Source organism: Kitasatospora sp. NPDC002522, assembly GCF_053595195.1.
In genome coordinates this window covers 1-113775 of record NZ_JBSFXE010000012.1, presented here as the reverse complement: position 1 = coordinate 113775, position 113775 = coordinate 1, and the positions used below count along the sequence as shown (strand labels likewise).

Sequence of the window (113775 nt, the reverse complement as noted above, 5' to 3'; positions counted from 1 at the left end):
GCACATGGAGATGATGTACGACTCGACGATCTCGTCGCCGAAGCGCTCGAAGCCCTCGCGGATGGTGGTGAAGACGCCGAGGGTCTTGGCACCGGCCGGGTCCAGCGGGGCCGGGGTCGGGGCGAGCGGGCGGCGCGAGCGCATCTCCTTGGAGAGCAGGCGCTGGCGGTACTCGCGCGGCATGTCGGTGTAGCGCCAGGCCTCCTCGCCGAGCCGGTCGAAGAGCTGGCCGAGCGCGTGGTGGTGGGCCTCGGCGTGCTCGCGGACGTCCATGGTGGCGAGCTGCAGGCCGAACGCCTCGATGGTGCGGATCGCCCGGGCCAGCCGGCCGTCGGCGATCAGGCCGCCGCGGTGGGCGCGCAGCGAGTCCTGGATCAGCCGCAGGTCGGCGAGGAGCTCGCGGGTGCCGACGTAGTCCCGGCCGGGGAGGTGCGGGGTGCCGGCGGCGAGCCGGTCGCGGGTGTGCTCCAGCTTGATCCGCACACAGGTGGCCTTGAGCCGGTACGGCTCCTCGGCGTTCATCCGCTTGTAGCGCGGGCTGACCTCGGGCAGCTGGGAGAGGTCGGCGTCGAGCGAGGCGAGCAGCTCCTCGGAGGCGCCGGCCAGCCGGACCGAGGTGGAGAGCGAGGCGCGCAGGTCGTCGACGGCGGACAGCGCGTCCATGATGCCGTACTCGTGCTGCAGGTTGAGGACGTCCCAGGTGACCTGCGGGGTGACGTTCGGGTTGCCGTCGCGGTCGCCGCCGATCCAGGTGCCGAAGGTCAGCGGGCGGACCCCCTCGGGCAGCGTGAGGCCGACCCGGGCGAGCTCCTCGTGCAGCTCCTCCAGTACCTCCGGGACGGCGTCGCGGTACAGCTCGTCCAGGTAGTAGACGGCGTTGCGGGCCTCGTCGGTGGGCTCGGGGCGGGCGATGCGCAGCTCGTCGGTCTGCCACAGCAGGTCGATGACCTCGGCGAGCCGGCGGTCGGCCTGGCGGCGGGCGGAGGTCTGCCGGGCGGTGTCGACCTGGCCGGTGGCGGCCTGCTCGCGGTGGATCCGCTCCAGCAGCTCGCCGACCCGGCGGAGCTTGTTCAGCACGCTGCGGCGGGCGGCCTCGGTCGGGTGCGCGGTGAAGACCGGACGGACCGCCAGGTTGGCCAGGGTGTCCGCGAGGTGCTTCGGGTCGGCCTCCTTCAGCTGGTCCGCGGTCTGCGCCAGCACCGAGCCCTCGCGGGCCCGGCGCGCGGCGAACTCCCGTCCGCGGTGCACCTGTTCGGTGACGTTCGCGAGGTGGAAGTAGGTGGAGAAGGCGCGCACCAGCTTCGCGGCGGTGTCCAGGTCGATCTCGGCGAGCAGCTGCGCGGTGGCCTCGCCGTCGGTGCGGCTCAGCAGTCGGACCTGCTCGACCAGGCCCAGCAGTTCGGGGCCCTCCTGCCGGACGAGCGTCTCGCCGAGCAGATCGCCGAGGCGGCGGATGTCCGCGCGCAGCGCCGCGTTGTCCGCGCTGTCGGTGATCGAAGTGGGGTTGTCCGCCGAGATGGGGACCGGAGCGGTCACGGCTGGCTCCCTGTGGTGGTGGGGTTCGGCAACGGCTCTGCCATCACCGCGGTGCGGGTGACGGGTGCGGACCGCGCTGTCCGACGCGACCAGCATAGGTGGCACGGGGTGCCAAGACGGAGAGGTGGCCGGATGGCGGACAGCCGCCCACGCGCACGGGCGAATGACGGCCCGTCGGAACGCCCCGGGTTTCACCTCGCCGCGTCTCCTTCCCGTTCTCCTGCGGTGCGTAAGGTGTCCGCATGAGTGAGAAGCCGGCGGGGGACGGCCTGTGGTGGTGGACGCGTAGGCGCAGTGCGGTGTTGGACGTGGGGCTGGCGGCGGTCGCCGGGGTGGAGTGCGCGCTCGGCGCGTTCCAACTGCTCCGGGGCCGGCTGGAGCTGGGCCTGGGCGCGGCGGTGGCCGGGGTGGTGATCGGGGCGCTGGCGGGCGGCTCGCTGGTGGTGCGCCGCCGCTGGCCGGTGCTGCCGGTGGTGGTCGCGCTGGTGTTCGTGCCGGGCCTGTTCGGCGTGGTGCTGCTGGTGGTGTCGCTGTACACGCTGGCCGCCACCTGGGAGTGGCCGTCGCGGCGCGGCCGGGTGGTGGTGCTCTCGCTGATCGCCCTGGTCGAGACCTTCTTCATGGTGCTGCTGGCGATGTCGGCGCCGGGCCGCGGCACGTCCGAACCGCTGCCGCCGAGCTGGGTGCTGGCGCTGGTGGCCGGCTTCGTGGCGATCGGCATGGCGCTCGCCCCCGTGGTGACCGGCCTGTACGTGGGCGCCCGGCGGCGGCTGGTGCTGTCGCTGCGGGACCGGGCGCACGGCCTGGAGACCGAGCTGACGCTGCTCGCCGAGCAGGCCCGGGAGCGGGCCCGCCGGGCCCGGCTGGAGGAGCGCACCCGGATCGCCCGCGAGATGCACGACGTGGTGGCGCACCGGGTCAGCCTGATGGTGGTGCACGCCGCGGCGCTGGAGCGGATCGTCCCGAAGGACCCGGCCAGGGCCCAGCAGTCGGCGAAGCTGATCGGCGAGACCGGCCGGCAGGCGCTGGACGAGCTGCGGGAGATCCTCGGCGTGCTGCGGATGTCCGACCAGCACGAGGCCGGCGCCGAACCGCCGGTCGGCGGGCTCACCGAGCTGCCCCGGCTGGTCGACCAGTCCAGGGCCGCGGGCATGGCCGTCGCGCTCACCGTCAAGGGCGAGCACCAGGCGTACGTCGCGGAGGCCGAGCAGACCGCCTTCCGGGTGGTGCAGGAGGGGCTGACCAACGCCCACAAGCACGCCGGCGGGGCGCGGGTGTCGGTGCTGCTGGCGTACGTGCCCAACGGGGTGCGGGTCTCGGTGCTGAACGACTGCCCGCAGGGCCAGGCGCCCGCGGTGGCGCTGCCCAGCGGCGGCAACGGCCTGGTCGGGATGCGGGAGCGGGTGCTGGCGCTCGGCGGCAGCTTCAGCGCCGGGCCACGCGAGGGCGGCGGGTTCCTGGTCGAGGCGGTGCTGCCGTCACGCCTGCTGCGCCGGAGCGACCGACTTGCCTGACGCTGCGTCAACACCGGTCGCCCCGACATGACCTGAAAGGTCGTCAAGGCTCGGGCGCTGCGCGGGCGCGCGCGGCGCCAGCAGCCGCCCGACCGGCGGCTGCACCAGCGGCCGCAGCAGCCGCACGCTCGCGGGCAGCGCCAGCACCACCGCCAGGGCCAGCGCGAACGCGCCGAGCAGCGGGAGCGCGACGTACCAGTGGTGCAGTTCGGGCCGCCGGTACAGTCCGGCGTGCTGCAGGACCTTCAGCACCAGGCCGTGCAGCAGGTAGACGTACAGCGACGCCGCACCGAGCCGGGTCCACCTGGTCGGACGGTCCGGCAGCAGGGCGAGGAACGCCGCCCCGGCGAGCAGCGCGACCGCGCCGAGCGCGGCCCGGACGGCCAGCCACGGCAGGTAGCGGGTGTGCAGTTGGGCGGCGCTGTCGGTGTACTCGATCCAGCCCGGGTCCAGCAGCCGCGGCGCGGCCAGCCAGAACCCGGCGGCGACCAGCGCCAGCACCAGCGGGGCCAGCCGGCGGGCCGGCCGGGTGCGCAGCAGCGCGAAGTGCTCGGGGCGCAGCGTGAGGCCGAGCACGAAGAACGGCAGGAAGCCGAGGGTGCGGCCGAGCGCGAACTGCGCCGGAAGCGCGGTCGCGGTGCCCGACGCGGCGGCCACCAGCACCGCGACCGGCAGCGGGCGGCGCAGCGCCGTCCACAGCGGCACCGACAGCCGCCACAGCAGCAGCGAGAGCAGGAACCAGGTCAGCCAGCGCGGCTCCAGCAGGTGCACCGGGAGGCTGAAGCCGGCCAGCTGGTACAGCACTTGGAAGACCAGGTAGGGCACCGCCAGCTGGGTCACCAGGCGCGGCCCGTCCACCGCGGGCCGCCCCGGCCGGGGACGGGCGAAGTAGCCGCACAGGGTGGTGAACAGCGGCATCGCGAAGGCCGCGACGGTGAGCACCGCGCCGACCGTCACCCGGTCGTCCAGCAGTGGCATCCAGGTGTGCGCGCAGACCACCAGCGCGACCGCCGCGAACTTGGCGTGGTCGAACAGCGCGCGGCGCCCGTCCATGGCTTCTCCCCGGAACCTTCACGTTTCTGTCGGGGGCTCAGTGTGCCGGGCGGCCGGGCCGGTCGGTACCGGTTCGCCGAAACGGGCCGCGAACGCCACCCGCCGGGGGTACGGGCGGGTTACTCGTCGGCGGTGCGCAGCCGGTGCGGGGCCAGGCCCAGCACCAGGGTGGCCAGCGCCTGGTCGACGCTCTCGCCGAGGAACCACTCGCCGGTGTGGTCCAGGCTGAACACCCGGCCCTGCTCGTCCACCGCCAGCAGCGCCTGTCCGTGCAGCTCCTCGCCGAGCGGGGCCAGCCGGGTGTCCAGCGCCCGGCCCAGGTCGGCCAGGGTGCGCGGCTGGTGCAGCCCGCAGCGCGGGTCCAGCAGGAACGGGGTGCGGGCCAGCGTGCGGCCCGCGCCCGGCACGTCGAAGGCCAGGCCGCCGAACTCCGCCCAGGCCTCGATCGCGGCCGGGAAGACCGAGTGCTGCGGGTCCAGCGGACCGCCGTACGCGACCAGGGCGTCGGCCCATCGTTCGGCCTGCCGGATCTCCCACCTCCCCGGGTGCCAGCCGGCCTGCTTCAGGGCGGCGGCCACGTCGGCCGGGAAACGGGGCTGGGTGCGGACGGTGCTGGCGTTCAGGGCGGGCTCCGGGAAGTCGGGGACAGGGGAGGGGCGCGGTGGTCCGCGCTCAGCGGCCGGGCGGGCCGACCGCGACGCTGACCACGTTCAGGTGGTCCAGCAGCGGCTCGCACGAGCGGCACGGCGGCGCGTGCGTCCCGTGCGCCGGGTCGCCCTCCTCGCGGATCCGCACCGTGGTCAGCCGGGCGCCCTTCAGCGCCTTGCGGGCCTCCTGCACCGTCATCGGCTTGCGCGCCGCGCGCTTCGAGCGGGAGGCGTCCACCTGCACCAGGTACTGCGACAGCAGCGCCGCCTCCGGGCAGCGGCCGAGGAACCGCTCACGCCGTTCCACCGGCAGCGCGGCCAGGAACTCGCCGACCAACGGGTGCAGCCGCGGCGCCAGTTCGGACTTCTCCCCGGCCAGTGTGTGCACCTCCCCGCCGCGCAGCGACAGCGCGGCGGCGACCGCGGGCAGCAGGCTGTCGCGCTGATGGCGCAGCACGGGCGGCGGGCCCGACGGTTCCATGACTGCTCCTCGGTCGGTGGGCGGCTGACGGACGGTGGGATCCGGTGGAGAGCGACAGGGTCCGGGAAGTGACCGGACGGTGAATCCTCACCCCAGAGCATCCAGCCTGCCAAACCGCTGCGACACCCGCCGCGCCGGGGGGTCGACACGGGGCGCGCGGAGGTGTACGGAGGGCCCCGTTCCGGACCCGCGCGCCCTGGGGCGGCATCCACCGATTTTGCCGAATACGCCCGCCCCGGTGCACCCGGCCGGTACCGTTCCAGCGACGCGACGGCAAGGGGGGTCTTGCGATGATGTCGAACGTCGTGGCGCACGAGGCGCCAGCAGAACACGTACCCACTCCCGGAAGCACCGACCACACACCCGACCGGCGGATCGGACTGGCCGTCATCGGGGCCGGCTACTGGGGACCGAACCTGGTCCGCAACGCCCAGCAGACACCCGCACTGCACCTGCACTGGCTGTGCGACCTCGACGAGCAGCGCTCCCGCCGGGTCCTCGGCGAGTACTCCACCGTCCGCTCCACCACCTCCTTCGAGGAGGTGCTCGCCGACGAGCGGGTGCACGCCGTGGCCATCGCCACCCCGGCCGCCGCGCACCACCGGCTCGCCCGGGCCGCGCTGGAGGCCGGGAAGCACGTCCTGGTGGAGAAGCCGATCACCACCACCGTCGAGGACGCCGCCGACCTGGTCGCCCTCGCCGAGGAGCGCGGCCTGGTCCTGATGTGCGACCACACCTTCTGCTACACCCCCGTGGTGCGGCGGATCCGCGAACTCGTCCACGGCGGCGAGATCGGCGACGTCCAGTTCTTCGACTCGGTGCGGATCAACCTCGGACTGGTCCAGCCCGACGTCGACGTGCTCTGGGACCTCGCCCCGCACGACCTGTCCATCCTCGACTTCGTGCTGCCGCCCGGCGTCGAACCGGTCGGCGTCTCCGCCCAGGCCGCCGACCCGATCGGCGCCGGCCGCGCCTGCGTCGCCTACCTGACGCTGCACCTCTCCAACGGCGCGCTCGCCCACTGCCACGTCAACTGGCTCTCCCCGACCAAGGTCCGCACCACCATGATCGGCGGCTCCCGCCGCACCCTGGTCTGGGACGACCTCAACCCGCAGGCCCGGCTCGCGGTCCACGACCGCGGCGTCGACCTCACCCCGCCCGACGAACTCACCGACGCCATCCGGCACCGCGCCCTGATCTCCTACCGGGTCGGCGACATGGTCGCCCCCGCTCTGGTCGAGCAGGAGGCGCTGCGCAACGTGATGGCCGAGTTCGCCGCCGCCATCACCGAATCCCGCCCCGCGCTCACCGACGGCCGGGCCGGCCTGCGGGTGCTGCGCCTGCTGCACGCCGCCTCCCGCAGCCTCGAACTCGGCGGCGCCACCGTCCCGGTGGACTCCGCCGCACTCCGCACCGACCTCGACCTGATCGCACCTCAGCTCCCCACCCAGGAGAGGGCCACCGCCCGATGAACGCCATCGCCCTCGCGGGCTCCCGCTGCCTCGTCACCGGCGGCGCCGGAACCATCGGCTCCACCGTCGTCGACCAGCTCCTCGAAGCCGGCGCCCGCGAGGTCGTCGTCCTCGACAACTTCGTCCGCGGCCGGATGGCCAACCTCGCGCGGGCCCAGGAGATCGCCGCTCCCGGTCAACTCCGCGTGGTGGACGGGGACATCCGCGACCGGGCGCTGCTGCGCGAGCTGCTCGCCCCGGGCACCGACGCCCTGTTCCACCTCGCCGCGATCCGGATCACCCAGTGCGCGGCCGAACCCCGGCTCGCGCTGGAGATCATGGTCGACGGGACCTTCGACGTCGTCGAGGCGGCGGCGGAGGTCGGCGTCGGCAAGGTGATCGCCTCCTCGACCGCGTCCGTGTACGGCCTCGCCGACGTCTTCCCGACGCCCGAGACCCAGCACCCGTACAACAACGACACCCTGTACGGGGCGGCCAAGGTCTTCAACGAGGGCCTGCTGCGCAGCTTCCACACCATGTACGGCCTGGACTACGTGGCGCTGCGGTACTTCAACGTGTACGGCCCGCGGATGGACGTGCACGGCCGCTACACCGAGGTCTTCATCCGCTGGATGGAGCGGATCGCCGCCGGGCAGCCGCCGCTGATCTTCGGCGACGGCGCCCAGACCATGGACTTCGTCTACACCGAGGACATCGCCCGGGCCAACCTGCTCGCCGCCGCCGCCCCCGTGACCGACCGGGTCTACAACATCGCCTCGGGCACGGAGGTCTCCCTGCGCGGCCTCGCCGACGCCCTGCTCGAAGCCATGGACTCCGACCTCGACGTCGAGCACCAGGCCGCCCGGGACACCGCGGGCGGCGTCGTCCGGCGCCTTGCCGACATCTCCGCGGCGGAACGCGACCTCGCCTGGAAGCCCGAACTGGGCCTGACGGACGGCCTCCGAAAGCTCGTCACCTGGTGGCGCGAACAGTAGTCCCACCACGCCCACGCCCGCCAGGAAGCGCCCCGCAGGGGCGCGGGGAACTGCGCGAGCAACCACTCACCCACAGTCAGGTCGCGTCCACGTGCAGGTCACTCTCCTGCGCCGCGAGCCTGCTGGTGGGCGCCTTCCTCCCCAGTCGACGTCCAGCCATAGGAGCTCCGTCTCATGTCCACCATCCCCGTCATGATCCCGTGGCTCGGCGACGAGGAGGCCGAGGCCGCCGCGGAGGCCGTGCGGTCCGGGTGGGTGGCGCAGGGCCCGCGGGTGGCCGCGTTCGAGCGGGCCTTCGCGGAGTACCTGGGGGTGCCGCACGCGGTGGCGGTGTCGTCGTGCACGACCGCCCTGCACCTGGCACTGATCGGGGCGGGGGTCGGGCCGGGCGACGAGGTGGTGGTGCCCTCGCTGTCGTTCATCGCGACCGCCAACGCGGTGACCTACGTGGGGGCCACGCCGGTGTTCGCGGACGTCGACCCGCGCAGCGGCAACCTCACGCCGGAGACCGTCGAGCCGCTGCTGACCGAGCGGACCACGGCGGTGATCGCGGTGGACCAGGGCGGCATCCCGGTCGACCTGGACGCACTGCTCGCCGTCACCACGCCGCGCGGGATCACCGTGGTCGAGGACGCCGCCTGCGCGGCGGGCTCGCGGTACCGGGGCCGGGCGGCCGGCGCGGGGGCGGCGATCGCGGCGTTCTCGTTCCACCCGCGCAAGCTGCTGACCACCGGCGAGGGCGGCATGATCACCTGTCAGGACGGCGAACTCGCCGCCCGGATGCGGCGGTTGCGCGAGCACGGGATGAGCGTCTCGGCGGCCGACCGGCACGCGGCGTCGGGCGGGGCGGGCCTGATCGAGACGTACGACGAGATCGGGTTCAACCACCGGATGACCGACGTCCAGGCGGCGATCGGGCTGGTGCAACTCGGCAAGCTGCCCGCGATGGTCCAGCGCCGCCGTGAACTCGCCGACCGCTACCGGGAGTTGCTCGGACCCGAGCTGGCCGGGCGGATGGTCGCGGACCCGGCGCACGGGACGGCCAACTTCCAGTCGCTGTGGCTGATGCTCCCCGACGGCGCGCCGGACCGCAACGAGGTGCTGGCCCGGCTGGCCGCCGACGGGGTGTCGGCGCGGCGCGGGATCATGGCCGCGCACCTGGAGGCCCCGTACAAGGGGACGGCCCGGGTGCCGCTGCCGGCGACCGAGACGATCACCGCGCGGAGCCTGGTGCTGCCGCTGTTCCACTCGCTGACCCACGCCCAGCAGGACCAGGTGGTCGCGGCGTTGCGGGCGGCACTGGGGTGACCCGGATCAGGCACCTGGGGCACGCCGGCTTCACGGTCGAGCACGGCGGGCTGCGCCTGCTGATCGACCCGTGGTTCCACCCGGCGTTCCTCGGGGCCTGGTTCCCCTACCCGGACAACCGGGCGCTGCTGCCCGAGGTGCTGGCGGGGGCCTACGACTACCTGTACGTCTCGCACCTGCACGAGGACCACTTCGACGCCCGGACGCTGGCCGGGATCTCCCGGGAGACCGCCGTCCTGGTGCCGCGGTTCCGCAGCCGCGCGCTGGCCGGGCGGCTGGCGGCGCTGGGGTTCCGGAACCAGATCCCGCTCGGGCACCGCGAGCAGTGGCGGCTGGGACCGGACGCCACCGCCACCATGCTGCTGGACACCAGCCACAAGGAGGACAGCGGCCTGCTGCTCGACCTGGGCGGGTACCGCTTCCTCGACCTGAACGACTGCAACACGCCGATGTCCGAACTGCCCGGCGACGTCGACCTGCTGGCCGCGCAGTACTCGGGCGCGATGTGGTACCCGAACGCCTACGACTACCCGCCCGAGGTGATGGCGGAGAAGACCGCCGCGGTCCGCGCCGACCTGCTGGACACCCTGGTGCGCAAGGTCCGGCTGACCGGGGCGCGGGCCTACCTGCCCTCCGCCGGGCCGGCCTGCTTCCTCGACCCGGAGCTGGACCGGTTCAACGACCGGGCGGCGACCATCTTCCCGCACTGGGAGGACGTCGCCGGGGAGTTCGCCGCCGCCTGCCCCGACGTCGAGGTGGTCCGCACCGCGCCCGGCGACACCGTCGACGCCCCGACCGCCGAGCGGCCCTGGCTGGACGACCCGCCCCGCTACCTGGCCGCGTACCGGGAGCGCCGCCGCCCCGAGTGGGAGGCGTACCGGCGCCAACCCTGCCCGCCGCCCGGCGCCGAGGAGGTGGCCGGGTACTTCGGGCGGCTGCAGCGCCGCAACCGGCCGCTGCTCGCCGGGTACCGGGGCGGGCTGCGGATCGAGGCGGGCGGCACCGCCTGGGGCCTGACGCTCGGTGAACTCGCCGACCGGGTCGAGCTGGAGGATGAGCCGGTCGACCCGGCGTACACCATCCGGGTCCCGCCGCCGGCGCTGCGCGCGATCCTGGACGGCCGGGCCGGGTGGGAGGAGGCGCTGCTGTCGATGCGGCTGTCCCTGCACCGCGAGCCGGACGTCTTCGACCTGACCCTGCTCGGCCTGCTGCGCTACGGCCACCAGCCCGCGCAGACCCGGCAGTTGGTGCGCGAGCGGGCCGGCTCCGGGGAGATGGTGGAACGCGACGGGCTGCGCCTGCAGCGGTACTGCCCGCACGCGGGGGAGGACCTCGGGCACGCCGTGATCGCCGACGGCGTCATCGAATGCCCCCGCCACCACTGGAAGTGGAGCGCCGCCACCGGCGCCTGCCTGTCCGGCGGGGCACTGCCGCTGGTCGTCGAGGCGGCCGAGCCGCCGGTCGCCGAAGCCCTGTCCATCGAACCCGAGAGGCCCATCCGGTGAACGACATCCCCCTGGTCGACCTGCGCGCCCAACACGCCGAGATCGCCGACGAGGTCCGCGCGGGCTTCGACGCGGTGCTGGCGAGCGGCGCGTACATCAAGGGGCCCGACGTGGCCGCCTTCGAGCAGGAGTACGCCGCGTACTGCGGCGTCGCCCACGCCGTCGGCACCGCCAACGGCACCGACGCGCTGGAACTCGCCCTGCGCGCGCTGGACCTGCCGGCCGGCGGGGGAGTGGTGCTGCCCGCCAACACCTTCGTCGCCACCGCCGAGGCGGTGGTGCGGGCCGGGCTGACCCCGGTGCTGGTCGACGCCGACCCCGAGCACCTGCTGATCGACGTCGAGCAGGCCGCCGCCGCGGCGGGCACCGCGGTGGCCCTGATGCCGGTCCACCTGAACGGGCAGCTCGCCCCGATGGAACGGCTGCTGGAGATCGCCGGAGACCTCCCGGTGGTCGAGGACGGCGCCCAGTCGCAGGGCGCCACCCGGCACGGCCGCCCGTCCGGCAGCTGGGGCCGGATCTCGGCGACCAGCTTCTACCCCGGCAAGAACCTCGGCGCGTACGGCGACGCCGGCGCGGTGGTCACCGACGACGCCGACCTCGCCGCCGCGGTCCGGCTGATCGGCGACCACGGCTCGGCCCGCAAGTACGTCCACGAGCGGTTCGGCTTCAACTCCCGGATGGACACCCTGCAGGCCGTGGTGCTGCGCGCCAAGCTGCGCCGGCTGCCCGAGTGGAACGCCGCCCGCCGGGCCGCCGCCGAGCGCTACGACAAGCTGCTCGGCGGCCTGGAGGGCGTCACGCTGCCCCGGGTCCTGCCCGGCAACGAGCACGTCTGGCACCTGTACGCGGTGCGGGTCGAACGCGACCGCGACGGGGTGCTGGCCGCCCTGCAGCAGGCCGGGATCGGCGCGGGCGTGCACTACCCGGTGCCGGTCCACCTGCAGCCGGCGTTCCGTCACCTCGGCCATGCGGAAGGCGCTTTCCCGGTCACCGAGCGGGCCGCCGCCGAACTGCTCACCCTGCCGCTGTTCCCGCAGCTCACCGAGGACCAGCAGATCCGGGTCGCGGAGGCGCTGAGCACGGCCGTCCGCCGCGCCTGACGGTCCGTCGACACCCGGCCGGACGGGGTCCGGCCGGGTACCCCCGCGCCCCTGAAGGACATTCGTCAGTGCCCTACCCTGGACCCCAGGATTTTCGGCTTCTGCCAGTGGGGGACCCCAGATGACGACAGGTCGGCCCGGCACCGCCGCCGCCGTGCCCAACGCGGCCTACGCGGGCCAGGTGGTGCAGTTCCCGGACCCGGTCCGGGCCGAGCGGCACCCCGCGGGCGTCCGCGTCGACGAGTCCGGCCACCCGGACTTCGCGCCGTACGCGGCCGCCGTCGCCGAGGTCGCCGACCCCCCGCAGGGCTTCGGCGTCGACGAACTCCGGCTGACCGACTACGTCTCCGCCAACGCCGCGCTGTACACCCAGGGCCACCCGCTCTGGGCCGACCTGGAGACCGCCGTCGCCACCCCGGCCGGCTGGACCTGGCACCACGTCATCGGCCGCGCCCCGGCCGGCTGGCGCCGGATGGAACTCGTCCCGGTCGAGGTCAAGGCCCTGTTGCGGCACCACGGCGGCCTGGCCGTCTCCACCGCCGACCACACCCGGCGCGGCACCCGCCCGCTGCAGGAGCACCGCCCCGTCCACTTCCCGCTCGCCCGGGACGGCGGCGACCCGGTCGCCGTCACCGAGGACCTGGTCCAGCGCGCCGAACAGCGCCTCGGCCACCCGCTGCCGGCCGCGTACCGCGACTTCCTGAAGCTCTCCGGCGGCCGCGCCCCCGCAGGCGTCGCCCTCGACGTGGACCTCGGCCTGCTGCTCGACCAGCCCTTCCTCACCCTCACCGAGGAGTACGGCGTCCAGGACCTGGTGTACGCCAACAAGTGCCTGCGCGACCACCTCACCAAGGACTACCTCGCCGTCGCCTACCTCCAGGGCGGCCTGCTCGCCGTCAAGGTCCGCGGCGAGCAGACCGGTTCGGTCTGGTTCTGCCCCTACGACGACGCCCGCGACGAGGGCGGCGACGAGACCCCCGAGCAGCGGGTCGAGCGCCTGCTGCTGCCCTGCGGCGACAGCTTCGACGCCTTCCTGCTCCGGCTCGCCGGCAGCCCGTCCGAGCTGGAGACCGTCGCCGAACTCATGGTGGACGGCGGGTTCGCCCGCGCCGTCCCGCTGAACTGACCGAACGACAGGGGTGGGACGAGCCGTGGTGACCACGTACGCGCAGGCGCAGGAAGCCGCCGAGGACTGGATCAACGCCGGAGTGCCGCGCGCACAGCAACGCGAGGTACGGGTCCGGGAGTTCGACCTGGGCTTCGTCTGCTGGGCGGTCGACGGCAGCGAGGGCAGCGGCGAGGCCGGCAGCTCGCTGCGGCTGGTCATCGCCCGCGACAGCGGCGCCAGCACACTGTGGCCGCCGCTGCCGGTCAACGAGGTGGTCCGCCAGTTCGAGGAGCAGTACGGCTCCCGCGCCGAACCCAACCCGGCCGGCGCCGCCAAGCCGGTCCGCGGCGCGGTCGAGGCCACCTCCTTCCTGCTCAGCCCCCCGCAGTGGCTGCACGAGGCCGCCGACGCGGCGATCGCCGCCGAGTCCGTGCAGCTCGCCACGCCCCCCGCCTCCGACCGCCCGGCCGGCGACGCGCCCACCTTCCTCTCCCCGCCGCCCGCGGCCTTCCCGGCCACCGACCCGTACGCCGCCACCGCCCAGCTCCCGGGCACACCGGCTGCCGGCGCAACCCCCGTGCCAGGCACGCCCGTTCCGCCTCCGAGCTCGCCCTTCCCGCCCCCGCCGCCATCCCCGGGCACGCCGCCGGGCGGCACCGCGTTCCCGCCGCCGCCGGTGAGCGTCCCGCCGTTCCCCGGCGGGACTCCCGTGCCCGGTACGCCCGTTCCGCCTCCGGGTTCGCCCTTCCCGCCTCCGCCGCCCTCCCCGGGCACGCCGCCGGGCGGCACCGCGTTCCCGCCGCCGCCCGGGGCGACTCCGCCGTTCCCGCCCGGCGGTCCTGACGGTCCGTCGGCTCCCGCGCCGTCGATCGACCACGCGCCGACCATGCTGGCCAGCGACGGCCCGCCCGGGCTGATGGGCCTGCCCGGGGCGCCGGGCCGCGGCGGGCCGACCGCCCCGCCGCCGCCCCCGCCGGGCGACCTGCTGCCGCCGGTGGGCGGTCCCGCGCACGGTCCGGGCGGACGCGTCGGCCCCGGCGCGCCCCCGCCCCCGCCGCCGAACGACCTGCTGCCGCCGGCCGGCGGCCCGGCGCACGGTCCGGGCGGGCGCAGCGGTCCGGGCGCCCCGCCGCCGCCCCCGCCGGGCGAGCTGCTCGGCGGCGCCCCCGCGCAGCCGTTCGCGCCGCCCGCCCCCGAGCCGCAGCCCGGCGCGGGTCAGGACGCGGCGGCCGTCGCCTACCAGGCCACCCAGCTGGCCCCGGCGATCGAGCTGTCCGCCCCGGCGCCGGGCGCGACCCCGCCGTTCCCGGGCCCGCCGATGCAGGGCCCGCCGCCGGCCAACCCGTTCCCGGCCCCGCAGCAGCCCTTCCCGGGCCAGCCGCCGTTCCCGGGCGCCCCGGTGCCGCCCGGCCCGCCGTTCCAGGGCCCGCCGCCCACCCCGCAGGGCTACGGCTTCCCGGCCGGCCCGCCGGCGCCGCCCGCGCCGGTCCCCGGCCCGGTGCCGATGGGCGCCCCGCCGCAGGCCGCCGCCCCGGTGCCGCCGCCCGGCGTGCCCGCGATCGGCCCCGGCACCCAGGCGGTGGTCAGCTACCGCGGGCCGGACGGCTCCGAGCAGAACGTGATCATGCGCAGCGAGCCCGGCACCCCGCACCCGGAGTGGAAGGCCCTGCAGGAGCTGCGCCGCCTCGGCGTGCCCGCCGACCAGGTGCTGGAACTGCACACCGACCTGGAGCTGTGCGACCTGCCCGGCGGCTACTGCGCGCGGATGGTCAAGTCCTCGTGGCCGAACGTCCGGATCAGCCACACCGTCCCGTACGGCCGCGACGCGCAGGCCCGGCAGAACGGCATGGGCCTGCTGTACGAGCACCTCGACCAGCTGCACCAGCTGGCGTCCGCCCCGCAGCGGCCGCGCGCCGTCCGGGTGCCGCTGCCGCCGCCCGGCGCCGTCCCGCCGCTGCCGCCGCTCGCCCCGCAGCAGCTGGCCGCGGAGCTCGGCCAGTACTTCGGCGCGGGCGTGTTCCGGTTCGAGCAGCGCGCGGTGGCGCGGCAGGGAGTGCCGGAGCAGGTCGCGCAGACCCTGATGTGGGTCGGCCTGCCCCGTGAGTTCGCGCCGTTCTTCTGGGCCCAGGCCCAGGAGGGCCGACCGATCCCGACGCTCGCCGAACTCGCCGCCGAACGCGGCCTGCCGGCCGGCCCGGACTTCGGCGGCTACCTGGTCCTCGGCAACGACTACGGCCGCCAGCTGTGCGTCCAGTACGGCACCGCCGCGGTGGTCGCCGTCGACCTGGAGAACCCGGCCGAGCCGCCCCGGTTCGTGAACAGCGGAGTCCCCGAGTTCGTCCGTAGCCTGGCCGTGCTGGGCCGGATGTGGCGGCTGCGCTACGGTCTCACCCCGGAGCAGGCCGGCCGCTGGACCACCGACCTCCAGGCGCAGCTGCTCGCGGTCGACCCGGCCGCGCTGCACACGCCGGAGAGCTGGTGGTCCGTGCTGGTCGAACAGCTCTGGGACGGCCTGCTGTAACCCCGGCCGTGCGGCCGGTTCCCCCGGCCGCGCGACCGCGGCCTGTTTGGTTTGCGTTCGTATGTGCGCAAAATAGGTCAATGGGACGGGTTAACCCGTGCCCTCCGCACCACGCACCCGGCGGGGCTGCGCAGCCCGCGAGCACGAGGGGATCAGCCTGATGAGCGACGCCGTGTCCCAGTACGGCTTCACCGTCTCCAGGCGCGGCTACGCGCCCGAGCAGGTCGACGCGGCGGTCGCCGCGCTCGCCCGCGACCGTGACGAGGCCTGGGAGCGGCTCAGCGTTCTCGGCTCGGGCATCCGCGAGATGGAGAAACGACTCGCCGAGGTCCAGCAGGCCGCCCAGGACGCCCCCGACCCCGACTACGCCGGCCTCAGCGAGCAGGCCGCCGGCCTGCTGAAGACCGCGCAGAACGAGGCCGAGGCGATCCACACCAAGGCCCGGCGCGCCGCCGAGGACTCCCGCGACGCCGCCCACGAGGCCGGCGAGGCCGCCGCCGAGGCCGCGAAGCAGTACGCCGCCCAGCAGCGCGAGGACGCCGAACAGGCCGCCCGCCGCACCGCCGAGCGCACCCGCGCCGAAGCCGAACGGGTACGCGCCGAGGCCGACGCCGAGGCCCGCGCCGTGGTGCACGCCGCCACCGGCCACGCCGCCCGGGTCCGGGTCGCCGCCGCCGACGCCTCCGAGCAGTCCGAGGTCGCCCTCGCCGAGCGCCGCCGCAAGGCCGACGAGGAGGTCGCCACGGCCGAGACCGAGGCGGACGCCGCCGTCGCCGAGATCACGGCCGCCGCCGAGCGCCGGGTCAAGGAGGCCGAGCAGCACCGCGAGGCGATGCTCGCCGAGGCCCGCCGGCTCGACACCGCCGCCCAGGTCAAGGCCGACACCGCGATCGCCGCGGCGAAGGAGAAGGCCGACCGGATCCGCAAGGCCAGCGAGCAGGACCAGGCCGACTTCACCAAGCGCCTCGACAAGGTCCAGACCCACCTCGACCACATCAAGGGCACCCTCGCCTCGCTGCGCGGCGCCGCGGTCGGTGCGATCGAGCCCGAGGAGGAGGCCGCCGCGGAGGGGCCGAAGGCCGGGTCGAAGAAGGCCGACCTGACCAAGCCGCCGGTCGCCGACGACGCCACCACCGTCCTGCGCAAGACCGAGGACCCGCGCAAGCCCTTCGCCGCCGACCCCCCGGAGCCCGCGGCCCCGCCCGCCAAGCCCGTCCCCAAGATCGTCATCGTCGACGACGGCCTCGACCACGACACCCGCCCCGACAAGGGCCGCATCACCCGCAAGGGCTGACTTCCCAGCCGGGAGAAGCTGCACGATCAGGGGCTCGGGGAACTGCGAGGCGAGTGCCCGGTGGTCTGAGCTCGGCCGGCGGTCTCGGAGACCTCGAGCCGAGTCGAGACCTCGCAGACACCGCCTCGCGTTTCCCCGAGCCCCGATCGTCAGAGCACTTCGACCGCGGCGCCCGTCAGTCGGCGGCGGCAGTCGAGGACGTACTGCGCGTGGGCGGTGATCGCGTCGTAGTCGAACTCGTCGTGGTCCGCGAGCAGCACCACCGCGTCGGCGGCGGCCAGTTCCTCGGGGGTGGCCTCGACACGGTGGACGGTGGCGAGCGGGCCGCCGTCGTGGTCGGGGGTGCGCTGGCCGGGGACGTGCGGTTCGGCGACGTGGACGCCGGAGACCACGTGCGGGTCGGCGGCGCGGACCTCGGCGCCCATCTTGGCGAGGAGTTCGGCGACCCTCGCGGCGGGCGTCTCCCGGGCGTCGCCGGTGTTCTTCTTGTAGGCGAGGCCGAGCAGCAGCACCCGCGAGCCGTTGACGGAGCGCCGGCGCTGGTTGAGCGCCTGCGCGAGCCGCCGCACCACGTAGTCGGGCATGTGGCTGTTGACGTCGTTGGCGAGTTCGACGAAGCGGAAGGACTGGCCGAGGGCGCGTTCCACCCGCCAGGACAGGTAGGACGGGTCGATCGGCAGGCAGTGCCCGCCGACGCCGGGGCCGGGGGTGAAGCGCAGGAAGCCGAACGGCTTGGTGGAGGCCGCGTCGATCGCCTCCCAGACGTCGATGCCGAGGTCGTGGGCGAACATCGCCAGCTCGTTGACCAGGGCGATGTTGACGTGCCGGAAGGTGTTCTCCAGCAGCTTGGTGAGTTCGGCCTCCTTGCAGGAGGAGACCGGGACGGTGCGTTCGACCAGCTGCCCGTAGAAGCCGTCGACCGCGGCCAGGCCCTCGGGCGTGGTGCCGGAGACCACCTTGGGGGTGTTCTCCAGCTTCCACTGCGGGTTGCCGGGGTCGATCCGCTCGGGGCTGTAGCCGAGGTGGAAGTCGGCGCCCGCGCGCAGGCCGGAGCCCTCCTCGAGCAGCGGGGCGAGCAGCTCCTCGGTGGTGCCCGGGTAGGTGGTGGACTCCAGGACCACGGTGGCACCGGGCTTCAGGTGCCGGGCCAGCAGCATGGCGGAGGACTCGATGTAGGAGAGGTCGGGCACCCCGTCCCGCAGCGGGGTCGGGACGGTGATCACCGCGATGTCGAAGTCCGCCACGTCGGCGGGCTCGGCGGTCGGCAGGTAGCGGCCGGAGTCGAGCAGCGGGCGCAGCCGGTCGCCGGGGATGTCCTCGACGTAGGACTCGCCGACGGCGAGCCGCTTGATCCGGCGCACGTCCACGTCGTAGCCGACCACGGTGTGGCCGACCTCGGCGGCGCGGACGGCCAGCGGCAGTCCGACATAGCCCTGACCTGCGATGACGACGCGCATGACGAAGAAACCCCCTGGATCGACGCCGGTGTCCCCACACCTTCTTCACATGAGGGTACGGAGCGGCGGTGTCCGTGCGGGGCGCTTCCGGCGAAGTGGGGCGGACGGTCTCGCACACGCCCCGGAAAAGCGTGACGCCGAGACCCGCGGCGCCCGCCCCAGGCGGACGCCGCGGTCCCGGCGTGAGTGGCACGGGCGCCCCCACCCAGGGTCGCCCGGCCTTCGCACTCCCGACCCCCATCGAGGTGCGATCGCGCTTCCACAGCCATCCCCCACGGTTGGATGCGGCGTGCGCTGAGACCATCTTGCGCGGCGACCATGGACGGACAGTGACAGGAGTGTGTCGCCCGCATGATCTCTGGACGAGCCCGCCCGAATAACGGAGAGAGGGCTCGGACCTGCCGCGCCGCGTGCCGACCGCCGGTGCGGCGTAGGCTGGATACCCCCCGGGCGCACCGCGTTCCGGGCCGTTCGCGTTGCCCGGCCGGCCTCCTCGCGCCGGGCCCACTCCCCGCCGTGGAGAACTTGACGTATGAGCCTGTCCGGACTGCTCGATGTCGTCGTACGCGACGCCGCCCTCGCCGAGGCGATCGAGGCGGCGGCCACGGGCCACAGGCAGCACCTCGACCTGGTCGGCCCGCCCGCCGCGCGCCCGTTCGCGATCGCCGCGCTGGCCCGTTCGCTGGCCGCGCGGGCCGGGGAGCGCGGCCGCCCGGTGCTGGCGGTGACCGCCACCGGCCGGGAGGCCGAGGACCTCGCGGCCTCGCTGCGTTCGCTGCTGCCGCCGGACGCGGTGGCGGAGTTCCCGGCCTGGGAGACCCTGCCGCACGAGCGGCTCTCGCCGCGCTCCGACACCGTCGGCCGCCGCCTGGCGGTGCTGCGGAGGATCGTTCATCCTCGGGCGGACGACCCCGCGGCCGGGTCGGTGCAGGTGGTCGTCGCGCCGGTGCGCAGCGTCCTGCAGCCGCAGGTGAAGGGGCTGGCCGAGCTGGAGCCGGTGGCGTTGCAGCGCGGTGAGCAGCACGACCTGGGCGAGGTGGCCCGCAAGCTCGCGGCGGCCGCCTACGCGCGGGTCGAACTGGTCGAGAAGCGCGGCGAGTTCGCGGTGCGCGGCGGCATCCTGGACGTGTTCCCGCCGACCGAGGAGCACCCGCTGCGGGTGGAGTTCTGGGGCGACGACGTCGAGGAGATCCGCTACTTCAAGATCGCCGACCAGCGGTCGCTGGAGATCGCCGAGCACGGCCTGTGGGCGCCGCCCTGCCGCGAGCTGCTGCTGACCGACGAGGTGCGCGCCCGGGCCGGCGAACTGGCCGCGCGGCACCCGGAGTTGGGCGAGATCCTGGACAAGATCGCGCAGGGCATCGCGGTCGAGGGCATGGAGTCGCTGGCCCCGGTGCTGGTCGACGACATGGAGCTGCTGCTGGACGTGCTGCCGAGCGGTTCGATCGCGGTGGTCTGCGACCCGGAGCGGGTCCGCACCCGGGCCGCCGACCTGGTCGCCACCAGCCAGGAGTTCCTGGCCGCCTCCTGGGTGGCCGCCGCGGCGGGCGCCGACCGTCCGATCGACCTGGAGACGATCGACGTCTCCGCCGCCTCGCTGTGGTCGCTGGCCGACGTCCGGGAGCACGCCGCCGAGATCGGCCTGCCCTGGTGGTCGGTGAGCCCGTTCGCCACCAGCGACTCGAGTGTGAGCGCAATCCTCGAGTTCGACGCGGACACCCTGACGCTGGGCATGCACGCGGTGGAGGCGTACCGCGGCGACACCGCGCGGGCGATCGCCGACGCCAAGGAGCGCCTGGCCGGGGACTGGCGGGTCGTCATGGTGACGGAGGGTCACGGCCCGGCGTCCCGGCTCGCCGAGGTGCTCGGGAACGAGGGCATCGCGGCCCGGCTGGTCGCCGACCTCGCCGAGGCCCCGACCCGGGACGTGGTCTACGTCTCCTGCGGCTCGATCGAGCACGGCTTCGTCGACGAGCAGCTGAAGCTGACCGTCATCACCGAGACCGACCTGTCCGGCCAGAAGTCCTCCACCAAGGACATGCGGCGGATGCCGTCCCGCCGCCGCAACGCGATCGACCCGCTGGCGCTGGCGGCCGGCGACTACGTGGTGCACGAGCAGCACGGCGTCGGCCGGTACGTGGAGATGGTGCAGCGCACCGTCCAGGGCGCCACCCGCGAGTACCTGGTGCTGGAGTACGCCCCCGCCAAGCGCGGCCACCCCGGCGACCGGCTGTTCGTGCCGACCGACCAGCTCGACCAGGTCACCAAGTACGTCGGCGGCGAGGCCCCGACGCTGCACCGGCTCGGCGGCGCGGACTGGGCGAAGACCAAGCAGCGCGCCAAGAAGGCGGTCCGGGAGATCGCCGCCGACCTGATCAAGCTGTACTCGGCGCGGATGGCCGCCCCCGGCCACGCCTTCGGCCAGGACACCCCCTGGCAGCGGGAGTTGGAGGACGCCTTCCCGTACGCGGAGACGCCGGACCAGCTGACCACCATCGCCGAGGTCAAGTCGGACATGGAGAAGTCCGTCCCGATGGACCGGCTGATCTGCGGCGACGTCGGCTACGGCAAGACCGAGATCGCGGTGCGCGCCGCCTTCAAGGCGGTGCAGGACGGCAAGCAGGTCGCCGTGCTGGTGCCGACCACGCTGCTGGTGCAGCAGCACTTCTCGACCTTCGCCGAGCGGTACGCCAACTTCCCGGTCACCGTGAAGGCGCTGTCCCGGTTCCAGACCGACACCGAGGCGAAGGCCGTGCTGGAGGGCCTGTTCGAGGGCTCGGTGGACGTGGTGATCGGCACCCACCGGCTGTTCTCCTCGGAGACCCGGTTCAAGGACCTCGGCCTGGTCATCGTCGACGAGGAGCAGCGCTTCGGCGTCGAGCACAAGGAGCAGCTGAAGAAGCTGCGGGCCAACGTCGACGTGCTGACGATGTCCGCCACGCCGATCCCGCGCACCCTGGAGATGGCGGTCACCGGCATCCGCGAGATGTCCACCATCACCACCCCGCCGGAGGAGCGGCACCCGGTCCTCACCTTCGTCGGCCCGTACGACGAGAAGCAGATCGCGGCCGCGATCCGGCGTGAACTCCTGCGCGAGGGCCAGGTGTTCTACATCCACAACCGGGTCGAGTCGATCGACAAGGCGGCGGCGCGGCTGAAGGACCTGGTCCCCGAGGCGCGGGTCGCCACCGCGCACGGGCAGATGGGGGAGACCCACCTGGAGAAGGTCGTCGTCGACTTCTGGGAGAAGGAGTTCGACGTCCTGGTCTCCACCACGATCGTGGAGTCCGGCATCGACATCTCCAACGCCAACACCCTGATCGTCGAGCGCGGCGACACCTTCGGCCTCTCCCAGCTGCACCAGCTGCGCGGCCGGGTCGGCCGCGGTCGCGAACGCGGCTACGCCTACATGCTGTACCCGCCGGAGAAGCCGCTCACCGAGACCGCCCACGAGCGGCTGGCCACCATCGCCCAGCACACCGAGATGGGCGCCGGCATGTACGTCGCGATGAAGGACCTGGAGATCCGCGGCGCCGGCAACCTGCTCGGCGGCGAGCAGTCCGGCCACATCGCGGGCGTCGGCTTCGACCTCTACATGCGGATGGTCGGCGAGGCGGTCGCCGAGTTCCGCGAGACGCTGGAGGCCGGCGGCGGCGAGCCGGAGGAGGAGCCGCTGGAGGTCAAGATCGAGCTGCCGGTCGACGCGCACGTCCCGCACGACTACGCCCCCGGCGAGCGGCTGCGCCTGCAGGCGTACCGCTCGATCGCGGCGGTCAACTCCGAGCAGGACATCGTCCAGGTCCGCGAGGAGCTGACGGACCGTTACGGCAAGCTGCCCGAGCCGGTGGAGAACCTGCTGCTGGTGGCCGGGCTGCGGCTGTTCGCGCGGCGCTGCGGCGTCGGCGACATCACGCTGCAGGGCAACTTCGTCCGGTTCGGCCCGGTCGAGCTGCGGGAGTCCCAGCAGCTGCGGCTGAACCGGCTCTACCCGCGCACCCAGCTCAAGTCCGCCGCCCAGCAGCTGCTGGTGCCGCGCCCCAGCTCCGGCGGCCGGATCGGCGGGAAGCCGCTGGTGGGCCGGGAGTTGCTGTCCTGGTGCACGGAGTTCCTGAGCACCATGTTCGACGACCTGAAGCGGTAGCCGGTGCGGTCAGGGGCGTCGGGGGGATTCCCTCCGGCGCCCCTGACCGTTTCCCCCCCCCACGACCCGGTCAGCCGAGCTTCCACTGGCCGGTCTGCGGGGCGAAGTCGCTGTCCAGGGCGAACTGCGCCTTGTCCAGCTTGGCGTCGGCCGGCACCTCGAAGGTGATGAAGCCGAGCGCGCTCTCCCCGGGGGCGATGTTCGCCGGGACCTGGAACTCCGGGCCGGCCTTGGTCTCGGCCACGGTCGCGCCGAACGCCTGCCCTTGCACGTCGATCAGCTTGGCGCTGTTCTGCGGGGCGTCGCTGTAGGCGGCCTTGCCGGTCGCCTTGATCCGGAACTGCACCGAGACGAAGCGCTTGCCGTCGGCGGGCTTCGTGAACTCGTCGTTGCCCTCCGCGTTGTCGACCACCTTCACCAGCGTGACGTCCGCGGTGTTGGCCTTGTCGTTCCCCTTGAGCCCGATGGTGTCGCCGAGCTTGGCGACGGTGCCCTTCCCCGCGTCGCCGGCCGCCGGGGCGGAGGAGGCGGCGCCGCCGGCCGGGGCCGCGGCCGCGGTGCTCTTCGGGCTGGTGGAGACGGTGTTGTCGGGGCCGCAGGCGGTGGCGCCGACGGCGAGCAGGCAGGCGCCGAGCAGGACGGCGGCGGAGCGGCGGGTGGTGGTGCGAGCGGTCATGGCGGTCTCTCCCCCAGGGATTGCGGTGGGCCGGTCGTTCCGGCGATGGCTCCACTAGACCATGATGCTGTGAACAGTGTCAACGTAGATTCGAAAAAGAGCTCTGTTCACGTGTGAACCCGTGGCAGTGACGTGCTCGCTATGCTGTGTGGTCACACGCCGCCGTGAAGGAGTCAGCCGATGCCGGACCGTCCCGAGGTGACCGCCGCCGAGATCGCCCGGCTCGCCGGGGTCGGACGCGCCGCCGTCTCCAACTGGCGCCGCCGGCACGCCGACTTCCCGAAGCCGGCCGGCGGCACCGAGACCAGCCCGACCTTCCGGCTCGACCAGGTCGAACAGTGGCTGCGCGAGCAGGGCAAACTCGCCGAACTCCCGCTCCTGGAACGGATCTGGCAGCAACTGGAGACGCTCCGCGACCCGGCCGGACCCGCCGTCGCCCCGCTCGTCACCGCCGGAGCGCTGCTGCTCCTGCTGCACCGCGAGCCCGCGATCCGCGCCGAGCTCGCGGGCCAGCCCGACACCCGCCTCGCGACGACGCTCCCCAAGGCCCTCCGACGCGCCGTCACCGCCGCCCTCGGCCCCGACGCCCCCACCGCCCTCGCCCTCCCCCTGCTGGCCGGCGCCACCCACCTCGACCTGGCCCGCCTCCTCCTCCGCCTCACCACCGACACCACCCCCGCCACCGCCTACGAACACCTCCTCACCCGCCACACCGAAGCCAACCCCCGCCTCCCCCAGCCCATCCCCACCGCCACCGCGACACTGCTGGCCGCACTGGCCGACGTGTCGTCAGGTGTTGTCTCGTCGACTTCCTCCCCGGTCGTGTTCGATCCGGCTTGTGGGGCCGGGGGGTTGCTGCTTGCGGCGGTCGGTGGGGGGGCGTGGGTGGGGCAGGAGGCGGACGGGGGGTATGCCGGGGTGGCGTTGCTGCGGCTGGCGTTGGCGATGCCTGCGGGTGCGGGGCCGCTCGCGGTGGAGGTGGCGGCGGGCGACGCCTTGCGGGCGGACGCCTACCCGGGGCTGGCGGCGGACGCCGTGGTGTGCCGGCCGCCGTACAACGAGCGGGACTGGGGGCACGAGCAGCTGCAGTACGACGCGCGCTGGCCGGGCGGGGTGGTGCCGCCGCGCGGGGAGTCGGAGCTGGCCTGGGTGCTGCACTGCCTGGCGCACACCCGGCCGGGCGGGGTCGCGGTGGTGCTGCTGCCGCCGACCGTGGCGTCGCGGCGGGCCGGGCGGCGGGTCCGGGCGGAGCTGGTGCGCTCGGGCGCGCTGCGCGCGGTGGTGGCGCTGCCCGCGGGGGCGGCGCCGCCGTTCGGGGTGCCGCTGCACGTGTGGGTGCTGCGCGGGCCGGTGCCGGGGGACGGCTTCCGGCACGTGCTGCTGCTGGACGCCTCGGCCGAGGGCGGCCGCGAACGTACCGACCGCGACGCGCTGCACCGCACGGTGCTGGCGTCCTGGCGGGAGTTCGACTCGGCGGCCCGCACCGGCGCCCCGCTGCCCGCGGACCGTCCGGGCCTGTCCCGGGCCGTCCCCGCGCTGGACCTGCTGGACGACGAGACCGACCTGACCCCGGCCCGGCACCTGCCCGCCGCCCCGGCCGAGGCCGCGCCGGACACCGTCGCCGCGCTCCGGCTGCGCCTGGCCGGGCGGCTCGCGGACCTCGCCGACCTGGACGCCGCGCTGCCCGCCGTCCGCGCGGCCGCCGCGCCCGCGGCCCCGCAGGTGAGCATCGGCGAACTCGCTCGCTCCGGCGCCCTGGAGGTGCACTCCTCCGGGCAGGGCACCCCGGTCCGGCCGGGTGGCGGCGTCCCGCTGCTCACCGACCAGGACCTGCTGACGGCCGCCCCGCCGAGCGCGACCGCCGACGCCCCCGGGGTGACGGTCCGTCAAGGCGACGTGCTGGTTCCCGCCCTCGGGGGTGAGACGGCCTGCGCGGTGCACCCCGGCAGCCCGTATCTGGGGGCGGCGCTCGGGCCCCGGCTGCACCTGCTGCGGCCGGACCCGGCGGTGCTCGACCCGGACTTCCTGGCGGGCCAGTTGCGGGCCACCGGCGCAGGGCGGCGGGCCAGCAGCTACGCCTCGACCACCACCCGGCTGGACATCCGCCGGGTGGAGCTGCCGCGCGTCCCGGTGGAGCAACAGCGTTTGCTGGGCGCGGCGTTCCGGCGGATCGCCGAGTTCGAGGGGGCGCTGGCCCGGGCCGCCGCCGAGGCGCGGACGCTGACCCGGGCGCTCACCGACGGCCTGGCGTCCGGGGGCACCGAACCGGCCTGACGGCGACTCAGGTCCGGACGCGCCCGGGGACTCTCGGCGCGGCGGCGTGTGACGGTACCGTGTGCGATGCACTGCCCCGCCGTCGTCGAGGAGCGTCCATGCCCGGCCCCGTCGCGTCCGGTCCGTACCGGCCCTGGGTCTCGGCGCTGTGTGCCGCGCTGCCGGTGCTGAGCCTGGGACTGCTCGGTCTGGTGCCCTCGCTGGTGCTCGCCGTCGGACGCCGCCGCCGGGTGGACGTGGTCGGCGCGGTGGTCTTCGGGGTGCTGCAGCTGGCGGTGTACGTGGCGTCCGGGCTGACCCCGCGGGGCGAGGCGCTGAACCTGGTGGTGGTCGGGGTCGCGCTGATCCCGCTCTGGCTGGGCGCGCCGGTGCACTTCCTGCTGATGAACCGTCGGCGGCACTGGCCCGCCGCGAAGACCGCGTACCCCTTCCCGGTGCAGCCCTATCCCGTCCCGCCGTACCCGACCCCGCCCCAGGCGTACCCCGCGCAGCCCTACCCCGGGCAGCCCGTCCAGCCGACCGGGGCGGCGGAGCTGCGCGAACTCGGCGAGCTGCTGCGGCGTCAGGCCGGGGACGGGCGGCCGTGAGCGAGCGGCGGACGGTCGACGGGCGGTACGCGCTCGCCGAGAAGATCGGCCACGGCGGGATGGGCCAGGTCTGGGCCGGCCATGACCTGCGGCTGGACCGCCGGGTGGCGGTCAAGCTGCTGCGCACCGACGCGATGCCCTACCCGGTGGCGCGCGGCGACAGCCAGGCCGAGCTGCTGCGGCAGCGCTTCCTGCGCGAGTGCCGGATCAGCGCCGGGCTGGAGCACCCCGGGCTGGTCAGCGTGTACGACGCCGGGGCGGACGGCGAGGAGCTGTACCTGGTGATGCAGCGGGTGCCCGGCCTGAGTCTGGCCGACCTGATCGCCGAGGAGGGCCCGCTGCCGGTGGCGCAGGCCGTCGCGGTGGCCGGGCAGCTGTGCGCCGCGCTGGCCGCCGTGCACGCGGCGCAGGTGGTCCACCGCGACCTCAAGCCAAGCAATGTGATGATCCGTCCGGACGGGCGGGTGGTGCTGCTGGACCTCGGCATCGCCGCCGCCCTCGACCCCGGCGCCACCCGCCTCACCCTCACCGGCAGCCCGATCGGCAGCCCCGCCTACATGGCCCCCGAACAGGCCCTCGCCGCCGCCACCGACCCGCGCAGCGACCTGTACGCGCTCGGCTGCATGCTGCACGAGATGCTGGCCGGCCAGGCGCCGTTCCCCGCGCCCACCGCGCTCGGCGTGCTGCGCCGCCAGGTCGACGACCCGCCGGTACCGCTGCGCGAACTGCGCGCCGAGGTGCCCGCCGGGCTGGAGGCGCTGGTGCTGCACCTGCTCGCCAAGCGCCCCGAGGACCGGCCCGCCGACGCCCGCCTGGTGCACGCCCGGCTGCTGCCCCTGCTGCCGGCGCCCGCCGCCGCCCTGCGCACCCGGCTGCCCGCCGTCCCCGACCCGACCGACCCGTACCGCTACCCGCACCACCCCGAACCCGCACACCCGGCGCCCGCCGCACCGCTGTCGGCCGCCGCACCCGCCGCGGTGCCCGCCCCCGCCGCACCGCCCGCCGCCGCGGCCCCCGGCCGGTACGAGAGCGGGTACGACGGCGGCCCGGAGAGCGGGTCCGAGGGCGAGACGCTGGCCCGGGCCTGTGCCCGGCTGTCCGACCTGGTCGCGGCCGGCCGGCACACCGAGGTGCTGGAGCTGGCCGGCCGGCTGCTGCCCCGGGCGGTCGCCGAGCAGGGCGAGGCCGCGCCGCTGGTGCACACCGTCCGGGCGATCCGGGCCCGCACCCTGCTGGCGACCGGCCGCTGGGGCGAGGCGCTGCCCGAGTTCCAGCGGCTCGCCGCGCACGCGACCGTCGAGCGCGGCCCGTACGACCCCGCCGCGCTCGACCACCGGCGGCACGCCGCCCGCTGCCTGGAGCAGCTCGGCCTGCCGGTCGACGCGCTCGCCGAGTACCGCGCGGTGCTCGCCGCCACCGCCCCGGACGCCGCGCACGGCACCGAACTGCGCGAGCGCATCGGCCTGTTGCAGGCCGCCACCGGCCACCCCGAGACCGGCTGGCAGACCCTGCTGGAGCTCCTCCTGGAGACCGAGCGCCGCCACGGCCCGCACCACCCCGACGTCCGACGCCTGCGCGGCCACCTCGAACAGCTCGGCGCGCAGCGCACCACCACCAACCCGTACGCGACCTGATCCGGGCCCGTTCGCGCGGGGGGTCTGGCACCGGACGGCGGGGCTCCCTATTGTTCGTCCCAGCCCCGCACGCCAGCGCACCACCGGAACGCACCCCCACCCGCCGGGAGGCCCCCGTGATCCGCACCAGCTCCGCCCGTACCCGCCGCCTGCGGACGGCCGTCGGCGTCGCGCTCGCCGCCGCCGCGCTGACCGCGTGCGGGACGGCGACGCCGCACCAGGGCGCCGCCGCGGTGGTCGGCGGGGAGCGGATCACCGTCGCGCAGGTGGAGTCCCGGGTCGCGGCGGTCCGCGCCGGCATGGGCCCGCAGACCGGCGCGAAGAGCAACGAGCCCGCCGGGCTGGCCCGGCACGCGGTCTCCGACCTGATCCTCGACAAGGTGATCGCCCGCGCCCTGGTGGACCGTCAACTCGCGATCAGCCAGAGCGAGATCGACGCCGCCCGGGCGGCCGACACGCGCACCGTGGGCGGCGAGGACCGGCTGGCCCAGCTGCTGCTCTCCCGTCAGGGCGTGCCCGCCGCCGGGATCGACGGCTACTACCGCCAGCAGCTCGGCATCGTGAAGCTGGCCGGCGGCCAGGACCCGGAGTCCAGCTCCGGCGACGCCGCGATCCGCAAGGCGCTGGCCACCGCGGGCACCGCCCTGCACATCGAGGTCAACCCCCGCTACGGGGCCTGGGACCCGGCGCAGATCGCGCTCACCGAGACCACCGAGGACTGGCTGCCGAAGAACGCCCAGCCGCTGTAGCGGCGGGGGTCGACCGCTTCGCACCCCGCGCGGCTTTCGCAGTAGGTTCGAGCCGTGGACACTCCCAAGCTCATCCTGCTGACCACCACCCACCGGATCGCGCCCGGCCTGCTCTCCTGGCCCGCCTGGCAGGCCCTGCACTCGAACCCCAGGGTGCTGCTCGGCGCCGCGGACCACCCGCAGCTGCCCGCGCTGCGGCAGGCCGGGATCACGCCCGAGCTGATCGAGCGCCCGAGCGCCCCCGCGCTGGCCCGGCAGCTGCTCGCCGCGGCCCCCGCGGTCTGGCTGGAGAGCCCGGACGGCGACCCCGGGCTGACCGACGCGCTGGCCCGGATCGCCGTCGAGGAGGCCGGCGCGCACCCGGAGATCGAGGTGCTCCCCGGCTCGTACGACCTGCCCGGCGCCCGGCTGCTCGACCTGGCCGCGGTGATGGACCGGCTGCGCTCGCCCGGCGGCTGCCCCTGGGACGCCGAGCAGACCCACGCCAGCCTGGTGAAGTACCTGGTGGAGGAGGCGTTCGAGCTGGTCGAGGCGATCGAGGAGGGTGACCGGGAGACCCTGCGCGAGGAGCTCGGCGACGTGCTGCTGCAGGTGTTCTTCCACTCGCGGATCGCCGAGGAGGACCCGGCCGACCCGTTCTCGATCGACGACGTGGCCGGGGACATCGTCGAGAAGCTGATGTACCGCCACCCGCACGTGTTCGGCGACGTCCAGGCCGAGGGCGCGGAGCAGGTGGAGGCCAACTGGGAGCAGCTGAAGGCCGCGGAGAAGCAGCGCGAGTCGGTGCTCGACGGGGTGCCGGGCGGACTGCCGGCGCTCGCCTACGCGGCGAAGCTGGTCTCCCGGGTGCGGCGGGCGAACTTCACCGCGGTGCCCGACCGGCCGTACCGGCTGCCCGCCGAGCTCACCGAGGAGTCGGCGGGGGAGCTGCTGCTGGCGGTGGCCCAGCAGGCCTACGACCGCGGCGTGGACGTGGACGCGGCACTGCGCGCGGCGGCCCGCGGCTACCGCCGGGAGGTGCGCGCCGCGGAGGGGCTGGAGGGCTGAGCCGGGCTGACGGCGGGTCAGCTCGCCAGGCGGGCCGGGTGGTCGGCGTCGGCGGGCTGCCGCTGCGCGGGGACGACCTCGCCGATCGCCTCGCCGACCAGGGCCAGCACCTCGGCCAGCAGGTCGAGGTGGCCGGGCAGTTCGGCGAGCTGGACGATCCGCTCGCCGTCCGGGCCGGCCACCGCGAACAGGTCGATCGGGCCGAGGTGCTTGGCGGCGGTGTCGACCAGGGCGGCGATGTCGCTGGGGCGGTGGACGTCGCCGGACACGCCGACCACGGGGCAGCCGGGGCGGTCGAGTTCGGCGGCGAGGTCCTCGGCGACCCCGGGGTGCAGGTCGGCGATGAGCAGACCGGCGGCCCCGGCGGCGGCGAACCGGCGGGCCAGGTCGGCCCCCGAGCCTCCGTCGAGCACCGCGATGACCACCACTGCCCCGGCTACCCGCATCGTCTGCTCCCCCTTCAGGGCGGACTCGGGCGGCCCGCACGACCGCCCGCGCTATGACTGTCGGAGGATGGTAGGCACGCCCATCCCCTCTGCAACAGGGATTACCCGCCAGGTGACCAGACTCACGCGGCGGAGCCTTTGGATACGGTCAAGACATGTCCCACACGCCCCACCCCACGCAGCCGGAACTCTTCACCTGGGAGTTCGCGGCCGACCCGTACCCGGCGTACGCCTGGCTGCGCCAGCACGCGCCGGTGCACCGCACCACGCTGCCGAGCGGGGTGGAGGCGTGGCTGGTCACCCGGTACGCGGACGCCCGGCAGGCGCTGGCGGACGCCCGGCTGTCGAAGAACCCGGCGCACCACAGCGGGCAGGCGCACCGCACCGGCCGGGTGGGCATCCCGGGCGAGCGGCAGGCCGACCTGATGACCCATCTGCTGAACATCGACCCGCCGGACCACACCCGGCTGCGCCGGCTGGTGTCCAAGGCGTTCACCCCGCGCCGGGTGGCCGAGTTCGAACCGCGCGTGCAGCAGCTCACCGACCGGCTGATCGACTCCTTCGCCGCCCGCGGCGAGGCCGACCTGATCCACGAACTCGCCTTCCCGCTGCCGATCTACGCGATCTGCGAGCTCCTCGGCGTGCCCGAGGAGGACCAGGACGACCTGTGCGACTGGGCCGGCATGATGCTGCGACACACGAAGCCGGGCCAGACCGGCGCCCGGCGCGGGGGAGTGGGCCGCGCGGTGAAGCGGATCCAGAGCTACCTGGCCGAGTTGATCCACCGCAAGCGGGCCGACCTCGGCGACGACCTGATCTCCGGTCTGATCCGGGCCAGTGACCACGGTGAGCACCTCACCGAGAACGAGGCCGCGGCGATGGCCTTCATCTTGCTTTTTGCGGGATTCGAGACCACCATCAATCTAGTCGGCAACGGCGTGTACGCACTGCTCCGCAATCCCGACCAACTCCAGCGCCTGCAAGCTTCGTTGGACCGCGGAGAGACCGGCCTGCTGGAGACCGGGATCGAGGAGCTGCTGCGATACGACGGCCCGGTCGAGCTGGCCACCTGGCGGTTCGCCACCGCTCCGCTGCGGATCGGCGGGGTGGAGATCCCGGTCGGCGACCCGGTGTTGGTGGTGCTGGCCGCGGCCGACCGCGACCCGGCCCGGTTCTCGGACGAGAACACCCTCGACTTGGCCCGGGCGGACAATCCGCACCTCGGTTTCGGACACGGTATCCACTACTGCATCGGCGCCCCGCTGGCCCGACTTGAGGGCCAGCGCGCGATCGGCAGCCTACTGACCAGGCTGCCGGACCTGCGGCTGGCCGCGGACCCGTCCGAACTGCGTTGGCGCGGCGGCCTGATCATGCGCGGTCTGCGCGACCTCCCGGTCTCCTTCACACCCCGCTGACGCCGTTTCGAACCGTCCGAACCCCCGTTCGCAGTGGCTGACGGCGCGTCGGACGGGGGCGCGCGCCGCACTCCCCACACGGACGAAACCGGACATATATGGATGCTCTGTGTACGAGCCGTAGAGGTTCGTGATTTCGGCGTGATGCCGGTGATATGAGCTTGTGATTGCCCGTCAGCTCTGCCTACTCTCCGATCTGCTCGCAGCAGCGGGCCCCGAACGCGGTACGCCGAGTCCTGTCCGCCGCGTCCTCGGGCCACCGAGTCATCGACCCGGACAGGAGCGGGGGAACCACGTATGACCGCCGCCGTCCCAGCGGCTAGGGGTGAAGCCGCCCGGAGGTGGACGCACACGCGTCCGTGACCACCGGGTGGCCGGGCCAGCCTCCCGGTCCGAACCCGACAGCTCACCTCGCAGGCGTGCGGAGAGGACATCCCATGGCAGTTACCGGTACCGGCCGTCACCGACGCAGTACCAAGGCCGAGAAGGTCATCGCCGCCGCCGGCGTGGTCTCGGTCGGCCTGGCCCTGCCCCTGCTCGCCGCCGCCGGAGCGGCAGCCGCCCCGAGCTCCGTCTGGGACCGCGTGGCCCAGTGCGAGAGCGGCGGCAACTGGAGCATCAACACCGGAAACGGTTACTACGGCGGCCTGCAGTTCAGCTCCTCCACCTGGCGCGCCTACGGCGGCGGCCAGTACGCGGGCCGCGCCGACCAGGCCAGCCGCGCCCAGCAGATCGCGGTCGCCGAGCGGGTCCTGGCCTCCCAGGGCCCCGGCGCCTGGCCGGTCTGCTCGGTGCGGGCCGGCCTCAGCCGCGGCGGCGAGGTGGCCGACACCTCGGACGACACCGTCTCCCGCTCGCAGGAGCGCCCGGCCGCGCCGGCCGTCAAGCCGTCCCCCAAGCCCTCGAAGCCCGCCGCCAAGCCGGCCCAGTCCGAGCCCGCCGCCCAGCCGCCGGCCGCGGAGACCCCCGCGCCCGCCGCCGGCGGCTACACCGTGATCGAGGGCGACACCCTCTCCGGCATCGCCGCGGCCCGCAGCCTCCCCGGCGGCTGGGAGCAGCTCTACCAGGCCAACCGCCGGGTGATCGGCGACAACCCGGACCTCATCCTCCCCGGCCAGGTGCTCGCGCTGTGACGCGCGGCGCCTGACGGTCCGTCCGCCCCGGGCGTGCGCAGGGCAGTTCGCGCCGTCCGGGGCCCCGGGCCTGCGGGCAATCAGGTGAACTACCAGTGAGTAGCGGTGCCACACCGTGAGACGAGGCCCGGCCGGACGTGGCCGCGGGGCGGTGTAGGGCTAGGCTCAGGTCGTAACGACCACACATCCGCTTCCGCTAGGAGATGCCTCGTGCCGTCCATTGATGTCGTCGTAGCCCGTGAGATCCTCGACTCCCGCGGCAACCCCACGGTCGAGGTCGAGGTCGGTCTCGACGACGGCAGCACCGGTCGTGCCGCTGTCCCGTCGGGCGCCTCCACCGGCGCGTTCGAGGCGCTGGAGCTCCGCGACGGCGACAAGAACCGCTACTTCGGCAAGGGCGTCGAGAAGGCCGTCCTCGCCGTGATCGAGCAGATCGGCCCCGAGCTGGTCGGCTACGACGCCACCGAGCAGCGGCTGATCGACCAGGCGATGCTCGACCTGGACGCCACCCCGGACAAGTCCTCGCTCGGCGCCAACGCGATCCTCGGCGTCTCCCTCGCCGTCGCGCACGCCGCCTCCGAGGCCAGCGACCTGCCGCTGTTCCGCTACCTGGGCGGCCCGAACGCCCACGTGCTGCCGGTCCCGATGATGAACATCCTCAACGGCGGCTCGCACGCGGACTCCAACGTCGACATCCAGGAGTTCATGATCGCCCCGATCGGCGCGGAGACCTTCTCCGAGGCCGTCCGCTGGGGCGTCGAGGTCTACCACACCCTCAAGGGCGTGCTGAAGGAGCGCGGGCTCTCCACCGGCCTGGGCGACGAGGGCGGCTTCGCCCCGAACCTGGACTCCAACCGCGAGGCCCTCGACCTCATCACCGAGGCCATCAAGAAGGCCGGCTACACCCCGGGCAAGGACGTCGCGCTCGCCCTGGACGTCGCCGCCTCCGAGTTCTTCAAGGACGGCGCCTACCAGTTCGAGGGCAAGGCGCTCTCCTCGGCCGACCTGATCGCGTACTACGCCGAGCTGGTCGCCGACTACCCGCTGGTCTCCATCGAGGACCCGCTGGACGAGTCGGACTGGGACGGCTGGAAGGCCATCACCGACGCGATCGGCGACAAGGTCCAGCTGGTCGGTGACGACCTGTTCGTCACCAACCCGGAGCGCCTGCGTAAGGGCATCGAGACCGGCACCGCCAACGCGCTGCTGGTGAAGGTCAACCAGATCGGCTCGCTCACCGAGACCCTGGACGCCGTCGAGCTGGCCCAGCGCAACGGCTACCGCTGCATGATGTCGCACCGCTCCGGCGAGACCGAGGACGTCACCATCGCCGACCTCGCCGTCGCCACCAACTGCGGCCAGATCAAGACCGGCGCCCCGGCCCGCTCCGAGCGCGTCGCCAAGTACAACCAGCTGCTGCGCATCGAGGAGATCCTCGACGACGCCGCGGAGTACGCGGGTCGTTCCTCCTTCCCGCGCTTCAAGGGCTGATCCGGCTCCCCGCCGAGCCTGTTGTGACCGGATGCCCCGGCTCCCACCGCGTAGGGTGGGGGCCGGGGCACCGGCATGCGCAGGAGGGGTGAGCAGATGGCCAAGTGGAGGATCCCGGGACTGGCGGCGCGACCGCGCTTCACCAGCCGGGCCACCGTCCTGGTCCTGGTGCTGTGCTCGCTCGTGGCGATACTCGCCTATCCCACCCGGCAGTTCATCGCCCAGCGCGAGGAGATCGCCGCCCAGCGGGCCAAGGCCGAACACGCCCGCCAGCAGGTCGAGGAGCTCCGCCGCGACCGGGCTCGCTGGCAGGACCCCGAGTACGTCAAGGCGCAGGCCCGGGAGCGGCTGCACTACGCGCTGCCCGGCGAGACCCCGTTCGTCTCGGTCGACCCGCAGCCCTCGCCCGGTGCCCGGCCCTCCTCCGCGGACGCCGCGGACACCGCCCGACCGAAGGCGCTGCGGCCCTGGTACTCGGTGTTCTGGGACTCCGTGGACACCGCCGCCGACGCCGCCGCCCCCGCCCCCAAGTCCCCCTGACGAACAGACCCCTGATGAGCAACCAGAACCCTCCCGTCTCCGAGCACGACATCGCCGCGATCGCCGCCCAGCTCGGCCGGGTGCCGCGCGGACTGCGCGCCGTCGCCCACCGCTGCCCCTGCGGCAACCCCGACGTGGTGGAGACCGCCCCCCGGCTGCCCGACGGCACGCCGTTCCCCACGCTCTACTACCTGACCTGCCCCAGGGCCGCCTCGCTGATCGGCACCCTGGAGGCGGACGGCGTGATGAAGGAGCAGACCGCCCGGCTCGCCGAGGACCCGGAGCTCGCCGCCGCCTACCGGCGGGCCCACGAGGACTACATCGCCCGCCGGGACGCCATCGAGGTGCTGGAGGGCTTCCCCAGCGCCGGCGGCATGCCGGACCGGGTGAAGTGCCTGCACGTGCTGGCCGGCCACTCGCTGGCGGCCGGCGAGGGGGTCAACCCGCTCGGCGACGAGGCGCTCGGCCTGCTGGAGGACTGGTGGGCCAAGGGCCCGTGCGTCTCCCCGGCCGAGGTGCAGGCCGCCGGTGAGCGGGTCGCCCGCAACCAGGCCAAGGCCCAGGACCACGAGGCGGTGATCGCCGCCAAGGAGGCGCTGACCGCCGAGCGGGCCGCCCGCAAGGCCGCCGCCGAGGACGCCGCCGACCCCGAGGGAGCTGACGAGTCGTGACCGCCATCCGGGTCGCCGCCATCGACTGCGGCACCAACTCGATCCGCCTGCTGATCGCCGACCTCGACCCGGCCACCGGGGACATCACCGACCTGGACCGGCGGATGCTGATCGTCCGGCTCGGCCAGGGCGTCGACCAGACCGGCCGACTGCACCCCGAGGCGCTGGCCCGGACCTTCGCCGCCTGCCGCGAGTACGCGGAGGTGATCGCCGGGTACGGCGTCGCCCCGGACCGGATCCGGATGGTCGCCACCTCCGCCTCCCGGGACGCCGAGAACGCGGCCGAGTTCACCGCCGGGGTCAAGGAGATCCTCGGCATCACCCCGAGCGTGGTCAGCGGCGACGAGGAGGCCCGGCTCTCCTTCACCGGCGCCACCCGCGAACTGCTCGGCGGCCCGCACCGCCCGCCGTACCTGGTCTTCGACCTCGGCGGCGGCTCCACCGAGTTCGTGCTCGGCGAGCGGGACGTCCGGGCCGGCTACTCCATGGACATCGGCTGCGTGCGGATGACGGAGCGTCACCTCGGCGGCGGGGGACGGCCGTCCGAGGCGCAGATCGCCGCCGCCCGGGCCGACATCCGGGCCGCCCTGGACACCGTGGCCCGGCACGTCCCGCTGGACTCCGGCGCCACCCTGGTCGGCCTGGCCGGCACCGTCACCACGGTCGCCGGGATCGCCCTGGAGCTGCCCGGCTACGACTCCGAGCTGATCCACCACGCGGTGCTCGGCGTGGAGCAGGTCCGGGAGACCGCCGAGTGGCTGCTGCACTCCTCGCACGCCGAGCGCGCCGCGATCCCCGTCATGCACCCCGGCCGGGTCGACGTGATCGCCGCGGGGGCGCTCGTCCTGCTGGAGATCATGGAGCGCACCGGGGCCCCCGAACTGCTCGTCAGCGAGCACGACATCCTCGACGGAATCGCCTGGAGCATCGCCTGACGGGCCCGCCCGGCCCGCCCGGCGGGCCCTCCCGGCGTGTCGGCGAAGAACCTTCGTGAATTTCTTCACATGGGGATCCAGCCTTTCGTCGCACTCCGGTGTCCGGTCCGTCCGATATGTGGGACCGAAGGCTCCGTCGGCGGGTTGCCCGTGGGATCGCAGGTCACCTGACGTTCACGGGGTGGAAATCGAATTCACACCCGGGAACCCGTGCGGTACGGGGATCGTTGCTGCTCAGCGAGGCCCTATCCGCCGGTCCGCTCACCGCGGCGGGCCGGCGGCGGTGAGCGCGCGCCGAGGCCGGGCGGATGTGGGCGCGTAGTGTAGCACCCGGTGTCCAGGACCTTGTGACGGGCCTCACGAATGGTGCGTCAGGTGGGGGTGGATACTTTCGGATATGAGCACCACGGAGCGTCCTCGCATCCTCATTGTCGGCGGTGGTTACGTCGGCCTGTATGCCGCGATGCGCATCCTCAAGAAGATGCGCTACGGCGAAGCGACCGTCACGGTCGTCGACCCGCGGTCGTACATGACGTACCTGCCCTTCCTTCCCGAGGCGGCCGGCGGCAACGTCGCCCCTCGCAACCTCGTCGCCCCGCTGCGCAGCGCCCTCAAGAAGGCGGAGGTGCTCACCGGTCACGTGACCGATGTGGACCACGCCCGCAAGGTCGCCACCATCCAGCCCGCGGCCGGCGACTCCTACGAACTGCCCTTCGAGTACCTGGTCGTGGCGACCGGCTCGGTCTCCCGCACCTTCCCGATCCCGGGTCTGGCGGAGCACGGCATCGGCATGAAGACGGTCGAGGAGGCGATCAGCCTCCGCAACCACGTCATGGCGCAGCTCGACAAGGCCGAGTCCACCGCCGACGAGGACGTCCGCCGCAAGGCGCTGACGTTCGTCGTCATCGGCGGCGGCTTCGCCGGCATCGAGACGATCGCCGAGATCGAGGACATGGCGCGCGACGCCGCCAAGATCTACAAGACCGTCAGCCGTGACGACATGCGTTTCGTCGTGGTCGAGGCCGCCAACCGCATCCTCCCCGAGATGGGCCCGGACCTCGGTCTGTGGACCAAGGGCCGGCTGGAGGAGCGGAACATCGAGGTCTACATCGAGACCTCGATGGACTCCTGCGTCGACCAGCACGTGGTGCTGAAGAACGGCATGGAGTTCGACGCCTCCACCATCGTGTGGACGGCCGGCGTCAAGCCGAACCCGGTGGTCTCGCGCTTCGGCCTCCCGCTGGGCCCGCGCGGCCACGTCGACACCAAGCCGACCCTGCAGGTCCAGGGCTTCGACTACGTGTGGGCGGCCGGCGACAACGCCCAGGTCCCGGACCTGGCCGCCGGTGAGGGCGCCTGGTGCCCGCCGAACGCGCAGCACGCCGTCCGTCAGGCGGCCGTCCTCGGCGACAACGTCGTCGCGGGCATGCGCGGCTTCCCGCAGGCCGAGTACAAGCACAAGAACCTCGGCGCGGTGGCCGGCCTCGGCCTGCACAAGGGCGTGGCCATCCTGTTCGGCAAGGTCAAGCTCAAGGGCCGCCTCGCCTGGTGGTTCCACCGCGCCTACCACGGTGCGATGGTCCCGACCATGAACCGCAAGATCCGGGTCTTCACCGACTGGACCCTGGCGATGTTCCTCAAGCGCGAGACGGTCGGCCTCTCCGAGATGGAGAAGCCCTTCGACGCGTTCCAGGAGGCGGCCGGCCCCGCGCCGAAGCCCGTCGTCGCCCAGGCCGCTCCCGCCAAGGAGCTCGCCGCCAGCAAGTAAGCGACCAGACCCGCCCCACGCGGGTACGAGTCGGAGGCCCTCCGCCCGGCAGCGCAGCCGGACCACGACCTCCGTGGTGCTCAGCCGGTTGCGTCAACCGGGCGGAGTACAACAGCAGTTGACGAAGGCCCCACCGCCCCCGCGGTGGGGCCTTCGGGCGTCCTCAGGCCTCGCCGTCGGCGGCGGTCCGGTCGGTGAGCCGCTCGTGCCGCTGCCGGGCCGCCTGCGGGGTGCCCAGGCCGAGGCCGAACGCGATCTCCTGCCAGGTCATCCCGCGCCCGCGCGCCATCTTCAGCAACCCGGCCTCCAGCTCGTCGAGTTCGGCCCGCACCAGCGGCAGCAGGGTGAGCGCCGCGGTGACGTCCGCCCGGTCGACCTCGGGCTCGCCGTCCTCCGCCAGCGCCGCCCCGCTCAGCAGGAACGCCACCAGCCGCACCGCCTCGTGCGGCCCCACCATGGCCTGGTTCACCTGGCGCCGCCGCTGCTGCTCGGTCGCACCGTGCCGCCCGGCGATCCGGAACAGCGAGGCGTACACCCGCTGGGCCCGGGCCTCCTCGGCCTGCGGGGGAGCGAACGGGTCGGTGGCCGGTTCGGGGTTCTCGGTCATGCCGTCCAGCATGCGCAGCAAACGGACCGACGTCAACGAATTCTTGTGAACACTTCGTTCAACACTCGCGCATCCGAGCGGTCACAGCAGGTCACTACGAGTGCACATGGGAGTGCCCAGAGCCGGACTCGAACCGGCACGGCCTCTCGGCCAAGCAGTTTTAAGCTGCCCGTGTCTGCGTTCCACCATCTGGGCCTGGGGCACGGCGAACTTGAGGCTGAGCCTAGTCGGCCGGTCGGGGGTTTCGCATATTTCCCGGGCCGGAAGTTGTCATGCTTCCATGCCATCTGACGAAGCGTCCGCACTTTCGGCCACGGCTCGACGGTTCTCGGCCACTCGCCGCTCTCAGGGCCCGGGTCATACCGCAGGAGGAGACGTCCGCGGTGCTCGTACGCCTGGCGGGGGTGGGCCAACCGTTCGGCGGAGCGACGAGGAACCATGATCGTCGAGGCGAGGATGGGATAGCGGTCGGGAACTCCTCCCGACCGCCCACCACACCCCGCCCACCCTCTCCGGACAGGAGTCCCCACCGTGAGCACCTCGACCGCGTACGCAGCCCACACCGGTCTGGCAGCGGCCCGCGCCACCGGTCTGAACAAGGTCTACGGCGAGGGCGAGACCCGCGTCGTCGCGCTCGACGACGTCTCGGTGGCGTTCGGGCAGGGCGAGTTCACCGCCATCATGGGGCCCTCCGGCTCCGGCAAGTCCACCCTGATGCACTGCATGGCCGGCCTGGACACCGTCTCCTCCGGCTCCGCCACCATCGGCGACACCGAACTGGTCGGGCTGCGCGACAAGCAGCTCACCCGGCTGCGCCGGGACAAGATCGGCTTCGTCTTCCAGGCCTTCAACCTGCTGCCCACGCTGACCGCGCTGGAGAACATCACCCTCCCGATGGACATCGCCGGGCGCAAGGTCGACCAGGCGTGGCTCGACCGGGTGGTGGAGACGGTCGGCCTGTCGGGCCGGCTCTCGCACCGCCCCTCGCAGCTCTCCGGCGGCCAGCAGCAGCGCGTCGCCTGCGCCCGGGCGCTGGCCTCCAAGCCGGAGATCGTCTTCGCCGACGAGCCCACCGGAAACCTGGACTCCCGCTCCGGCGCGGAGATCCTCTCCTTCCTGCGCAACTCGGTCCGCGAGCTCGGCCAGACCGTGGTGATGGTCACCCACGACCCGGTCGCCGCCTCCTACGCGGACCGGGTGGTCTTCCTCGCCGACGGCCGGATCGTCGACGAGCTGGTCGCGCCGACCGCCGACACCGTCCTCGACCGGATGCGTCGCTTCGACGCCAAGGGCCGCACCAGCTGACGCCGGCAGCTGACGCCCGCCGCGCCGGACCGACCCGACCACCCCAGGACTGACCCCATGTATCGCACCGCACTGCGCAACGTGCTCGCCCACAAGGGCCGACTGCTGATGACGGCACTGGCCGTCATGCTCGGCACCGCCTTCGTCGCCGGCACCCTGGTGTTCTCGGACACCGTGGGCCAGGCCATGCGCAACAGCTACTCCAAGAGCTTCAGCGACGTCTCCGTGCAGGTCGCCGACCACAACGCGGACGGCGACCGGCCCGCCAAGGACCCGGGCGACAAGGCCGCCAACACGCTCACCGACGCCACCGTCAAGCAGCTCGCCGCGCTGCCCGGCACCGCGCACGCCCGCGGCGTGGTCTCCGGCTTCACCGGCATCGCCGACAAGAAGGGCAACCTGCTCGGCGAGGCGTGGAACTCACGCGGCGTCAACTTCGCCCCCGACGCGAGCGGCCAGGACTCCCGCTACCCGATGGCCGAGGGCCGCGGCCCGCGCGCCGCCGGCGAGATCGCCATCGACGCGCAGGCCGCCGAGAAGGCCGGCTACAAGGTCGGCGACACCGTCCGGATCGCCGGCAACGGCGCCGCCGTCAACACCACCCTGACCGGCGTCTTCACCACCGACGACCCCGAGGTCAGCTCCGGCGGCACCCTGGTCCTGATGGACACCGCCACCGCCCAGCAGCGGCTGCTCACCCCCGGCCAGTACAGCGCGATCGTGCTGACCGCCAAGCCGGGCACCACCGAGACCCAGCTGCTCGACCAGGCCAGGAGCAAGGTGGCGGAGACCAGGCAGGTCGCGCTGCAGACCGGCCAGGAGCTCAAGGACGAGCAGACCGCGATGGTCGCCAGCTCGGTCAGCGGGATGAAGACCATGCTGCTGGTGTTCGCCGGCATCTCGCTCTTCGTCGGCATCTTCATCATCGTCAACACCTTCACCATGCTGATCGCCCAGCGCATCAAGGAGTTGGCGCTGCTGCGGGCGGTCGGCGCCAGCCGCGGCCAGGTCACCAAGTCGGTACTGGTCGAGGCGCTGGCCATCGGCGTGATCGCCTCCGTCACCGGCCTGCTGGCCGGCATCGGGATCGGCGCGGGCATGCAGGCGGCCCTGCACGCCGTCAACTCCGGCCTGCCGACCGGTTCGCTGGTGATCGCCCCGGTCACCGTCATCGGCACCCTGGTGGTCGGCGTCGTGGTCACCGTGCTCTCCGCGCTGCTGCCCGCGATCCGCGCCTCCCGGATCCCCCCGGTCGCCGCGATGAGCAGCGGCGAGCAGCCCACCTCCCAGCGCAGCCTGGTGATCCGCAACGCGATCGGCGGCGTGATCGCCGGCGGCGGCCTCGGCCTGATCCTGGCCGGCGCCTTCCAGAAGGGCAGCAACGCCCAGCACATGCTGGAGTTCGGCGCCCCGCTCGCGCTGATCGGCATCTTCATCCTGCTGCCGCTGCTGTCCCGTCCGGTGATCGCCCTGGTCGGCCCGCTGCTGGCCCGGCTGTTCGGGATGCCCGGCAAGCTGGCCCGGCTGAACGCGGTGCGCAACCCGCGCCGCACCGCCACCACCGCCGCCGCGCTGACCATCGGCCTGACCCTGGTCACCGCGCTCACCGTGATCGGCACCTCGGTCAACTCGGCCGTCGCCAAGGCGGTCTCCGGCTCCATGAAGGCCGACTACTCGGTCAGCATGGCCAACGGCCACCCGGTCTCCACCGACCTGGTCCCGCTGGTGGCCAAGGCCTCCGGGGTCACCGCGGCCAGCGCCGTCACCGACGTCTACTGGGACATCGAGGGCAAGAGCCGCGCCGTGCAGGGCTTCGACGCCGCCGCCTTCGATCAGGTGGTCTCGCTCGACCTGCGCACCGGCACCACCGACGCCCTGAAGCAGGGTCAGATCCTGGTCAACGACGAGGTCGCCAAGAACCTGAACCTCGCCGTCGGCTCCACCGTCAAGGTGAACTACGACGACCGGAGCACCGGCAGCCTCACCGTCGGCGGCGTCTTCGAGCGCAACGACAACCTCTCGCCGATCGTCGCGCCCAACTCCGTGATCTCCCAGCACGAACCGGACCCGTACGTGGAGCGGATCCTGGTGAAGTCCGGCGACGGTGCGAGCGCCGCCGTCAAGCAGTCGATCAAGGACGCCACCGGCAGCAACCCGGTGATCAAGGTCGACACCAAGCAGGACATGGCCGACGACTTCAGCCGGATCATCTCCACGATGCTCAACATCATGTACGGCCTGCTCGGCATGGCGGTGATCATCGCGATCCTCGGCGTGGTCAACACGCTGGCGATGTCGGTGTTCGAGCGCAAGCGCGAGATCGGCATGCTGCGGGCGATCGGCCTGGAGCGGCGCGGCATCAAGCGGATGGTCCGCCTGGAGTCCGTGGTGATCTCGGTCTTCGGCGCCTTCATCGGCATCCTGCTCGGCTGCTTCCTGGCCTGGGCCTCGACCCGGATCCTGGCCTCCGACCTGAAGGGACTGACCACCGTGATCCCCTACGGCAGCGTGCTGCTCTTCCTCGCCCTGGCCGCCCTGGTGGGCGTGGTCGCCGCCCTGTGGCCGGCCCGCCGGGCGTCCCGGATGGACATCCTCGCCAGCATCAAGACCGACTGATCCACCGTCGGCACACGCGAGCCGCCCGCCCCGGAGCACTCCGGGACGGGCGGCTCGCGCGCATCGGGCTCAGCGGGTCTCGACGACCACCTTCTCGATCACCACGTCCTGGACCGGGCGGTCGTTGCGCGGGTTGGTCTCGGCGGTGGCGATCGCGTCCACGACCTTCTGGCTGGCCTCGTCGACCACCTCGCCGAAGATGGTGTGCTTGCCGGTCAGCCAGGTGGTCGCGCCGACCGTGACGAAGAACTGCGAGCCGTTGGTGCCCGGGCCGGCGTTGGCCATCGCCAGCAGGTAGGGCTTGGTGAAGGCGAGGTCGGGGTGGAACTCGTCGGCGAACTTGTAGCCCGGGCCGCCGGTGCCGTTCCCGAGCGGGTCGCCGCCCTGGATCATGAAGCCCTCGATCACCCGGTGGAAGACCGTCCCGTCGTACAGCGGCGCGTTGCTCGGCTGCCCGGTGTTCGGGTCGGTCCACTGCCGCTCGCCGGTGGCCAGCTCGACGAAGTTCTTCACCGTCTTGGGGGCGTGGTTCGGCAGCAACCGCACCACGATGTCGCCCTTGTTGGTCTTCAGCGTGGCGTACAGTTCCTCGGCCATCCGTGCGCACCTTCCTGAGAGTCAGTCAGTTCCGGGCCCACCCTGCCCGGTCGCGAGGTGTTCAGGTAATCCTCCTCGCGGCGTACGCGGAATACTTTGCCAAGACATTACCCTTGTGGTCTGTGTGGGTGGTTCCGTGCCGCCCCGGAGGGAATTTGAGATGAGAAGCAGCAACCCGGTCTTCTCGCGGGAGGGGTCCTTCACCCGCGACAACCAGTACGCGGGATTCGGCACGCAGGCGGCGCCGCCCCGCGCGGGCGACCCGTACGCCAACAACCCGTACGGCAACAACCCCTACGGCGGCCAGCGGGCCGCCACCGAGCCGCTGACCGACCAGCAGCTCGCCGAGATGTACGGCGCCCCGTCCGCCGGCCCGGCGCAGACCGGCCGGATGACCATGGACGACGTGGTCGCCCGGACGGCGATGACGTTGCTGACGCTGGTCGCGGCCGGCGCCGTGGCCTGGTTCACGATGCCCGCCGAGAACTTCGCGGCGGCCGGGATCGCGGCCTTCGCCGCGTTCGTGGTCGGCATGGTGGTCAGCTTCAAGCGCAGCGTGAACCCGGCGCTGATCCTCACCTACGCCGCCCTGGAGGGCTTCTTCCTGGGCGCGATCAGCAAGGCGTTCAACACCGTCTGGCCGGGCATCGCGATCCAGGCGGTGCTGGGCACCACGGCCGTCTTCGCGGCCACCCTGATCGCCTACAAGAGCGGCCGCATCCGGGTCACCCCGCGGTACGCCCGGATCGGCATCACCATCGCGATCGGGTTCCTGGTGCTGATGGTGGTCAACTCGGTGGCGCTGCTGTTCGGCGCGGACATGGGCCTGCGCTCCGGCCCGCTGGGCATCGTGGTCGGCCTGATCGCGATCGCGCTCGGCGCGTTCTTCCTGACCCTGGACTTCGCCTCGATCGAGGAGGGCATCCGCGGCGGCGCCCCCGAGCGGGAGTCCTGGCGGGCGGCCTTCGGGCTGACCGTCTCGCTGGTCTGGATCTACCTGGAGATGCTGCGCCTGATCGCCATCCTGCGCGGCGACGACTGATCCGCGCGGTGACGCGGCGGCGGGCCCCCGGGGAAACGGTTCCCCGGGGGCCCGCCGCGGGTCGGGATACCCTCGGCTCCATGTCCGAGCACCCGCCCGCCCAGCCCTCCACCGCGCAGCCGACCCCGGCGCAGCTGACCGCCGCCGTGGACCGGCTCGCCGACCGCTTCCGGGCGATGCCGCAGAGCCGGCTGCTGGGCGCGGTGCCGGGCCACCGCTCGCGCGCCGCCGCGGCGTTGGCGCTGGCCCGCCGGTTCGCGGAGGTCGGCCGGGCACTGGAGGGGCTGGCGCCGCTGGACGTCCCGGACGCCGGGGCGTTCGCGGTCGGCGACCAGATCGCCGTCACCGGCCACGACCTGGCCGCCGCCGCGGCAGGCCACCCGGAGCAGCTGGCCGCCGCGCTCGCGGACCTGGAGCGGACCGAGACGGCCGTCGCCTGACCGGCGCCTGACGGATCGTCGGGAACGCCGAACGGGGCGCCGACCGCGCGGGCAACCCCTTGCCGCGCGGTCGGCGCCCCGTTCGGTGGGACGGCGACGGGTCAGATGGAGGCGACCACCCGGTCGGCCAGCACGTAGACGGTCTCGTCGTCGGTGGAGAAGGTCAGCGAGTAGGAGCCCGAGAACCGGGAGCCGCCGAGCAGCCGGACGTCCTCGCCGGCCCGGACCGCGTCGATCAGCCGGTAGGCGGCCTCGCGGTCGCCGGGGGCGACGCACAGCGTGGTGCCGTCGGCGAAGGCGTACACGTCGAGGGTGCCCAGCGGGCCGGGGCGGACGTCGGTGAGCGCGATCTTCTCGTCGGCGAGCGCGGTCAGCCGGTCGTCGGTCCACTCGCGGGACGGGGTCGGGCTGGGCACGAAGTCCGGGTGCGAGGGGTGGCGGCGCGGGTCCGGGGCGGTGGCCGGCTCGGGCTCGGTGTCCAGCAGCCCGGCCTCCAGGCCGGTGGCCAGCAGGTCGGCCTCGCGGCGCGCCTTCACGTCGCCGGAGTCGACCGGGACGGGGGCGCCGCCGCCCTGGGACGGGTGCCGCAGGCCGCCCTCGGCCGAAGTCGGCGCGATCGGGCCGTCCTTGATGAGGTCCTCCAGCGCGTTGCGCAGCGCCTCGCCGAACTCGGGGTCCATCACACCGCCGTTGTCGGCCGCCTCCTGCGGGCCGGTGGGGCGGGGGAAGAAGATCGGCCACTCCTCGCCGATGGTGGTCAACGGGCTGTCGAACAACGGGGAGTCCTCGGCGGCGCGCGCCTCCTGCTCGGCCCAGAACGCCCGGGCCTCGGTGATCTCCCGCTCCCGGTCGACGGCCAGCGCCTCCGCGACGGCGCGGCGTATCAGCGCTTCGTCGAGCTGCGGGGCGGGCCGGGGTGCGTCCAACTTCCGCGCCAGGGTGCGCAGGTGGAGCAGGACGCCGGCGGTCAGGGCGATCAGGACGATCAGCAGGGAGAGGTAGACGACGCTCACGGAACGTACTCCCAACGAGGAGCGGAACGGGGTTACGTCTCCACACTGCCGTATCGACGGCCGTTACTGCAGTGGCTGATGTCGGATTTGTCGGTGACTTTCCTACTTGTCCTCAAATTGTTAGGTAATACCGTTCTACGCTGCGGAGTTGATCCAATCCGGTGCGTCGACAAAACGGTCCGCGGAGGCGAAAAAACGGGCCGGATCGCACCCGCGGTGTGATCCGGCCCTCAATTACGGAGCGTGACTCCAGACGGGTGAGACGCCCGTCACGTTGCCCGTCCGCGCCCCGTCGGGGTCAGCTCAGGCGCTCGATGACCATCGCCATGCCCTGGCCGCCGCCGACGCACATGGTCTCCAGACCGAACTGCTTGTCGTGCCACTGCAGGGAGTTGATCAGGGTGGTGGTGATCCGGGCGCCGGTCATGCCGAACGGGTGGCCGACCGCGATCGCGCCGCCGTTGACGTTCAGTCGGTCCAGGTCGATGCCGAGGTCCCGGTAGGAGGGGATGACCTGAGCCGCGAACGCCTCGTTGATCTCCACCAGGTCGATGTCGGAGATGGACAGGCCGGCCCGCCGCAGGGCCTGCTTGGAGGCCTCGACCGGGCCGTAGCCCATGATCTCGGGGGAGAGGCCGGAGACGCCGGTGGAGACCACCCGGGCCAGCGGGGTGATGCCCAGCTCGCGGGCCTTGGTGTCCGACATGATCACCAGCGCGGCCGCGCCGTCGTTCAGCGGGCAGCAGTTACCGGCGGTCACCGTGCCGTCCGGGCGGAACACCGGCTTCAGACCGGAGACGCCCTCCACCGTCACGCCCGCGCGCGGGCCGTCGTCCGCGCTGACCACGGTGCCGTCCGGCAGCGTCACCGGGGTGATCTCGCGCTGCCAGAAGCCGGCCTTGATCGCCGCCTCCGCCAGGTTCTGCGAGCGCACGCCGAACTCGTCCTGCTCGGCCCGGGTGATCCCCTTCAGCGCGGCCAGGTTCTCCGCGGTCTGGCCCATCGCGATGTACGCGTCCGGCAGCAGCCCGTCCTCGCGCGGGTCGTGCCACTCGCCGCCGCCGTTCTCCGCGCGGGACTTCGTGCGCGCCTGCGCCTCGTCGAAGAGCGGGTTCATGGTGCCCGGCATGCCGTCCGAGGTGCCGTTGATCGAACGCGAGACGGTCTCCACACCGGCCGACAGGAAGACGTCGCCCTCGCCCGCCTTGATCGCGTGCAGCGCCATCCGCGTGGTCTGCAGCGAGGACGAGCAGTACCGGGTGATGGTGGCGCCCGGCAGGTAGTCCATCCCCATCTGCACCGCGATGATCCGGGCCAGGTTGTGGCCCTGCTCGCCGCCGGGCAGGCCGCAGCCGAGCATCAGGTCGTCGATCTCCCGCGGGTCCAACTGCGGGACGTTCGCCAGCGCGGCGGAGATGATCTGCGCGGTCAGGTCGTCCGGGCGGATGTCCTTCAGCGAGCCCTTGAAGGCCCGGCCGATCGGCGAACGGGCGGCGCTGACGATGACGGCTTCGGGCATGACGGGCTCCTCGCTGAGTGACCTCGGGACACGATCCGGCCGGATCACCCCGAAAGTTACCGCTTGGTAGCCCCGGCGTCATCCGCCTCCGGATGTGAATTGGCTGACGCGAGGGGCCCCTGGCCGGCGTCCTCCGCCGGCAGCTGCGCGGCGGGCAGCGCCAGCCGGAACCGGTGCTTGAGCGTCGCCCACCGCCAGGTCCCGTTGGCCGGCCCGGCCGCCGTCACCTCGGTGCCCGAGCGCCCGGCCGCCGCGGCCGCGGCCACCGCCACCGGCAGCACCGCCTGCGGCTCCACCGCCGCGTTCGGGTCGTCCTGCGGCCACAGCTCCAGCGCCGCGCAGACCGAGGGCAGCAGCGCCATCGACGCCGTCGCGTAGCCCTGCGCCGACGGGTGGTAGCGGTCCGCCGCGAACATCTCCGGCCGGGCCGCGAACTCCGGGCCCAGCAGCGACCCCAGCGACACCGTCCGCCCGCCCGCCTCGACCACCGCGATGGTCTGCGCCGCCGCCAGCTGCCGGCTGAGCCGCCGCGCCACCCAGCGCAGCGGCGGCCGCACCGGCTTGATCGTCCCCAGGTCCGGGCAGGTGCCCACCACCACCCGGCAGCCCGCCGTGGTCAGCCGCCCCACCGCCTCGCCCAGCTCCCGCACGCTGCGCGCGGCCGGCGCGTGCCGGGTCACGTCGTTCGCGCCCACCATCAGCACCGCCACGTCCGGCCGGTGCGGCAGCGCCGCCTCCACCTGCGCGGCCAGGTCCGCGGAGCGCGCGCCCGACCTCGCCACGTTCACCATCCGCACCCGGCGCTCGGCGACCGACGCCAGCCCCGACGCGAGCAGCGCGCCCGGCGTCTCCTGCGCCCGCTGCACCCCCAGACCCGCCGCCGTGGAATCGCCCAGGAACGCCAGCACCAGCGGGGCCCGGCGGTCGGAGGGCTCCGCGAACGCCTCCCCGTACAGCCCGTCGGCCCGCGGCGGATCCCCCTCCAGCACTCCGATCGCCCGGATCGCCATCCGGCTCTCGGTCAGCAGCACCCCCGCCAGGCCGACCCCCAGCAGCCCCAGCCCGCCGCCGCCGTACGCCGCCGCCGTGGCGATCCGCCGCGCCACCCGGGCCCTGGACGCCTGCGATCCGGTCATCACGCGACCCCCTCTCTGCACCGCACACCGCTACCCCCGTGGTACCCGCTTCCCCGTACCCCGTACCGGCGCCCGCCGCCGAACCACTCACCCGGCTGCGCCGTCGCCCGCGGGAACGGCCCTAGGCTGGGGGCATCCAGGAAAAATGCACAGTGATGCCACGGACCGGGAGGACCCCCGTGCGGTACCACAATTCGATCATCGAGCTGGTCGGCAACACCCCCTTGGTGAAGCTCAACAAGGTCACCGACGGCATCAGCGCCACCGTGCTGGCCAAGGTGGAGTACTTCAACCCGGGCGGTTCGGTGAAGGACCGGATCGCGATGCGGATGATCGAGGCGGCGGAGGCCTCCGGCGCGCTGAAGCCGGGCGGCACCATCGTGGAGCCCACCAGTGGCAACACCGGCGTGGGACTGGCCATCGTGGCCCAGCAGAAGGGCTACAAGTGCATCTTCGTCTGCCCTGACAAGGTCTCCACGGACAAGATCAACACCCTCCGGGCGTACGGCGCCGAGGTGGTGGTCTGCCCGACCGCCGTCGCGCCCGAGCACCCGGACTCGTACTACAACGTCTCCGACCGCCTGGTCCGGGAGACCCCGAACGCCTGGAAGCCGGACCAGTACTCCAACCCGGACAACCCGGCCTCGCACTACCACTCCACCGGCCCGGAGCTGTGGGAGCAGACCGACGGGAAGATCACCCACTTCGTGGCGGGCGTCGGCACCGGCGGCACCATCTCCGGCACCGGCAAGTACCTGAAGGAGGCGTCCGGCGGCACGGTCCAGGTGATCGGCGCCGACCCTGAGGGCTCGGTCTACTCCGGCGGCACCGGCCGCCCGTACCTGGTCGAGGGTGTCGGCGAGGACTTCTGGCCCACCGCCTACGACCGCGAGGTCGCGGACCGGATCGTCGCGGTCTCCGACAAGGACTCGTTCCAGATGACCCGCCGCCTGGCCAAGGAGGAGGGCCTGCTGGTCGGCGGTTCCTGCGGGATGGCCGTGGTGGCGGCGCTGGAGGTGGCCCGCGAGCTCGGGCCGGACGACGTCGTCGTGGTGCTGCTGCCGGACGGCGGCCGCGGCTACCTGTCGAAGATCTTCAACGACGACTGGATGGCCGACTACGGCTTCCTGCCGACCGCCACCGACGAGGCGCACATCGGCGAGGTGCTGGCCCGCAAGGACGCCATCGAGCACGAGGGCATCCCGCAGTTCGTGCACATGCACCCGGGTGAGACCGTCGCGGAGGCGGTCCGGGTGCTGCGCGACTTCGGCGTCTCGCAGATGCCGGTGGTCTCCCCGGGTGCCGGGCACCCCGACATCATGGCCGGCGAGGTGGTCGGCTCGATCGTCGAGCGCGAGCTGCTGGAGGGCCTGTTCGCGCAGCGCATCCAGCTCACCGACAGCCTGGACAAGGTGATGTCCAAGCCGCTGCCGGTGGTCGGCTCCGGCGAGTCGGTGACCAACCTGATGGCCGTGCTGGAGAAGGCGGACGCGGTGGTGGTGCTGGTCGAGGGCAAGCCGCAGGGCATCGTGACCCGGCAGGACCTGCTGGCCTTCCTGACCGCCCGGGCCGGCCACTGACCCGCCGTCGGCCCCTGACGTGAGGTCAGGGGCCGTTGCCCGCCGCCCGGGTGAAACGCCCGATCCCGGTCGGTTGGTACCCGGACGTCACAACTGCGCATCACCGGGTTAACACGGCTCGTGCATCGTTGAGTCATCGGCAAGACGCCGGACTCGGTGACAGGCGGTGGGCGGGAGCGGCTCCCCGACCTCGCAGGTCACCGCGGACGCGACGGGCCGGCCCTGACCCGGCCGACGCGTCCGTCGGACCGTGGGACCGCCGTCGTCCCGCCCCTGCTCCGTGCAGGGTGCGGCGGCTCCCGCGGCACCATCGCGCCGCAAGGCGCGGCTCCGTGAGCTCCCGGGTGGGGGAGTCCGCACGGAGGTAACGACGGCCGGTCCCGGGTTTCCCGGGGCCGGCCGTCGCCGTGTTCCGGGGCCCGGGACCGGCCGCCGTTTCCCGATGGCCGCCGCACCCCCTACGCTCGCTGGCATGACCAGCACTGACCTGCCCGAGCAGGACGCACCGCGCTACGTACGCCTCACCATCGAGCTGATCGCCGAGATCACCGACGAGCACGCGCTGAAGACCGCCGCCCTGGCGCAGGTGGCCGACGACGAGTACCTGGACGACGAGGAGCGCGCCCAGGCCGTCGAGGCGATCGACGTGGACCCGACGGGTTCGCTCGCCCACTTCGTCGACCCGGTGGCGCTGCTCGGCGACGTTCCGGGCGTGGAGCTCGCCGCCGCCACCTGGGAGTCCGCCACCACCGACTACGACCCGGACGACGAGGGCTGGGACGAGTACGAGGTGCAGTGACGATTCTGCGCTGAACGCGAGGCCCGGTCCGGATCCGTCCGGACCGGGCCTTTTGTCCGTTCTGGCGCACCCTTGGGTACTCTCGTACGATCTGAACACATTTCGACGTGATCACCTTTGAGCCCAGGGAGCGTGGACGTGACCGCACCGGAGAAGCAGGAACGGCCGCGCGGCGGCCACTGGACCCGACGCGGTGTGCTCTCCGGGCTGCTCGGCGCCCCCGTGCTGCTGCTGGCCGCCTGCCAGAGCGACGGCAAGAAGTCCGCCCCGGCGAGCGCCTCGGGATCCCCCGGCGTCGCGGGGACCGGCTCGACCAGCCCCAAGGCCTCGGTCGCGCAGATCACCATCACCCCCGCCGACGGCACCACCGCCGCGCCGTTCACCGACCCGGTCACGGTCACCGTCTCCGGCGGCACGCTCACCTCGGTCGGCGTCACCGACGACAAGGGCAAGGCGATAGCCGGCCAGCTGGCCGCCGACGGCGCCAGCTGGACCTCCACCACCAAGCTCAGCAGCGGCACCAAGTACGCGGTGACCGCCGAGGCGGTCGACCCGGACCAGCACCCGGCCGACGCCAACGCCAGCTTCTCCACCGCCTCCCCCGCCGACACCTTCGTCGGGTACTTCACCCCCGAGGACGGCTCCACGGTCGGCGTCGGGATGCCGGTGTCGATCAACTTCAACAAGGCGATCACCAACCGCAAGGCCGTCCAGCAGGGGATCACCGTGGTCGCCGACCCGCCGGTGCAGATAGTCGGCCACTGGTTCGACGCCACCCGGCTCGACTTCCGCCCGGAGACCTACTGGGCGAAGGGCACCAAGGTCACCCTCAAGCTCCGGCTGCGGGACGTGGCCGGTGCCAAGGGCGTGTACGGCACCCAGTCCAAGGACGTCACGTTCACCGTCGGCCGCAGCCAGGTCTCGGTCGCCGACCTGAAGGCCGACACCCTCACCGTCACCACCGACGGCCAGGTCACCGCCACCTACCCGGTGATCGGCGGCGCGCCCGACCACACCACCTGGGCCGGGAAGATGGTGATCTCCGAGCAGTTCACCGAGACCCGGATGAACTCCAGCACGGTCGGCCTGGGCAGCGAGTACGACATCCCCGACGTCCCGCACGCGCAGCGGCTGACCACCTCCGGGACGTTCATCCACGGCAACTACTGGGCGCCCGCCTCGCAGTTCGGCCACGACAACACCAGCCACGGCTGCATAGCCCTGCAGGACGTCCAGGGCGGGAACGACCCGAGTACCAACGGCGCCAAGTTCTATGCCAGCTCGATCATCGGCGACGTGGTCGAGGTGATCAACTCCGGTGACCGCACGGTCAGTCCGTCGAACGGCCTGAACGGCTGGAACATGAGCTGGGCGGACTGGAAGGCCGGCAGCGCCCTCTGAGCGAGCGCCCTCCGACCCGCCCGCCGGACCGGGCAGCGCCAGGTCCGAAACCCGCCGGACCGGCGGCCCGCGGCGGCGCAGGCTTCAGCCATGACCACCGTGACCGAGACCAGCCGGACCGTCCGAGCGATCCCCGCCGAGGTCCTCGCCGAACTGCGCCGCCGCGACGACTCCGGGCGCACCCCCGACCCCGCCGCCACCCGGGACGGCGGCGAGCCGCTGCGCTGCTGCCTCACCCGGGCCAGGCCCGGCGAGCGGATCGTCCTGCTCTCCTACGCCCCGCTGCGGCGCTGGGCCGCGGAGACCGGCTGCGACCCCGGCGCGTACGAGGAGACCGGGCCGGTCTTCGGGCACGCCGAGCCGTGCCCGGGGCCGGAAACCCCGGGTGGCTGGCCGGCCGGCTTCCACGGCGGGCAGCGGGTGCTGCGGGCGTACTCCGGGGCTGGCCGGATCCTTCGCGGGGTGCTCGGCGAGCCCGCGGAACTGCCGCGGCTGGCAGGCGAGTTGCTGGCCGACCCGGAGGTCGCGGTGGTGCACGTGCGAGCCGTGGAGTTCGGCTGCTTCATGCACGAGGTGCGCCGGGCCGGCTGACGGTCACCCGGCGGGCTTGGCGTAGTCCACGAAGCCCTGCCAGTCGATCACCACGCACGGCACGTCGCCGAGCACCCAGGCGTCGTGCCCGGGCGGGCAGATCATCAGGTCGCCGGCGCCGAACTCCTCGGCCTGGCCGTCGTCCATCTCGATCCGCATCCGACCGGAGAGCACGTAACCGACGTGCGAGGCCTGGCAGCTCGCCGTGCCCGCGATCGGCCCCACGTGCTTGGACCACTGCCAGCCCGGTTCGAAGACCGCGCGGCCCACGCCGCCGGCCGCCACGTTGACCAGTGCCAGCTGGCCCTTCCCGTCCTGGAACGGGCGGACCTCCTCCGGCTCGTCCAGACTCATCCGCACCAACCCGGCCATCTCGCCGTCACCTCCGACTCGGGTGAACCCGCGCCCGACCGCCCGGAGGGCGCCGGGGCGCGGCTGACCCTTCCATCGTCGGCAGCCCGCCGGGCCACCGCGACGCGAGGCGGTCACCTCGCGGCGGGCGCGCGGCCCGCCGCGGGGTGATGGTGCGTCAGGAGGCGGCGGCGGCGAGCCGGCCGGCCTCGGCCAGCAGGGTGCGCAGCGGGGCGGTGTCCGGGGTGGCCGCGGTGGCGGCGTCCAGCGCGGCGGGCAGCCGCTCGCCGGTGTCACCGGGCAGGACCAGGGCGGCCGGGCGGCTCCAGGACAGCTCCCAGTGGGCCAGCCGCTGCGAGGTGAGGGCGAGCACGGTGAGCGACTCCAGCGCGCGGCGCACGGCGGCGCGGCGCAGGTCCAGGGCGGCCTGGCCGGTGGCGGTGGCGGCCTCCGCGCTCTTCGGCAGGCGCTCGGCGAGCTCGCCGCCGCGGCCGGCGTCCAGCGCGTCCAGCATCGCCTCGACGGTGCCGTGCAGGCCGCTCTCGGTGAGGGCGCGCAGCACCGGCTGGGCGCCCTCACGGGCGTCGGCCAGCAGGGTCTCGTGCACCAGCTCGGGCCACTCCACCCGGCGCTTGGTGGCGGCCTCCGGGACCAGCGAGACGGCCTCCAGCTCGGCGAGCAGGCGCTCCGCGTCGCGCAGCAGGCCGAGCGCGGGACGGTCGGCGCCGAGGCCCGGCAGGCCCGGGGAGTCCGGCAGCGCCTCGACGGCGGCGACCCGCTGACGGATCGGCGGGTGCGAGTCGTACGGGTCGGCCTGCTCCTCGGGGAGGTCCAGGCCCAGCGCGGCGAGCTCCTCGCGGCGCTTCGGGTCGGCCAGCAGGTGGGCGAGGCCGCCGTAGACCTGGCCGGGCGGGGGCAGCAGGCCGGCCTTCCAGCCCATGGTGGCGTAGCGGTCGAGGTAGAAGCTCTGCGCGGCGTCCAGCGCGGGCAGGCGGCGCAGGGCGGCGGCGGTGGCGTCGCGGCCGGCCACGGTGGCGGCGAGCCGGTCGGCGGCCAGCTCCTGGCGACGGCTGATCGACTCGGAGACCCGGAAGTACAGCTTGGCGTACTGGGTGAACAGCATGGCGAGGACCCGCTCGACGCCGCCGTCGCCCGGGTCCTCGGCCTTGGCCTTGCGGCCCTTGGCGAGGCGGTAGGCGTTGTCGTCGGCGATCTCGGCCTCCCGGCCGGCCCGGTGCAGGTCGGCGCGGTGGTGCAGGGTCGCGATGGTGTGGCCGATCGCGGTGCGGCCGGCCACGGTGACGCCGGCCAGCCGGACGTCGTTGTTGGCGTAGTGGCCGAACTCGTGGGCGAGCACCGAGTCCAGCTCGGCCTCGGTCAGGCCGAGCAGCAGCGGGGCGCCGAGCACCAGGTGGCGCGGGCCGGGGACCAGGCCGAGCAGCCGGGTCTCCTCGTACACGCCGGCGTTGACCGCCGGCACCAGGCGGATCCCGGCGGGGCCGCGGACGCCGGTGGCCTCGGCGATCCGGTCCACCCGGGCCCACAGCTCCGGCTGGTCCGCGCGGGTCAGCGGCAGGCCGCCGCCGTGGTCGCCGCGCGGACGGCGGGTCAGGAAGACCACCCGCAGCACCGGGTAGGCGATGGCGGCGGAGAGCAGCCACAGCTTGACCATCCCGCCGTGCAGGCGGTCGGACTCGACCACCAGCTCGACGTTCGCCCAGACCAGCCCGACGACGATGGCCGCCGCGAGCAGGTAGAAGCCGGCCAGCAGCGAGACCGCGAGCAGCGCCCGCGTGGACGTCCGCATGCCGGTGCGCCCGGTGGTCATTGTGCGCCCCCGAATGGGTGTCGATCATGTGTGCGGGGGCAGATGGTACCGGTACGGACACAGATTTTGCGAGGCCTTTGGGATCCGCTCCGGCCTGCGGTGACGCGGTCCGACGGCACGTCACGTCGCACCGCCCGTACGGCCGTACCGCACTAGGCTCGGGAGTATGACCGAGCACCAGCTTTCCCAGGGCTTCGAGACCCTTGCCATCCACGCGGGTCAGGAAGCGGACCCCCAGACCGGGGCCGTCGTCACGCCGATCTACCAGGTGTCCACCTACAAGCAGGACGGGGTGGGCGGGCTGCGGGGCGGCTACGAGTACAGCCGCTCCGCCAACCCGACCCGCACCGCGCTGGAGGAGTGCCTGGCGGCGATCGAGGGCGGCGCCCGCGGCCTGGCGTTCGCCTCCGGCCTGGCCGCCGAGGACACCCTGCTGCGCACCATCCTCAAGCCGGGCGACCACATCGTGATCCCCAACGACGCCTACGGCGGCACCTTCCGGCTGTTCGCCAAGGTGCTGACCCGATGGGGCGTCGAGTTCTCCGTCGCCGACACCCACCACCCGGAGAAGGTGCGCGAGGCGATCCGCCCGACCACCCGCGCGGTGTGGGTGGAGACCCCGTCCAACCCGCTGCTCGGCATCACCGACCTGGCCGCGGTCGCCGAGATCGCGCACGCCGCCGGCGCGCTGCTGGTGGTCGACAACACCTTCGCCAGCCCCTACCTGCAGCAGCCGATCTCCTTCGGCGCGGACGTCGTGGTGCACTCCACCACCAAGTACATGGGCGGGCACTCGGACGTGGTCGGCGGCGCCCTGGTGGTCGCCGACGCGGGCCTGGCGGAGGAGGTGGCCTACCACCAGAACGCGATGGGCGCGGTGTCCGGCCCGTTCGACGCCTGGCTGGTGCTGCGCGGCATCAAGACCCTCGGCGTGCGGATGGACCGGCACTCGGAGAACGCCGCCAAGGTCGCCGAACTGCTCAGCGGGCACCCGAAGGTGACCCAGGTGCTCTACCCGGGCCTGCCCGGCCACCCCGGCCACGACGTCGCCGCCAAGCAGATGAAGGCCTTCGGTGGCATGGTCTCGTTCCGGGTGGCCGGCGGCGAGGAGGCCGCGGTCGCGGTGTGCAACCGCGCGCAGCTGTTCACCCTCGGCGAGTCGCTGGGCGGCGTCGAGTCGCTGATCGAGCACCCCGGCCGGATGACCCACGCCTCCGCGGCGGGCTCCCCGCTGGAGGTGCCGGCCGACCTGGTGCGCGTCTCGGTCGGCATCGAGTCCGCCGACGACCTGCTGGCCGACCTGACGCAGGCCCTCGGCTGACGATCCGTCACCGGTTCAACGGCGGCCCAGCAGGCCGTCGTTGAACCGGCCCAGCAGCACGCAGAACAGCGCCCGCTCCTGCGGCGTCCAGGCCTCGGTCAGCTCGGCGATCACCTGCCGGCGGCGCTCCCGCACCTGGGCGAGCCGCAGCGCCCCGAGCGGGGTCAGCGCGAGCCGCGCCGCCCGCCGGTCCGCCGGGTACGGCACCCGGGCCAGCAGCCGCTCGGCGAGCAGCGGCGCGGCCTGCCGGGTCACCGTGGAGGAGTCCACGCCGAGCGCCTCGGCCAGCGCCTTCACGTTGGCGGGCCCGCCGGAGAGCTGGTCCAGCAGCAGGAACGCCGCCCGGTCGAGCTCCTCGTCGGCGCAGATCCGCCGGGCGAACACCGCGACCTGGTAGGGGAGTTGACGATCGGCGTCGAGCGTGGGGTCGAAGTCGGGAACGTCGGACTGGGGGAAGGTCATCGCGGCTCACGGGGGTGGGGGCGACTCGTGCCCAGCAGCGTACGCGCGCCGGGCGGGCACGGGAACCTTGCGCGCCGAGGGCGCGTCCGACGGGAATCGTCGGACGCACCCTAGGCTTGCCGCCATGCAGAGTTGGCCGATCACCGTCGACGACGTGCGGGGCGCGCAGAAGATGCTGGCCGGGGTGGCCCGGGTGACGCCGATGCAGACCAGTCGGCACCTGTCCGGGGTGGCCGGCACGCCCGTCCACCTGAAGTGCGAGAACCTGCAGCGCACCGGGTCGTTCAAGCTGCGCGGGGCGTACGTGCGGATCGCCGGGCTCAGCCCGGTGGAGCGGGCCGCCGGAGTGGTCGCCGCCTCCGCGGGCAACCACGCGCAGGGGGTGGCGCTGGCCGCCGCGCTGCTCGGGGTGCATTCCACCGTCTTCATGCCGGTCGCCGCGCCGCTGCCGAAGGTCGCCGCCACCCGCGAGTACGGCGCCGAGGTGCGGCTGCACGGCGCCAACGTCGACGAGGCGCTGCGCGCCGCCCAGCACTACGCGGAGGCGACCGGCGCGGTCTTCATCCACCCCTTCGACCACTGGGACGTGATCACCGGTCAGGCCACCGTCGGCCTGGAGGTGCTGGAGCAGTGCCCCGAGGTGCGCACCGTGCTGGTCGGCACCGGCGGCGGCGGGCTGCTGGCCGGGATCGCGGTGGCGATGAAGTCGCTGCGCCCGGACGTGAAGGTGATCGGCGTGCAGGCGGCGGCCGCGGCGGCGTACCCGCTGTCGCTGGCGGCGGGCCGGCCGGTGGGGCTGGAACGGTTCGCCACCATGGCGGACGGGATCATGGTGGGCCGTCCGGGCGACATCCCGTTCGAGGTGGTCAACACCCTCGCGGACGGGGTGCGCACGGTCTCCGAGGACGCGCTGTCGAGGGCCCTGCTGGTCGGGCTGGAGCGGCTGAAGCTGGTGGTCGAGCCGGCCGGCGCGGCGCCGATCGCCGCGCTGCTGGAGGAACCGGGCGCCTTCGAGGGCCCGGTGGTCGCGGTGCTGTCCGGCGGCAACATCGACCCGCAGCTGATGCAGCGGGTGCTCCGGCACGGCCTCGCCGCGGCCGGCCGCTACCTCTCGCTGCGGGTCCGACTCGCCGACAAGCCGGGCGCGTTGGCCGACCTGCTGGGCGTGCTGACCCGGGTCGACGCCAACGTGCTGGACGTCGCGCACGTGCGGATCGACCCGCGTCTGGGCCTCGCCGAGGTCGAGGTGGACCTGCACCTGGAGACCAAGGGCCCGGAGCACTGCGCCGCCGTGATCGGCGAGCTCCGTGAGGCCGGGTACGTGGTCAGCCGCTGACTCCGGGCGGCCGTTGGGGCTCCTGAGACGCGCGTCACCTGGGAGGTTGACGCGATATATCGCGAGTGGCAGCATCTTGCGATGTATCGCGAGCTTCGCCGCGAGCGGACTCGGGTAGCACAAAGTGGATGTTTCCCACCCAAACCGACCCATCAGGAGATGAGGCAGGCCCATGGCGTCAGCCATCGAAGCCGAGAACCTGGTCAAGACCTTCGGCGACGTCCGCGCACTCGACGGCGTGAGCCTGGACGTGCCCGAAGGCACCGTGCTCGGGCTGCTCGGCCCCAACGGCGCCGGCAAGACCACCACCGTCCGGGTGCTGACCACGCTGCTCCAGCCGGACTCCGGCCGCGCCACGGTGGCCGGCGTGGACGTCCTCAAGCACCCCAACCAGGTCCGCAGCCTGATCGGGCTGTCCGGCCAGTACGCCGCGGTCGACGAGTACCTCACCGGCCGGGAGAACCTCCAGATGGTCGGCGAGCTCTACCAGATGTCCGCCCGCGACGCGAAGCGGCGGGCGCTGGAGCTCCTCGAGTGGTTCAACCTCGGCGAGGCCATGGACCGGCCCGCCAAGACCTACTCCGGCGGCATGCGCCGTCGCCTCGACCTGGCCGCCGCCCTGGTGGTCCGCCCGCCGGTGATGTTCCTCGACGAGCCCACCACCGGGCTCGACCCGCGCAACCGGCTCGCCCTCTGGGAGGTCATCGAGACCCTGGTCGAGCAGGGCACCACCCTGCTGCTCACCACCCAGTACCTGGAGGAGGCCGACCGCCTCGCCCACGACATCGCGGTGGTCGACCACGGCAAGGTGATCGCCCGCGGCACCGCCGACGAGCTCAAGGCGCAGATCGGCGGCGAGCGGATCGAGGTCGTCGTCCACCAGGCCGACCTGGTCCCCGAGGCGATCGCCGCGCTCACCCCGTACGCCAAGGGCGACCCGACGGTGGAGAAGAACACCCGCCGGATCACCATCCCGGTCAGCGGCGGCGCCAAGGTGCTCGCCGACGTCATCCGCGAACTGGACGCCCGCTCCATCGAGATCGACGACATCGGACTGCGCCGCCCGACCCTGGACGACGTCTTCCTCTCGCTCACCGGGCACGTCACCGAGGACGAGGAGAACGACGAGGACCAGGGCGCCCGCCAGGGCAAGAAGGGCCGCCGCCAGGGGAAGGACGCCTGAGATGACCACCGCACTGCCCGACGCGGCGATCGGCCCCGCCCCGATCACCACCCGCCGCGGCATCTCCGCCACCGCGCACGACTCCTGGGTGGTCGCCAAGCGCAACCTGCGCCGGATGACCCGGATCCCCGAGATCGTGGTCTTCGGCCTGATGCAGCCCGTCATGTTCGTGCTGCTGTTCTCGTACGTGATGGGCGGCGCGATCGCCATCCCCGGCGCCGCGCCCAGCCACGACACCTACATCGAGTTCCTGATGGCGGGCATCTTCGCCCAGACCGTCACCTTCGCGGTGGCCGGCGCCTCGGCCGGCATCGCGGAGGACATGACCAAGGGCCTGGTCGACCGCTTCCGCTCGCTGCCGATGGCCCGCGCCGCGGTGCTCACCGGCCGCACCCTCGCCGACCTGGTGCAGACCGCGATCACGGTGGTGGTGCTCGCCCTGGTCGCCCTGCTGGTCGGCTGGCGGGTCCACGACGGCGTGCTCAACATGCTGGCCGCGTTCGCCCTGCTGCTGCTGCTCGGCTACGCCTTCTCCTGGATCGGCGCGCTGATCGGCCTCTCGGTGCGCAGCCCCGAGGCCGCGACCTCGGCCGGCCTGATCTGGCTCTTCCCGCTGACCTTCATCTCCAACGCCTTCGTCCCGGTCAGCTCGATGCCGGGCTGGCTGCAGCCGATCGCCTACTGGAACCCGTTCAGCGCCACCGTGCAGGCCTGCCGCAGCCTCTTCGGCAACCAGATCGGCCCGGTGCCGGACGCCTGGCCGATGCAGCACGCCGCGCTGGTGTCGGTGCTGTGGTCGGTGGTCATCACGGCGGTCTTCTCGTGGCTGTCGGTGCGCAAGTACCGCTCCGCGGTCGGATAACCGGGGCCGCTCCGCGGTCGGACAGCCGGGGCCGCTCCGCGGTGGGGTGACGCCTCGCCAGTGACGTACGAAACGGACGGCCGCTCCCCCCACCCGGGGGAGCGGCCGTCCGTTCGTGTCCGGGGTGCTCAGCCGGAGTACGGCTTGGCGTCGACGATCTTCACGCCGGCCTTCTTGCCGTTCGGCAGCTCGTACTGGGCGTCCTCGCCGACCGACCGGCCGATGATCGCCTTGCCCAGCGGGGACTGCGGCGAGTAGACGTCGATGTCGCCGTCGGTCACCTCGCGGGAGGCGAGCAGGAACTCCATCGTGTCGTCGAGGTCGCCGTCGAACGCGACCTTGACCAGCATGCCGGGGGCCACCACGCCGGAGTCGGCGGGGGCCTCGCCGACCTTCGCCCGCTCCAGCAGCTGGGTCAGCTGGCGGATGCGCGCCTCGGTCTTGCCCTGCTCGTCCTTGGCCGCGTGGTAGCCGGCGTTCTCCTTGAGATCGCCCTCCTCGCGGGCCGCCTCGATCTTCTGGGCGATCTCGATGCGCCAGGGCCCGGTCAGGTGGTCAAGCTCGGCCTTGAGCTTGTTGTAGTGGTCCTGAGTGAGCCAGGTCACGTCATCGTTGGTCTGGGTCACAGGGTGCTCCTCGTCGGTGCTGGCGCTGCTGCGGGGTGGTGTCGTCAGCAGTGGTCGTTTTTCTGGCAGATGCAAAGCAACGCCCGCTCCCGGGCCTCTGGCGCGGAAGGGGCGAAACCACGAGCCTAACAAGTTCCCGGCGCGGACGGGAGGGCCATCAGGGGACGACCGGTCCGTCCCTTCGACTATGCGTCCGAACGAGTGAGTCGGGCAACGGAGCGCGCGGGGGTGAACCGGCTCAGTGCCGGTCGGGGGTGCAGCCCAGCAGCTCGGCGGTGGTGCCGCGGGCGGTGGTCCGCAGCGTGACCACCTGGACGTAGCTGGTGCCGGCCGTCGGGACGGGGAAGTCCGACTGGCCGACCACCGCGCCGTCGGCGCCCTGCGAGCGGACCGTGCACACCCCGCCGGTGCCCTCGCTCTTGCGGACCGACAGCTGCAGCTGGACCTCGCCGTCGGAGACCGTCTGGAAGGTCGGCACCGTGCCGTTCATCGTGGTCTCGCGCATCAGGTACGAGCCGCCCAGCCAGCCGATCAGCCCGAGGAACAGCACCCCGCACACCACCGCGGCGACCCGCAGCCTGCGGTCGGCGGCCCGGTCGTCGTCACCGCGGCCGTAGCGGCCGGCCGGCACGGCGGGCTGCCGGGCGGGCGCGGTGCTCGCGGGCGTAGGGGGGTGGTCCATGGGGCGCCGGTCCTTTCGATGAGGGCCTCCACCCCTAGGTCGACCCCTAGTGGGAATGGACGCGCCCTCCAGTCCGTCACTATAGGAGGGGCACGTCCGCGCCAGAGGCGGCGGGGGAGCCGCCCCGACGAGCCGGACATACCTGGAAGGGAACCAGGCGTTGAGCGAGCAGTTGCGGTTGATGGCGGTACACGCGCACCCGGACGACGAGTCCAGCAAGGGCGCCGCCACCATGGCCATGTACGTGTCCGAGGGGGTGGAGGTGCTGGTCGCCACCTGTACCGGTGGCGAGCGCGGATCGATCCTGAACCCGAAGCTCCAGGGCGACCCGTGGATCGAGGAGAACATCCACGAGGTGCGCCGCAAGGAGATGGACGCCGCGCGGGAGATCCTCGGCGTCCAGCAGGCGTGGCTGGGCTACGTCGACTCCGGTCTGCCGGAGGGCGACCCGCTGCCCCCGCTGCCCGAGGGCTGCTTCGCCCTCGAGGAGGTGGAGGTCGCCGCGGGCGCGCTGGTGAAGCTGATCCGCGAGTTCCGCCCGCACGTGATCACCACGTACGACGAGAACGGCGGCTACCCGCACCCCGACCACATCATGACCCACAAGATCTCCATGGCGGCGTTCGACGCCGCGGGCGATCCCGAGGCGTACCCGGAGGCCGGCGAGCCCTGGCAGCCGCAGAAGCTGTACTACAACCACGGCTTCCCGATGGGCCGGATCCGCGCCCTGCACGCGTACCTCACCGAGCACGGCCACGAGTCCCCCTACGGCGAGTGGATCGCCGGCTGGGAGAAGTCCGGCCGCGCCGAGCGGGAGATCACCACCCGGGTGAAGTGCGACGACTGGTTCGAGATCCGGGACAAGGCGCTGATCGCGCACGCGACCCAGATCGACCCCGACGGCCCGTGGTTCCGCGTCCCGATCGACGTCCAGCGCGACGTCTGGCCGACCGAGGACTACGAACTCGCCAAGTCCCACATCGAGACCGACCTCCCCGAGGACGACCTGTTCGCGGGCCTGCGCAAGTAACTCCGTACCACCCCCCGGTGACCCGGCCCGCGTAGGGTCGGGTCACCATGGACGAATGAGCACCCCCGTGAACGTCACCCGGCTCGCCGCCGACCTCGCCCTCGACGAGACCAAGGTCACCCCCGGCCTGCTCGGCTTCGTCGTCTTCGCCGCTCTCGGCATCGCCACCTGGTTCCTGCTGAAGTCGATGAACGCCCGCTTCAAGAAGATCGACTTCGTCGAGCAGCCGGACCGCGAGGACGACTGACCCATCGGTCATTCCGGTGCCGTGCGCGGGCAGGCTGAGATACTGCGCGCATGGTGAACCGTCTGGCCGATGCCACGTCCCCCTATCTGTTGCAGCACGCCGACAACCCCGTCGACTGGTGGCCGTGGGGGGAGGAGGCGTTCGCGGAGGCGCGGCGGCGGGGGGTGCCGGTGCTGCTGAGCGTGGGGTACGCGGCGTGCCACTGGTGCCACGTGATGGCGCACGAGTCCTTCGAGGACGAGGCGACCGCGGGGGTGCTGAACGAGCGGTTCGTGGCGGTGAAGGTCGACCGCGAGGAGCGGCCGGACGTCGACGCGGTGTACATGGAGGCGGTGCAGGCGGCCACCGGGCAGGGCGGGTGGCCGATGACGGTGTTCCTGACGCCCGAGAAGGAGCCGTTCTACTTCGGGACGTACTTCCCGCCCGAGCCGCGGCACGGGATGCCGTCCTTCCGGCAGGTGCTGGAGGGGGTGCACACGGCGTGGGAGACGCGCCGGGGCGAGGTCGACCAGGTCGCGGGCCGGATCTCCAGGGACCTGGCAGAACGGGCGTCGGTGTACGCGGTGGGCAGCGGCGTCGCGTCGCTCCCGGGCGAGGGTGAACTGCACCGGGCGGTCACCGAGTTGACGCGTTCGTTCGACGAGCGGCGGGGCGGTTTCGGCGGCGCCCCGAAGTTCCCGCCGTCGATGGTGCTGGAGTTCCTGCTGCGCCACCACGCGCGGACCGGCTCCGAGGCGGCGCTGCAGATGGTGCAGCGGACCTGCGAGGCGATGGCCCGCGGCGGCATCTACGACCAGCTCGGCGGCGGCTTCGCCCGCTACGCGGTGGACGCCACCTGGACCGTGCCGCACTTCGAGAAGATGTGTTACGACAACGCGCTGCTGCTGCGGGTGTACCTGCACCTGTGGCGGGCCACCGGCGAGCCGTGGGCACGCCGGATCGCGCTGGAGACCGCCGACTTCCTGCTGCGCGAACTGCGCACCCCCGAGGGCGGGTTCGCCTCCGCGCTGGACGCCGACTCGCTGGACGAGGCGACCGGACGGACCGCCGAGGGCGCGTTCTACGCCTGGACGCCGGAGCAGCTCGCGGCCGTCCTCGGCCCCGAGGACGCCGCCCGCGCGGTGGAACTCTTCGACGTCACCGGCACCTTCGAGCACGGCACCTCGGTGCTGCAACTCCCGCGCGACCCCGAGGACGTGACGGACTACCAGGAGATCCGCGGCAAGCTGTTCGCGGCCCGCTCCCGGCGGCCCGCGCCCGCCCGGGACGACAAGGTGGTCGCCGCCTGGAACGGCCTGGCGATCGCCGCGCTCGCCGAGGCCGGCGCGCTGCTGGAGCGCCCCGACCTGGTGGAGGCCGCCGAACGCGCCGCCGACCTGCTGATCGCCGTCCACCTCACCCCCGAGGGCCGACTGCTGCGCACGTCCCGGGACGGCAAGCCGGGCGCCAACGCCGGGGTGCTGGAGGACTACGCCGACACCGCCGAGGGCTTCCTCGCGCTGTACGCCGTCGGCGGCGACCCGGCCTGGCTGCAACTCGCCGGGGAACTCCTCGACCTGGTGCTGCTGCACTTCGCCGACCCCGAGTCCGGCGCGCTGTACGACACCGCCGACGACGCGGAGGAGCTGATCCGCCGCCCCCAGGACCCCACCGACAACGCCGCCCCGTCCGGCTGGAGCGCCGCCGCCGGCGCGCTGCTCACGTACGCCGCGTACACCGGCTCCGCCCGCCACCGCACCGCCGCGGAGCGGGCGCTCGGCATCGTCTCGACCCTCGGCCCGCGCGCGCCGCGCTTCACCGGCTGGGGTCTCGCGGTCGCCGAGGCGCTGCTCGACGGTCCGCGCGAGGTCGCCGTGGTCGGCCCGGCCGGTGACCCCGGCCGCGCCGCGCTGCACCGCGCCGCCCTGCTCACCACCGCCCCCGGCGCGGTGGTCGCGGTCGGCGAACCGGGCGACACCGAGGTGCCGCTGCTCGCCGACCGGCCGCTGCTCGACGGCCGCGCCGCCGCGTACGTCTGCCGGCACTTCGTCTGCGAGCGTCCCACCGCCGAGGTCGCGGAGCTGGAACGGCGGCTGCGGGACTGACCGAACCGGTGGCCCGCCGGGCGGACGGCGGGAGAGGATGCGGCATGGGTTGGACACTGACGACTTCGCTGGACGAATTCCAGGCCGCGGCAGGCGAGTTCCTGACCGCCGCACCCGTCGAGAACACCGTGCTGCTCACCCTCCTCGACCGCCTGCGACGGGACGGCCCGCAGGTCTACGGACCCGAGGCGCCGCGGTACGGCTGGTGGCGGGCCGCGGACGGTGCGGTCGCCGGAGCCACGCTGCGCACCCCGCCGTTCGGGCAGCGCCTCGGCCGGCTGCCGGTGGCCGCCGCCGAGGAGCTGGCCGGGCGGCTGGCCGAGGCCGGGGAGAAGCCCTCCGGGGTCGGCGGCGAACGGGCGGCGGCGCTGGCCTTCGCCGCCGCCTGGGCCCGGCACACCGGCGCCGCGTGGGAGCTGCGGGCCGGCGAACGGCTGTACCGGCTGGCCGAGTTGACCCCGCCCGCCGCCCCGCCGGGCGGCCGCGCCCGGCTCGCCCGGCCCGCCGACCGCGCGCTGCTCGCGCACTGGCTGCGGGCGTTCTGCGACGAGGCCGGGGTGTCGATGCCGGTGGACCTCGCCGCCGACGCCGACCGGCGGATCGCGGCCGGCACCCTGCTGGTGTGGGAGGACGCGGAGCACGTCACCGCGATGGCCGGCGTCAGCCCCGTCCTCGCCGGGATGTCCCGGATCGGCCCCGTCTACACCCCCGCCGACCGGCGCGGACGCGGCTACGCCAGCGCGCTGACCGCGGCCGGCTCGGCCCACGCGCAGGCCGCGGGCGCACACGAGGTGCTGCTGTACACGGACCTGTCCAACCCGGTCAGCAACGCGATCTACCAGCGCATCGGCTACCGCCCGGTCGGCGACTCCGCGGAGATCGAGTTCCGCTGACGCCGGCCGCACCCCTGGCCGTCCCCCCGGCCGTCCCCCCGGCCGCACCCCCGGTCGGATCGCCGCGTGGTCACTCCCAGTCCCAGCGCAGGCCCAGGATGCAGGGCGGCAGGTCGCTGGCGACGAGGTGCGCGCAGTGGTGGCCGTCGAGGGTCAACTCCTCGGTCTCCAGCGGGGACTGGCCCGGGGTGCGGAGGGTGACCCGGTCGCAGCGGACCGGCAGGGCGGCGGGGTCGAAGGTGACCTGGAGGACGTACTGGCCGGCGCCCGCGTTGAAGCCGCGGACGTACTCGCGGCTGGGCTGGGTGGCCGGCGACTCGTCGAAGCCGTAGCCGAGCAGGTGGGTGTCGCCGGTGCGCAGCCGGCGGTCGAGGAGGAGTTCGGCGACCAGCAGGTGCGCCGCGGGGTCGCGGCGGATCCGGCCCGGACGGCAGTTCTCCTCGGCCCGGACCCGGACCCGGTCGATGTCGGAGCCGGGATCGCCCTGGTAGATGGCGAGGTAGCGGTCGATGCCGTCGCGGTGGGCGCGCAGCACGTGCTGGGAGTCGCGGCGCAGCAGGCGGCGGTCGGCGCCGACCCGGATCCGTTCGATGTGGGCGACGGTGTGCAGCCCGGTGTCGGGCGGGCCGGAGAGGACGGCGAGCAGGCCGTCGACGGCCTCGGCGGGGCTGATCAGGTCGCGGTACGGGCGGACGGCGGGCGCCGCCGGGTCGGGGCCCGCCCGGCGCGGGCCGAGCAGCCGGGTGAGCGAGTGCTCGGGCAGGTCGAGGACGTTCTCCAGCACCGCGACGGCCCGGAGCGACTCGGGGCGTTCGGGACGGCGGTGGCCCTGCTGCCAGTAGCTGAGGCTGGTGACGCCGACCCGCACGCCGCGCTGCGCCAGGTGCTGCTGGAGCCGGTGCAGGGCCAGGCCGCGGGCGGCGATCGCGGCCCGCAGCGCGAGGTGGAACGGCCCGGTGCGCAGGGCGAGGGCGAGCTCGGGCGGTGCGGACGGCTGCTGCATGGCCACCTCCTCGATTGACCGTGAATATTCACATCTCCGCGGCCGCTTGTCATCGGTCCGGGCGAGATCCGCGCTGCCCAGGGCGGTTCCGTTCACACGGACGGACGGCCGTTCACACCGCAACACCGGTGAAACAGACGGACGTTGACCCTCCGTCGGGCAGGCCGGATGCTCGTGCGCAGCGCGTCCGGACGCCGCCCCCACACCCACTCCTCGCCTCGCAGGAGGACACCCCCATGCCATCCACCCCGATGCGGTTGCGTCGGACGGTCGCCGCCCTGGCGCTCGGCGTGCTCGCCCCGGCGCTGAGCCTCGCCGCCACCGCCCCCGCCCAGGCCGCCCCCGCGCAGGAGGCCCCCGCCCGGACGGTCACCCCCACGGCCGTCCAGGCAGCGGCCGCCGGCCCCGCGGCGCCCGCGCTCAGCGGCACCTCGCGGATCCTCAACCTCACCATGCAGGCCCAGCAGCAGACCAACTGGTGCTGGGCGGCGAGCGGCAACACCATCGCCACCTACTACGGCTACTCCTACAGCCAGAACCAGTTCTGCAACGCCGCGTTCGGCCGCTCGATCAACTCCACCTGCCCGAACAGCCAGGCCACCCTGGGCGACGTGCAGAACGGGCTGTCCTGGATCGGGATCAACCCCGGCTCGTACGTCACCGGGTACCTGCGCTACACCACCGTGCAGGGCGAGATCGACGCCGGCCGGCCGGTGGAGACCCGGATCCAGTGGAGCTCCGGCGGCGGCCACATGAACGTGCTGTACGGCTACGACACCGGCAACAACTGGCTGTACTGGGGCGACCCGTGGCCGTCCGACTACCGCTACAACTGGGGCGACTACTGGTACTACGTGAGCAACAGCTCGTTCTCCTGGACCCACTCCCTGTACCGGATCGGCGCGTGAGGAGCCCCGTCATGAGCAACCGACTCGCCCGCGCCGCCGCCGTCCTCGCCGCGGCCACCGCGCTCGGCCTGGCCGCCGCGCCGCTCGCGCAGGCCGCCGACAGCCCGTCCGCGCCGACCGCCGCCGACCTGGCCGCGGCCCGGTCGGCCGGCCAGAGCCCCGCCGTCCTCGACCAGTTGGGGCACTTCTTCGCCCGCAAGGGCGTCCCGCCGACCCAGCCGCTGGGGCTCAGCCCCGCCGACGAGGCCGCCGCCGCGACGGCCGCCGCGCCCCGGCTGACCGGCGAGACCGTGCCGGTGTACACGCTGGACGCCGGGTTCGTGGCCGGCCGGCCCGGGGCGGAGGTCGCCACGGTGGAGTTCACCGCGACCAAGGCCGTCGCCGCGGACGGCCGGAGCGCCTCGGTGTGGACCGCCAAGTCCGGCGGGAGCTGGCGGGTGGTCAACATCGCCTCCGGCGGCGACGAGAGCGACTACGCCGCCAGGGCCGCCGCCGACGGCGGCACCGCCTTCCGCGAACCGCAGATCAACGCCTGGTACGAGTTGCGCGCCGGCCGGGTCCTGCCGCTCGACGACGCGGCCCGCCGCTCGGTGGGCGAGCACGGCCTGACCGTCGCCGGCTACCAGCACCTGGTCCAGCAGCGCTACGGCGACAAGCTGCCCGGCTCCGCCTACGACCGGTCCGGCCGGGCCGGCGGCTTCGCGACGGACGCCGGCCCGGCCGGCGCCGACCGGACCCCGCTGCTCACGGCGGGCGCCGCGCTCGGCGTCACCGCGCTGACGGGCACGGCGCTGGCCCTGCGGCGCCGCCGCAGGTAGTACGCGAACGGGCGGCGCGGCCGCCGGGGGCTCCGAGGGTACCGGTCACGGACGGTATCCCCGGAGCCCCCTGCTTCGTGTGCGGGCGGATGTGACGCGCGTAGGCCGTGCAGGCTCCGACCACTGGAGTTGATGCGATGTTGATCCCCCGTTCGCCCTCGGAGCGTGCTGGACATGTCACTCTAGGTGGGGAGTTCTCTGACGACCTGTCAGCCGGCGGGAGGTTTGCCGATGGAGTACGGAACGGCGCAGTTCTGGAGCGGTGTGGTGGCGGTGCTGGCCGCACTGGCCGTGATAGCCGGGTACCTGATCGGCGGCGCCCGGCTGGTCTGGGTGATCTCCGCGTTCGAGGTGGCCGCCGTGATGGGCTGGGTCGCCTACCGCTTCCGCGGCCGCGCCCACCAGCGGGTGGCAGGCGCAGGGCCCGACGCGGCGCACTGCGAGCGCTGCCGTCGGGCCCGGGAGCGGCTGGACGCCAAGGTCCAGCCGGTGCGGTGACCGCGGGGGTGTCACGCCACGGTGTAGGCCACCAGCGAGACGCCCACGTACTGGACGATGAACGCGCCCAGGGTGAAGGCGTGGAACACCTCGTGGAAGCCGAACCAGCGCGGTGACGGGTTCGGACGCTTGAGGCCGTAGATCACCCCGCCCACGGTGTAGAGCGCGCCGCCGACGATGATCAGCGTGAGGACCGCCGGGCCCCCCTTGTGCAGGAAGTCCGGCAGGAAGAACACCGCCGCCCAGCCGAGCGCCACGTAGCACGGCGTGTAGAGCCAGCGCGGGGCGCCGACCCAGAACACCCGGAACGCTATCCCGGCCAGCGCGCCGCCCCACACCAGCCACAGCAGTACCTGCTGCCGCGCGCCGCTGAGCAGCAGCATGGTGAACGGCGTGTACGTGCCCGCGATGATCAGGAAGATGTTCGCGTGGTCCAGCCGGCGCAGCACCGCCTCGCCGCGGGGGCCCCAGGTGAAGCGGTGGTAGACCGCGCTCACCCCGAACAGCATCCACGCGCTGACCGAGTAGACGACGCAGGCGATCCGGGCCGCCGTCGAGTCGGCGAGGCAGATCAACACGATTCCGGCGGCGACGGCGGCCGGGAACATCCCGGCGTGCAGCCAGCCGCGCCACTTGGGCTTGACGAGCTCTGGGGCTTCGGCGGTCATGCGCAGCATCTTACGGAACCGTAGGTTACCGACACGTAGTAAGTGGCAATCCTCACGTTTCGACAGTTTGGACAAAAGGGTGAGCGTGACAGAGGTCTCGCCGCCCGCCGGAACCGGTGGTTCCGGGCCATGAATTCCGACGTCGTGGAGTAAAGATCTCGTCAATGACGCCAATCTGACGAAGTGATGGTGTGTCGGCGGGTCTACCGTGTAACCACCCTCAACCCCCGCGAAGCCGTCTCCTGGCCGAGATGGTGTGAAACGGAGCGATCGTGTCGCCTCAGATCTCTGCGCTCGCCGAGTCCGCGCCCACCCGCCACCAGCGCCTGCTGGAATGGGTCGACGAGATTGCCGAGCTGACCCAGCCGGACCGCGTGGTGTGGTGTGACGGCTCCGAGGAGGAGTACCACCGCCTCGCCGAGCAGCTGGTCGCCCAGGGCACCTTCACCAAGCTCGACGAGACCAAGCGGCCGAACTCCTACTACGCCGCGTCCGACCCGTCCGACGTGGCCCGGGTCGAGGACCGCACCTTCATCTGCTCCGAGCAGGAGAAGGACGCCGGCCCGACCAACCACTGGAAGGCCCCCGCCGAGATGCGGGCCATCTTCGCCGGCGAGAACGGCCTGTTCCGCGGCGCGATGAAGGGCCGCACCATGTACGTGGTGCCGTTCTCGATGGGCCCGGTCGGCTCCCCGCTCGCCGCGTACGGCGTCGAGATCACCGACTCCGCGTACGTCGCCGTCTCGATGCGCGTGATGACCCGCATGGGCCAGGCCGTGCTCGACCAGCTCGGCGCGGACGGCGACTTCGTCAAGGCCGTGCACACCGTCGGCGCCCCGCTCGCCGCGGGCGAGGCCGACGTCGCCTGGCCGTGCAACACCACCAAGTACATCTCGCACTTCCCGGAGACCCGGGAGATCTGGTCCTTCGGCTCCGGCTACGGCGGCAACGCCCTGCTCGGCAAGAAGTGCTACGCGCTGCGGATCGCCTCCACCATGGCCCGCGACGAGGGCTGGCTGGCCGAGCACATGCTGATCCTCAAGCTCACCCCGCCCAGCGGCGAGGCCAAGTACGTCGCCGCGGCCTTCCCGTCCGCCTGCGGCAAGACCAACCTCGCCATGCTCCAGCCGACCGTCCCCGGCTGGAAGGTGGAGACCATCGGCGACGACATCGCCTGGATGCGGTTCGGCGCGGACGGCCGCCTCTACGCGATCAACCCCGAGGCCGGCTTCTTCGGCGTCGCGCCCGGCACCGGCGAGGACACCAACGCCAACGCCATCAAGACCCTGTGGGGCAACACCGTCTTCACCAACGTCGCGCTCACCGACGACGGCGACGTCTGGTGGGAGGGCCTCACCGAGGACGCGCCCGCGCACCTCACCGACTGGCGCGGCAACGACTGGACGCCCGCGTCCGGCACCCCCGCCGCCCACCCCAACGCGCGGTTCGCCGTCCCGGCCGCGCAGTGCCCGACCATCGCCCCCGAGTGGGAGGACCCGGCCGGCGTCCCGATCTCGGCGATCCTGTTCGGCGGCCGCCGGGCCACCGCCGTCCCGCTGGTCACCGAGTCCTTCGACTGGCAGCACGGCGTCTTCCTCGGGGCGAACATCGCCTCCGAGAAGACCGCCGCCGCCGAGGGCACCGTCGGCGAGCTGCGCCGCGACCCGTTCGCGATGCTGCCGTTCTGCGGCTACAACATGGGCGACTACTTCGCGCACTGGCTGAAGGTCGGCGCCGCGGCGGACGCCGCCAAGCTCCCGAAGATCTACTACGTCAACTGGTTCCGGAAGAACGCCGACGGCAAGTTCGTCTGGCCGGGCTACGGCGAGAACAGCCGCGTGCTGAAGTGGGTCGTCGAGCGCCTGGAGGGTACCGGCGAGGGCGTCGAGACCCCGATCGGCGTGCTGCCGACGGTCGAGGGCTTCGACCTGGACGGGCTGGACCTGTCCGCCGCCGACCTGGAGCTGCTGTTCTCGGTCGACAACGAGATCTGGCGCCAGGAGGCCGCGCTGGTCCCGGCCCACCTGGAGACCTTCGGCGAGCACACGCCCACCGAGCTCTGGGACGAGTACCGCGCCCTGGTCAAGCGACTGGGCTGACGCCGGGTCGACGCACAGCCGGATCCGCCCGAGGAGGGGAGTTCCCTCGTCGGGCGGATCCTGTGCGTTCCGGGTCGCTCGCGCAGTTCCCCGCGCCCCTGTCGGGTCGCGCTACGGCTGGGCGTAGCCCGAGAGGAAGTCGCCGATGCGGGTGACGGCGTCGGTGATCTCCTCGGGGCGGGGGAGGGTGACCAGGCGGAAGTGGTCGGGGTCGGGCCAGTTGAAGCCGGTGCCCTGGACGATCAGGATCCGCTGGGAGCGCAGCAGGTCGAGGACCATCTGCGCGTCGTCCTTGATCTTGAAGACCTGCGGGTCGAGCCGCGGGAACGCGTACAGCGCGCCCTTGGGCTTGACGCAGGAGACGCCGGGGATGTCGTTGAGCAGCTTGTACGCGGCGTCCCGGGAGGCGAGGAGCCGACCGCCGGGGAGGATCAGGTCGCGGATCGACTGCCGGCCGCCGAGCGCGGCGGCGACCGCGTGCTGGGCGGGCATGTTGGCGCACAGCCGCATCGAGGCCAGGACGTTGAGGCCCTCGATGTAGGAGCGGGCGCGCTGCCGGTCGCCGGAGAGCACCATCCAGCCGCTGCGGAAGCCGGCCACCCGGTACGACTTGGACATGCCGTTGAAGGTGACGCAGAACAGGTCGGGGGCGAGGGTGGCGAGCGGGACGTGCTCGACGCCGTCGTAGAGGATCTTGTCGTAGATCTCGTCGGCGTAGACCACCAGCTTGTGCGCGCGGGCGAGTTCGACGATGCCTTCGAGGACCTCGCGGGGGTAGACCGCGCCGGTCGGGTTGTTCGGGTTGATCACCACGATCGCCCGGGTGCGGTCGGTGATCTTGGCGGCGATGTCGGCGAGGTCCGGGTACCACTCGGCCTGCTCGTCGCAGCGGTAGTGCACCGCGGTGCCGCCGGCCAGCGAGACCGAGGCGGTCCACAGCGGGTAGTCGGGGGCCGGGACGAGCACCTCGTCGCCGTCGTCGAGCAGGGCCGTCATGGCGAGCTGGATCAGCTCGGAGACGCCGTTGCCCAGGTAGACGTCCTCCACCGAGAGGCCGTGCAGTCCGCGCTCCTCGTAGTGCATGACGACGGCGCGGCGGGCGGCGAGCAGGCCCTTGGAGTCGCCGTAGCCGTGGGCGCTGGCGAGGTTGCGGAGGATGTCCTGGAGGATCTCGGGCGGGGCCTCGAAGCCGAACGCGGCGGGATTGCCGGTGTTGAGCTTGAGGATGCGGTGGCCCTGGTCCTCCAGCCGCATCGCCTCGTCGAGCACCGGACCGCGAATGTCGTAGCAGACATTGGCGAGCTTGCTGGACTGGATGACCTGCATACCCGCCTACTTTACGGCGCTGTTACGGGGTTTCCGGCGTGGTGTTCGCCACCTGGACACGGACGGCCGAACGACCTGCGGGGATAGGGTCGCGGCGGACCGTCAGGGGAGGGCCGGATGCCGGACTGGATGATCGGGGCGCTGCTGGGACTGGCCGCGGGGCCGCTGCTGCGGATCGCGGTGGTGCGCTACGCGGTGCCGTACGGCGAGCCGTGGCGGGCGTGCCCGGTGCGGCCGGACGGCCGGTGCGGGCGCTGCGGGGAGCGGTTCGGGCCGCTGCCGGGCTCGGTGGAGCTGACGGCGGCCGCGGTGGGCGCGGCGCTGGCCGCGACCCAGCCGCCCGGGCGGCTGCCGGTGCTGGTGTGGCTGGCGCTGTTCGGGGTGGTGCTGGCCTTCGTGGACGGCGCGGTGCACCGGCTGCCGGACGCGCTGACCCTGCCGCTGCTGGCCGGGACGGCGGTGCTGCTGCCGCTGGCCGACCACCGGCCGGCGGCGCTGCTGCGGTGCGTCCTGGCGGCGGGCGTCCTCGGGCTGCTGTTCTGGCTGCTGGCGCTGTTCGCCCCGGTCGGCCTGGGCGATGCCAAGCTGGCGCCGTCGCTGGGTGCGGTGCTGGGCCTGCTGGGCTGGTCGGCGCTGTACGCCGCTGTCCTCTATATGTGGGTGGCCGCGGCGCTGTGGGCGGTGCTGCTGCTGGTCGCCCGCGGGGCGGGGCGCTCCACCGAGCTTGCCTTCGGCCCGGCGATGCTGCTGGGCACGCTGCTGGCCCTGGTCTGACGGTCCGGTGGCGCGCCGGGAATGGGCGGGGCCCGCCGTACCCCAGCGGTACGGCGGGCCCCTCGGTGTGCACCGACCCCACCCTCGAGGGGTGGTGCACAGGCAGGTGTTACGGCATGTTGTGGACGAAGGCGCCGACGTTGTTGGAGAAGTCGTTGCCGTTGTTGGCGTCCCAGTTGGTGGACCAGGTCATCGCGCCGCGGATGGTCGGCCACTTGGCCGGCGGGACGAAGCTGCCGCAGTGGTTGCCGGTGGCCAGGCAGTCCAGCGCGTTGTTCACCACGGTGGAGCTGACGTAGCCGCCGCCCGCCGCCTTGGTGGAGGCCGGGACACCGATGCCGACCTGGTCGGGACGCAGGCCGCCCTGGATGTGGGTGCAGATCTGCGCGGTGATGAAGTCGATGGTGCCCTGGTTGTAGACCTTGCCGTCGCAGCCGTTCATGCCGCCCGAGTTGTAGAACTGGGTGTTGACGACGGTCAGGATGTCCTTGGTGTTCAGCGCCAGCTGGAAGTAGGCGCCGGCGGTGGAGTACATCCCGATGGTCTCGGGGGCCATGGTCAGGATGAAGCCCGAGCCGACCTTGGACTGCAGCGAATGCAGGGCCTGCGACATGTACGTCGGGTCGACGCCGTTCTCCAGGTCGACGTCGATGCCGTCGAAGCCGTACTGCTGGATCAGGCTGTAGGCCGAGTTGGCGAAGTTGGTGGCCGCGGTCGCGTTGCCGACCGAGATGGCGCCGTTCTGGCCGCCGATGGAGAGGACGACCTTCTTGCCGGCCGCGTGCTTGGCGGCGATGTCGGCCTTGAACTGGGCGTCGGTGTAGCCGCCGAGCTTGCTGGCGAGCGCCGGGTCCAGGGTGAAGGAGATCGCGCCCTGGGTGGTGGTCGCGTCGGCGAAGGAGACCGCGATGATGTCGTACGCGGACTGCACGTCGCCGAGCTTCTGCACCGTGGAGTTGTTGTCGAAGTTCTGCCAGTAGCCGGTCACCGCGTGCTTCGGCAGGCCGGTGTTGGGCGGTGTGGTGGTCGCCGAGCCGGAGGGGCTGGGCGAGCTGGACGCGGACGCCGAGGGCGAGGCGCTCTGGGTCGGCGAGGCCGACGGGGAGGCGCTCTTGGTCGGCGACGCGGACGCGGTCGGCGAGGCGGAGGTGGCGGAGGCCGACGGGGTCGGCGAGGCGGTGCCGCCGGGGCCGATCAGCTGGATGTCGTCCGCGTTGTAGGTGGCCTGGCCGTACCAGCCGTGCACGTAGAGGGTGACGCTGGTGGTGGACGCGCCGGTGGTGAAGGAGGTGTTCAGCTGGTTCCAGGCGCTCTGCGCCGACCAGGTGGACGGGTCGGTGCCGCCGGTGCCGCGGGCGCCCAGGTAGACGTACGGGCCCTGCACCCAACCGTTCAGCGTGTAGGCGGTGTTGGGGAGCACCGAGACGGTCTGGGTGCACTCGGCGGTGTCCGCGGCGCCCGGGGTGGCGGCCAGCGCGCCGGTGCCGGAGTGCACCGGGGAGGAGACCGTGGAGGTGGTCCCGGTGCAGGTCCAGCCGGAGAGGCCGGACTCGAAGCCGCCGTTGGAGACCAGGTTGCCGACCGCGGCGTTGGCGCCGCCCGCCGTCAGGGCGAGGCCGGCGCCGGCCAGGGCGAGCGCGGTGGTGGAGGCGAGGACCGCGGGGATCTTGTTGCGGCGCCGGTGGGACGGCTGCTGCAGGGTACGGGCCATGACAGGCTCCAGTGCAGGAGTGGGGGTGTGGGAGAACACGCAGGACACGCACGCGGGGACGCGGGGACGCAGGAACACGCTGGGGGAAGGAGCCGCCGCGGTGGGGGTCGCGGCGGCTCCGCTGTGGGGGAGGGTCCGCTGTGGTGCTGACCACACGCTGGACTAGACCAATGGCAAGCGTCAAGACCCGGAATCCGGTTTAGGGAGCGTTTAAGGAATCGGAGACCGTTCCGTATCCGTCGCCGTGCGCGCACTGTGACAAGACCGGTACCTGCGGTTTTGCGGGGCGTAAAGCCGAGCGGAGTAGGCTGCGCTGGGATTTCGCACCCGGAGCAAACAGCACGGAGGGGCCGTACAACATGGGTCTGCGCGATGTGGTGGAGCGCACGCCGGGGCTGCGCTCCCTGCTGGACAACGCCTACCGGCTGTACGGGCGCCGGGTCGAGGTGCACCTGGCCAACACCCCGCACCACATCGGGGTGATCCTGGACGGCAACCGCCGCTGGGCCAAGGCGGCCGGCAACACCACCGCCTACGGCCACCAGCGCGGCGCCGACAAGATCAGCGAGTTCCTCGGCTGGTGCGAGGAGACCGGCGTCCGGGTGGTCACGCTGTGGATGCTCTCCACCGACAACCTCTCCCGGCCCGCCGAGGAGCTGGTGCCGCTGCTCGGCATCATCGAGGACGCGGTGCAGGGCCTGGTCGACGCCGGCCGCTGGAAGGTCAACCCGGTCGGCGCGCTCGACCTGCTGCCCGGCCACACCGCCGAGGTGCTCAAGCAGGCCGCCCAGACCACCGCGCACATCGACGGCGTCACCGTGAACGTGGCGATCGGCTACGGCGGCCGGCGGGAGATCGCCGACGCCGTCCGCTCGCTGCTGCAGGAGCACGCCGGCCGCGGCACCTCGATCGAGGAGCTGGCCGAGATCCTCGACGTCGAGCACATCGCCGAGCACCTCTACACCAAGGGCCAGCCCGACCCCGACCTGGTGATCCGCACCTCCGGCGAGCAGCGGCTGTCCGGCTTCCTGCTCTGGCAGTCCGCGCACAGCGAGTTCTACTTCTGCGAGGCCTACTGGCCGGCCTTCCGCAAGGTCGACTTCCTGCGGGCGCTGCGCGACTTCCAGCTGCGCAACCGCCGCATGGGCCTGTGACGCACTGACCTCCGGTCAGGCCCCCATACCCGTGGGACTGGTGGGAAAACGTTCACCAGTTGTGATCCCGAGGTTCGCTCCGGCGCGAATGCACCACCGCTCGCCTGGGAATACTCGAACCAGACCGGTACCCCGACCACCGGGGTCGCGGGGACCGGTGGGCCGCGGGTGACGTCGGGTCACCCGCTCAGGAGGGCTAGTGGTCAGTTCCAAGAGCCGCCGGACACCTGACCGGCGCACGTACGTCCTCGACACCAGCGTTCTCCTGGCCGACCCTCTCGCGATGAGCCGTTTCGAGGAACACGAGGTGGTCCTCCCGGTGGTCGTCGTGACCGAGCTGGAGGCCAAGCGACACCACCCGGAACTCGGCTACTTCGCCCGCCAGGCGCTGCGCCTGCTGGACGACTTCCGGGTCCGCTTCGGGCGCCTGGACGAGCCGATCCCGGTCGGCGAGCTGGGGGGCACCATCCGGGTCGAGCTGAACCACTCCGACACCTCGATCCTCCCGGCCGGCTACCGGGCCGGCGGCGGCGAGGCGGACACCAGGATCCTCGCGGTCGCCCGCAACCTGCAGGCGGAGGGCTACGACGTCACCGTCGTCTCCAAGGACCTGCCGCTGCGGATCAAGGCGAGTTCGGTGGGCCTGCTGGCCGAGGAGTACCGGGCCGAGCTGGCGATCACCTCCGGCTGGACCGGGATGACCGAGCTGCACGTGCCCGCCGACCGGGTCGACGCGCTCTTCGGGGCCGCCCACGACTCCGCCCTCGACATCGAGGGCGCCGAGCAACTCCCGGTCCACACCGGCCTGGTGCTGCACTCCGAGCGCGGCCGCGCGCTCGGCCGGGTCACCTCCGACGGCCGGGTCCGGCTGGTGCGCGGCGACCGCGAGGCGTTCGGGCTCCGCGGGCGCAGCGCCGAACAGCGGGTCGCCCTCGACCTGTTGCTCGACCCCGAGGTGGGGATCATCTCGATGGGCGGCCGGGCCGGCACCGGCAAGTCGGCGCTCGCCCTGTGCGCGGGCCTGGAGGCCGTCCTGGAGCGCCGCCAGCACCGCAAGGTGATGGTCTTCCGTCCGCTGTACGCGGTGGGCGGCCAGGAGCTCGGCTACCTGCCCGGCTCCGAGGCCGAGAAGATGGGCCCGTGGGCGCAGGCGGTCTTCGACACGCTCTCCGCGGTGACCACCCAGGACGTGATCGAGGAGGTCATCTCCCGGGGCATGCTGGAGGTCCTGCCGCTCACCCACATCCGCGGGCGCTCGCTGCACGACGCCTTCGTGATCGTGGACGAGGCGCAGTCGCTGGAGCGCAACGTGCTGCTCACCGTGCTCTCCCGGATCGGCCAGAACTCGCGGGTGGTGCTGACCCACGACGTCGCCCAGCGGGACAACCTGCGGGTCGGCCGGTACGACGGCGTGGTCGCGGTGGTGGAGAAGCTGAAGGGGCATCCGCTGTTCGCGCACATCACCCTGACGCGGTCGGAGCGTTCGCCGATCGCCGCACTGGTGACCGAGATGCTCGAGGACATCCAGCCCTAGGCATAACCGGACACACCGGGGCAAAGGGGCCTGACGTGCGGCGTCAGGCCCCTTTGCTGTCAGTCGAACTGACATCCCATCGACGGTTCGTCCACCAAACGGCCAGGTCGGGCAGGTCTGTGAGATCTGCCACGGCCAAGGGAATTGCGTAGACACACTCGCGTGCGGCATGGTGAGGGTTCTGTCAGGCCCCGCGTACGGCATTCACGCCCGGCAACTTCGGTCGGCGGGCGGAAAACTGAACACCGAAAGGCCGTACGCCGCTCGACGAGACCGCCCCTCCGGGCCCGCCCCGGGGAGACGGACGAGCCCGCGCCTCCCGTGACCGAGCAGGACGGAGGCCAGTGCCAGGGGCAGATTGCGCCCGAACGGTCATGGCCGGGCGACGCTGGAAGGAAACCATGTGACTCGGATCTCGGTCCGGGGAGTCGCTGTCGCCTCCGCCACCGCGGTGACCGCCGTCGGTGCAGTCGTGGGTGCGGCCTCGGGCAGCGAGGGCAAGACCGTGCAGACGGTCGACGTCGCGAGCGCCACCCTGCTCGCCGACGCGCCCACGGGTGCCCAGGCCCAGAACGTCAGCGACGGCATCAGCCGCCAGGCGAACGCCCAGCAGATCTCCGCCGACGCGGCCAACAAGAAGGCTGCGGAGGAGGCTGCCCGGCAGAAGGCCGCGGCCGACGCCCAGGCGAAGGCCGACGCGGACAAGGCGGCCAAGGCCGAGGCGGACAAGCGGCAGAAGGAAGAGGCCAACCGCTCCGCCGCCCGCAGCGTGCTCGCCACGGTCAGCCCGGGTTCGGTCCAGGACATGGCGCTGCAGATCATCGGCGACGCCAACCAGTTCCAGTGCTTCAGCCAGATCGTCAAGCGCGAGAGCGGCTGGGACTACACCGCCACCAACGCCTCCTCCGGCGCCTACGGCCTGGTCCAGGCGCTGCCGGGTTCCAAGATGGCCTCGGCCGGCGCGGACTGGCGCACCAACCCCGCCACCCAGATCAAGTGGGGCCTCAGCTACATGAACAGCCGCTACGGCAGCCCCTGCGGTGCCTGGTCGTTCTGGCAGGCCCACAGCTGGTACTAGGCCGCGGGTCGCGCCGCGGCAGCCATGCCGAAGGGCCCCGTCCTCCACGCGGAGGACGGGGCCCTTCGTGCTGCCGCGAGACAGCGGCCACGGTGCGGGCCGCTCCGCCCGGGCGGCGCTGACCAGTGCGCTCGCGGGCGGCGCGGTCCGGTGCGGACGCGGGGAAGCGGAGTGGGTCCTGGTTCCTCCGCTCCCGGCCGGTCCGCGGACAGAAGGTCCGGTCTGCATTCGGCCCCTTCCCGCTCCCGAACCGGGCGAAACCCACCGCTTCCCCCCGATTCGCACGGATTGTCCGCGAACGTAGTTCCGGGCCCCCGCCACCACCCCCGCACCCGGCAGGTAGCGTCGTACCGACGGCCGCCGACCGCGGCCGCACGGGAAGCACGACGGGGGAGCGGGGCAGTGACGGAGGACTCGCGGGGCACACCCCGCTGGCGCGGACTGGCCAAGGTCGGCGCCCTGGCGGCCGGCCTGTTCGCCGCCGCCGAACGCCGCCGCCGCGCGGCGATCAGCGCCGAGGCGCACGTCCTGGCCACCGAGCAGGCCGTGGAGCTCGCCGCCGAACGCGCCGCCCGGCGCACCGCCGAGCAGACGGCCCGTCAACTCGCCGAACACACCGGCCGACCGGCGGCCCCCACCGCCGCCGAGCAGCACGAAGGAGCGGCCGTGCGGGCCGACAGCGACACCGTCCCCTCGCCGCGCACCCCGCCGCCCGGCGACCACCCGGCCGGCGCCGCCCCGCTCGGCCGCCCCGCCAACCCGGTCGAGGCGGTGCCCTGGGTACTGCGGGTCGCCGCCGAGTCCACCTGGCGGCTGCTGCTGCTCGGTTTCGCGCTCTACGTGCTCTTCCGGGTCATCGACACCCTGCGCCTGGTCGCCTTCGCGGTGGTCGCCGCGCTGCTGATCTCCGCGCTGCTCGAACCCACCGTCTCCTGGCTGCGCCGCCACCGCGTGCCGCGCTCGCTGGCCGCCGCCGGCACCTTCCTCTCCGGCGTGGCCGGGATCGGACTGGTCGGCTGGTTCGTGGTCTGGCAGGTCTCCAGCAACCTCGACTCGGTCACCGGCAAGGTGCAGGCGGGTGTCCGGCAGCTGCGCGACTGGCTGGTCACCGGGCCGTTCCACCTGACCCAGGATCAGATCGACAACTTCACCAACCAGATCACCGCCGCCATCGGCAGCAACTCCGAGCAGCTCACCTCGGCCGGCTTCACCGGCGTCACCATCGCCGTCGAACTGCTCACCGGGGTGGTGCTCACCGCCTTCACCACCTTCTTCCTGCTCTACGACGGCGCCCGGGTCTGGTCCTGGGTGCTGCGCGGCCTGCCCCGGCACTCCCGCTACGCGATGGCCGGCGCCGGACCCAAGGCCTGGGCGACCCTGACCGCCTACGTCCGCGGCACCGTCGCCGTCGCCTTCATCGACGCGCTGTGCATCGGCATCGGCATCGAACTGCTCGGCGTGCCGCTGGCCATGCCGCTCGCGGTGATCATCTTCCTGGGGGCGTTCGTCCCGCTGGTCGGCGCGCTGGTCACCGGCGCGATCGCGGTCCTGATCGCGCTGGTCACCGTCGGGCCGTTCACCGCGCTGATGGTGCTGGTCGTCCTGGTCGCCGTCCAGCAGATCGAGGGCCACGTGCTGCAGCCGCTCATCCTCGGCCGCGCGGTGCGGGTCCACCCGCTCGGCGTGGTGCTCGGCGTCGCCGCCGGGTCGATCATCGGCGGCATCGCCGGCGCGATCGTCGCCGTCCCGCTGATCGCCGTCACCAACACCGTGGTCGGCCACCTGCGCCGCCGCAACGCCGCGGGCCAGGAGGTCTTCGAGGCCATCGAGGAGGCCCGCCACCACCAGTCCGCCTGAACACGCGAAAGGTCCGCCCGCGGGGACGAGTTCTCCCCGGGGCGGACCTTTCGGTACGTCAGGCCAGCTGGGCCTCGGCGTCCAGCACCGCGGCGACGGCCTGGACGGTGGCGGCGATCTTCACCGACGCCTGGATGACCTCGCGGTCGACGCCGGCCTTGCGCAGGACGCCCTCGTGGGAGTCCAGGCACTGGCCGCAGCCGTTGATCGCGGAGACCGCGAAGCACCACAGCTCGAAGTCGACCTTGTCGACGCCCGGGTTGCCGATGATGTTCATCCGCAGACCGGCCCGCATCGTCCCGTACTCCTTGTCGGAGAGCAGGTGCAGCGTCCGGTAGTAGACGTTGTTCATCGCCATGATCGCGGCCGCGCCCTTCGCGGCCTCGTAGGCCTCGGGCTTCAGGTACGACCGGGCCTCGGGCTCCAGCTCGCGCAGGACGATCGGCGAGCGGGTGGCCATCGCGCAGGCCAGCACGGTGCCCCAGAGCTGCTGCTCGGGGAGGTCGGAGTTGCCGATCACCGAGCCGAGGTTGAGCTTGAGGTCCTTGGCGTAGTCCGGCAGCGCGGCCTTGAGTTCGTCGAGGGCCATCGGGTCAGCCGGCCAGCAGGGCCTGCGCGTCGAGGGTGTCCTCGCCCTTGGTCCAGTTGCACGGGCACAGCTCGTCGGTCTGCAGGGCGTCGAGCACCCGCAGGACCTCCTTGGGGTTACGGCCGACCGAGCCGGCGGTCACCATGACGAACTGGATCTCGTTGTTCGGGTCCACGATGAAGACGGCGCGCTGGGCGGTGCCGTCCGCGCCCTCGACGCCGCAGTCCCGCATCAGCTCGTGCTTGACGTCGGCGAGCATCGGGAACGGCAGGTCGCGCAGGTCCTTGTGGTCCTTGCGCCAGGCGTGGTGGACGTACTCGGAGTCGCCGGAGACGCCGAGGATCTGGGCGTCGCGGTCGGCGAACTCGTCGTTCAGCTTGCCGAAGGCGGCGATCTCGGTCGGGCAGACGAAGGTGAAGTCCATCGGCCAGAAGAAGACGACCTTCCACTTGCCCTCGTAGGACTTGTGGTTGATCTCGGCGAACGCGGTCGCGGCGTCGAGGTCCACGCAGGCGTTCAGCTCGAACTCGGGGAACTTGTCACCGATGGTCAGCACGTTCGCTTCTCCAGGGTCTGAGATGAGGGTTGTCCGGATTGCGGACACACCCACCCTGGCACAGGCGCACTGATCAGTGAAATCGGCTCCGGCGTGCGACCTGATAGGCAAGTCCGATCAGTGCGGCAGACTGGGAGGAGCACCCGTCCGGCCGGCAGAGAGCGACCCGTGAAGAGCACCACCCCCCGCACCCCCACCGTCGCCCAGCTGCGGGCGTTCGCCGCGGTCGCCGAGCACCGGCACTTCCGGGAGGCCGCCGCCGCGATCGGCACCAGCCAGCCCGCGCTGTCCGGGGCGGTGGCCGCGCTGGAGGAGACGCTCGGCGCGCAGCTGGTGGAGCGCACCACCCGGCGGGTGGTGATCACCCCGCTCGGGGAGCGGGTCGCCGCGCACTCACGCCGGGTGCTGGCCTCGCTGCACGCGCTGACCGAGGAGGTGGAGGCCGCCCGCCGCCCGTTCACCGGCCCGCTGCACCTCGGCGTGATCCCCACCGTCGCGCCCTACCTGCTGCCGGCCGTGCTGCGGCTGGTCCGCGACTCCTACCCGGAGCTGGAACTGCACGTCCACGAGGAGCGCACCCCGTCGCTGCTGGAGGGGCTGGCCGTCGGACGGCTGGACCTGCTGCTGCTCGCCCTGCCCGCGGGCGGGGCCGCGCCGGTGCGCGAACTCCCGCTGTTCGACGAGGACTTCGTCCTGGTGGTGCCGCCCGAGCACGAGCTCGCCGGGCGGATCGACGTGCCCCGGGACGTGCTGCTCGACCTGGACGTGCTGCTGCTGGAGGAGGGCCACTGCCTGCGCGACCAGGCGCTCGACATCTGCCGGGAGGCGGGCGCCGAGACGGCCGGCGGCACCACCCGCGCGGCGGGCCTGTCCACCCTGGTCCAGCTGGTCGCGGGCGGCCTCGGCGTCACCCTGCTGCCCGCCACCGCGCTCGACGTCGAGGCCGGGCGCACCGACCGCCTCGCCGCGGTCCGCTTCGCCCACCCCACCCCCGGCCGCCGCATCGGCCTCGCCCACCGCCCGGGCTCCGCCCGCACCCCCGAGTACGACCGCTTCGCCACCGCCCTGCGCCAGGCCCTGGCGGGACTCCCGGTCCGGATCACCGCCTGACGGGAGTCGCTGCGCGACGGCCGTTCGGCAGGGAGGACATGACGGGTCGTCTCCCGCCGGCGCGGAGCGGGTTCCCGGGTATCGGGCGGAGTGGGCGCCGGGCCGGTGGCGCGCGCCGCCTGACGGACCGTCGGCGCGCGGAGCGGGGCCGGCCGACGTGGTTCCGGGTGGGCCGGTTGGGTGACGGTTCGCCGGATCGCCACCTGGCCGGATGCATGACGCTCCGGCGGGGCGGGGCATAACCGTCTCGGCAGCTCGGAGGAGGGGGTGGGACGTGTACGTGTCGCGGATCAGGGTGTCCGGAATGAAGTGCTTCGGCGGGCCGCGCGAGGTGGATCTGGCGATCCCCGACGGGCCCGGCTGGACGGTGCTGGCGGGGCCGAACGGGAGCGGGAAGAGCACCCTGCTGCGGGCCGTGGGGATGGCGCTCGGCGCGGTGGAGGCGGGCCCGGAGGAGCGCTGGCTCGCGGACGGCTACCGGGAGGCGTGGGTGGAGGCGGAACCGGCCCCGCGCTGGCGGATCGGCGACCCGCCCGCCCGGGCCCGGGCCCGGTACGTCGGCCGCGGCGACGGCCCGCAGGTGCGGCTCGCCGCGGAGCTGCTGGACGGCGAGGTGCTGCCCAACGGCTGGCGGGTCACCGACCCGGAGCGGCAGTACGTGGCCCGCGGCGGCCTGGAGGTCCCGCTGGACGAGCTCGGCGACGGCATCGCCGCGCTCGCCCGGCTGGTCAGCGCCGTCGCCGCGGACCACCGCCCCGGCCCGGTACTGCTCGACGACGTGGACCGGCAGCTGCACCCGGCGTGGCAGCAGCGGATCGGGCCGTGGCTGACCGAGCACTTCCCGCAGGCCCAGTTCGTGGTGGCCACCCACAGCCCGTACGTCTGCCAGGCCGCCGACCCGGGCGCGCTGGTGCACCTGCCCGACCCGGCGGAGGACCGGGCGCCGTACCGCCTCGACGAGGAACTGCACCAGCGGGTGCTGTACGGCAGCGGGGACGACACCGCGCTGTCCGAGCTGTTCGGGCTGCCCAGCGCCTACTCTCCGGCCGCCGAGGCCGAACGGCGGCTGCTGGTGCGGCTGGAGCGCAAGATGTACGCGGGACAGGCCACCGACGCGGAGGTGGCCGCGTACCGGGAGCTCGGCGCCAAGCTGAACAGCTCGCTGACCGCCCGGGTCGACGAGGTCACCGCGCGGCTGCTCGGCCGGGACCGGTGATCCCGCTCCAGCGGCCGCCGCTGCAGCCGAGGCTGGCCGCCGAACTCGACCGCGCCACCGCCGGGATACGCGCCGCCGGGCCGAACACCGCCTCCGGCCGCGCCGCCTGGCGCAAGGCCGTCCGCCCCAAGGCCCAACTCCGGCTGCTGCTGCGGCAGATGGCGCCCGGCCTGGAACGGTGCATGTACTGCGGGGACAACCTGGGCACCGACATCGACCACTTCGAGCCGATCGCCCAGGCGCCGCTGCGCACCTTCGACTGGCAGAACCACCTGCTGGCCTGCGCGCACTGCAACAGCAACCGCAAGCGCGACCGCTTCCCGCGCGACCCGGCCACCGGCGACCACCTGCTGGTCGACCCCTGCCGCGAGGACCCCGCCGACCACCTGCGGCTCTACCTGGAATCCGGCGAGTACGACCCGCTGACCGCCAAGGGCGAGGCCACCATCGAGGTGTTCGGCCTCAACGAGCGGCCCGAACTGGTCCGCGGCCGGCGGATGATGTTCGCCGTGGTCAAGGCGCTGCTGCTGACCTGGCGCGGCGCCGAGCCGGCCGAGGCCGCCGAGTACGCGGCGGCGCTGCGCGAACTCCACCACGCCGACGTGCTGCGCACCGTGCTGGGGCTGCGCCGGATCCCCCCGCTGGCCGCCGTGGTGCTCGGCGAGCCGGTGCTCGCCGCGCTCGACGAACTCATCGCGAACGGCGAGAGGTTCAAGGCCTGACCCGACGTCAGATCCGCTGCTCGAACCAGACCACCTTGCCCGCGCCCAGCCGGGTCGCGCCCCAGCGGTCCGCGCACCTGGCCACTATCTGCAGGCCGCGCCCGCGCTCCTCCTCCGGGCCGGCCCGGCGGGTGCGGGGCAGCGCTGCCGAGTCGTCGCCGACCTCGCAGCGCAGCACGGTGGTGCGCACCAGCCGCAGGGTGACCGGGCGGGTGGCGTGCTGGATCGCGTTGGTGACCAGTTCGGAGACCATCAACTCGCAGCTCTCGGACAGGTGTTCCAGGCCCCAGCGGCGCAGCGCGTGGCCGGCCAGGCGGCGCGCCCGGCCGGGGGTCTCGTGCCGGGGCTGGAGGTACCAGTAGGCGACGTCCTCGGCCGGGATGCCGTCGAAGGCGGCGGCCAGCAGCGCGATGTCGTCGGCCCGGTCGCCGGCCGGCAGGATCCGCAGCGCCTCCTGGCAGAGCTGGTCGGGGGTCAGCCGGTGCGCGCCGGCGAGGCGGTCGCGCAGCAGGTCCAGGCCGGTGCCGAGCGGGCGACGGCGGGTCTCCACCAGGCCGTCGGTGAACAGCAGCATCGCCGAGCCGGGCGGCGCGGGCAGCTCCACCGAGGAGAAGTCCACCCCGCCGACGCCGATCGGCGCGCCGGGCGGCAGCTCCAGCAGCCGGCTCTCGCCGTCCGGGCCGACCAGCACCGGCGGGACGTGCCCGGCGTTGGCGATCACCACCCGGTTGGTGATCGGGTCGTACACCGCGTACACACAGGTCGCCAAGTGGTGCTCGCGGCCCAGGCGTTGGGCCTGCTCGTCGAGGTGGTACAGCACCTCGTGCGGCGGCAGGTCGAGGCCGGCCAGGGTCTGCGCGCTGGTGCGCAGCTGGCCCATCACGGCGGCCGAGGTCAGCGAGTGGCCCATCACGTCGCCGACGATCAGCGCCACCCGGTTGCCCGGCAGCGGGATCGAGTCGTACCAGTCGCCGCCGACCTGCGCGCCGCGCTCGCCCGGCAGGTAGCGGTGGGCCAGGCGCACCCCGTGCGGCTGCGGCAGGTGCGCGGGCAGCATCGAGCGCTGCAGCTCGTCGGCGATCTCCCACTCGCGGGTGTAGCGCAGCGCGGTGTCGGCGGCCAGACCGGCGTGGGTGGCCAGGTGGGCGGCGGTCGCGGTGTCCGCCGGGTCGAAGGCGGCCGGGCGGCCGGCCACCGGACGGCGGATCAGCAGCAGCATCCCCAGCACCGCCTGACGCCCGTGCAGCGGCAGCGCCAGCAGCGCCGTGCCCGCCGCCAGTCGGCCCAGCGTCCTGGTGCCCAGCAGTTCGGCGAGCAGACCGTGCCGGGCCGTCGCCGCGGCGGCGTCCAGCACCACCGGCCCGGCCGCGACCCGCCGCTCCAGGGCCTGCTCCAGCGCCCCGCCGGGAAGCACCGGGCGCGCCCCGGAGCCCCGGCCCAGCCGGGTGCCCCGGGTGTGCAGCACCCGCAGGGCCGCGGGCCGTCCCGGGTCGCGTTCGACGTCCGGCAGCGGGTCGCGGACGAACACCGCCAGGGCGTCCGCCAGCGTGGGCACCAGCACCCGGCCGAGGTCGCGCAGGGTGGCGCGTAAGTCCAGCGAGTCGTTGATCTGCCGCGCCGCGGCGTCCAGGTACGCCAGCCGCTCCGCCAGCTGCGGCGGTCCGTCGGCACGCGGGGTCGCCCGCCCGGGCGGCGGGTGCCGCTGGACGGGGACGGCGGGCGGCTGCCCCGCCAGGGACTCCAAGTGGTCGCGCACGGGCTGCCCGATCTGCAGACGAAGGCTAGGAGGGCTGGTGACGGCCGGTCAGCCGGTGCGGCGACAGCGCAGGAACAGCTGGGTCTCCGGCGGCACCGCACTGCCCGCCGGGGCGTACGACCGGCCGTCCACCCGTTCCACCGCGAACCCGCGGTGCTCCAGCAGCCCGGCCAGCTCCTCGCGCAGGTAGCCGGTCACCCGGACCTCCTGGTCCAGGAACGGCAGCGGCGCGTCGTCCAGGTCCGCCTCCACCATGCCGACGGCCAACAGGCCGCCCGGGCGCAGCAGTTCGCGTACCCCGCCGAGCACCTCGGCGATCTCCGCGCGGGGCAGCATCAGCAAGGAGAAGAACGCCGCGGCGGCGTCCAGTGTTCCCGCCCCGGACGGACCCAACTCCGGTACGCCCCAAGCGGATCCGGCGCGTTCGGTAGCCAGGTCGACGATGTCCAGCCGGTGGAAGTCCGCGGTCGGCGCGGCCGCCCGGGCCTGCGCCAGCATGCCCTCGGAGAGGTCGACGCCGGTCACCCGCAGCCCGCCCTCGGCGAGCTGCCGGGCGGTCGGTTCGCCCGCCCCGCAGCCGACGTCCAGCACCCGGGCACCGGCCGGCAGCTCGGCCAGCAGCCAGTCACCGCACTCCAGTTGGCCCGACCTGGCCGGAAACACCTCTTGGTAGCGAGGGCCGATGGCATCGAACGCGGCGGCCTGGCGACCGCGTGCCGCCCGCCGCACCGCCGCCGCGGACGCCGGGTCGGCGGCGGCGGGGTCTGAAGTCTGTTCGTCCGTCACGATGACCTAGGCACCTCTCCCGCGCGCTGTCCTGCCCTACCCGTCGTGGCCCGTTCTCCGCTCCCGACCCTGGCCTTCGAGGATAAACGCGATCACCGCACGGTGGAGTCCGTTTCCGGTCAACCCGTGGTCGGTTGGGCGAATATCGCCCGCCAGGCGAAGCACACCGGTGCCCGCCGGGTAGCGCGCCACCCTCCCGCACGCCGCATGGCGCGGCCCCGCCATCCCCCCTGACCAGCCGTCTCGTCGGATCAACGGTCCCCGCGCCTGCGTTTATCGAACGTCAATCGCCGCCTGTCACAGTCTTCTCAGCGCCGGGGAAGCGTCAAAGCGTTCCCGCAGCCGGGGGGCTGCGGGGACGCTGACGCTCCCGGGGGAACGGCACCCGGCTCGGGGGGGACCTGGGGGGGAACGGGTGCTAAGGCGCAGGGGGAAGGGAGGGCTCGGTGTGCTGCTCGATGAGGCCCTGTACGGGGAGGGCCTCGGGCACACCGAGCCGCGTGAACACCGCAAGCGCCTCCTGAAGACACGCCAGCCCGCGCGCGGGCTGCCCCGACTTCAGGAGCGCCTCGCCCAGCGCCGCGTTGGCCATGCCCTGGCAGTACGCGGCCTCGATCTCCTGGGCGATCGACAGGGACTCCTCGGCCGCCTCGGCCGCCTGCGCGAACTGACCGTCCGCCAGCAGGCACGCCGCCAGCCGCGCCAGCGAGTAGCCCTCCCAGATCGGATGCTGCTGCGCCCGGTACAGCTGGTGCGCCTCCCGCAGGTGGACCGCCGCCTCGCCCGGTGACCCGGTCGAGCGCAGCACCACGCCCAACTGGTAGAGCGTGTCCGCCAGGCACGGCGCGTTGCCGGACGCCCGGGCCGCCGTCACCGCCTCGCGGGCGGCACCGACCGCCTCCTCGTGCCGGTCCAGGCCGACGTACGCGCGCGCCATGTTGGCGAGCAGCCGGGCCTCGCTGATCGTCGCGCCGACGCTGCGGCTCATCGCGTGCGCCTGCTGGTAGAACGGCAGCGCCTCGGCCGGCCGGCCGGCCATGATCAGGACGATCGCCAGGGCGTTCGCGGTCGAGATGCACAGCAGGGTGGGCTGCTCGGCCGGCTGCAGGGCGAGGCTCTCGCGCAGCGCCGCCTCGGCGCCCGCCAGGTCGCCCTCCACCCGGTGGATCTGGCCCAGCGCGTGGTGCACCCGGGCGAGGGTGGCGGTGTCCTGCTGGGCGGTGGCGTTGACCGCGGCCGCCCGCACCATCCGGTGGATCCGCGGCGCCAGGGTCGGGTCCTCGACCAGCGCGGACAGCAGCAGGACCAGGTCCACCGCCGGGCGCAGCACGTCCAGCGGCGCGCCCGCGGCGGCCTCGACGCTGCTCAGCAGCACCGCGTTCTCCGAGCGGAGCCAGCCGCGCGCGCCGTCGCTGTCCGGGAAGGACACCCCGGCCGAGCGGGTGCGGTGCAGCGTCTCGGTCAGCATGTCGTCGGGCTCGATCACCTGGGCGGCGTTCTGCATGGTGGCCAGCAGCACGTCGAGCAGCCGCAGCAGGGCGGCCTGCTGCTCGCCGACGTCGCCGAGCTTGGCGTTCTGCCGCTGGGCGTACAGCCGCAGCAGGTCGTGGTAGCGGTAGCGGCCAGGGGTGAAGCACTCCAGCATGTTCGCCTCGACCAGGGCCTCGGCGAGGTCCTCGGCCTCCTGTTCGGCGGTGCCGAGCAGGGCGGCGACGGCGGTCAGCGGCAGGTCGGGGGAGTCCACCACCGACAGCAGCCGGAACGCCCGGGCCTCCTGCGGCCGCAGCTGCGCGTAACCGAGTCCCAGGGTGGTCTCCACGGCGAGGTTGCCGAGCTGGAGCTCCTGGAGCCGGTTGCGCTGGTCCGCTAACCGCCGGGCGAGGTCCGACACGCTCCAGCGCGGCCGGCTGGCCAGCCGCGCCGCGGCGATGCGCACCGCCAGCGGCAGGAACCCGCACGAGGTCACCACCGCAAGTGCCGCCTCCGGTTCGGCCGCCACCCGCTCGACCCCGACGATCGCCGAGAACAGCGCCAGCGCCTCCTCGGGCGTCAGCTCCTCGATGTCCACCAGGTGCGCGCCGGGGATCTCGGCCAGCCGGGAGCGGCTGGTGACCATCACGGCGTTGCCCGACACTCCGGGGATCAGCGGCGTCAACTGCTGGGCGTCCCGGGCGTTGTCGAGCAGGATCAGCATCCGCTTGTCGGCGAGCAGCGAGCGGTACAGCGCCGCGCGCTGCTCCAGCGAGTCCGGGGCGTCGGAGGTGCCCAGGGCGTGCAGGAAGTCGCCGAGCACGACCGCCGGGTCGGCCGGCGAGGCGCCGGCGCCGCGCAGGTCGACGTAGAGCTGGCCGTCCGGGAAGTCCGGCCGCAGGCTGTGCGCCACGTGCACCGCCAGGGTGGTCTTGCCGACCCCGCCGATTCCGGCCAGCGAGGTCACCACGACGGCTTGGCCGGATCCCGCCCTCAGCACGTCGCGCAGCTCGCTGACCACCTTCGAGCGTCCGCTGAAGTCCGAGACGTCGGCCGGGAGTTGGGCGGGCGGAAGGAACGGGGTGGCGTCCTCGGCGACGGCCTTCGCCGGGGTCGCCAGGGCGGCCATCAGCTCGGGGTCGCCGGCCAGGATGCGGGCGTGCATCGCCGCCAGCCCGCTGCCCGGCTCCACGCCGAGCTCCTCGATCAGCAGCTTGCGGGTGTCCGCGTAGACGCCCAGCGACTCGGCCTGCCGGCCGCTGCGGTACAGCGCCAGCATCAGCAGCTCGCGCAGCCCTTCGCGCAGCGGGTAGGCGGCCGAGAGCGAGTTGAGCTCGGCGACCACCTCGGCGTGCAGGCCGATCTCCAGCGCCATGGCGCAGCGCTCCTCGGCGACCGCGAGCTGGCGCTCCGTCAGCCGGCCGCGCTGGGCCTCCGCGTACGGCCCGGGCACCCCGGGCAGCGGACGGCCGCTCCAGCGGGCCAGCGCGGACACCAGCCCGTCGTGGGCGGCCCGGAAGTCCCCCTCGGTGCGGGCGTTCGCCGCGTCGGCGACCTGCTGTTCGAAGACCGCGAGGTCCAGGGCGTCGGCCGGGATCCGCAGGGCGTAGCCGTCGCTGACCGAGACCAGGACCTCGGAGGGCCGGCGGCTGGCCCGGTTCGGCTCCAGGACGGACCGGAGCCGGGAGATGTAGGTGCGCAGTGCGGCGACCGCCTGCGGCGGCGTCCGTTCGCCCCAGATGCCGTCCACCAGGTCGTCGGTGGTCACCGGACGGCCCTCGCTGAGCAACAGGGCGACCAGTACCGCCTGTTGCTGGGGCGAGCCGAGAGCCAACTGTGCGTCACCACGCCACGCCTGGACAGGGCCGAGCACTTGGAAGCGCAGCGCGTCGGCGGAGCGCGTCCCTTGTAGCTCCATGTCCTCCCCTGTGGCCGATGAACCGTCTGCTTCCCACTCTGACACCGGTCGTGTGGGGGCGTCAGCTTATGAGGAAGCGCGCAAACATCCACCAAGCGGGTGCGCGGTGGGACGTTTATAAGACATTTAGCGGTGCCTAGGATACTGTCCGCGCGCCCGGGGACAGCCTTCCGGGCGTTCCACGCCCTTGAATGGAAAGGCGGCCCACCCCATGGCCGACGACACCACCACGCCCGTTCCCGTGGCCGCCGAGGCGACCCCGGCCCCGGTCGAGCACACCGCCGCCCCGGCCGACCCGAACGCGATCGAGCACGCCCTGGAGGTGCTGGCCGAGCAGCCGGCCGCCCCCGAGACGGAGCTCCCGGTCACCGGCGACAAGAAGACCGACGAGACCTTCGAGCCGCTCGGCACCGTCACCAACTGCCCCTGATCTCCGGTGGCCGAAAAGCCCCGGTCCGCTTGCGGGCCGGGGCTTTCGCCGTCAGGGCGTCACTGCGCCGAGCGGACCCGCAGGTTGGTGATCAGCGGGCCGTCGGTCACCTCGGCGAAGAAGTCGTTGCCCTTGTCGTCCACCACGATGAACGCCGGGAAGTCCTCGACCTCGATCCGCCAGACCGCCTCCATGCCGAGCTCGGGGTACTCCAGCACCTCGACCTTCTTGATGCAGTCCTGGGCGAGCCGGGCCGCCGGGCCGCCGATCGAGCCCAGGTAGAAGCCGCCGTGCTCGTTGCAGGCCTTGGTGACCTGCTTGGAGCGGTTGCCCTTGGCCAGCATCACCATCGAGCCGCCGGCCGCCTGGAACTGGTCGACGTAGGAGTCCATCCGGCCGGCCGTGGTCGGGCCGAAGGAGCCGGAGGCGAAGCCCTCGGGGGTCTTGGCCGGGCCCGCGTAGTACACCGGGTGGTCCTTCATGTACTGCGGCATGCCCTCGCCCGCGTCCAGGCGCTCCTTGATCTTGGCGTGCGCGATGTCGCGGGCCACCACCAGGGTCCCGGTGAGCGAGAGCCGGGTCTTCACCGGGTACTTGGAGAGCTCGGCGCGGACCTCGGCCATCGGGCGGTTCAGGTCGACCCGGACCACGTCGTCGTCGAGGTGCTCGTCGGTGGTCTCCGGCAGGTACTTCGCCGGGTCGGTCTCCAGCTGCTCCAGGAAGACGCCCTCGGCGGTGATCTTGCCGAGCGCCTGGCGGTCGGCCGAGCAGGAGACCGCCATCGCGACCGGCAGCGAGGCGCCGTGCCGGGGCAGGCGGATCACCCGGACGTCGTGGCAGAAGTACTTGCCGCCGAACTGGGCGCCGATGCCGATCTTCTGGGTCAGCTCGAAGACCTTCTGCTCCAGCTCCAGGTCGCGGAAGCCGTGCCCGGTCCTCGCGTCGCCGCCGGTCGGCAGGTTGTCCAGGTAGTGCGCGGAGGCGTACTTGGCGGTCTTCAGCGCGAACTCCGCGCTGGTGCCGCCGACCACGATCGCCAGGTGGTACGGCGGGCAGGCCGCGGTGCCCAGCGAGCGGATCTTCTGCTCCAGGAAGGAGAGCATCGACGACTCGTTGAGGATCGCCTTGGTCTCCTGGTACAGGTACGACTTGTTCGCCGAGCCGCCGCCCTTCGCCATGAACAGGAACTTGTAGGCGTCCCCGTCGGTGGCGTACAGCTCGATCTGGGCCGGCAGGTTGTTGCCGGTGTTCTTCTCGTCCCACATGGTCACCGGCGCCATCTGCGAGTAGCGCAGGTTCAGCTTGGTGTACGCGTCGTACACGCCGCGCGCGATGGCGGACTCGTCGGCGCCCGGGGTCAGCACGTTCTGCCCGCGCTTGCCCATCACGATCGCGGTGCCGGTGTCCTGGCACATCGGCAGGATGCCGCCGGCCGAGATGTTGACGTTCTTCAGCAGGTCCAGCGCCACGAAGCGGTCGTTCGGGCTGGACTCCGGGTCGTCCAGGATGCGGCGCAGCTGGGCCAGGTGGGCCGGGCGCAGGTAGTGCGAGATGTCGTGCATCGCCTCGGCGGTGAGCAGCCGCAGCGCCTCCGGCTCGACCTGCAGGAAGGTGCGTCCGCCGGCCTCGAAGGTGGAGACGCCCTCGGAGGTGAGCTTGCGGTACGGCGTGGTGTCCGCACCGAGCGGGAGCAGGTCGCTGTAGGCGAACTCTGGAGCCATGGGGAAGATCCTCAGTTCTTTCTTCGGCTTCGTCGACGAGGCACCGTCCAGGGTAGGCGCTGCGGGAGCGGCCCCGGCGGGCAGGTAAGCCTGCGTGACGGGGGTCACGCGCTTTGCGTCGAACCATCGTTCGGGCGGCGGGCGTGCTCGCTAGGCTTGTGACGTGGACAACTCTCCCGCGCAGCACCCGCAGGGCCAGCAGCCCGCGCCGAAGCCGAACCACCCCGCCCCGGCCGCCGAGCTGCGGGCCTCGGACGCCGACCGCGAGCGTGTCGCCGACCTGCTGCGCGACGCCTACGCCGAGGGCCGGCTCACCGTCGACGAGCACGCCGAACGCATCGAGGCGGCCTACACCGCCCGCACCTTCGGCGAGTTGGAGCCGCTCACCCGCGACCTGCCGAACCACCCCGGCGCGGTCCGGCACGACCTGACCAAGCCCCCGCTGGAGGCCCCGGCCGCCGCCCCGCGGCCGCCGCTGCCCCCGGCCCGGGCCGAAGCGCCCACCATGGTCGCGGTGTTCGGCGGCGCCACCCGCAAGGGCCGCTGGCGGGTCGGGTCCCACCTGAAGGCCGTCGCGGTCTTCGGCGGCGTGGAGATCGACCTCAGCGACGCGGTGTTCGAGTCGCCCGAGGTGGTGATCGAGGTGGTCGCGGTCTTCGGCGGCGTGGAGATCAAGGTCCCCGAGAACGTCAGCCTGCACGGGAGCGGCACCGGGATCTTCGGCGGCTTCGAGGTCCGCGAGCAGACCGCCGCCGACCCGTACGCCCCGGTGGTGCGGCTCAAGGGCGCCGCGGTCTTCGGCGGCGTCGAGGCCAAGCCGGCCCGCGGCAAGAAGCTCCGCGAGTGGGTCCGCCGACAGCTGGAGGGCTGACCGGCCGGGCTGACCAGCGGTGTTCCGACGGAGCGTCAACTCGCTTCGCGGCACTCGTTGTTGCCTCGAGTGCAGGCTGTAGCCGGATGCGTGCGGTGTGCATGAATCGGTGAGTGGCGGGGTAGTTCCAATCGCACATCACTCCTGTACGGCTGTGACCCCGCGGGTCGGCGACGGTGCCACGGCGGGAGCACGGGGCAGTCGGGCAGGAGGCGACCCATCCCCGAGCCGTGAGCCTGGTCAGGAGTAACCGTGCTGCATCCGATCGAGTCCAGCGCACCAGCCGCCGCCCGCCGCCCGGCGGCGCCGCCCGACCTGGACGACAGCCCCTGGCACACCGGCGCCGCCTGCCGCAGCGACGAGGCCGGGCTGTTCTTCGCGCCCTCCAAGGAGCCGACGGCCGCCCGGTTGTCCCGCGAGGAGCAGGCCAAGCGGGTGTGCGCCCGCTGTCCGGTCCTGCTGGAGTGCCGCGAGCACGCCCTCGCCCAACCCGAGCCGTACGGCGTCTGGGGCGGCCTGACCGCCGCCGAACGCCGCGTCGTCCTCGCCAGGAGGCGCCGCCGCGAGGCGGAGATCCGCGACGCGCGGAGGCTGAGCACCCGGATAGCCGGCTGACAGGACGACGACAGGGGCGCCGGGGGAGGTCCCCCGGCGCCCCTGTCGTCCGCCGTCGTCCGCTCGCGGAGCGTCAGTTCGCCCGGTCGAAGTCGATCGCGCTGTAGGCCCGCAGCTTCGCCAGCTTGTGGGTGGAGTCGATCTGCCGAATCGTTCCGCTCTTCGAGCGCATGACCAGCGACGAGGTGGTCGCGGTCTCCTGGCGGTAGTGGACGCCGCGCAGCAACTCGCCGTCGGTGATGCCGGTGGCGACGAAGAACACGTTCTCGCCGCTGACCAGGTCGTCCGTGCTGAGCACCCGGTCCAGGTCGTGGCCGGCGTCGAGCGCCTTCTGCCGCTCCGCCGCGTCCTTGGGCCACAGCCGGCCCTGGATGACGCCGCCCATGCACTTCATCGCGCAGGCCGCGATGATGCCCTCCGGGGTGCCGCCGACACCCATCAGCAGGTCGATGCCGGTGCCCTCGCGGGCGGCCATGATGGCGCCGGCGACGTCGCCGTCGGAGATGAACTTGATCCGGGCGCCGGCCTCGCGGATCTCCCGGACCAGGTCGTCGTGGCGGGGCCGGTCGAGCACCACCACGGTGACGTCCTCGACGGCGGAGCCCTTGGCCTTGGCGACCCGGCGGATGTTGACCGCGGCGGGGGCGGTGATGTCCACGTAGTCGGCGGCCTCGGGGCCGCAGACCAGCTTGTCCATGTAGAAGACCGCGCTGGGGTCGAACATGGTGCCGCGGTCGGCGACCGCCAGCACCGCGACGGCGTTGTTCATGCCCTTCGCGGTCAGCGTGGTCCCGTCGACCGGGTCGACCGCGACGTCGCACTCGGCGCCGGTGCCGTCGCCGACCCGCTCGCCGTTGTAGAGCATCGGGGCCTCGTCCTTCTCGCCCTCGCCGATGACGACGACGCCGTTCATCGAGACGGTCGAGACGAGGGTGCGCATGGCCTTGACGGCCGCGCCGTCGGCGCCGTTCTTGTCGCCGCGGCCGACCCAGCGGCCGGCGGCCATCGCCGCGGCTTCGGTGACCCGGACCAGTTCGAGGGCGAGGTTGCGGTCGGGGGCCTCCGGGGCGACCTCCAGAGCGCGGGGAAGTGCATGCGGGTACTGCGTGGTCATCGTCGTGACCTCTCTGTACGCGACGGCCAGTGAGCGCCCGGCCACTGCCTGGCAGGAACGCTGCGTTGAGGGTGCTGCGATCGTATCCGCACGTGGGACCGGCGTCTGTGGCGCACTCCCCGGCGCACCGCGACAGGACCCCGGGGGCGGCGGCCGGTGCACGGGTCGGGCATAAGCGACGCCTACCATGTGCGGGTGGCAGGCAACAGCAGCAACAGGGGCCGTCAGACGGTGCGGGACATGGTCCTGTCCATGGCGGCGATCGGCGTCGTGGTGGCGATCGGGTACTTCAGCATCCCGAGCGCCGAGAGCAAGGACGGGGTGCACCCCGTCTCGTACCGGGTCGAGCTGGCCTCGGCGAAGCGCGCCGCCCCGTACCCGCTGCTCGGCCCGGAGGGCTTGCCGGACGGCTGGCGGGCCACTTCGGTCAGCTACGCCAAGGACAAGCAGGGCCACAACGTCTGGCACCTCGGCTTCAACACCCCGACCGGCCAGTACGCGGCGATCGAGCAGAGCGACGGCAGCGCGGACGCCGTGGTGGCGGAGAACGTCCCCGGCGGCAGGCCGGACGGCAGCTCCAGCGTCGCCGGCCAGGAGTGGCAGCGCGTCCAGGGCGACCGCTACCGGGCGCTCACCCGCCCCAGCGGCAGCGCCACCACGGTGCTCACCGGCACCGCCTCGTACGAGGAACTCGCGCAGCTCGCCCAGTCGCTGAAGTAGCGTCGGCGCCGGGAGACGCACGAAGGGCCGCCGCCGCGGCGGGGGCCCTTCGCGTCGCACGCACCGGATCAGACGGTGGTGACGACCTGCTCGTAGGACAGGCGCGGGCTGCGCGGGAACCACGCCTCCTCGCCCGGCTTGCCGATGTTCACCACGGCCAGCACCGAGTGCTCGCCGTCGCCGAAGAACTCCTTGTTCAGGCCCTGGGCGTCGTAGCCGGTCATCGGGCCGGCGGCCAGGCCGGCCGCGCGCACGCCGATGATGAAGTAGGCGGCCTGCAGGGCGCCGTTCAGGGTGGCGGAGGCCTCGCGCACCGGGCGCTCGGAGAAGAACATGTCCTTGGCCTGCGGGAAGTGCGGCAGCTGCTCCGGCAGTTCCTCGTGGAACTCGTTGTCCGCGGCCAGGATCGCCACCAGCGGGGCGGTCAGGGTCTTCGCCTTGTTGCCGTCGGCCAGGTGCTGCACGAGGCGCTCGCGGGCCTCCGTGGAGCGGACCAGGACCACGCGCAGCGGCTGCTGGTTGAACGCGGTCGGGCCGAACTTCACCAGGTCGTAGATCGCCTGGACCTGCTCGTCGCTGACCGGCTCGTCCGTGAAGGTGTTGGCGGTCCGGGCCTCGCGGAACAGCAGGTCCTGGGCGGCGGCGTCGAGTGCCAGGGTCATGATGTCCTACCTCAAGCTGGGGGCGGGGTTCTCGGTGCGGGCGGAGTGCCGCACGGTGCCTTCCAACTTCGGTGAACGTTAAACAATTCCTCGGGGCGATCGTGACGTGTCTCACACCGCCCCGGGCGTCACTCCCCGGCGGACTCCTCCGCCGCCAGCGCCGCGTCCAGCCGGGCCCGGGCGCCGTCCAGCCAGCGCTGGCAGACCTTCGCCAGCTGCTCGCCGCGCTCCCACAGCGCCAGCGACTCCTCCAGCGACGTCCCGCCGTTCTCCAGCCGCCGGACCACCTCCAGCAGCTCGTCCCGCGCCTGCTCGTACCCGAGCGCCTGCTCCGGAGCCGCTCCGCCGCCCTGCTGTTCTGCCATGCCGCCCAGGTTAGGCGCTGCGGCCGACAAAACCCCTCGTGGCCCGGCAAAACCGTTTGCGCCCCCGCCTACGCTGCCGGACATGAGCACCCCGAACACGCCCCGCCCGGCCCGGCCGGAGGACGCCGCGGAACTGGTCCGGCTGCGCACCCTGATGTTCGAGTCGATGCAGGGCGAGGCCCGCCCCGGCCCCTGGCAGGACACCGCACTGCGGCTGCTGACCCGTCAACTCGCCGAGCCGCTGCGACGGTTGCAGGCCTTCGTGGTCGACGACCCGGACCGCCCCGGCGCCCTGGCCAGCTGCGCGGTCGGCACCCTGGAGGAGCGGCTGCCCGCCCCCGGCCACCCGGACGGGCGGTTCGGCTTCGTCTTCAACATCTGCACCGACCCGGCCCGCCGCGGCCGCGGCCACGCCCGGGCCTGCACCGCGGCGCTGCTGGCCTGGTTCGACGAACAGCGGGTCACCCGGATCGACCTGCACGCCACCGAGGGCGGCGAGGCGCTCTACCGCAGCCTCGGCTTCCACGAGCACTCCACCGCGCTGTCCCGCCAGCGGCTGCTCGCCGACTGACCGCCCGCCGACTGGCCGCCCGCCGGCGCGCCGCCCGGCCGCCGCGGGCCCACCGTGATCCGGGCGGCCGCCCGGACGTCCTCGGCCAGCGAACGGCGAAGGTTCAGCCGGGCCCGGTAGGTGAGGGTCTTCACCGCGCCGACCCGCAGCCCGATCCGGTCGGCGATCTCGTGCGAGCTGAGGTCCTCCCAGTACTTCAGGGTCACCACCACCCGCTGACGCTCGTTCAGCACCTGCAGCGCCGCGCAGACCCGGGCCGCCTCGGCGGCGGCTATCACCGACTCCTCGACCCGCACCCCCGAGTCGCGGTCGGCGACCGCCGCCACCGCGGACTCCCGCCGGGTCGAGCGGCGCTTCTCGTGGTCGAGCAGCACATTGCGGGCGATGGTGAACATCCACGCGCCGAGATCCTTGCCGGTCCACCGATAGCCTCGAATTCCCGCCATTGCCCTGACAAAAGTGTCCTGGGCGAGATCCTCGGCCAGTGGCCGATTGGCGGTCCGGCGGAGCAGGAACGCGAGCACCGCGCCGTGATAGCGGCGGTACAGCTCCGACCAGGCATCGGGGTCACCGGACTTCGCGGCCTCGATCAGCGCGGGCGTCACCACCGGTCTGTCGGATGGGGAGGGGTCCATGCCGAACCTCCGGGAGGGCTCCGGAAAAAGGGAAGGGCCGTCACGCTACGACTCGGTACAAGGCGGTGCAAGCAGTTCGCGGGAATCACCCGCGAATGCCGCGAAAGAGGTGGAGCCGAGGGGGCTCGTTGGGATTCCCGCGAGCCGGGTTCCGAACCGCCGGGGAATTCCTGACAGTCAGTCAGGCATTTCCCCCACCCGCACGTCGAAGGCGCCGCCGGCCACCCGGGCGTGCAGCCGCTCGCCGTCCGCGACCTGCCCCGGGTCCGTCACCACCGCGCCGTCCGGCCGCTGCAGCACCGCGTACCCGCGCTCCAGCGTGGCCAGCGGCGACAGCGCCACCACCCGGGCCAGCGCGTGCCCGAGATCGGTCTGCGCATGGTCCAGGCGGTGCCCCAGCACCCGCCGGGCCCGCTCCGCCAGCGCCGCCACCTCCTCGCCGCGCGCCTCCACCGCCCGGGCCGGCGCGGCCAGCGCCGGACGGCTGCGCACCGAGGCCAGCCCCGCCAGCTCCCGGTCCACCCGGTGCTGCACGTAGCGGCGCGCCCGGTCCCGCAACTGCCGCACCCGGGCCAGCTCCTCGCCGACGTCCGGCACCACCCGCTTCGCCGCGTCGGTCGGGGTGGACGCCCGCAGGTCCGCCACGAAGTCCAGCAGCGGCTGGTCCGGCTCGTGGCCGATCGCGCTCACCACCGGGGTGGCGGCCGCGGCCACCGTACGGATCAACTCCTCGTCGGAGAACGGCAACAGGTCCTCCACGCTGCCGCCGCCGCGGGCCACCACGATCACCTCGACCTCCGGCAGGGCGTCCAGCTCGCGCACCGCCGCGCACACCTGCCGCGCCGCCTGCGGCCCCTGCACCAGCACGTTCCGCACCTCGAAGCGCACCGCGGGCCAGCGCCGCCGGGCGTTCTCCAGCACGTCCCGCTCCGCCGCCGAACCGCGGCCGGTCACCAGGCCCACGCAGCCCGGCAGGAACGGCAGCGGCTTCTTCCGGGCCTCCTCGAACAGGCCTTCGGCGACCAGCTTGCGCTTCAACTGCTCCAGCCGGGCCAGCAGTTCACCGAGCCCGACGAGCCGGATCTCGCTCGCCCGCAGCGACAGCGTGCCGCGCGCCGTGTACCACTCCGGCTTCGCGTGCACGATCACCCGCGAGCCCTCCTGCACGGCCTCCGCCACCTGCTCGAACACCGAACGGAAGCAGGTCACCGTCAGCGACACGTCCCGGTCCGGGTCCCGCAGCGTCAGGAACACCATCCCCGCCCCCGGCCGCCGGCTCAGCTGCGCGATCTGCCCCTCGACCCACACCTCGCCCAGCCGATCGACCCACCCGCCGATCAGCGCCGAAACCTTCCCCACCGGCAGCGGGGCTTCAGGAGTGCTCGGATTGGCCATACCAGCAGGCTAGCGCCGCCCCGCGACACCACGACCCGTCAGCGCGGCCCGTCCGGCACCGGCACGCCGGCGGCCCGCTCGCGCGTCGCCGCCAGCGCGTCGGTGAGCCGGTGCTTCAGCGCCCGCGACAGCGGCCGTTCGACCAGCCGGTGCACCAGCCAGGCGGCCAGCAGCATCCCGGCGGTGAGCAGCCCGACCAGCGGCCACGGCGCGATCCGGCCGTGCAGCAGCCGGATCGCCGTCCAGCCGATCTCCTCGTGCATCAGGTACAGCGGGTAGGTGAGCGCCCCGGCGATGGTCAGCCACCGGCCGCGCAGCCAGGACAACTTGCCCAGCGCGAGCGCGATCATCGCCAGGTACCCGAGCGTCATCAGCGCGATCGCGGGCATCTCGCGCATCGGGTGCCCCAGCTGGTCGCTCAGGCCGAGGCTGTAGCGGGCCACCTGGTTCACCGAGAACAGCCACGACAGCAGCACGATGCCCCACAGCAGCGGGGTCGGCCCGTGACGGTACATCAGGTACATCGCGATGCCCGCCACGAAGTACGAGGAGAACTCCGGCATCACCACGTAGTCGGCGAACGGCAGCCGCCCCGCGAACACCGAGGCCACCGACCACAGCAGGCAGAACGCCACGACCCGGCGGTAGGTCAGGCCCTTCCAGACCACCAGCGCGAACAGCAGGTAGAAGCGCATCTCCACCCAGAGCGTCCAGTACACCGCGTCCACCGAGCCGACGCCGAGCGGCTCGTGCAGCATCGTCAGGTTCAGCAGCACGTCCCGCACGTGGGCGGGATGGTGCAGCACCGGCCACAGGGTCAGCACGGCGGTGGTGGCCAGCACCGCGAACCAGTACGCCGGGTACAGCCGCACCACGCGGGAGACGAAGAACGCGCCGAGCCCGCGGCCCCAGCTGCTCATGCAGATCACGAAGCCGCTGATCAGGAAGAACAGCTCGACGCCGGTCCAGGTGTAGGTGCCGAACCGGGACGCGGTGGGGAACACCTGGGCAGTCGTGCGGCCCCACGCGTTGTGTGCGGCGTCCGGCCCGCCGCCGTAGCCCACGTAGTGGTGGAACACCACCAGCAGGGCGGCCACCAGCCGCAGTCCGTCCAGGGCGACCAGGCGGGGCCGACGGGAGATCTTCGGCGCGGCGGCGGGGAGGACCGCGCCTGTCCGTTCGGGCACGAGCGTTGTTCGCATTCCGCGCATGCTAGCGACTGTGAAACGGAATCTGCACATCCGTTCGATCTCAATTGCGACCGCGGGTCGCACCCTGCACCCCCAGGACCGTCAGGCCGGCTGCCAGCCAGATCGCGCCGACGACCTGGGCGGTGTGGGAGGCCTCGACCAGGACGGCGACGAGGACGGCGATGCCGAGCAGGGGGACGAGGACGTGGCGGGTGCGGTCGGGGGAGTGGTGGCGGACGGCGTACCAGCCGATCACCGAGGCGTGCAGGAGGACGAAGGCGGTCAGGGCGCCGACGTTGACCACCGAGGTGAGCTGGTCGAGGCCGTCGTCGCGGCGGGCCGCCCACACCGCCGCCACCAGCGTCACCGTCGCGGCCGCCAGCAGGGCGCGCCGCGGGACGGCGGTCCGGGCGTCGACCGTGCCGAGCATCCGGGGCAGGCGGCCCTCCCGGCCCATCGCGAAGACCAGCCGGCCGGCCGCGGCCTGGCCCGCCAGCGCGGCGAACGCGGCGCCGATCGCCTTGCTGGCCGCGATCAGCACGTGCAGCCAGTGCCCGACGCCCGCCTCGACGGTGTCGTAGAAGGCCGAGCCCTGGGCGGCCGGGTCGGCGGCCAGCTGAGCCGGCGTCATGGGCTCCAGCACCGCGGCGAGGTACGTCTGCACCGTGAACAGCAGGCCGGCCAGCGCCAGGCACCACAGCACGGCCCGCGCGACCGCCGCCGAGGCGCCGACCGCCTCCTCGACGAAGGAGGCGATCGCGTCGAAGCCCAGGTAGGACAGGACCGCGACCGACACCGCCGACAGCACCGCCGTCAACGAGCTGTGTCCGTTTCCTTGGGCGCCGACCCCCTCGAACGGGGACCACCAGTCGCGGGCGGCGCCGTGCCGGGCCAGCTCCACGGTGGCGGCGACCACGAAGACCGCCAGCACCGCGATCTCCATCGCCAGCACCGCGAAGCCGACCGCCGCGGCCGTCCGCACCCCGACCAGGTTCAGCGCGGTGGTCACCAGCACCGCCAGCACCGTCCACACCCAGCGCGACACGCCCGGCACCAGCGAGTTGAGCGCGATGCCGGAGAACAGGTACGCCACCGCCGGGATCAGCAGGTAGTCGAGCATCGCCATCCAGCCCGCGACGAAGCCCGGCCCCTCGCCCAGCCCGGCCCGTGCGTAGGCGAAGACCGAACCGGTCTGCGGGACGGCGCGCACCATCAGCGCGTACGAGTAGGCGGTGAAGCCCATTGCCACGGTCGCCACCAGGTACACCGCGGCGACCGCGCCGTGGCTCTTGGCGTCCAGCACGCCGAAGACGCCCACCGGGGCCATCGGGGCGATGAACAGCAGGCCGTAGACCATCAGGTCGCGCACCCCGAGGGTGCGGCGCAGGGTGCTCGTCTCCGGGGGTGCGCTCACCCTCGCCATTCCACCACCGGGACGCGTTCGGCCCCGGGTGGCGACGCGCGTGGGAGCCCGCCGGACTCGCCCGTACGATGGAGCCATGTCCACCAGCACTCAGCGCCGCGTCCTGCTCGCCGCCCCCCGGGGCTACTGCGCGGGCGTCGACCGCGCCGTGATCGCCGTGGAGAAGGCCCTGGAGCAGTACGGGGCGCCGATCTACGTCCGCAAGCAGATCGTCCACAACAAGTACGTCGTGCAGACCCTGGAGAAGCAGGGCGCGATCTTCGTCGACGAGACGGAGGAGGTGCCCGAGGGCTCGATCGTGGTCTTCTCCGCGCACGGCGTGGCCCCCTCGGTCCACGACGAGGCCGAGGCCGGCAAGCTCGCCACCATCGACGCCACCTGCCCGCTGGTCACCAAGGTGCACAAGGAGGCCGTGCGCTTCGCCGACGAGGACTACGACATCCTGCTCGTCGGCCACGAGGGCCACGAGGAGGTCATCGGCACCATGGGCGAGGCCCCGGACCGGATCCACCTGGTGGACGGTGCCGAGGACGTCGCCAACGTGCAGGTCCGCGACGAGTCCAAGGTCGTCTGGCTCTCGCAGACCACCCTGTCGGTCGACGAGACCATGGAGACCGTCGGCGAGCTGAAGAAGCGCTTCCCGCTGCTGGTCTCGCCGCCCAGCGACGACATCTGCTACGCCACCCAGAACCGCCAGGTCGCGATCAAGAAGCTGGCCCCCGAGGCGGACCTGCTGATCGTGGTCGGCTCCAAGAACTCCTCCAACTCGGTCCGCCTGGTCGAGGTCGGCCTGGAGTACGGCGCCAAGGCGGCCCACCTGGTCGACTTCGCCGACGAGATCGACGAGGCCTGGCTGGACGGCGTCGAGACGGTCGGCCTGACCAGCGGCGCCTCGGTGCCGGAGATCCTGGTCGAGGGCGTCCTCGCGTACCTCGCCGAGCGCGGCTTCGGCGACGTGCAGATCGTCAAGACCGCCGAGGAGCACCTCACCTTCTCGCTGCCCAAGGAACTCCGCCGCGACCTGCGCGCAGAGGCCGCCGGCAAGGTCTGACCCGACGACGCCCGCGCGGTTCGACGCCGCCCACACGCGCTTCGACCCGAGGTCGGCGACGACGCCCGGATCCCCTCCCGAGGGGGTCCGGGCGTCGCCCGTGCGGACGGCGGGCCTGCGATAACGGCTGCGGCCGTCGGCCCGCGCCCGTACGTTGGTGCGGAGGCCGGCGGGCAGCGGACGCCCCCGGCGCCACGGAGGCGACGAGCCCCCGGCTCAACGGAGGCGGCAACAGCGATGACGACGGTCTTCGGCGTGGACATCGGCGGTTCGGGCATCAAGGGCGCCCCGGTCGACCTGGCCAAGGGCGAGCTCACCCACGAGCGGCACAAGGTGCTCACCCCGCACCCGTCCGAGCCCGACGCGGTGATCGAGGCGGTCTGCGAGGTGGTCCGGCACTTCGACCACCAGGGGCCGGTCGGACTCACCTTCCCCGGCGTGGTCGTCGCCGGGCAGACCATGACCGCCGCCAACGTCGACAAGGGCTGGATCGGCCTGGACGCCGCCGCCCGGTTCAGCGAGGCGCTCGGCCTGCCCGCCACGGTGGTCAACGACGCCGACGCGGCCGGCATCGCCGAGGTCACCTTCGGCGCGGGCCGCGACCAGCGGGGCGTCGTCCTGCTGCTCACCTTCGGCACCGGCATCGGCAGCGCCCTGTTCTCCGACGGCGTGCTCGTCCCCAACACCGAACTCGGCCACCTCGAACTGCGCGGCAAGGACGCCGAACGGCGCGCCTCCTCCGCGGCCAAGGAACGCCACGACCTCAGCTGGCCCGAGTGGGCCGGCCGGGTCGACGAGTACCTCGACCTGGTCGAGATGCTGTTCTCCCCGCAGCTGGTGATCGTCGGCGGCGGGGTCAGCCGCAAGCACGAGAAGTTCCTGCCGCTGCTGAAGGACCGCCGGGCCCGGATCGTCCCCGCCGAACTGCGCAACGACGCGGGCATCGTGGGCGCGGCGATGGCCGCGGGCGCCAGGGCCCTGCCGTCCGGCGAGCCGGTGGTGGCGGGCCGCTAGCGGCCGCGCGGCCTGCGGGACGGGCGTCGGCTCGGGCTCGCCGGACGGGCGTCGGCTCCCGCGTACCGGACCGGTGTCAGCTCGGGCTCAGCGGATCCGGCGGTGGTGGCGCTGCGCCAGGTAACGGGCCGTCACGATCGCGGCGGCCAGGCCGGTGCCGGTGAACAGCCAGCCCGCCCGTAGCGCCAGGCCGCCGGCCAGGGACACCAGCTGGCCGGTGACGCCGTGCGCGGTGACCGGCTGGAACAGCACCAGCGCCGCCGCGAAGGCGATCGGGCCGCAGATCGGCGCGGCCGGCAGGTCCGAGTACCGCACCCGCACGGCCAGCTGGAAGCACACCACCAGATAGCCGAGCCCGAACAGCACTCCGAGCCCGCCGAACAGCAGTCGGTCCAGGCCGGCCACCGCGAGCGTCCCCGCCGTGGCGACGACCCCCGTCCCGACCGCGGTCAGCCGGGCCGGCCGCCCGGTGCCCGGCTTCCGGCGGGCCAGCGGCAGCCGCAGGCGCACCTGCGGCAGGGTGCGGGGGCCCCGTCGCGGACCGGCCGACCGCAGCCGGGACTCGGGGGGCTTCGGCTGTCCCGGTACGGCGGCCTCGACGGCGCCGCGTCCCGGCGGTCGCCTTCTCGGCCCTGGCGGCTGGGTACGGATGCTCTGCTCCACCCGACCAACGTACGGTCCGATCATCGACACCCTGTGTAATGGCCGCCGAGGAATTGTCCGTGTCCGCCCGGGCCGCGCCCCGGGTGGTGCGCGTGCGCTCGACGACCGCTTCCGGAGGGCCACCGCGCGCCCCGTAGACTGGGGGATCGGCCCGCACGCGGCGCCGCTCGACGGAGACCAGCCGGGCTCCACGCCCTCCAAGCCACGGGACAAAAGCCTTCATGTCGCTCACGATCGGAATCGTCGGCCTGCCGAACGTCGGCAAGTCGACCCTGTTCAACGCCCTGACCAAGAACGACGTGCTGGCGGCCAACTACCCGTTCGCCACCATCGAGCCGAACGTCGGCGTGGTCGGCGTGCCGGACGACCGGCTGGCCAAGCTTGCCGAGATCTTCGGCTCGCAGCGCATCCTGCCCGCCACGGTCGACTTCGTCGACATCGCCGGCATCGTCCGCGGCGCCAGCGAGGGCGAGGGCCTGGGCAACAAGTTCCTCGCGAACATCCGTGAGGCCAACGCGATCTGCCAGGTCGTCCGGGCCTTCACCGACCCCGACGTGGTGCACGTCGACGGCAAGGTCTCGCCCAAGGACGACATCGAGACCATCCACACCGAGCTGATCCTGGCCGACCTGCAGACCATCGAGAAGGCGCTGCCCCGGCTCCAGAAGGAAGCCCGGCTCAAGAAGGACACCGCGCCGGTGCTGGCCGCCGCCGAGGCCGCCCAGGCGGTCCTCGAGACCGGCAAGACCCTCTTCGAGGCCGGCTTCGACACCACCCTGGTCCGCGACCTGCACCTGATGACCGCGAAGCCGTTCCTCTACGTCTTCAACGTCGACGAGGACGAGCTCTCCGACGAGGACTTCAAGGACGCCCAGCGCGCCCTGGTCGCCCCCGCCGAGGCGATCTTCCTGAACGCCAAGATCGAGTCCGAGCTGATCGAACTCGACGACGCCGAGGCCCTCGAACTCCTCCAGTCGATGGGCCAGGACGAGCCCGGCCTCGCCACCCTCGCCCGCGTCGGCTTCAACACCCTCGGCCTGCAGACCTACCTCACCGCAGGCCCCAAGGAAACCCGCGCCTGGACCATCAAGAAGGGCGCCACCGCCCCCGAAGCCGCCGGAGTCATCCACACCGACTTCCAGAAGGGCTTCATCAAGGCCGAGGTCACCTCCTTCCACGACCTCGTCGAAGCCGGCTCCCTCACCGAGGCCCGCGCCAAGGGCAAGGCCCGCATCGAGGGCAAGGACTACGTCATGCAGGACGGCGACGTGGTGGAGTTCCGCTTCAACGTGTAGGACTGCGCGCGCACTGCACATCAGGCGTCGAGTCGAACGTGCACGTCAGAGGGGCCGGACTCGGCTGAGTCCGGCCCCTCTGACGTGATGGTGTCTGACATTTCTGACGTCGAGTCAGCGGCATTCAGGTCTCGTAGACGGTGGACCGGTGTCCCACGTGAACGACCCAGACCACCAGTTCCCCGTTGTCGATCGTGTAGACGACGCGGTAGTCGCCGACGCGCAGACGGCGGCGGTCGGGCTGGGACACGAGTGCGGTGGTGTTGAAGCCGAGTGGATCGCTTTCCAACTCGGTCAGTTTGGCCAGGATGCGCAGCGCCATGTCGCGAGGGACCTTCCTGAGCTCGGCCTGCGCCTCGGGGCGGAAGATGGTTCGGTACTCACTCACGGCGCGCCAGCGTCTCCCTCATGACGTCCTCGATCGGGATGCCGGGTGCCGGGTTGGCCATGCGGTCGTCGATGATCCGGTTGATCTCGCGCTCTTCCCACTCCTGGTACTTGCGCAGCACCTCGATGGAGACGACGGCGGCGACCTCCTTACCGCGGCGCGTAATCACCGTGGGTACGTCGTCGCGGTCGGCGCGCTCCACGACCTCCGCCAAGTGTGCACGCACGTCGCGGATGGACTCTATGGGCAGTGGCTGCGTCATGCGCTCAAGCGTACCGAGTGTCCCATGTGTACACAACGGGAGCTGAAGTGGTGGGCGGCCCGCCTTGCCGCGGTCGCGGGTGCCGGACCGGAGTCACCGGCCGAGGAGCTGGTCCAGGTCGAGGGTGATGTCGAACGGCACCGGGCGCTGCAGCCTCCCGCGGAAGATGCCGGTGGGGGCGTAGCTGCGGGTGGGGGCGTCGAGTTCGTAGACGTGGACGACGGGGGAGTTCGACTCGTCCTCGATGATCCAGTAGTGCGGGATTCCCGCCTCGGCGTACTTGCGGAGCTTCACGGTGCGGTCGCGGTGGGCGGACTCGGGGGAGACCACCTCGACGACGAGGGATACCTGTCGGGGGTCGTACCAGGTGCTATCAGGCTCGAAGGGCGTGGTGGTCACCAGGAGATCGGGCTCCGGGCGGTTCCGGGAATCGAGGCGGACGGTCATCTCGCGGGCGACCTCGATACCGGCGGGCGCCTGCCGGGCCAGGGCGAAGGTGAGCGTGGTGACGAGGTGGCTGTGCCGGGACTGCTGCGGCCGGCGGAAGACCAAGGCGCCGTCGATCAGTTCGGTGTGGGGCGGAGCCTCTGGGAGGTGGTCGAGGTCGTCGGCGTACCAGCCCTCGGGGCGTGGCGGGTGCATCCAGGCGGGGAGCGCGGTCACCGGGGCACAGTAGCGCGCGAGGGCGGCGTAGACAGTGTCTACAGGGGGTGGTAGACAGTGTCTATGGATGAGCAGGGGTCGTTGCGGGAGCGGTTGGTCGACGCCGGGGTGGAGCTGGTGCTGGCTGAGGGGTCGGGGGCGGTGGGGTTGCGGGAGATCGCTCGGCGGGCGGGGGTGTCGCACGGCGCCCCGCGGAGGTACTTCGCCACGCATCAGGCGTTGTTGTCGGCGGTGGCGCGGCGGGGGTTCGAGGAGTTGGCGGGGCGGTTCGAGGCTGCGGTGGCGGGGGCGGCGGGGCCGCGGGAGAAGGTGGCGGCGTTCGCCCGGGTGTACGTCGCGTTCGCGGGGGAGCGCCGCGGGATGTTCGAGTTGATGTTCCGTCACGACCTGCTGAACGGGGACGGGGTGGCCGAGGGGCAGCCGAGGTTGCGGGAGGCGACGCGGCCGCTGTTCGGCGAGATGGCGCGGCTGGTGGGGGAGTGCCTGGGGGAGCCGGCGCGGGCCGGAGTGGTGACGGCCGCGCTGTGGACCAACCTGCACGGGTTGGCGCAGTTGTGGGGGTGGGGGAGCGTGCAGCTGATGCTGGGGGAGCAGGCGCGGGTGGACGCGTTGCTGGACGCCGTGCTGGACGCGCACCTCGGGCCGGTCGCGGCGTGAGCGCCCGGCTGGCGCTGCCGGTGAGCGCGGCGGCGGCCATGCTGGTGGCGTTGGACGGCACCGTGCTGCTGCTCGCCCAGCCCCGGATGAAGAGCGAACTGACGGCCGGCACGGCCGAGTTGCAGTGGACGAGCACCGCCTACCTGGTGGCGGTCGCCGCACTGCTGGTGCTGGCGGGCCGGCTCGGCGACCGGTATGGGCACCGGCGCACCCTGGTCGCGGGGGTGCTGGGCTTCGGCGCGGCCTCGGCGGGCATCGCGGTGGCCCCCTCGATCGGGTGGGTGATCGCGCTCCGGGCCGGGCAGGGCGCGTTCGGGGCGCTGCTGCAGCCGGGGACGCTGGCGTTGCTGCGGCTGTGCTGCCCGCCCGAGCGCCTGGGGCGGGCGATCGCGGTGCGCACGGGGGCGATCGCCGTGGCGGCCGGGCTGGGCCCGCTGCTCGGCGGGGTGCTGGTGGCGGACTTCGGCTGGCGGGCGGTGTTCTGGATCAACGTGCCGCTCGCCGTGCTGATCGCCGGACTCGCCGCCGCGCTCCGGATGCCCCGGCCGTCCGGGCAGCAGGACGAGCAGCGGCTGGACCTGGCCGGCGCGGCGCTGCTGGCCGCCACCCTCGCCATCCTGGTGCACGCCCTCGCGCAGGTCCCGGAACGCGGCTGGCGGACGGCCGCGACGGTGGGCGAACTCGCCCTCGCGGCCGGACTGGCGGCCCTGCTGATCGGGCACGAGCGGCGCGCCGCGCACTCCGTGGTGCCCGCGGCGGTGGCGCGGTCGCGGCCGGTCAGCGCCGCGCTGGCGCTGCTGCTGACGGCGTCCGCCGGACTGTTCGGCACCCTGTTCAGCACCACCTTCCGTCTGCAGGACGCGCTGGGCATCGGCCCGGTCGGCGCCGCGCTGCGGATGCTGCCGCTCACCGCGCTGATGGTGCTCGGCGCACCCGTCGCCGAACGGGCGCTGCGCCGCCACGGCCCGCGCCGCACCGCGCTGGCGGGGACGCTGCTGCTGGTCGCCGGGATCGCCGGCCTGGCCGGACCGGCGCAGGGGGGTGGTGCGACGGCGGCGACCGGCCTCGCCTCGGCGCTGCTGGGAGCCGGGTTCGCGGCGGTCATGGTGACGGCGACGGGCAGCGTGGTCGGTGACGCGCCGCCCGGATACGCGGGCGCGGTGGGCGGGTTGAAGCAGACCGCGATGAACGTCGGCCCGACGCTCGGCATCGCCACCGCGGCGGGCGCCGGCCCGCACGGCACGCTCCCCGCCCTGGCGGTGCTCGCCGCGCTCGGGCTGGCCCCCGCGGCGCTGCTGCCCGCGGGGACGGAGCGGGGAACCGGACCCGCGGCACGGGCACCGGTAGCGCCCTGAGCTGCGAACGCCGTGCCAGGCTGAAGCGGGTACGGAGCGGAGGAGGAGTGCGGGTGGCGGCCGGGGTGCTGAGTTCGGTGGTGCTGGACTGCCCGGATCCGGAGCGGTTGGCCGGGTTCTACCGGGAGTTGACGGGCTGGGAGGTGACGTACCGCAGCGAGGCCTACGTGTTCCTCGGGGACGGTCCGGTGCGGATCGGCTTCCAGCGGGTGGGCGGTTACCAACCGCCGCCGTGGCCGGCGGACGGGGCCCGTGCCCGCCTGGACTTCACGGTGGCGGAGCTGGACCCGGCGGTCGAGGCCGCGCTCAGGGCCGGCGCCACGCGGCCGGAACACCGGGCGGGCGGCGAGCACGGGGTCACGCTGCTGGACCCGGACGGACACCCGTTCTGCCTCGCCCGCCCGCGCTAGTCCGCCGCGGGATGCTGCACGAGGAGACGAGAGGAGACGAGGAGAAGGTGGGAACCCGCCGATGATGGACGAGGTCGAGGTGTTCCACGAGGTGGACGGCGAGCGGCTGGCCTGCCTGGTGCTGGAGCCGGTCGGGGCTGTTCGGCCGGGGACGGCGCTGGTGATGCACGGGGCGGGTGCCGACCGGTCGCAGGGGCTGCCGCTGGCACGGGAGTTGGCCGGAGTGGGGTACGGCGCGGTGGCGTTCGACTTCTCCGGGCACGGCGGCAGCAGTGGCGGGGCCGAGCGGTTCTCGTTGGCACGCGGGCTGCGCCAGGCGCTCGGCGTGCTGGAGCGCTTCGCTCCGGACGGCCCGGTGCTGCCGGTGGGGTTCTCGATGAGCGCGCAGACCGTCGCCGACCTGCTGCCCGTCCTCGGCGGCCGGGTGCGGGCGGTCGGCCTCGGCGCCCCGGCGGTCTTCCCGCGCGAGGCCTGGGGCCTGCCGTTCGGCGACCCCGGGTTCGGCCGCGCGCTGCGGGATGCCGAGGGCTGGCGCGACAGCACGCTGTTCGGGTCGCTGGCCGACTACGCGGGATCGGCGGTGCTGTTCGTGCCCGGGCGGGACGAGGTCGTCCCGCCCGGGATGACGGAGGCCGTCGACGCGGCACTGCGCACCCGCGCGACCGTCACCCGGCTGACCCTGCCGGGCGCCGACCACGTCCTCGGCCCGTGGCTGGCGGAGCACCCGCGGGAGCGGGCGGCGCTGGCTGACGCACTGCTGTGCGCCACGGACTGAACCGGGAACCGAGCGTCCCGCCGACCGCCCGGCCGCCCGACCGCCCGCCCGGCCGCCCGCCTGACCGAACGTCCCGTCAGTCGCACGTTCCGTCAGTCAGACGTCCCGTCAGCCACCCGCTCGTCAGCCGAGCGTGACGATCAGTCCGCCGTCCTCCGTGGGGCTGACGGTGACGCCGGCGAGGTCGGGGACGTGGTGGTCGGGGTGGTGGGCGGCGGCCCGGGGGCCGATGCCGAGGACGGGCATGCCGGCGGCGCGGGCGGCGGCGATGCCGGCCTCGGAGTCCTCCAGGACCAGGCACTCGGCGGGGACGACGCCGAGTTCGGCGGCGGCCTTGAGGAAGCCCTCGGGGTCGGGCTTGCTGGCGCCGACCTGCTCCGCGGTGACCAGCAGCGGCGGGAGGGGGACGCCGGCGGCGGCCATCCGGACCCGGGCCAGGGCGTCGTCGGCGGAGGTGACCAGGGCGTGGGGGAGGCCGGCCAGCGACTCCACGAGGCGTCGGGCACCGGGGACTTCGACGACGCCGTCGGTGTCGGCGGTCTCCTCGTCGAGCATCAGCCGGTTCTCGGCGAGGTTCTGCTCGACCGGGCGGTCGGGGAGCAGGACGGCCATGGTCAGGTGGCCCTGGCGGCCGTGGACGACCTGCATCACCTCGTCGCCGTCCAGGCCGACCCGGTCGGCCCAGCGCCGCCAGCAGCGCTCGACCACCGCATCGGAGTTGACCAGCGTGCCGTCCATGTCGAGCAGGACGGCCCGGACCGGCAGGGTGACGACGGGCATCGGGACTCCTCGGGAGACGCCTCGGGAAGAGGTTCCGCACCCGGGCGGGGGCGGCGTTTGTTCCTCAATCATACAAACGTCGCCGTGAGGGAGGCCTCAGCCCACCAGATGGGCGTTGACCGCCCGCGCCGCCTCGGCCAGCTCGGGCAGCTCGACCACCTCGATGCCCGCGGCGGTGAGCAGCTCGGTGCCCTGGCAGGCGGCGACGAACAGCGAGGGCTCGCGCCAGGCCATCACCACCCGGGCGACGCCCGCCGCGACCAGGAGTTCGGCGCACGGGTGCGGACGGGAGGCGCGCTGGCCGCACGGCTCGAGGGTGCTGTACACGGTCGCGGTGCGCAGGCGCGGGTCGTCGGCGGCGAGCTTGCCGAGGGCGGCCTCCTCGGCGTGGTTGACCGCGTCGACCTCGCGGCTGAAGCCCTCGCTGAGCACTTCGCCGTCCGCGCCGACGATCACCGCGCCGACCGAGAACGCGGTCTCGGAGGGCGGGCAGCGCTTGGAGAGTTCGATGGCGCGGACGAGCCAGTCGCGGTCAGTGGTCATCGGGGGACTCCTTCGGGGCGTACCGCAGCAGGACGACGTCCCCCACGGTACGGGCCTCCAGCAGGCGCATCCGGCGGGTGGGGCCGCCGGGGTAGGCGGCCGGGCCGAGGAAGCGCGGGGCGTCGGGCTGGCCGACCAGCAACGGGGCGACGGCGAGCTGGAGTTCGTCGGCCAGGCCCTCGGCGAGGAACTGGGTGTGGACGCTGCCGCCGCCCTCCACCATCAGCCGGCGCACCCCGCGCGCACCGAGGTCGTCGAGCACCGCGCCCAGCGGGACCGCCGTGCCGAGGCCGACCACCTCGGTGTCGGGGGCCCCGGCGAGCGCGGCGCGCAGCGCGGGGGCGGCGGCGTCGGTGGTGTAGGCGAGCTTGGCGCCGCCGGTGTGCCAGAACCGCAGCTCGGGGGCGAGGCCACCGCGGGCCGACAGGGTGACCTTCAGCGGGTACTCGGGCAGGCCCGCGGCGAGCCGATCGGCGCGCCGGCCGGGGGAGTTGACCAGCAGTCGGGGGTTGTCCGCGCGCAGGGTGCCGCTGCCGACCAGGATGGCGTCGCTGGCGGCGCGCAGGGCGTCGACCCGGTCGAAGTCCTCCGGGTTGGAGAGCAGCAGCCGGTCGGGGGAGGCGTCGTCGAGGTGGCCGTCGATCGAGACGGCCGCGCTCAGCAGGACGTGGGGGCGGGGCACGGGGCGCACTCCAGGGTCGGTGGACGGGCGGGGTCCACCGTACGACGGGTCGTGCGGCGGGTGGATCACGCCGGGGAGTGGTGGACGGATCAGGCGGGGCGCGGTGGACGCCTCACGCGGGCGGTGGCGGGTGGATCACGCGGGGCGCGGCGGCAGCGGCAGCGGGAGGCCGGGCAGGCCGTCGATGCTGGTGGCGATGTAGTCCTTGCCCTCGCAGTAGGCGCCGAACTCCTCGTCGGTCTTGCGGTCGAAGTACTGCTCGTGCAGCTCGCGGTCGGAGCGGTAGTCCATGAACGGCACGGCGAACCCGCAGGAGTCGCTGACCCGTTCCGCCCGGACCAGGATGATCGCGCGCAGCGCCGAGCCGTCGGCGGCGTCGTCGAAGTGGCCGAGCAGCCCGGCGAACCGCTCGTCGTCGCGGAAGACCGGCTCGCCGCGGCCGTGCACCCGCACCACGGTCGGCGGGCCGTCGAAGGCGCACCACATCAGGGTGATCCGCCCGTTCTCCCGGAGGTGGGCGATGGTCTCGGCGTGCGAGCCGCCGAAGTCCAGGTAGGCGACGGTGAGTTCGTCGATCACCGCGAGGGTGCCGGAGCGGCCCTTGGGGGAGAGGTTGACGTGGCCGTCGCCGGCGAGCGGGGCGCTGGCGACGAAGTAGACGGGCTGCTGCTCGATGAACGCGCGGAGTCGGCCGTCGATGCGTTCGTAAGTCTTTCCCATGGCGTCGATTCTGCTCCCGGACCGGTGCGGCGGGCGAGCTGATAACGACTCAGTCTTGTGATGTGAGACGAGATTGTCCGAGGAGTGGACCTCCGTCCTATCCTGGTGGAGCCGCCCCCGACGAGGAGGGAATCTCAATGATCGTGTCAAGCCGTCTGCGTGACCGACGGGGCGGAGGTGAACAGCCTCTTGTCACGCAGCATCGCCCACAGCACATCGACAC

At 73.3% G+C, this 113775-nt stretch carries 101 protein-coding genes, 1 tRNA gene, 2 pseudogenes and 1 riboswitch (1 of these 105 only partly in view); of the genes and pseudogenes, 62 read left to right on the top strand and 42 right to left on the bottom strand.

The annotated features are described in order from the left end of the window. Positions 1-1536 carry the 5' portion of a phosphoenolpyruvate carboxylase gene (gene ppc / locus ACWD4U_RS13085; protein ID WP_363451947.1) on the bottom strand. The gene continues 1263 nt to the left of window position 1, outside the view, so only the first 1536 of its 2799 coding nucleotides appear in the window; the start codon lies at positions 1534-1536; its stop codon lies beyond the left edge, outside the window. 242 nt (positions 1537-1778) lie between these two features. Between ppc and ACWD4U_RS13080 the strand changes: the two genes are divergently transcribed. Then, complete coding sequence (locus ACWD4U_RS13080) at positions 1779-3050, top strand: sensor histidine kinase (RefSeq protein WP_363451945.1); 1272 nt, start codon at positions 1779-1781, stop codon at positions 3048-3050. On the opposite strand, the gene ACWD4U_RS13075 is transcribed toward ACWD4U_RS13080, so the two are convergent. From ACWD4U_RS13075 to ACWD4U_RS13065, 3 genes are all read right to left on the bottom strand, one after another. After that, positions 3015-4103 (bottom strand): acyltransferase family protein, encoded by a 1089-nt coding sequence (locus ACWD4U_RS13075; RefSeq protein ID WP_363451943.1) that lies wholly within the window; start codon positions 4101-4103, stop codon positions 3015-3017. The genes ACWD4U_RS13080 and ACWD4U_RS13075 overlap by 36 nt on opposite strands. A 119-nt stretch (positions 4104-4222) precedes the next feature. Then, complete coding sequence (locus tag ACWD4U_RS13070; RefSeq protein WP_363451941.1) at positions 4223-4681, bottom strand: SUKH-3 domain-containing protein; 459 nt, start codon at positions 4679-4681, stop codon at positions 4223-4225. 94 nt (positions 4682-4775) lie between these two features. Continuing rightward, positions 4776-5231 (bottom strand): YwqJ-related putative deaminase, encoded by a 456-nt coding sequence (locus ACWD4U_RS13065; RefSeq protein ID WP_363451939.1) that lies wholly within the window; start codon positions 5229-5231, stop codon positions 4776-4778. 290 nt (positions 5232-5521) lie between these two features. On the opposite strand from ACWD4U_RS13065, the gene ACWD4U_RS13060 reads away from it, so the two are divergent. From ACWD4U_RS13060 to ACWD4U_RS13025, 8 genes are all read left to right on the top strand, one after another. Then, entirely contained in the window at positions 5522-6703 is a 1182-nt protein-coding gene (locus ACWD4U_RS13060; RefSeq protein WP_363451937.1) for a Gfo/Idh/MocA family protein, read from the top strand. Then, positions 6700-7677 (top strand): NAD-dependent epimerase/dehydratase family protein, encoded by a 978-nt coding sequence (locus tag ACWD4U_RS13055; protein ID WP_363451935.1) that lies wholly within the window; start codon positions 6700-6702, stop codon positions 7675-7677. Before ACWD4U_RS13060 ends, ACWD4U_RS13055 begins: the two co-directional genes overlap by 4 nt. 174 nt (positions 7678-7851) lie before the next feature. Further along, positions 7852-8985, top strand: coding sequence for a DegT/DnrJ/EryC1/StrS family aminotransferase (locus ACWD4U_RS13050; protein WP_363451933.1), 1134 nt, complete (start codon positions 7852-7854; stop codon positions 8983-8985). After that, complete coding sequence (locus ACWD4U_RS13045; protein WP_363451931.1) at positions 8982-10490, top strand: MBL fold metallo-hydrolase; 1509 nt, start codon at positions 8982-8984, stop codon at positions 10488-10490. Before ACWD4U_RS13050 ends, ACWD4U_RS13045 begins: the two co-directional genes overlap by 4 nt. Beyond that, a complete protein-coding gene (locus tag ACWD4U_RS13040; RefSeq protein WP_363451929.1) occupies positions 10487-11593 on the top strand; it encodes a DegT/DnrJ/EryC1/StrS family aminotransferase in 1107 nt (368 codons plus the stop codon). Before ACWD4U_RS13045 ends, ACWD4U_RS13040 begins: the two co-directional genes overlap by 4 nt. A 121-nt stretch (positions 11594-11714) precedes the next feature. After that, positions 11715-12719, top strand: a complete 1005-nt coding sequence (locus ACWD4U_RS13035; protein ID WP_363451927.1) for an SMI1/KNR4 family protein — start codon at positions 11715-11717, stop codon at positions 12717-12719. A gap of 25 nt (positions 12720-12744) precedes the next feature. Continuing rightward, entirely contained in the window at positions 12745-15222 is a 2478-nt protein-coding gene (locus tag ACWD4U_RS13030) for an SUKH-4 family immunity protein (protein WP_363451925.1), read from the top strand. A 160-nt stretch (positions 15223-15382) separates the two neighbouring features. Beyond that, a complete protein-coding gene (locus ACWD4U_RS13025) occupies positions 15383-16516 on the top strand; it encodes a coiled-coil domain-containing protein (RefSeq protein WP_363451923.1) in 1134 nt (377 codons plus the stop codon). Positions 16517-16665: 149 nt separating this feature from the next. Here ACWD4U_RS13025 and ACWD4U_RS13020 read toward each other — a convergent pair whose 3' ends face one another. After that, entirely contained in the window at positions 16666-17973 is a 1308-nt protein-coding gene (locus ACWD4U_RS13020; RefSeq protein ID WP_363451921.1) for a nucleotide sugar dehydrogenase, read from the bottom strand. Positions 17974-18505: 532 nt separating this feature from the next. Here ACWD4U_RS13020 and mfd point away from each other — a divergent pair. Next, entirely contained in the window at positions 18506-22114 is a 3609-nt protein-coding gene (gene mfd / locus ACWD4U_RS13015; RefSeq protein WP_363451919.1) for a transcription-repair coupling factor, read from the top strand. Between the two features lie 70 nt (positions 22115-22184). Here the strand turns inward: mfd and ACWD4U_RS13010 are convergent, their stop codons facing one another. After that, positions 22185-22790: a DUF4352 domain-containing protein gene (locus ACWD4U_RS13010; protein WP_363451917.1), complete on the bottom strand. Its 606-nt coding sequence runs from the start codon at positions 22788-22790 to the stop codon at positions 22185-22187. 180 nt (positions 22791-22970) lie between these two features. On the opposite strand from ACWD4U_RS13010, the gene ACWD4U_RS13005 reads away from it, so the two are divergent. The 5 genes from ACWD4U_RS13005 to ACWD4U_RS12985 all read left to right on the top strand — a co-directional run bounded on the left by ACWD4U_RS13005 (position 22971) and on the right by ACWD4U_RS12985 (position 29081). Beyond that, entirely contained in the window at positions 22971-25064 is a 2094-nt protein-coding gene (locus tag ACWD4U_RS13005; RefSeq protein WP_363451915.1) for an N-6 DNA methylase, read from the top strand. Positions 25065-25162: 98 nt separating this feature from the next. Further along, positions 25163-25651, top strand: a complete 489-nt coding sequence (locus tag ACWD4U_RS13000) for a hypothetical protein (protein ID WP_363451913.1) — start codon at positions 25163-25165, stop codon at positions 25649-25651. After that, positions 25648-27285, top strand: coding sequence for a serine/threonine-protein kinase (locus ACWD4U_RS12995; protein ID WP_363451911.1), 1638 nt, complete (start codon positions 25648-25650; stop codon positions 27283-27285). Before ACWD4U_RS13000 ends, ACWD4U_RS12995 begins: the two co-directional genes overlap by 4 nt. A gap of 116 nt (positions 27286-27401) precedes the next feature. Further along, on the top strand, positions 27402-28034 hold the full coding sequence (locus ACWD4U_RS12990; protein WP_363451909.1) for a SurA N-terminal domain-containing protein: 633 nt from the start codon (positions 27402-27404) through the stop codon (positions 28032-28034). A gap of 54 nt (positions 28035-28088) precedes the next feature. Further along, positions 28089-29081 carry a MazG family protein gene (locus ACWD4U_RS12985; protein WP_363451907.1) on the top strand — a complete coding sequence of 331 codons (993 nt, stop codon included), beginning with the start codon at positions 28089-28091 and terminating at the stop codon, positions 29079-29081. A gap of 17 nt (positions 29082-29098) precedes the next feature. On the opposite strand, the gene ACWD4U_RS12980 is transcribed toward ACWD4U_RS12985, so the two are convergent. Next, the gene (locus ACWD4U_RS12980; protein ID WP_363451906.1) at positions 29099-29527 is read right to left on the bottom strand and encodes an SDR family NAD(P)-dependent oxidoreductase; all 429 of its coding nucleotides are present in this window, start codon (positions 29525-29527) and stop codon (positions 29099-29101) included. Positions 29528-29682: 155 nt separating this feature from the next. On the opposite strand from ACWD4U_RS12980, the gene ACWD4U_RS12975 reads away from it, so the two are divergent. The 7 genes and pseudogenes from ACWD4U_RS12975 to ACWD4U_RS12945 all read left to right on the top strand — a co-directional run bounded on the left by ACWD4U_RS12975 (position 29683) and on the right by ACWD4U_RS12945 (position 37480). Continuing rightward, positions 29683-30942 carry a cytochrome P450 family protein gene (locus ACWD4U_RS12975; protein ID WP_363451904.1) on the top strand — a complete coding sequence of 420 codons (1260 nt, stop codon included), beginning with the start codon at positions 29683-29685 and terminating at the stop codon, positions 30940-30942. Positions 30943-31189: 247 nt separating this feature from the next. Further along, a riboswitch (cyclic di-AMP (ydaO/yuaA leader) is annotated at positions 31190-31376 on the top strand. Positions 31377-31379: 3 nt separating this feature from the next. Next, a complete protein-coding gene (locus ACWD4U_RS12970) occupies positions 31380-32075 on the top strand; it encodes a transglycosylase family protein (protein WP_363451902.1) in 696 nt (231 codons plus the stop codon). Positions 32076-32285: 210 nt separating this feature from the next. Next, entirely contained in the window at positions 32286-33566 is a 1281-nt protein-coding gene (gene eno / locus ACWD4U_RS12965; RefSeq protein ID WP_363451900.1) for a phosphopyruvate hydratase, read from the top strand. 96 nt (positions 33567-33662) lie between these two features. After that, positions 33663-34106 carry an FtsB family cell division protein gene (locus ACWD4U_RS12960; protein ID WP_363451898.1) on the top strand — a complete coding sequence of 148 codons (444 nt, stop codon included), beginning with the start codon at positions 33663-33665 and terminating at the stop codon, positions 34104-34106. A 41-nt stretch (positions 34107-34147) separates the two neighbouring features. Further along, positions 34148-34639, top strand: a pseudogene (locus tag ACWD4U_RS12955) (DUF501 domain-containing protein); the annotation flags it as partial. Between the two features lie 134 nt (positions 34640-34773). After that, complete coding sequence (locus tag ACWD4U_RS12950) at positions 34774-35712, top strand: Ppx/GppA phosphatase family protein (RefSeq protein ID WP_363451896.1); 939 nt, start codon at positions 34774-34776, stop codon at positions 35710-35712. 397 nt (positions 35713-36109) lie between these two features. Beyond that, complete coding sequence (locus ACWD4U_RS12945) at positions 36110-37480, top strand: NAD(P)/FAD-dependent oxidoreductase (protein WP_363451894.1); 1371 nt, start codon at positions 36110-36112, stop codon at positions 37478-37480. Between the two features lie 163 nt (positions 37481-37643). On the opposite strand, the gene ACWD4U_RS12940 is transcribed toward ACWD4U_RS12945, so the two are convergent. Continuing rightward, positions 37644-38087 (bottom strand): DNA-binding protein, encoded by a 444-nt coding sequence (locus tag ACWD4U_RS12940; protein ID WP_363451892.1) that lies wholly within the window; start codon positions 38085-38087, stop codon positions 37644-37646. A gap of 113 nt (positions 38088-38200) precedes the next feature. Next, positions 38201-38282, bottom strand: a tRNA-Leu gene (locus ACWD4U_RS12935). 336 nt (positions 38283-38618) lie between these two features. On the opposite strand from ACWD4U_RS12935, the gene ACWD4U_RS12930 reads away from it, so the two are divergent. Further along, positions 38619-39392 (top strand): ABC transporter ATP-binding protein, encoded by a 774-nt coding sequence (locus tag ACWD4U_RS12930; RefSeq protein ID WP_363451890.1) that lies wholly within the window; start codon positions 38619-38621, stop codon positions 39390-39392. 57 nt (positions 39393-39449) lie between these two features. Further along, positions 39450-42008: an ABC transporter permease gene (locus tag ACWD4U_RS12925; protein ID WP_363451889.1), complete on the top strand. Its 2559-nt coding sequence runs from the start codon at positions 39450-39452 to the stop codon at positions 42006-42008. A 69-nt stretch (positions 42009-42077) separates the two neighbouring features. Here the strand turns inward: ACWD4U_RS12925 and ACWD4U_RS12920 are convergent, their stop codons facing one another. Beyond that, complete coding sequence (locus ACWD4U_RS12920) at positions 42078-42605, bottom strand: peptidylprolyl isomerase (RefSeq protein WP_363451887.1); 528 nt, start codon at positions 42603-42605, stop codon at positions 42078-42080. A 160-nt stretch (positions 42606-42765) separates the two neighbouring features. Between ACWD4U_RS12920 and ACWD4U_RS12915 the strand changes: the two genes are divergently transcribed. Together ACWD4U_RS12915 and ACWD4U_RS12910 are read left to right on the top strand one after the other, a co-directional pair. Then, the gene (locus ACWD4U_RS12915; protein ID WP_363451885.1) at positions 42766-43647 is read left to right on the top strand and encodes a Bax inhibitor-1/YccA family protein; all 882 of its coding nucleotides are present in this window, start codon (positions 42766-42768) and stop codon (positions 43645-43647) included. Positions 43648-43727: 80 nt separating this feature from the next. Beyond that, the gene (locus tag ACWD4U_RS12910; RefSeq protein ID WP_449787181.1) at positions 43728-44087 is read left to right on the top strand and encodes a hypothetical protein; all 360 of its coding nucleotides are present in this window, start codon (positions 43728-43730) and stop codon (positions 44085-44087) included. Positions 44088-44188: 101 nt separating this feature from the next. Here ACWD4U_RS12910 and ACWD4U_RS12905 read toward each other — a convergent pair whose 3' ends face one another. The 3 genes from ACWD4U_RS12905 to ACWD4U_RS12895 all read right to left on the bottom strand — a co-directional run bounded on the left by ACWD4U_RS12905 (position 44189) and on the right by ACWD4U_RS12895 (position 47755). After that, on the bottom strand, positions 44189-45100 hold the full coding sequence (locus ACWD4U_RS12905; protein ID WP_363451883.1) for a hypothetical protein: 912 nt from the start codon (positions 45098-45100) through the stop codon (positions 44189-44191). A 298-nt stretch (positions 45101-45398) separates the two neighbouring features. Then, entirely contained in the window at positions 45399-46619 is a 1221-nt protein-coding gene (locus ACWD4U_RS12900) for an acetyl-CoA C-acetyltransferase (RefSeq protein WP_363451881.1), read from the bottom strand. Between the two features lie 56 nt (positions 46620-46675). Beyond that, entirely contained in the window at positions 46676-47755 is a 1080-nt protein-coding gene (locus tag ACWD4U_RS12895) for an SGNH/GDSL hydrolase family protein (RefSeq protein ID WP_363451879.1), read from the bottom strand. A gap of 179 nt (positions 47756-47934) precedes the next feature. On the opposite strand from ACWD4U_RS12895, the gene ACWD4U_RS12890 reads away from it, so the two are divergent. From ACWD4U_RS12890 to ACWD4U_RS12875, 4 genes are all read left to right on the top strand, one after another. After that, positions 47935-49335, top strand: coding sequence for a cystathionine beta-synthase (locus ACWD4U_RS12890; protein ID WP_363451877.1), 1401 nt, complete (start codon positions 47935-47937; stop codon positions 49333-49335). A 472-nt stretch (positions 49336-49807) separates the two neighbouring features. Beyond that, positions 49808-50134: a hypothetical protein gene (locus tag ACWD4U_RS12885; RefSeq protein ID WP_363451875.1), complete on the top strand. Its 327-nt coding sequence runs from the start codon at positions 49808-49810 to the stop codon at positions 50132-50134. Between the two features lie 132 nt (positions 50135-50266). After that, positions 50267-51535 (top strand): L,D-transpeptidase, encoded by a 1269-nt coding sequence (locus ACWD4U_RS12880; RefSeq protein ID WP_363451873.1) that lies wholly within the window; start codon positions 50267-50269, stop codon positions 51533-51535. A gap of 90 nt (positions 51536-51625) precedes the next feature. Continuing rightward, positions 51626-52126, top strand: coding sequence for a DUF1203 domain-containing protein (locus ACWD4U_RS12875; RefSeq protein ID WP_363451871.1), 501 nt, complete (start codon positions 51626-51628; stop codon positions 52124-52126). A gap of 3 nt (positions 52127-52129) precedes the next feature. Here ACWD4U_RS12875 and ACWD4U_RS12870 read toward each other — a convergent pair whose 3' ends face one another. Both ACWD4U_RS12870 and ACWD4U_RS12865 read right to left on the bottom strand, forming a co-directional pair. Then, complete coding sequence (locus ACWD4U_RS12870) at positions 52130-52498, bottom strand: cupin domain-containing protein (RefSeq protein ID WP_363451869.1); 369 nt, start codon at positions 52496-52498, stop codon at positions 52130-52132. 157 nt (positions 52499-52655) lie between these two features. Then, positions 52656-54305, bottom strand: a complete 1650-nt coding sequence (locus ACWD4U_RS12865; RefSeq protein WP_363451867.1) for a M48 family metalloprotease — start codon at positions 54303-54305, stop codon at positions 52656-52658. A gap of 166 nt (positions 54306-54471) precedes the next feature. Here ACWD4U_RS12865 and ACWD4U_RS12860 point away from each other — a divergent pair, with 166 nt between their 5' ends. Then, entirely contained in the window at positions 54472-55626 is a 1155-nt protein-coding gene (locus tag ACWD4U_RS12860; protein ID WP_363451865.1) for a cystathionine gamma-synthase, read from the top strand. 15 nt (positions 55627-55641) lie between these two features. Here the strand turns inward: ACWD4U_RS12860 and ACWD4U_RS12855 are convergent, their stop codons facing one another. Next, a complete protein-coding gene (locus tag ACWD4U_RS12855) occupies positions 55642-56088 on the bottom strand; it encodes a MarR family winged helix-turn-helix transcriptional regulator (protein ID WP_363451863.1) in 447 nt (148 codons plus the stop codon). A gap of 124 nt (positions 56089-56212) precedes the next feature. Between ACWD4U_RS12855 and ilvA the strand changes: the two genes are divergently transcribed. The 3 genes from ilvA (at position 56213) to ACWD4U_RS12840 (ending at position 59469) form a co-directional block, all read left to right on the top strand. Then, positions 56213-57424 (top strand): threonine ammonia-lyase, encoded by a 1212-nt coding sequence (gene ilvA, locus ACWD4U_RS12850; protein ID WP_363451861.1) that lies wholly within the window; start codon positions 56213-56215, stop codon positions 57422-57424. Positions 57425-57596: 172 nt separating this feature from the next. Beyond that, positions 57597-58607, top strand: coding sequence for an ATP-binding cassette domain-containing protein (locus ACWD4U_RS12845; RefSeq protein ID WP_363451859.1), 1011 nt, complete (start codon positions 57597-57599; stop codon positions 58605-58607). Between the two features lies 1 nt (position 58608). Beyond that, positions 58609-59469 (top strand): ABC transporter permease, encoded by an 861-nt coding sequence (locus tag ACWD4U_RS12840; RefSeq protein WP_363451857.1) that lies wholly within the window; start codon positions 58609-58611, stop codon positions 59467-59469. Positions 59470-59597: 128 nt separating this feature from the next. Here ACWD4U_RS12840 and greA read toward each other — a convergent pair whose 3' ends face one another. Next, entirely contained in the window at positions 59598-60095 is a 498-nt protein-coding gene (greA, locus tag ACWD4U_RS12835; protein WP_363451855.1) for a transcription elongation factor GreA, read from the bottom strand. Positions 60096-60333: 238 nt separating this feature from the next. Further along, positions 60334-60777, bottom strand: a complete 444-nt coding sequence (locus tag ACWD4U_RS12830; RefSeq protein ID WP_363451853.1) for a DUF4307 domain-containing protein — start codon at positions 60775-60777, stop codon at positions 60334-60336. Between the two features lie 160 nt (positions 60778-60937). Here ACWD4U_RS12830 and mca point away from each other — a divergent pair, with 160 nt between their 5' ends. Genes mca through ACWD4U_RS12810 form a run of 4 tightly spaced genes read left to right on the top strand, consistent with a single transcriptional unit; the run spans position 60938 to position 65031 of the window. Then, complete coding sequence (gene mca, locus ACWD4U_RS12825) at positions 60938-61807, top strand: mycothiol conjugate amidase Mca (protein ID WP_363451851.1); 870 nt, start codon at positions 60938-60940, stop codon at positions 61805-61807. A 55-nt stretch (positions 61808-61862) separates the two neighbouring features. Then, complete coding sequence (locus tag ACWD4U_RS12820; protein ID WP_363451849.1) at positions 61863-62054, top strand: hypothetical protein; 192 nt, start codon at positions 61863-61865, stop codon at positions 62052-62054. A gap of 50 nt (positions 62055-62104) precedes the next feature. Next, positions 62105-64138, top strand: a complete 2034-nt coding sequence (locus ACWD4U_RS12815) for a thioredoxin domain-containing protein (protein WP_363451847.1) — start codon at positions 62105-62107, stop codon at positions 64136-64138. 44 nt (positions 64139-64182) lie between these two features. Next, entirely contained in the window at positions 64183-65031 is an 849-nt protein-coding gene (locus tag ACWD4U_RS12810; protein WP_363451845.1) for a GNAT family N-acetyltransferase, read from the top strand. 70 nt (positions 65032-65101) lie between these two features. Here ACWD4U_RS12810 and ACWD4U_RS12805 read toward each other — a convergent pair whose 3' ends face one another. Beyond that, entirely contained in the window at positions 65102-66034 is a 933-nt protein-coding gene (locus tag ACWD4U_RS12805; protein ID WP_363451843.1) for a hypothetical protein, read from the bottom strand. A gap of 236 nt (positions 66035-66270) precedes the next feature. Between ACWD4U_RS12805 and ACWD4U_RS12800 the strand changes: the two genes are divergently transcribed. From ACWD4U_RS12800 to ACWD4U_RS12790, 3 genes are all read left to right on the top strand, one after another. Continuing rightward, a complete protein-coding gene (locus ACWD4U_RS12800; protein WP_363451841.1) occupies positions 66271-66942 on the top strand; it encodes a papain-like cysteine protease family protein in 672 nt (223 codons plus the stop codon). A gap of 11 nt (positions 66943-66953) precedes the next feature. Further along, positions 66954-67760 carry a hypothetical protein gene (locus ACWD4U_RS12795; protein ID WP_363451839.1) on the top strand — a complete coding sequence of 269 codons (807 nt, stop codon included), beginning with the start codon at positions 66954-66956 and terminating at the stop codon, positions 67758-67760. A gap of 231 nt (positions 67761-67991) precedes the next feature. Next, positions 67992-68258, top strand: a complete 267-nt coding sequence (locus ACWD4U_RS12790) for a hypothetical protein (RefSeq protein ID WP_363451837.1) — start codon at positions 67992-67994, stop codon at positions 68256-68258. Positions 68259-68269: 11 nt separating this feature from the next. On the opposite strand, the gene trhA is transcribed toward ACWD4U_RS12790, so the two are convergent. Next, positions 68270-68935: a PAQR family membrane homeostasis protein TrhA gene (gene trhA / locus ACWD4U_RS12785; RefSeq protein ID WP_363451835.1), complete on the bottom strand. Its 666-nt coding sequence runs from the start codon at positions 68933-68935 to the stop codon at positions 68270-68272. Positions 68936-69198: 263 nt separating this feature from the next. On the opposite strand from trhA, the gene ACWD4U_RS12780 reads away from it, so the two are divergent. Next, positions 69199-71025 (top strand): phosphoenolpyruvate carboxykinase (GTP), encoded by a 1827-nt coding sequence (locus ACWD4U_RS12780; protein WP_363451833.1) that lies wholly within the window; start codon positions 69199-69201, stop codon positions 71023-71025. Positions 71026-71136: 111 nt separating this feature from the next. Here the strand turns inward: ACWD4U_RS12780 and ACWD4U_RS12775 are convergent, their stop codons facing one another. After that, positions 71137-72351, bottom strand: coding sequence for a pyridoxal phosphate-dependent aminotransferase (locus ACWD4U_RS12775; protein WP_363451831.1), 1215 nt, complete (start codon positions 72349-72351; stop codon positions 71137-71139). A gap of 117 nt (positions 72352-72468) precedes the next feature. On the opposite strand from ACWD4U_RS12775, the gene ACWD4U_RS12770 reads away from it, so the two are divergent. Next, positions 72469-73125 carry a prepilin peptidase gene (locus ACWD4U_RS12770; RefSeq protein WP_363451829.1) on the top strand — a complete coding sequence of 219 codons (657 nt, stop codon included), beginning with the start codon at positions 72469-72471 and terminating at the stop codon, positions 73123-73125. A 109-nt stretch (positions 73126-73234) separates the two neighbouring features. Here ACWD4U_RS12770 and ACWD4U_RS12765 read toward each other — a convergent pair whose 3' ends face one another. Further along, positions 73235-74836, bottom strand: coding sequence for a chitinase (locus tag ACWD4U_RS12765; RefSeq protein WP_363451827.1), 1602 nt, complete (start codon positions 74834-74836; stop codon positions 73235-73237). Between the two features lie 359 nt (positions 74837-75195). Between ACWD4U_RS12765 and ACWD4U_RS12760 the strand changes: the two genes are divergently transcribed. The 4 genes from ACWD4U_RS12760 (at position 75196) to ACWD4U_RS12745 (ending at position 80459) form a co-directional block, all read left to right on the top strand. Beyond that, positions 75196-75990 carry an isoprenyl transferase gene (locus tag ACWD4U_RS12760; protein WP_363451824.1) on the top strand — a complete coding sequence of 265 codons (795 nt, stop codon included), beginning with the start codon at positions 75196-75198 and terminating at the stop codon, positions 75988-75990. A 199-nt stretch (positions 75991-76189) separates the two neighbouring features. After that, positions 76190-77524 carry a PhoH family protein gene (locus ACWD4U_RS12755; protein WP_363451822.1) on the top strand — a complete coding sequence of 445 codons (1335 nt, stop codon included), beginning with the start codon at positions 76190-76192 and terminating at the stop codon, positions 77522-77524. Between the two features lie 403 nt (positions 77525-77927). Next, positions 77928-78602: an aggregation-promoting factor C-terminal-like domain-containing protein gene (locus ACWD4U_RS12750; protein WP_363451820.1), complete on the top strand. Its 675-nt coding sequence runs from the start codon at positions 77928-77930 to the stop codon at positions 78600-78602. 402 nt (positions 78603-79004) lie between these two features. Next, positions 79005-80459, top strand: coding sequence for an AI-2E family transporter (locus tag ACWD4U_RS12745; protein ID WP_363451818.1), 1455 nt, complete (start codon positions 79005-79007; stop codon positions 80457-80459). Between the two features lie 58 nt (positions 80460-80517). Here the strand turns inward: ACWD4U_RS12745 and ACWD4U_RS12740 are convergent, their stop codons facing one another. Continuing rightward, positions 80518-81048 carry an alkyl hydroperoxide reductase gene (locus ACWD4U_RS12740; protein WP_363451816.1) on the bottom strand — a complete coding sequence of 177 codons (531 nt, stop codon included), beginning with the start codon at positions 81046-81048 and terminating at the stop codon, positions 80518-80520. 4 nt (positions 81049-81052) lie between these two features. Continuing rightward, complete coding sequence (locus tag ACWD4U_RS12735) at positions 81053-81604, bottom strand: peroxiredoxin (RefSeq protein WP_363451814.1); 552 nt, start codon at positions 81602-81604, stop codon at positions 81053-81055. Between the two features lie 168 nt (positions 81605-81772). On the opposite strand from ACWD4U_RS12735, the gene ACWD4U_RS12730 reads away from it, so the two are divergent. From ACWD4U_RS12730 to ACWD4U_RS12720, 3 genes are all read left to right on the top strand, one after another. Next, positions 81773-82714: a LysR substrate-binding domain-containing protein gene (locus ACWD4U_RS12730; protein ID WP_363451812.1), complete on the top strand. Its 942-nt coding sequence runs from the start codon at positions 81773-81775 to the stop codon at positions 82712-82714. A gap of 211 nt (positions 82715-82925) precedes the next feature. Further along, positions 82926-83930 carry an AAA family ATPase gene (locus ACWD4U_RS12725; protein WP_449787180.1) on the top strand — a complete coding sequence of 335 codons (1005 nt, stop codon included), beginning with the start codon at positions 82926-82928 and terminating at the stop codon, positions 83928-83930. Next, complete coding sequence (locus ACWD4U_RS12720) at positions 83927-84652, top strand: HNH endonuclease (protein WP_363451808.1); 726 nt, start codon at positions 83927-83929, stop codon at positions 84650-84652. Before ACWD4U_RS12725 ends, ACWD4U_RS12720 begins: the two co-directional genes overlap by 4 nt. A 7-nt stretch (positions 84653-84659) precedes the next feature. Here ACWD4U_RS12720 and ACWD4U_RS12715 read toward each other — a convergent pair whose 3' ends face one another. The 3 genes from ACWD4U_RS12715 to ACWD4U_RS12705 form a co-directional block, all read right to left on the bottom strand. Then, the gene (locus ACWD4U_RS12715) at positions 84660-86408 is read right to left on the bottom strand and encodes an ATP-binding SpoIIE family protein phosphatase (protein WP_363451806.1); all 1749 of its coding nucleotides are present in this window, start codon (positions 86406-86408) and stop codon (positions 84660-84662) included. Between the two features lie 48 nt (positions 86409-86456). Then, the gene (locus ACWD4U_RS12710) at positions 86457-87137 is read right to left on the bottom strand and encodes a class I SAM-dependent methyltransferase (protein ID WP_449787186.1); all 681 of its coding nucleotides are present in this window, start codon (positions 87135-87137) and stop codon (positions 86457-86459) included. 475 nt (positions 87138-87612) lie between these two features. After that, complete coding sequence (locus ACWD4U_RS12705; protein WP_363451802.1) at positions 87613-90582, bottom strand: AfsR/SARP family transcriptional regulator; 2970 nt, start codon at positions 90580-90582, stop codon at positions 87613-87615. Positions 90583-90793: 211 nt separating this feature from the next. Between ACWD4U_RS12705 and ACWD4U_RS12700 the strand changes: the two genes are divergently transcribed. Further along, positions 90794-91012 (top strand): hypothetical protein, encoded by a 219-nt coding sequence (locus ACWD4U_RS12700; RefSeq protein ID WP_363451800.1) that lies wholly within the window; start codon positions 90794-90796, stop codon positions 91010-91012. Between the two features lie 59 nt (positions 91013-91071). Here ACWD4U_RS12700 and ACWD4U_RS12695 read toward each other — a convergent pair whose 3' ends face one another. Beyond that, positions 91072-92733, bottom strand: coding sequence for a fumarate hydratase (locus ACWD4U_RS12695; RefSeq protein ID WP_363451798.1), 1662 nt, complete (start codon positions 92731-92733; stop codon positions 91072-91074). Positions 92734-92896: 163 nt separating this feature from the next. On the opposite strand from ACWD4U_RS12695, the gene ACWD4U_RS12690 reads away from it, so the two are divergent. Both ACWD4U_RS12690 and ACWD4U_RS12685 read left to right on the top strand, forming a co-directional pair. Further along, positions 92897-93604 carry a DUF1707 SHOCT-like domain-containing protein gene (locus tag ACWD4U_RS12690; protein WP_363451796.1) on the top strand — a complete coding sequence of 236 codons (708 nt, stop codon included), beginning with the start codon at positions 92897-92899 and terminating at the stop codon, positions 93602-93604. A 252-nt stretch (positions 93605-93856) separates the two neighbouring features. Continuing rightward, on the top strand, positions 93857-94219 hold the full coding sequence (locus tag ACWD4U_RS12685) for a WhiB family transcriptional regulator (RefSeq protein ID WP_449787179.1): 363 nt from the start codon (positions 93857-93859) through the stop codon (positions 94217-94219). Between the two features lie 73 nt (positions 94220-94292). On the opposite strand, the gene glpX is transcribed toward ACWD4U_RS12685, so the two are convergent. Continuing rightward, the gene (gene glpX / locus ACWD4U_RS12680) at positions 94293-95333 is read right to left on the bottom strand and encodes a class II fructose-bisphosphatase (protein WP_363451794.1); all 1041 of its coding nucleotides are present in this window, start codon (positions 95331-95333) and stop codon (positions 94293-94295) included. A 195-nt stretch (positions 95334-95528) separates the two neighbouring features. Between glpX and ACWD4U_RS12675 the strand changes: the two genes are divergently transcribed. Continuing rightward, a complete protein-coding gene (locus tag ACWD4U_RS12675) occupies positions 95529-96053 on the top strand; it encodes a DUF4245 domain-containing protein (RefSeq protein ID WP_363451792.1) in 525 nt (174 codons plus the stop codon). Between the two features lie 68 nt (positions 96054-96121). Here the strand turns inward: ACWD4U_RS12675 and ACWD4U_RS12670 are convergent, their stop codons facing one another. Together ACWD4U_RS12670 and ACWD4U_RS12665 are read right to left on the bottom strand one after the other, a co-directional pair. Next, the gene (locus tag ACWD4U_RS12670) at positions 96122-96715 is read right to left on the bottom strand and encodes a malonic semialdehyde reductase (protein ID WP_363451790.1); all 594 of its coding nucleotides are present in this window, start codon (positions 96713-96715) and stop codon (positions 96122-96124) included. Between the two features lie 128 nt (positions 96716-96843). Then, the gene (locus ACWD4U_RS12665; RefSeq protein ID WP_363451788.1) at positions 96844-97080 is read right to left on the bottom strand and encodes an exodeoxyribonuclease VII small subunit; all 237 of its coding nucleotides are present in this window, start codon (positions 97078-97080) and stop codon (positions 96844-96846) included. An 82-nt stretch (positions 97081-97162) separates the two neighbouring features. Here ACWD4U_RS12665 and ACWD4U_RS12660 point away from each other — a divergent pair, with 82 nt between their 5' ends. Continuing rightward, entirely contained in the window at positions 97163-97651 is a 489-nt protein-coding gene (locus ACWD4U_RS12660) for a GNAT family N-acetyltransferase (protein ID WP_363451786.1), read from the top strand. Here the strand turns inward: ACWD4U_RS12660 and ACWD4U_RS12655 are convergent. From ACWD4U_RS12655 to ACWD4U_RS12640, 4 genes are all read right to left on the bottom strand, one after another. Next, positions 97585-98286, bottom strand: coding sequence for an RNA polymerase sigma factor (locus ACWD4U_RS12655; protein WP_363451784.1), 702 nt, complete (start codon positions 98284-98286; stop codon positions 97585-97587). The genes ACWD4U_RS12660 and ACWD4U_RS12655 overlap by 67 nt on opposite strands. Positions 98287-98463: 177 nt before the next feature. Further along, positions 98464-99681, bottom strand: coding sequence for an exodeoxyribonuclease VII large subunit (gene xseA / locus ACWD4U_RS12650; RefSeq protein WP_363451782.1), 1218 nt, complete (start codon positions 99679-99681; stop codon positions 98464-98466). A gap of 38 nt (positions 99682-99719) precedes the next feature. Next, entirely contained in the window at positions 99720-100883 is a 1164-nt protein-coding gene (locus ACWD4U_RS12645; RefSeq protein WP_363451780.1) for an acyltransferase family protein, read from the bottom strand. Between the two features lie 49 nt (positions 100884-100932). Next, the gene (locus tag ACWD4U_RS12640) at positions 100933-102294 is read right to left on the bottom strand and encodes an APC family permease (RefSeq protein ID WP_363451778.1); all 1362 of its coding nucleotides are present in this window, start codon (positions 102292-102294) and stop codon (positions 100933-100935) included. Positions 102295-102370: 76 nt separating this feature from the next. Between ACWD4U_RS12640 and ACWD4U_RS12635 the strand changes: the two genes are divergently transcribed. Further along, positions 102371-103345 carry a 4-hydroxy-3-methylbut-2-enyl diphosphate reductase gene (locus ACWD4U_RS12635; RefSeq protein WP_363451776.1) on the top strand — a complete coding sequence of 325 codons (975 nt, stop codon included), beginning with the start codon at positions 102371-102373 and terminating at the stop codon, positions 103343-103345. Positions 103346-103582: 237 nt separating this feature from the next. Then, positions 103583-104359 (top strand): polyphosphate--glucose phosphotransferase, encoded by a 777-nt coding sequence (ppgK, locus tag ACWD4U_RS12630; protein ID WP_363451773.1) that lies wholly within the window; start codon positions 103583-103585, stop codon positions 104357-104359. 87 nt (positions 104360-104446) lie between these two features. Here ppgK and ACWD4U_RS12625 read toward each other — a convergent pair whose 3' ends face one another. Further along, positions 104447-104869 (bottom strand): DUF6542 domain-containing protein, encoded by a 423-nt coding sequence (locus ACWD4U_RS12625; RefSeq protein ID WP_363451770.1) that lies wholly within the window; start codon positions 104867-104869, stop codon positions 104447-104449. Positions 104870-105243: 374 nt separating this feature from the next. On the opposite strand from ACWD4U_RS12625, the gene ychF reads away from it, so the two are divergent. Continuing rightward, entirely contained in the window at positions 105244-106317 is a 1074-nt protein-coding gene (ychF, locus tag ACWD4U_RS12620; RefSeq protein ID WP_363451768.1) for a redox-regulated ATPase YchF, read from the top strand. Between the two features lie 124 nt (positions 106318-106441). On the opposite strand, the gene ACWD4U_RS12615 is transcribed toward ychF, so the two are convergent. From ACWD4U_RS12615 to ACWD4U_RS12605, 3 genes are all read right to left on the bottom strand, one after another. After that, entirely contained in the window at positions 106442-106705 is a 264-nt protein-coding gene (locus tag ACWD4U_RS12615; protein ID WP_363451766.1) for a type II toxin-antitoxin system RelE family toxin, read from the bottom strand. Then, entirely contained in the window at positions 106698-106967 is a 270-nt protein-coding gene (locus ACWD4U_RS12610) for a type II toxin-antitoxin system Phd/YefM family antitoxin (protein ID WP_363451765.1), read from the bottom strand. The genes ACWD4U_RS12615 and ACWD4U_RS12610 overlap by 8 nt, the downstream gene beginning before the upstream one ends. 93 nt (positions 106968-107060) lie before the next feature. Beyond that, positions 107061-107630 carry a Uma2 family endonuclease gene (locus ACWD4U_RS12605; protein WP_363451764.1) on the bottom strand — a complete coding sequence of 190 codons (570 nt, stop codon included), beginning with the start codon at positions 107628-107630 and terminating at the stop codon, positions 107061-107063. A gap of 63 nt (positions 107631-107693) precedes the next feature. Between ACWD4U_RS12605 and ACWD4U_RS12600 the strand changes: the two genes are divergently transcribed. From ACWD4U_RS12600 to ACWD4U_RS12585, 4 genes are all read left to right on the top strand, one after another. Further along, positions 107694-108287, top strand: a complete 594-nt coding sequence (locus ACWD4U_RS12600) for a TetR/AcrR family transcriptional regulator (RefSeq protein ID WP_363451762.1) — start codon at positions 107694-107696, stop codon at positions 108285-108287. A gap of 38 nt (positions 108288-108325) precedes the next feature. Then, positions 108326-109642, top strand: a complete 1317-nt coding sequence (locus tag ACWD4U_RS12595; RefSeq protein ID WP_363452083.1) for an MFS transporter — start codon at positions 108326-108328, stop codon at positions 109640-109642. Between the two features lie 53 nt (positions 109643-109695). Continuing rightward, positions 109696-110052: a VOC family protein gene (locus tag ACWD4U_RS12590; protein ID WP_363451760.1), complete on the top strand. Its 357-nt coding sequence runs from the start codon at positions 109696-109698 to the stop codon at positions 110050-110052. A 61-nt stretch (positions 110053-110113) separates the two neighbouring features. After that, complete coding sequence (locus tag ACWD4U_RS12585; protein ID WP_363451758.1) at positions 110114-110827, top strand: alpha/beta hydrolase; 714 nt, start codon at positions 110114-110116, stop codon at positions 110825-110827. Positions 110828-110950: 123 nt separating this feature from the next. Here ACWD4U_RS12585 and ACWD4U_RS12580 read toward each other — a convergent pair whose 3' ends face one another. The 3 genes and pseudogenes from ACWD4U_RS12580 to ACWD4U_RS12570 all read right to left on the bottom strand — a co-directional run bounded on the left by ACWD4U_RS12580 (position 110951) and on the right by ACWD4U_RS12570 (position 113552). Then, positions 110951-111607 (bottom strand): HAD-IA family hydrolase, encoded by a 657-nt coding sequence (locus tag ACWD4U_RS12580; RefSeq protein ID WP_363451756.1) that lies wholly within the window; start codon positions 111605-111607, stop codon positions 110951-110953. A gap of 96 nt (positions 111608-111703) precedes the next feature. Beyond that, positions 111704-112832 (bottom strand): annotated as a pseudogene (locus ACWD4U_RS12575) (dihydrofolate reductase family protein). A 135-nt stretch (positions 112833-112967) separates the two neighbouring features. Further along, positions 112968-113552, bottom strand: coding sequence for a pyridoxamine 5'-phosphate oxidase family protein (locus ACWD4U_RS12570; RefSeq protein WP_363451754.1), 585 nt, complete (start codon positions 113550-113552; stop codon positions 112968-112970). Positions 113553-113775: the final 223 nt, after the last annotated feature.

Bases quoted from the DNA above. Each gene is read 5' to 3' on its own strand.
- ACWD4U_RS12595 (WP_363452083.1), top strand. From the start codon at position 108,326: ATGCTGGTGGCGTTGGACGGCACCGTGCTGCTGCTCGCCCAGCCCCGG.
- ACWD4U_RS13000 (WP_363451913.1), top strand. From the start codon at position 25,163: ATGCCCGGCCCCGTCGCGTCCGGTCCGTACCGGCCCTGGGTCTCGGCG.
- ACWD4U_RS12920 (WP_363451887.1), bottom strand. From the start codon at position 42,605: ATGGCCGAGGAACTGTACGCCACGCTGAAGACCAACAAGGGCGACATC.
- ACWD4U_RS13005 (WP_363451915.1), top strand. From the start codon at position 22,971: ATGCCGGACCGTCCCGAGGTGACCGCCGCCGAGATCGCCCGGCTCGCC.
- ACWD4U_RS12705 (WP_363451802.1), bottom strand. From the start codon at position 90,582: ATGGAGCTACAAGGGACGCGCTCCGCCGACGCGCTGCGCTTCCAAGTG.
- ACWD4U_RS12870 (WP_363451869.1), bottom strand. From the start codon at position 52,498: ATGGCCGGGTTGGTGCGGATGAGTCTGGACGAGCCGGAGGAGGTCCGC.
- ACWD4U_RS12845 (WP_363451859.1), top strand. From the start codon at position 57,597: ATGGCGTCAGCCATCGAAGCCGAGAACCTGGTCAAGACCTTCGGCGAC.
- ACWD4U_RS12790 (WP_363451837.1), top strand. From the start codon at position 67,992: ATGGAGTACGGAACGGCGCAGTTCTGGAGCGGTGTGGTGGCGGTGCTG.
- ACWD4U_RS13080 (WP_363451945.1), top strand. From the start codon at position 1,779: ATGAGTGAGAAGCCGGCGGGGGACGGCCTGTGGTGGTGGACGCGTAGG.
- trhA (WP_363451835.1), bottom strand. From the start codon at position 68,935: ATGCTGCGCATGACCGCCGAAGCCCCAGAGCTCGTCAAGCCCAAGTGG.
- ACWD4U_RS12580 (WP_363451756.1), bottom strand. From the start codon at position 111,607: ATGCCCGTCGTCACCCTGCCGGTCCGGGCCGTCCTGCTCGACATGGAC.
- ACWD4U_RS12810 (WP_363451845.1), top strand. From the start codon at position 64,183: ATGGGTTGGACACTGACGACTTCGCTGGACGAATTCCAGGCCGCGGCA.
- ACWD4U_RS13065 (WP_363451939.1), bottom strand. From the start codon at position 5,231: ATGGAACCGTCGGGCCCGCCGCCCGTGCTGCGCCATCAGCGCGACAGC.
- ACWD4U_RS13075 (WP_363451943.1), bottom strand. From the start codon at position 4,103: ATGGACGGGCGCCGCGCGCTGTTCGACCACGCCAAGTTCGCGGCGGTC.
- ACWD4U_RS12915 (WP_363451885.1), top strand. From the start codon at position 42,766: ATGAGAAGCAGCAACCCGGTCTTCTCGCGGGAGGGGTCCTTCACCCGC.
- ACWD4U_RS12960 (WP_363451898.1), top strand. From the start codon at position 33,663: ATGGCCAAGTGGAGGATCCCGGGACTGGCGGCGCGACCGCGCTTCACC.
- ACWD4U_RS12700 (WP_363451800.1), top strand. From the start codon at position 90,794: ATGGCCGACGACACCACCACGCCCGTTCCCGTGGCCGCCGAGGCGACC.
- ACWD4U_RS12910 (WP_449787181.1), top strand. From the start codon at position 43,728: ATGTCCGAGCACCCGCCCGCCCAGCCCTCCACCGCGCAGCCGACCCCG.
- ACWD4U_RS12900 (WP_363451881.1), bottom strand. From the start codon at position 46,619: ATGCCCGAAGCCGTCATCGTCAGCGCCGCCCGTTCGCCGATCGGCCGG.
- ACWD4U_RS13025 (WP_363451923.1), top strand. From the start codon at position 15,383: ATGAGCGACGCCGTGTCCCAGTACGGCTTCACCGTCTCCAGGCGCGGC.
- ACWD4U_RS12945 (WP_363451894.1), top strand. From the start codon at position 36,110: ATGAGCACCACGGAGCGTCCTCGCATCCTCATTGTCGGCGGTGGTTAC.
- ACWD4U_RS12895 (WP_363451879.1), bottom strand. From the start codon at position 47,755: ATGACCGGATCGCAGGCGTCCAGGGCCCGGGTGGCGCGGCGGATCGCC.
- ACWD4U_RS12765 (WP_363451827.1), bottom strand. From the start codon at position 74,836: ATGGCCCGTACCCTGCAGCAGCCGTCCCACCGGCGCCGCAACAAGATC.
- ACWD4U_RS12855 (WP_363451863.1), bottom strand. From the start codon at position 56,088: ATGACCTTCCCCCAGTCCGACGTTCCCGACTTCGACCCCACGCTCGAC.
- ACWD4U_RS12800 (WP_363451841.1), top strand. From the start codon at position 66,271: ATGCCATCCACCCCGATGCGGTTGCGTCGGACGGTCGCCGCCCTGGCG.
- ACWD4U_RS12570 (WP_363451754.1), bottom strand. From the start codon at position 113,552: ATGGGAAAGACTTACGAACGCATCGACGGCCGACTCCGCGCGTTCATC.
- ACWD4U_RS12805 (WP_363451843.1), bottom strand. From the start codon at position 66,034: ATGCAGCAGCCGTCCGCACCGCCCGAGCTCGCCCTCGCCCTGCGCACC.
- glpX (WP_363451794.1), bottom strand. From the start codon at position 95,333: ATGACCACGCAGTACCCGCATGCACTTCCCCGCGCTCTGGAGGTCGCC.
- ACWD4U_RS12740 (WP_363451816.1), bottom strand. From the start codon at position 81,048: ATGGCCCTCGACGAACTCAAGGCCGCGCTGCCGGACTACGCCAAGGAC.
- ACWD4U_RS12925 (WP_363451889.1), top strand. From the start codon at position 39,450: ATGTATCGCACCGCACTGCGCAACGTGCTCGCCCACAAGGGCCGACTG.
- ACWD4U_RS12725 (WP_449787180.1), top strand. From the start codon at position 82,926: ATGCATGACGCTCCGGCGGGGCGGGGCATAACCGTCTCGGCAGCTCGG.
- ACWD4U_RS13020 (WP_363451921.1), bottom strand. From the start codon at position 17,973: ATGCGCGTCGTCATCGCAGGTCAGGGCTATGTCGGACTGCCGCTGGCC.
- ACWD4U_RS13035 (WP_363451927.1), top strand. From the start codon at position 11,715: ATGACGACAGGTCGGCCCGGCACCGCCGCCGCCGTGCCCAACGCGGCC.
- ACWD4U_RS12660 (WP_363451786.1), top strand. From the start codon at position 97,163: ATGAGCACCCCGAACACGCCCCGCCCGGCCCGGCCGGAGGACGCCGCG.
- ACWD4U_RS12655 (WP_363451784.1), bottom strand. From the start codon at position 98,286: ATGGACCCCTCCCCATCCGACAGACCGGTGGTGACGCCCGCGCTGATC.
- ACWD4U_RS12860 (WP_363451865.1), top strand. From the start codon at position 54,472: ATGACCGAGCACCAGCTTTCCCAGGGCTTCGAGACCCTTGCCATCCAC.
- ACWD4U_RS13050 (WP_363451933.1), top strand. From the start codon at position 7,852: ATGTCCACCATCCCCGTCATGATCCCGTGGCTCGGCGACGAGGAGGCC.
- mfd (WP_363451919.1), top strand. From the start codon at position 18,506: ATGAGCCTGTCCGGACTGCTCGATGTCGTCGTACGCGACGCCGCCCTC.
- xseA (WP_363451782.1), bottom strand. From the start codon at position 99,681: ATGGCCAATCCGAGCACTCCTGAAGCCCCGCTGCCGGTGGGGAAGGTT.
- ACWD4U_RS12830 (WP_363451853.1), bottom strand. From the start codon at position 60,777: ATGGACCACCCCCCTACGCCCGCGAGCACCGCGCCCGCCCGGCAGCCC.
- ACWD4U_RS13060 (WP_363451937.1), top strand. From the start codon at position 5,522: ATGATGTCGAACGTCGTGGCGCACGAGGCGCCAGCAGAACACGTACCC.
- ACWD4U_RS12795 (WP_363451839.1), top strand. From the start codon at position 66,954: ATGAGCAACCGACTCGCCCGCGCCGCCGCCGTCCTCGCCGCGGCCACC.
- ACWD4U_RS12645 (WP_363451780.1), bottom strand. From the start codon at position 100,883: ATGCGAACAACGCTCGTGCCCGAACGGACAGGCGCGGTCCTCCCCGCC.
- ACWD4U_RS12665 (WP_363451788.1), bottom strand. From the start codon at position 97,080: ATGGCAGAACAGCAGGGCGGCGGAGCGGCTCCGGAGCAGGCGCTCGGG.
- ACWD4U_RS12775 (WP_363451831.1), bottom strand. From the start codon at position 72,351: ATGCAGGTCATCCAGTCCAGCAAGCTCGCCAATGTCTGCTACGACATT.
- ACWD4U_RS12865 (WP_363451867.1), bottom strand. From the start codon at position 54,305: ATGACCACCGGGCGCACCGGCATGCGGACGTCCACGCGGGCGCTGCTC.
- ACWD4U_RS12770 (WP_363451829.1), top strand. From the start codon at position 72,469: ATGCCGGACTGGATGATCGGGGCGCTGCTGGGACTGGCCGCGGGGCCG.
- ACWD4U_RS12600 (WP_363451762.1), top strand. From the start codon at position 107,694: ATGGATGAGCAGGGGTCGTTGCGGGAGCGGTTGGTCGACGCCGGGGTG.
- ychF (WP_363451768.1), top strand. From the start codon at position 105,244: ATGTCGCTCACGATCGGAATCGTCGGCCTGCCGAACGTCGGCAAGTCG.
- ACWD4U_RS12670 (WP_363451790.1), bottom strand. From the start codon at position 96,715: ATGACCCTGGCACTCGACGCCGCCGCCCAGGACCTGCTGTTCCGCGAG.
- ACWD4U_RS12840 (WP_363451857.1), top strand. From the start codon at position 58,609: ATGACCACCGCACTGCCCGACGCGGCGATCGGCCCCGCCCCGATCACC.
- ACWD4U_RS12760 (WP_363451824.1), top strand. From the start codon at position 75,196: ATGGGTCTGCGCGATGTGGTGGAGCGCACGCCGGGGCTGCGCTCCCTG.
- ilvA (WP_363451861.1), top strand. From the start codon at position 56,213: ATGCAGAGTTGGCCGATCACCGTCGACGACGTGCGGGGCGCGCAGAAG.
- ACWD4U_RS13010 (WP_363451917.1), bottom strand. From the start codon at position 22,790: ATGACCGCTCGCACCACCACCCGCCGCTCCGCCGCCGTCCTGCTCGGC.
- ACWD4U_RS12980 (WP_363451906.1), bottom strand. From the start codon at position 29,527: ATGCGGGTAGCCGGGGCAGTGGTGGTCATCGCGGTGCTCGACGGAGGC.
- ACWD4U_RS12975 (WP_363451904.1), top strand. From the start codon at position 29,683: ATGTCCCACACGCCCCACCCCACGCAGCCGGAACTCTTCACCTGGGAG.
- ACWD4U_RS12610 (WP_363451765.1), bottom strand. From the start codon at position 106,967: ATGACGCAGCCACTGCCCATAGAGTCCATCCGCGACGTGCGTGCACAC.
- ACWD4U_RS12875 (WP_363451871.1), top strand. From the start codon at position 51,626: ATGACCACCGTGACCGAGACCAGCCGGACCGTCCGAGCGATCCCCGCC.
- ACWD4U_RS12940 (WP_363451892.1), bottom strand. From the start codon at position 38,087: ATGACCGAGAACCCCGAACCGGCCACCGACCCGTTCGCTCCCCCGCAG.
- ACWD4U_RS12695 (WP_363451798.1), bottom strand. From the start codon at position 92,733: ATGGCTCCAGAGTTCGCCTACAGCGACCTGCTCCCGCTCGGTGCGGAC.
- ACWD4U_RS13055 (WP_363451935.1), top strand. From the start codon at position 6,700: ATGAACGCCATCGCCCTCGCGGGCTCCCGCTGCCTCGTCACCGGCGGC.
- ACWD4U_RS12640 (WP_363451778.1), bottom strand. From the start codon at position 102,294: ATGGCGAGGGTGAGCGCACCCCCGGAGACGAGCACCCTGCGCCGCACC.
- ACWD4U_RS12815 (WP_363451847.1), top strand. From the start codon at position 62,105: ATGGTGAACCGTCTGGCCGATGCCACGTCCCCCTATCTGTTGCAGCAC.
- ppgK (WP_363451773.1), top strand. From the start codon at position 103,583: ATGACGACGGTCTTCGGCGTGGACATCGGCGGTTCGGGCATCAAGGGC.
- ACWD4U_RS12585 (WP_363451758.1), top strand. From the start codon at position 110,114: ATGATGGACGAGGTCGAGGTGTTCCACGAGGTGGACGGCGAGCGGCTG.
- ACWD4U_RS12885 (WP_363451875.1), top strand. From the start codon at position 49,808: ATGACCAGCACTGACCTGCCCGAGCAGGACGCACCGCGCTACGTACGC.
- ACWD4U_RS12820 (WP_363451849.1), top strand. From the start codon at position 61,863: ATGAGCACCCCCGTGAACGTCACCCGGCTCGCCGCCGACCTCGCCCTC.
- ACWD4U_RS12635 (WP_363451776.1), top strand. From the start codon at position 102,371: ATGTCCACCAGCACTCAGCGCCGCGTCCTGCTCGCCGCCCCCCGGGGC.
- ACWD4U_RS12970 (WP_363451902.1), top strand. From the start codon at position 31,380: ATGGCAGTTACCGGTACCGGCCGTCACCGACGCAGTACCAAGGCCGAG.